Origin of the sequence: Pseudomonas sp. OF001 (assembly GCF_904426495.1) — a bacterium.
In the GTDB taxonomy this organism is placed as follows: Bacteria; Pseudomonadota; Gammaproteobacteria; order Pseudomonadales; family Pseudomonadaceae; genus Geopseudomonas.
The window spans coordinates 1-107843 of record NZ_CAJGBM010000009.1; the positions used below are offsets into that span (position 1 = coordinate 1).

Below are 107843 nucleotides of genomic sequence, written 5' to 3' on the forward strand. Positions count from 1 at the left end.
GTGATATCAGTCATTACCTGATGTATCGGTACAACTGGATCAGGCCGCATCAAGCCAACGACGGACTCCCGCCCGCCGTGGCCGAGAAAAAACTTAACCCACTGTCCGGGATGGCTTGACCACTACAGCCCCCCCCGGTTGCGGCGAACTCGCCGAACTTCTCCTGCACGTCCTTGAAGATGTCACCGAGCTTGTCGCCCTCGATGCCAACGGAACTTGCCGCGGCGGACCATTTCTGGAAGGTGGTTGCGCTGGTGTTAGAGAGCTGGGCCAGGCGACTCATTTCTCCAACTGCCTGCGCTGCCCCCCTGACCATCCCGGCGAAGGCATCCAACCCGATCGCCCCGGCGATAACCTTGCCGACCGAAAGCACGTCTTGCTTGAGGCCTTCAAGGTCTCTGCCGACCTTGTCGAAGATGTCCTTGGTCTTGTTTACCGCATCAATGACCAGCTGCGTGGTGATCTTCCCGGCCATCAGCCGATCTCCTTGAGTAGCTTCTTGAAGGCGTCCTGCTTGACCTGCGCCGCGCGGCAGGCGATCAGCAGCACGCGGTTGCGGCGCCTTTCTTCTGCGTCAAGGCCGGCCAGGAAGGCCTCGATCTGCGGGAGGGTGTAGCTCTGCACATCGGCCCAGGCGTGACCGGCTCCGATCAGGCGCTGGGCGACTTCGCCCCAGCCAGCGCTGTTGCCGCCGCCGCCAGGGCTTCGTCGAAAAAAGCCGAGTTGACCTTGATCACCTCGGCCATCAGCTTGATGGCGACAGGCATCGGCAGGCGGGCGATCTGCCAGCGATTCAAGTCGGTGCACGCGCCGATGATCACGCGTAACGCGCCGCTCTGCCTGGCATGGGCATACAGGCCAACCCGGGACTCGGTGGAGATCATGCCGAGCAGCACCGAAGCCGCCTCCGAAAAGCGCTCGAAGTGGCGCAGATCTACGGGGCGAACAGCGACGGCACGATTTCCAACGTGAACGACAGCAGGCTCAGGGAAAAGAATCTTCAGGTCTGACATACTTTCTCCAGGCAATAAAAAACCCGCCGAAGCGGGTCTATTGTTGAGCGCTCAATTCACATCAGCATCCCAGGGATTGCCAGGACTGACGCCAGCGCCCAAATGATCAATTTCAGGATTATGACGGCCGGTATAGCAGCAATTGCCATCTTTACCAGCAGTGCCACCATCGATATGAATGGCATGTCGAAATCGACCACAACGACGGGCGCCGCGCCGCGCGGCAGCGGCATTTCAGGCCTGTTCCGCCTTTGCTCTGCTTCATGAGCGCGCAGCTGCTCAACAGAAACCTTGGCACCAAGCCAGGCGTCCTGCGCGACGAATGCAGCTCCGCAACGCGCACACCTTTCTGGGCTTGACTGCATCTCCGCCAGCGTTGGCTCGTAGTGGCACTTCGGGCACTGCATGGGCTTCCCTCCCAGTCAAATGAGATGGGAGCCTAGCACAGCCGATCAGTTGTCCTTGCTCTCGACTTCCCACTGCCACATGGCGGCCTCGCCGATGTCGAAAATGTTCGGGTCGGGCAGGATCTTGATCTGCACCGGGACGGTACCGAACTCTGCGCCCTGGTTGAGCGGGATACCGCCGTTGAGGGCGATCTTGCAGTAGTAGCACTGGATGCGGCGCTTCTCGTTGCTGCCGCCCTCGTTCTGCTGGCCGAACATCACGCGCCAGTACTTCTGGCCGGTGGTGAAGGGCTTGATGACGTCGACGGTCGGGTAGCTGTAGCTGACCTTGATCGGCAGCTTGAGGCTGGTCTCGGCGGCAATCTCGCCGGCCAGCACGCCGCCGCGCAGGATGCGGATGCCGGCCGGGGTGACGGCATAGTCGACGTTGCGGGTGTAGGCGGTCAGGCCGTCCGAGCTGGTGACGCTGGTCACTTCCAGAGGGATGTGGGCCAGCATGATGGTGCGGTCGATGTAGGCGTCGTGCGCCTCGTCGGACACGCTGCCGGACGGAACGCGCTCGACCGAGCCGTACATGGCCAGCGCGGCGGCAGCCGGCGAGAAGGCCACTGCATCACCGGTGATGGTGACCTCGCTGGTGGAGGTGACGCTATCCAGCGGCGGCAGGCCGATGCGGGTCGGGTCGGCGACGGTGATCTCGTTGGTGGTCGGCTCGGCGCTGACGTTCTCGAGCTTGAAGACTTCCTCGAAATTCCAGGTCGGCCAGGCGGCGACGTTGATCGGTCCGCGGAACAGTTGGGTATGCAGCATGCTCATGGGGTTCTCCAGGCCGGCGGCCGTCAGTTGTAGCTCTCGACGTAGTGCACGCCGATGGTGATGGTGATGCTGTGGGTGCTTTCGCCCTCGCTGGCGAAGCGCAGCTCGGCGCTGTCCTCGTCCTCGATCAGGCCTGGGAACTTGCGCTCGTAGAGGTCCTGGCCGAAGCCAAGGACACGCAGGATGTCGACGTGCACGTCATCGATGTCTTCCTCGGCCGCGCTGCGCGGGAAGATGACCTCGATCTCGTAGGTGCGCTGGCGAGTCGCCTGGAAGGACGCGGCGCCGGTGCGCACGTCGCTGACCGGGCGCACCAGGGCGAGCGGCATTGGCGCCTTGTCGCGCACGCGCTCGGTCGGGCCATAGACCTGCTTGATGTCGGTGGTGAAGCCGTTGGCCGGCTTGATCTCGGACAGGCACGCGATCAGGGCGGTGCCGATTGTGCTGACTCTGCTCATCTCGCCCCCTTGGCGATCTCCTTGCGCAGGCGCTTCTCGAACTCCTGCTGCAGGAAGGTGTTGGTCCACATGATGTTTTGGCTGTTGCTCAGGAGCTTGAACCAGTAGGCAACGGAAGGCCCAAGGGCCGGCCTGAGCCCGCCAGCCTGGTAGCTGTACGTTCTCTGCCCTTTCTTCTTGGTTTCTCGGGTGGTGGCACTGCGCGTTCGCCACGGCTGCTGCGCCGCGCTTGCCGGGTTGACGAAGCCTGCTGCCAGCTTGCGGCCTCCAGGCCCCCACACCCATATCCGCGCACGGGTCGGGGCTATCCACTCGAATATCCAGCGCTTGTACTGGGTGACCGGCACGCCGGAACTGGACGGGATGACCCTGGCGTTCTTGAGCTTTCCCCTGGCTCGTTTGATTCGTAGTCCGTTCCGCACCTGACCCCGGCCAAGGAACTTGTCCATCGGGCGGACGTAGTGCCTGGTTCGCGTCCGGGCTGCCGTGGTGTTGAGCGCGCCGCGGATGACGGGGTCGATCTTGCGACCCACCTCGGCAAGCCTGGCCTTGGCCATCTCGACGCCCTGCACCTTGAGGTTGATTCGCATCAGGATGCCTCCAGCCAGAGCCCGCGCACCACGCCGTCGTCGGTTTCGTCGGCGTAGCCGGTGATGGTGTAGAGGGTGCCGGCGACCAGCAGTTGGTCATCCACCTGCGGGCGCCCGATCTCGAGCAGCGCCACCTCGGCGCGGGTTCGGTAGTCGGTGACCTGGCCCATGTCGTCGAGGTACGGCGCGTTGTGGGTCAGGTGGGCGCGGCAGGCCGCCGGCGCGCCGTCGAGCGGACGGTGCTCGCCGGGCAGGCCGATCAGCTCGTGACAGCTGAGCACCAGCTCGGCACCGGTGCCCAGCGGGTCGCGGGCGCCGGTGATGTGCAGCAGCCGCGGCCCGCTGCGCAGGTAGCGGCCCTGAATCAGCTCGGCGCTGTAGCGGGCGCGCACCTCGATCATGGCTGGCGAGCGCAGGCCGGTGGCGGCCGGGGCGTCCGCAGCCTCCTTGGCGCGGATGCTGGCCCAGCGGGAGCCGTGCGAGACCGGCGCCAGGTCGGCTGAGAGGCTCAGCACCTCAACGCGGTGACGCAATTTCCCCGACCTCATCGCTCCCTCTCCGGCGGCCTATGTCCGCCCTGGCTGTACTTCGCGCACGGCTGATACCCGCCAAGCCCAAGCCGCTGCCTGACGCATCCTGCGCACTCGCATTTTTTGTTCATACGCCAAGCCCCGTGCGGTAGAGGTTGAGCAGCCGAGTGACGGCCGGGTTGTCTGCCCTGGAGACGCCGACGATCTGCGCCTCGCGGTTCTCGTAGAGGTCGGCGGCAATCATCAGCACGGCCAGGCGCACGGATGCAGGAACCGGAACTTCGCTGGGCGGCGATGCCGTCTCGTCCAGCCAGGGCAGGCTGCGCTGCAGGTACTGCTCTGCGTGGTCGATGCCAGCGGCAAGGAAGCCATCCAGCTCGGCGTCCGCCTCGGTGTCGGGCCACGGGTCGAGGCGCAGGTGACGCTTCAGATCAGCGATGGTCGGCAGGCTCACGGAACCTCCGGAACGCGTAGCTGGTGATGCCCTCGCGGCCGAGCTGCGACTCGATGTCGTTGTACTCGACGCAGGCGAAACCCTGCTGCTCGAACCACTGCAGCAGGCCGCGGTGGGTGAAGTAGTGCAGGTGCTCGCCGGGCTTGTAGTGCTTGCTGGCCAGGCAGTGCGCCTGGTCGCGGTAGATCGGCATGGACACGAAGACCCACTCGCCGGCCTGATCGAGCAGACGCTCCGGCTCGGGGATGTGCTCGAGGCTGTCCCAGCAGGTGATCGCCTCGGCGTGGTGGGCGTAGATGTCGAAGAACCGGCCCTGCCTGCAGAGCCAGTCAACCGCCTCGGCGTTGACGTCGTAGCCCCATCCTTCCACCTCGGTGACGAACCGCCCGCCGCCGATGCCGATGTCCACCGGCGGCAGCCCGGTGTGCCGGCGCACGAACTCGACGCGCGCGCGGGTCAGCGCAGCGCCCATCTCGGTAGCGTCGAGCTGCTGGTATTTCTCGAAGTACGGTCCGCTGTAGTCCATCGGCGGCCGCGGATGGAAGCCGCGACCCAGCTCGTCAGACCAGAGCAGGCAGTCGGTCAGCCCAGTCGGCAAGGCACTGGTCATAGTCGGCGATCCTCTTGTCGCAGGTGTGCTGTTTCTGGGTGCAGCGGCAGAAGTTGTCCGGCACCAGGAAGGTGGTGCGGCTCAGGTCCATGCTGCGGTCGGTGATCAGTTCTGGAGCGTTGTAGCCGCCCTGCCCGCCGCAGACGATCAGCGCCGGAACGCGGGCGGCGATGCTGGCCGGCACTATCCAGCCGATGCCGCCGATAGCCGCTGCGGCGCCCTGCAGCAGGGCGAGCAACTGCTCCACCGGCAGCTCGCCGGTGTGGTACTGCAGGTCGGCCGGCGGCAGCGGGTCGAGCGCCCACTCCTTGCCGTCCTCGAGGTCGGCTACGGAGACGACGGTGTAGCCGCGGCGGCGCATCTCGGCGGCGGCCTGGGCGATGTACTCGGGCAGTGGGTTGCGGGTGTCGGCCCGCCACTCGGCACGCACGGTGACCGGGCGCACCACAACGTAGCGCCCGCTGACCGGAGGCGGCCCGAAGTCCGGCAGGTCGAGCGGGCCTGGCTGTACGCCGAACCCATCGCGCATACCGGCGTAGATGCCGGCCCCGCCGTAGCGGATGTGGCGCACGCCCTGCGCGCCGGGCGCGGCAGACCAACGATGCTGCCTGGCGACATTCTTGAGCTGGGTGCGCAGCTGGGTGGCCGGGCGCAGGCAGTGCACGCGCGGCAGGTCTCGGTACAGTTGCGGCCATGGGGTGTGCAGGTAGACCGGGACGTTGAACTGGCGCAGGAAGGCGCGCTGGTAGATGCAGTCGCCGAGGCCTTGCATGCCGTGGATGATCACAGGATTCCCTCCAGGGGGAGCCGCCGGAAGCACTCCAGCGCCGTGTGCCGGCTGGCGTTGATGACCTCCACGCCATCAGCTTGGAGATCGCCGGCCATGGCATCCATGTGCCTCGCCCACTCGCGGAAGTTGCCGCCATTGGCAAAGCCCGCCGGGTGGTCGCCGTGCCAGTGGCTACGCCCTCCGGTGCGCTGGAAGTCGTAGCCGAGCAGAACGATGCGCCGAGCGCCGAAGTGCCAGGCGAGGTTGATCGCTTGGAAGCCGCTGTTCAGGCCGCTGTTGATTACGCCCGGCTGGCGGTTGAGGCCGCGGCCATGCTGGTAGGCGACCCAGTTGACGCCGAAGCGCTGGGCGGCGCGGTCGTTGCAGGTCCAGCGCTCGCCGGCGAAGTCGATGCCGTGGTAGCGCTCCCACCACTGCCAGTCGCAGGCGTAGAGAACATCGGCCCATGGCGCGGCCTGCCAGCTGGAGTTGACGGCGATTACGCCCGCTTCGCCCTGGCCTTGCCGCCACCGGCGGACGCGCTCGCAGTCCTCGGCGCTGAGGCTTGGCCCGCTGGCGAGGATGACGACGGTTCGCCAGCGGTTGCGGTAGGGTTTTTCTGCAGCGGCTCCTGCGCCATCTTGTTCAGCGGCGGTGCGGGCTCGCGGAAGCTGACCAGGCCGTTGGCCTTGAGCTCGGCGGCGTGGCGGCGGTTGGTAGCGTAGGTGTCGCCGACGCGACGGAAGTTGGGCTGAATGCCGTGCGGCTTCAGCACGGTGACGATGACTTCGTCCATTGCGCTCTCCGGGGAGGCGGGCGCCCGCAGGCGCCCTCTCCTATCAGCCGTTGATCGAGCCGGTGATGAAGGCTTCCGGGCGGTACACGGCCAGCGCCAGGCGCTCCTCGGCGCGGATGGTCACCATGTTGCGCACGAAGTCGTCCTCGTTCTCGGTCGACAGCAGCACCTCGATCTCCATGCGGTCGAAGATCTGCGCGCCCATGCCGAAGGAGCCGGTGAGGAACTGGCCCTGGGCGATGGCCTGGGTCTCGGAGACCGGCAGGCCCCAGAGGCGCGGCTCGGTGCCGCCGACCGGGCTGGCGATGATGTAGCGACCCTCGTTGTCCTTGGTCAGCTCGATGGCCGCCCAGTCGATGGGGTTGAGGACGAAGCCGGTGGCCGGCAGCTCGGCCAGGACGGCCTGCAGCACAGCGAGGCGCAGGCGGTCGATGGCGTTGTAGCCGGTCAGGCTGACCGATGGGTTGTAGGTCGAGGCCTGCGGAATGATGCCCAGCAGGTTTGCGCCAGTGCCGTCGCCGTTCAGCAGCTGCTGCTCTTCGGCGTAGCGCAGGCCGTAGCGCGCCCGGCCGTCGATGTAGCTGGCCAGACCTTCTGCATCGTCGAGCAGTTGGCGAGAGGCCTTGAAGTGGTGGGCGATGGTGCGCACCGGGGCGGTCTTCAGGTCGAAGCTCAGATCGGACTTCGGCTTCAGGGCGCCTTCGGTGACCGGGGCTGCGTTGTTGGTGTAGCCGGTTTCCTGCACGAACTCGATGGAGTTCGAGCCGGTGCGACCGGGGATCAGCAGGTCACGCACGGCGAGAGTGCGTTCCGGCGGGGCGATGATGCCGGGCACGCGCTGGCCGACGGTCAGCGAGGTGGTGCCGCTGACGCCGCTGCCGACGGTGGCGGGGACGGTCATCAGGTCCTTGCGGTCCATCTTGACGCGCATGGACTTGCGCTCGGAGCTGTTCATACCCTTGAAGGCATCGCTCTCGATGACGCGCTGGCCGATGCTCTTGTGCTCGGCCTGCTCGTCGCCGCCGCCGCGGCGCACAGCCTTCTGCTCGAGCTCGGTCATGCGCTCTTTCAGCTCGGCCATCTGCTGCAGGCTTTCGTCGGCCTTCTGCTTGAGCTCCTCGGTGACGGTGGCGCCGGCCTTCATCTTCTGGGCGATGTCCTCGCCGAAGTTCTTGACCTGATCCATCACGGCGGTCATCTGCTTGGTGACGGCGCTCAGGTCGTCGCCGCCATGCTCTTTGCGGCCGAATTCGCGCTGCTTGTGCTGCATGTTCATGGGTGTTCCTCAGATTTGCGGGAGTTTGAAGCCGGACAGCAGGTCGCTCATCTGCTGGATTGCTGCCGCCTTGGTGTCGCCTTGGGATGCCTCGGACTCCCGTCCTGGCCAGTTCTTGAAGCCGCCGGCGGCGATGGCCTCGGCTTCCGAGCGAGAAAACCCCTTCTCCCGAAGGAACTCCTCGAACTCGCGAAGGGTTGGGTACTGCCCCTGCGCCAGGCGCGCCTTGACCGCGTCGATGCGGGCCTCGTCGTTGGCAGGGGTGGTGACGATGGAGATTTCCACCAGGTCGAGCTTGGTCAGCGTGCGGATGCGGGTCTTCTCGTCGAAGGTCGACTCGCGGACCCAGTAGCCGATCGACAGGCCGGTGATCGCGCCGGACTTCATGCCGCGGTAGGCGGTCTTGGCGTAGCTGGATTCCTCCAGCCAGAGCTCACCCTCGCCGATCAGGCCGTGGCTGTCTTCCTTGAGGGTGTCGATCTTCCAGTTGCCGATGGGTTCGCCGGTGCGGTGCTGCCAGAGGATCGGGAAGGTGCGCCCCTTGGCCTTGGTCTCGGCCAGGCTTTCGAGGAAGGCGCCTGGGGCGACCACCTCGTTGTAGCTGTCGACCACGCCGAACACGGAGCCGTAGCCAGTAAAAAGGCCATCATCGCTGATGGCCTTGGTGTCGAACTCGAACGCCTTGGTCTTCAAGGCTGCGCTTTTCCGGAGCATTCCGGTTCCTCCTGGTCGGGGATGCCCAGCCACTGGCGCAGGGCGGACTTGGCCGCGCCGTCGCCGCCGGCGTTGCCGAGCTGGTCGATGGGCAGCAGGTTGGACTGGACAGTGAGCTGGTCGCCGCCGGACTGCGGCGGCAGGTTTTCCTTGCGCCGGATCTCGTTGCGGGTCATGACGCCGTTCTGCGCCAGGGTCGAGTAGAACGAGGCGCGGGCAGCGCTGTCGGCGCGCAACAGGCCTTCGATGGCAAACTCGGCGAAGTACCGGCTGCGCTCGCCAGGGGCCAGCAGGGATCGGCGCACGGCCTGCTCGATGCGGGTCAGCCATGGGCGCAGGCTGAAGGTCAGGAAGCCGATCATCATCTGCTCGACGCCGGAACCCCACATGGTCTGCCCCGCGGCGTTGTGGCCGATCAGGCCTGGCCAGACGCGGAACCAGCGGCAGATTTCCTCGATGTTGAAGGCGCGCGTCTGCAGCATCTGCGCGTCTTCGGGGTTCATGGTGACCTGCTGGAACTTCATGCCGGCCTCGAGGACCATCATCTTCCCGGTGTTCATGGAGCCGGCGAACTGCTCGGCCAGACTGGTGCGCACCTCTTCGCGCTGGTTCTTGTTGAGGATCTGCTCCATCGACAGCACGCCGGATGGGCGCATGCCGTTGGCGAAAATCTTGCCCGATGCCTCCTCGGCCGCCATGGTCGCGCCCAGCGTCTCGCGGGCGTAGCTGACCGGCGACAGGCCGACGATGCCGTTGGTACCGAAGGCGCGGATGTGCATCATGCCGCCCTCGGCAATCGCCCGGGTGGCGTCGGTCAGCGGGTCGAGGTAGCGGTACTGCAGCGCGCCATCCTCGCCGACCTTGACCTTCATCCGGTCGGGCAGCAGCGGCACCAGAGCGACGATGCGCGCTCCGATCCGTTCGATCTCGACGTAGGCGTTGCCCTGCAGAAGCAGGCTGGCCATGACCACCTCCCAGAACTCGACAGCGGTCATGTCGGCGTTCGGCTGGGCATGCAGCAGGCTATACAGCGGGTGGCTCGATGCGCTGCGCCGACCGTCGTCTGTGCGCTCGTAGAAGCCGAGCGGCAGGGTGGCGACGGTCTCGGCCAGCAGGCGCACGCACGACCAGACGGCGGACAGCTGCAGGGCCTTGTCGACGGTGACGCACTTGCCGGAAGAGGACTCGCCGCCAGACCAGGCGGCCCAGAATGAGCCGTCGGTCAGGCGGATGGTCTTTCCGATCCATGCGGACAGCGCCGACTTGGCCAGGCCGGGCTGCGCCGACTTGTTGAGCGCCCGATTCAGGACGCTGGCGAGTTTGTCAGCCACCGGTCATCCCCTTGCGAATGAAGCCGCACGCGGCGAATGAGGCGATGCCTCCGGCGATCAGCGCCCAGCCCGGACCGTACAGGATGTGCACGCCAGCGCAGGACAGGCCGACGCCGGCCAGCCAGAGCAGCAGGAACAGGATCAGTCCGGGGTTCATGGGATTATCCGATGACTATAGGGTTGGAGAGGTAGTCGTCTAGGCTGTCGCCGGACTCTTCGCTGGCGACAGCCATGGCGCGGCCGATGGCCATGATCAGCGCCACGGCGCCGTCGATCTTGTTGTCCACGTGCTGCTTGATGGGGCGAACCACATCGTCGTTGCCGGGCAGATGCTTGCCGACCACGTTGCTGATGCACCAGGTCATGATCGGGTTGCCGTCATGATGGAAACGGCCCGACTCGATGGCGGCCTCCAGCTCCTTCATGGGCGTGCTCATGTTGGTGTAGTTCTGAGTGATGACGACCGGAGTCAGTCCTTCGTCTTCCAGCTGGTGCGACAGCGCGGTAGCGCCGGCCGGGTCGATCGGCGTCTCGCGGACCGGGCTGCTGTGACTGGCCTCGATGGCCTCGGCGAGGATCTCGCGATAGTCGACCTCGGCGCCGGGCGTCTCGATCAGGTGACCGCTGTTGACCCAGGCCTGGAAGCGTTCGGCCATCCGCTGGTTGTCGCTGTTGCGCACCGTGTCCTCGGGGACCCAGAAGCGCGGCTCGATGCAGTAGTAGTGCAGCCTGCCGTCGATCTCCCGCCAGAACAGGCGGGCCATGCTGTTCATGTCCAGCTTGCGCGCCATGTCACAGCTCAGGATGACCTCCTGCCCCTCGAACTGCTCAAGCATCAGGCTGCTGTCCTCGCAGGCCTTCCAGCTCTCCAGGTTGAAGAAGCCGGCCTTGGCGCTGGTCCAGACGTTCAGGTGCTTGGTCTTGAAGGTGTTAGTGAAACGCGCCGAGCGGATGGCACGCTGCTGCTGGCTCTCCAGGTACTCCTGATAGACCGAGATGCCGATGTTGGGGTTGGCCTTGGCCAGCACCTTGGGGTCGGTCCAGTCGTCGCCCTCGTCGATGGTCCAGACCCAGCCGAACAGCTCGTCATCTGGCACCAGACCTTCGAGCATCTCGATGACCTGGCGGCGCTTGTCGTAGCAGGGGCCCTCGATGTTCGCCCCGGCCGTGGTGATGATGAACATCAGCGGCTGCCGGCGGGCGCCCATGCCGGTGAGCATGGTTTCGTAGAGGGCGGCGCTGTCGTGCTCGTGGTACTCGTCGACGATGGCACAGCTGGGCGACGCGCCGTCGCCTGGGTTGCCGATCATCGGCTCGAAGCGGCTGGCGTCGGCCGGGCGGTTCATGTTCGAGGCGTTGACCTCGATGCCGGCGGCCTGCATCAGCAGCGGGCTGCGCTTGATCATCAGGCGGGCTGGACGGAATACCTCCCAGGCCTGCTTCTCGGTAGTGGCACCGCTGTAGACCTCGGCGCCGAACTCGTCGTCGGTGCAGAACATGGCGATGCCGACGCCGGCGGCGATCACGCTTTTGCCATTCTTGCGAGGCACCTCCCAGTAGCTCTCGCGGAAGCGCCGGTAGTGCGGCTTGGCCTTGCGCACCCAGCCGAAGGTGCAAGCCATGCCGAACAGCTGCCACGGCTCGAGGGTGACCAGCTGCCGCTTGAAGGCCCACTCGCCCTTGGTGTGCGGCAGCAGCTGGATCAGCTTCAGCTTCTTCTCGGCCTTGGCTGGGTCGAACTTGTAGGGGTAATCCTTGGCCTTGCTGGCGGCCAGGTCGTCGAAGTGCCGCTGGATAGCCTGGTGGATGTAGCGGCAGGCCGGAACCTTGCCGCGCAGCACGTCCTTCGCCCACCGCATCGCCTTCTCGACGTTGGGGTGAGCGGTGGCGGCCATGGCGAACTATCCAGACAGCAGAGCGGCGAATGGGTTTTCGGTCGATGCGTTCTTGTTGCCGCCGATGATTCTGGAGCGGCTGGACGGGTCGAGGCCCAGGAGGGAGCCGAAGGTCACGATCTGGCGCATCGCCTCGTTGGCGGCGGTGAGCGCAGGGTTCTTCATCGGGCTTCCCTGGGCGCTCTGCACGACGATGCCGAACTGCTGGACAGACTCCTCGGCCAGCCGCCACTTGTCATAGGCGGCGCAGAACGCCTCGACGTTGTGCAGGTCGGTGATGCACAGAACCTTCTCGCGCAGCAGCTCGGGCACCAGCATTCGCCACATGGTCGCGGCGCGCGGGCTGAGCCACTCGGGCGGATCGATGTCGGTAATGGCCGAAAACTCGGGCTCCGCCGTGTTCAGGGCGCGCTTTCCCGGGTTGCCGGCCAGCTCTTTCTTGGCGGTCGGCTTCGGCTTTCTGCCTCGGCCAGGCGCTCGTGCGGTTCCGGCCATGGCGCGACTTCCGATTTTTTAATTTCGCGGGCGTGAAAAAATGGCTCCCCCCGTCGTTCGGGAGGCGAAAACTTCCTGACTTTTGACCCGCCCTCCCCCTGTCGACGTGAGCCGATTTTTCAGCCCGCAGAGTTTCCCGTCGATTTCTGAAAATGAGAATTCATCTCATGCGCCACCGACAAGGCCGACCTTGGCACCCACCCTGTTGTGGCACGGGCGGCACAGGGCTCGCAGGTTGTCCCAGTCGAGCGATAGCTCGGGATGCGTCTTGCGTGGCTTGATGTGGTCCGTGATCTCCGAGGCCGCAGCCTGGCACTCCTCGCAGACCGGGTGACGCTTCCGGTAGTAGACGCTCAGCTTCCTCCATCGCTCGGTCCGGTAGAAGCAGTCCGAATCGTCACGCCGAGCGTTGTACTGCCGGTGCGCCTGCTTAAGCTGGACGGCGCGGCGCTCTTCAGCGGCAGCCTTGTGCCTCGAGCAGTAGCTGTCGCCGCGCACCAGCGCCGAGCAGCCCGGGTGGTTGCAGGGGCGCAGGGGGCGCAGAGCCATTACTGCCCATCCACCTTGCCCAGATCATCCCGCAGCTCCTTCAGCTCGCGCACCAGATCCGGCAACGCCACGCCCTTGCGCGCCTCACTCCAGGCGAACCATGCGCGCACCAGCACCCACGCCGGCAGGCCGGCCACGAAGATCACGCCGCCGATGGCAATCACCCCGATGTCGTCCTGTGCCCAGTGCGCCAGATCGAACCAGCGCACGACGAACGCCCCGCCGCAGATGCTGCAGACGGCCGTGCTGATCGTGGCCACCACGAACTCGCGGGCGGTCTTGGGCAGCGTCATGGCCATCACCACGACAGCGGCAAGCACAGCCGCGAAGCCGAAGGCGCCAAGCTTGTACAGGGCCAGGCCGCCAGCGGCGGTGGATGCGGGTTCGGTCATTGTCTGCATGCTCGATAGCCCTGCGGGCAGTGATAGGCGGCCCGCTACACGCGCCCGCCGGGGAGCAAGGGTGCGGAGGGGCCAGAAAGGATTAAACGACAAGCCAGTCTTCGGCGAGCATGTCGGTCTGCGACGCCAGCCAGCCGATCACCATGGAGCCGTCGGCGGCGCGCATGTCGATATGGGGAAGCAGCCGGACATTGTCGCCAGGCGCCTCCTTGGCGCGGTGGGCGGCAGCATGTCCGGGCTTGGCGAGTTCCGGTGCGAACTCGGATCCCGGCGTGTACGCCAGCCACATACCCTTGCCGTTCCAGCCAGCGCGCGCCACGCGGAGGCCGGCCTTCAGCGCCTCGATGGCCTGGCCGAAGGTCATGCCGTCGATGGGTCGGTAGGCACGCGCGAACACGTCCTCCGGGCTCCAGCTGATATAGCCGGCGTGGCGCGGGTCGTTGGCCTTGCCGCCGTCGTGGTACTCGACCAGATAGCCGGCGTCGGCGCCGTCCTCGTTGGCCGGCAGCTCCCAGCCGCGGTAGGCGTTGTACTCGGCGCGCGTCATGGGCTGCGCGCTGACGATCTTTGTGCCGATGTACTGTTGCGATGCTTGGCCTGACATGCTGACTCCAGAAACGAAAAGGCCCCGCACAATGGCGAGGCCTGGAATGGATGCGAGGGACGGATTCGAACCGCCGACCTTCAGGTTATGAGCCTGACGAGCTGACCGCTGCTCTACCACGCAGAAACGGAAAAGCCCCGGACTGATCGCTCAGCACCGGGGCCTCGGGGTTGTCTCGCGCTGTAACTACGCTCCATGAACGCGCAATTGCCACAGCATGGGTAAATACTCGCTCACTCGCTCAGTCGCGTCAAGCGGCGCGCTCGACCAGCACGCCCTCCGCCTCCAGGATCTTCTCCGCCTCGACCAGCGCCTCGCAGACCATCTCCTCGAGCACCTTGTGGATGCCCAGCCTCCAGCGGCGGCGGGTCTGCTCCGGCCGGCCATCGGTATCCCAGGTGTTCATGTCGTAGAACTCCCGCGGCAGCACGATCAGATCGCGCGTACTGCGCTTACCATCCACCCCCTTGAGCGGCGGAATCGCCCAGGCCGTGATCGCCTTGTGCAGGAACAGCGCCGGCGCCGGAGTGGCCACCACCGGACACAGCTTCCCGATTGCCTCCACCTTCCGCCCCTTGTGCGTGCTGTACTTCGCCACCAGCGCGTGCCAATGCCGAGGCTTGAGCCCATGGTGCAGCCGGGCGAACACCCAGCAGTCGGCCGTCATGCGGTCCTCTGCCGAGATCGCCGGACCGGCCGGGCGAGCCTCGCCGGCCTGGTACAGCTTCTGCCAGGCCTGCTTGGCCGTGCTGTCGATGCACTCGGCCGCCAGAGCCGATACCACTGCGCTGAGCGTGCTGCTGTAGATCATCCCCACCCCCTTCAATCGCCAGTCCAGTGACCGCGCAGCCCGTGCCGCCCGTTGTCACCCTGATAGTCCTGCTCGGCGCCGGCCTGTGCCGGCCGGTTCGCCGCCTGCTGCCTCTCCAGCCTGAGCGCCCGGCCCAGCTGCAGCACCAGCTCCTCCAACTCCAACCTCTCGCCCGTCGCTGCATCCACGAACCCAGATCCGTGGCACCCATCGCAGGGCATCTCGTAGAACAGGCCCTTCACTACCCCGCGCCCCTGGCATGCCGGACAGGCTGCCAGCAGGCGCGTGTGCTTCTCGAAGTCAGGCCCGTGCCGCTTCACCGGCTGCCCTCCTGGCCAGCTCGTCCTCGATGTAGCGCAGGTGCCGCCTGGCTGTAGCGATCGCCGCGTCAGCCTCGGCCAGCGCCCTCGCGTCCCTGCGCCCAGGCAGCAGCCGCGCCCGCACCTGACCACTGCGCCGCCCTGCCCCCTTGCTCACCACCACGCCAGAGGCCGCCGCGCGCTGCTTCCACAGCTTGTCCTGCTCCGCGCGCAGCTCCGCCTGCAGCTGCTCAAGCTCGGCCAGGCTCTTCCGCTCCAACCCGAACATCATCAACTCACGCACGCACCACCTCCGTAACGGCTCGAATGTCCACCCGTACCGACCCGCCGCCGATCACCTCGCCCCTCACAATCCGCAGATCATCGATCTGGCTGTCGTCCTCGATCACCCTGCTGTGCACCAGAGCGTCCAGCAGCCCCTTCAGCAGATTGTCCAGATCGCGCCGGCGGCGATCCGGCGGGAATGCCGAGACCACAACGCCAACCCGCCCGGGAACTAGCCGCGCGCGCTGGATCATGCACTCGGTCTCCACCTCCCGCCGGTACTCGCGCCCGCGCCGGCTAAGCAGCGTCTGGCTGCCAACGTGCCGGTAGTAGGTGTTGTTGCTCGGCGGCCACGGGAGCACCAGGGTCAGGCCCTGGCCCGCAGCCGCTCCACTACCAACTCCAGCAGCGCCGCTGGCACGCTGGCCAGCAGCTCCCTCCCCTTCTGCTGCTTCTCCCGCTCGCCCAGCGCCTGGCACTCCCACCGGATCCGGCAGGCCAGCAGATCGGCCGCCTGCGCGGCACGCTCCGAAGCATCCTGCGCACCCCTGCTGCATGCATTGCTCACTCACGAGCACCTCCCGCGCAGCCAGACTCGTGCTGCTGATCGGGGAATGCGCCGCACCAGCCGCAGGGCGGAACGATGGCGTCAAGCGCCGGATAGACAGCCTCGGCCAGCTCTCCGCTCTGCTCGATGCGCTGCTGACGCGGGCTATCATCGGGCGGCCAGATGGTCACATCCTCGGCCTCGCCCTGGTGGCGCAGCTCGTTCGGCCAGCCAGCTGGCGGCGGGTTGCGAAACGGCGGTACCTGGGCGCGCTTGAATGTCACAGCTGCGATGCTCTCCGGGTTCCACCCGTCGCGCTCCTGCGGATCAATCAGTCGCTCCTGGTGCGCCGCCTCGCCCATCAGCGCGAAGTACGCAGCGCCATCCTCATAGCTGTCCGCCCGGAACGCACCCTGCTGGCTGCGAACCGCCTTGAGGATGGCCATGAACAGCCAGCCCTGTTCCTCGGTCAGCGCCTGGCCGGTGATCGCGTAGAAGGCGTTCACCGTCGCGCCCATCGAGCGCTCGCCATCCGGCTTGTCGTATGTGCTCGCACGGTCTTTCATGTGGCCGATGCCGGCCTCGAGGATCTGCTGTGCCTTCACTCGGTCTTCTCCTTCCGGTCGATTCGATTGCTCCCCAGCAGCGGCAGCTGCCCGGGCGCCAGATTCCAGTCCACCACCAGGGCGCACTTTCCGTTCGTGCACTGGCGGGCGCTGAGGCTGCGCAGGTCGCTCATGGGCTCGCCGCAGTCCGGGCAGGCGCGGCCCCGGCCGTTGTCGTGGCTCATGCAGCCCCCTTGATGGTCATGATTCCGGCGCGGATCAGGGCCTGGTGCGTTTCGGCAACAGCGCGCAGCATGTCGCGCCAGTCGATTTCCCCCGCCCCACGCCCGTCGATGGCGTCGTGGCAGGCGCTGCAGGCGTAGACCGCCACGGTATCCAGCCCCTTCATGCCGACGCCCTTGGTGCCGCACGGCAGATGCGCCAGGACGGTGGTTTCCGGGTTCCAGTTGCAGACGCCCGGCAGGCGGACCGCGCAGTCCTGGCCGCGAGCGGAGTCGCGCAACTTCTTGCTGGCGATGCGGCTCATACCGCCACCCCGCGCACCTGCCGGCGCAGCGCCGCCAGCGCCGCCCGGCCAACCTCAGGCGTCGACACGCTCACGCTCTCCGGCAGCGCCTTCGGAATCTCCCGCAGCGGCTCGCCGGCCAGCAGCATGCGCACCGTCACCGCATAGGCCCGCTCGAACAGCTTGCGGCTCTTCTCCTCCGACAGGCTGCGCAGCTCGTGGAAGCCGGTTTCGCAGGCCGCGTGGTGCACAGCCGGATGGCTCCAACGCTGGTCGGCAGCCGGGTGAGCGTTGCGGCAGGCCTCCCGATAGGCCTTCTCCACGGCCGGCAGGCCCAGCGCCTCAGGCGACGCGCCAGTGCACAGGTTGCGGAAGTCCGGGGCGCTCGGCGGCCACTCGTCACCGCGAGCCACCAGCGCCGCCAGCCCCTCGGCGATCTGCTGGCCAGTCAGTCCGCCCAGCGTTGCCGCCCAGGCGTGGCTCTGGTCAGCCGACACGCCGAAACTCGCCGTCCAGCGGTGCCCGTACATCTCGGTCATCTTCAGCCACAGGTTGTCCAGCAGCCCCTGTCGCAGCTTCTGCGGCTGCTCGGGCTTCGATGGCGGCACGGACTTGGTCAACGGCCGACGCACGGCCTGCTGCGCGAGATTGCTGGCTGCTTGCATGGACTTTCTCCGGGAACAGGCCGGTCCACCCGTTGGCGATGGACAGGTGCAGAACGTGATCAGGGTTCGGATGGGCTTCGAGCTGCTTCGCCTGGTGGCGGCAACTAGCGGCGGTCAGGGGCTTGCGGATCTCGCGGCGGTGCTGGCACCAGTCGGCCCAGGCATCCGGGGAGACGCTGGCAGGGCGAGCAGTCATCGGGTCGAACTTCGCCGCCTTCGAAGCACGCGGCGCGCACGCGCCCTGCTCTTCCTGACTGGTCTCCTGATTGGTTACCTGACTGGTATCCTGATTTGTCGGAGATTTTTCCGACCCCTCTCGGATATTTTTCCGACCTACCTCGGATTTTTTTCCGACCCCTCTCGGATTTTTTTCCGAGGCACAGACCCCAGAGGTCGGATATTTTTCCGACCCATCGACCTTGCGATTCCACTCGCGGCCCTTGTCAGTCAGACGCACCAGAGTGATGCCGGCGGTGTGCGACAGCTCAATCACGCCAGCGACCTCCAGCTGCTTCAGCAGGCGATAGGCCGTGTCCGGCTTGTCGGTCAGCAGCGGCAGCTCCTCGAGGATCTTGGCCTTGCTCAGGGCGTAGAAGATCCCGCCCTCAGTCCGCACCGGCTTGGCCCAGCTCGGGCACTCGTAGACGAATGCGAACAACAGCGCCTGCTGAGCGTTCAGACCCCATTCCAGCGCCTTGACCTGATTCATCGTGATGGTGAATTGCATGTCAGGCAGCCGCCTCCATCTGGTAGGCAGCCCACAGCCCAGCCACCCACTGCAGCCCCTTCGGCGTGAAGCGGGCCTGCGTGTACGCGTGCTGGTTGTGCTCGTTGGTGCCGGTCTTCACCTGGAAGCGCCCGGCGTCGATATGCTGCTGGTACGGCGTCAGCGTGCCGCCCAGGTAGTACATGACGCCCTTGTCCAGCAGCAGCTGGCGGAAGCGGCGCTCGTTGGCCTTCAGCAGCTTCGCCGCCTGGCGGAAGCTCATCGATCCGGTGTTCTCGACGTACTGGTCGACGAAGGCGGCCTTCGGTGCGGCGATGGCCAGGGCGGCCTGCTGCTGCTCGATCTGCTCAGCCTGGTCGGCGGCGAGGCGCAGGGCCTCGGCGAGGGTCTGCGGGACGCGCGGCGCCTGCTGGGCCTCCAGCTCGTTCAGCCGGCGGATCACCTTCAGGCGCAGCGGGACGCTGTAGCCGGTCAGCAGCAGCTCAGTCATCTCGCGGGTCATGTGAATGACCGCAACGTAGCCGCGGCCGTCGACCTCCTCGCGAATGTCATGGCTCAGATCTGAGCCATCTTTCTCCAGCTCACCACGCATTGCGCGGATGTCGCGGATGACGTTCTTGTGCTCCTTCCCGGTCAGCTCCGCAATCTCGCGGCTGCTCATCGTCACGTTGCGCGCCACGTTTTCGGCAATCGCATTTCGTGGCGCGGGGTTGTTGATTTCGAGGGGACTCATTACACTCTCCCTTGCATGTTGTGGCGCATTGCGCGCCGTTGAAGAACCCGCCCCGCCAGGCGGGTTTTTTATTGCCTGGCGTCAGGCCTTCCGGACCGACTCCTTGAACACCTCGAGGCTCTGCACCACCTCCTCCGCCTCGCGCAGCAGCTGAGCCTTCTCCACGCTGGTAACCCGGCCGTCGGCCTGGGCATCCACCGCCAGGCGCGCCACGTCGCCCAGATCGGCATGCAGGCGCAGCAGCGCGTCATTGATCGTTGCCCCCTTCGGCTCTTCGCGATCCACCAGCTGGAAGCCGAACTCCTCCACCAGTGCCGACAGGACGCGACGACGCCCCTCCACCTGCAGGTGTGTCAGCACTTGGCAGAGCATCTCGATGTTCATCTTGTGCGCCTCCCGGTTCGGGTTGGCGCAGTCCAGAAGACGGGTGCGGTTCACACCCATGCGGCGGGCCAGCTCGGTGCCGCCCTCGGCGATCACTTCGTCGTGGATCGCGCGCTCGAATCGTTCCATCTCGCGAACTCCCCTTTCCTTTCGCGTGGCGCCCTGGTCGTCCCTGGGCGAATCTGTCATCACTGGATCAGCCGACAGGGATGAACCCCATGCACCAGCCGACCTTTCTGGATTCCCGGGCGAGCACGTCGCCCCTCGGCGGATCGTTGCGCCATGGCAGCGGCGGCACTCGGCCGCGTGGGCTGCCTGATGGGCTAGTGGGTGGTTTTCTTCGGGGAGGACTCGGACAGCAGCCAGGCTGCCTCGAACGGCTCGCCACGCTCGGCGGCAGCAGCCGCAAGGCGCTCCGCGTAGTGGGTTTCACCGGTGTACTCGGTGCGCGGTAAAGAGCCGGCCGCAATCCACTTGTAAATGGCGCGCTGGCTAACGCCGCAGACGAACGAGGCTCGCGCGACTCCTCCTGCCCGGACGATTGATTCCTTTAGCGCGCTCATCAAATGGTGTCTCCGACCAACATATTGAACTTTCGGTACATCTTATGGCGGAACTGAAAGTACATGCAAGGCCGTGCGAAATTGAACGCATGGTTCAGACCGAAGAAGTGCGCAAAGAATTTGTCCGGAGGCTCAAGCAGGCACTGGCGGAAGCTGGCATTGCCGAATGGGGCGCTGGCGTTCGCCTTGCAAATGTCACGGGGGCCACCGCTAAAGCCGCGAGCAAGTGGCTGAACGCCGAGTCCATGCCCGGTCGGGCCAACATGCTGGCCATCGCCGAGTGGCTTGGCGTGCGCGTCGAGTGGCTGCAGTACGGCGAAGGCGATGCTCACCAAGCCGCCGCCGAGCCGGCCCGCCCCGAGCAGGGCGATGCGCAGCCGCCAGCCAGGCGCGCCACTATGCTCGCCGCGCTGGCCACCCCGCGCTCACAGGAAGCGCTGGAGCGCATAGCCAGGGCCGCCAACGAAGGCCGCCTGACCGAGGTGGACCTGATCCTGCTGGAGCAGATTGCCTCCCGATTCGAAAGCAGCGCGGGCACAGAGGGCGAGCAGACCTCTACCGCCAATGGAAACCAGCGCCTCAAGGAGCGACTGCGCAACAATGATCCAGGTACTCAGCGGTAGCGCCTACGCTGGCGAACTGCGCGCGCCGCACTCCCGCGGCATCAGCCCGATTTTCCGCGGCAAGATCAACATCGGCGAAGGCTCGCATCGCTGCTACATCAAGCCTATGCCCGACGCAGTCAAGGCGGGCGGCAAGATCGTCGAGAACCGCGAAGTGCTCAGCGAGGCGCTCGGCTACACCCTGGCCAGGGCCGCCAAATACTCGGTACCGGCCGCCGCCGGCATCATTGTGCTAAACCGCGAGCAGATCCCCGCCGCCGTGCTCGAGCACCTGCGCGAAATTACCCCCGGTGGCCTGCAGCGGGACTACCTCGCCTGGTTCAGCCAGGACATGCAGCACCCCAGCCTGCTCAAGCGCCACATCCAGGATGCCCCTGGGCATCTGCAGGAGCGCCAGGTCAGGCGGCTTGCCCAGAGCCTGGCCGGCCATGCCGACACGGCAGCCATCGTCACCTTCGATGAGTGGACGGAAAACAGCGACCGCAACCTCGGCAACCTGCTCGAAGCGGCCGACGGCAAGCTTGCCCTGATCGACCACGGGCGCCTGTTCCGCCTGCCGGCTTGGCAACCGGCCTCGCTCTCTACCAGCGGACTGCCGCTGCGCAACGTGATCCGCGAACTGGTCGACAAATACGTGCAGCACTGGAGTGAGAAGACGCCCACCAAAGCGGCACGCGCCATGGCCTACAATGTTCTGGCTGGAGCCTGGCGCACGGAAGGCGCTGCGGCAGCTCGCCAAGTTCTGGCAGAATTCCTGGACACCGTGGACATCGACCATGTGCTCGACTTCCTCGAGGCGCGGTTGGAGCCGGCCCATTACAACAAGGCAGTAGGTCTCCTCGTATGAGCATCGCCGCTCGAATACGCTCGAAGCTGAGCGATCAGCCCTCACCACCACAGGTCACCGGACAGTGGCGAAGCATCAGCCTGTGCCTGGACGAGGACGCTGGCGAGTTCTTCAATGTCGGCGTTCTGTTCGTTTACGGCCAGAAGGTCGAAGTGCGCATGCTCGACAGCTTCGAGCGCGTCAAGTGCCTGTTCGATGCCCGGGTGAACCCCAACGACCTGGCGCGCCTGCTGGACGATATCGAGTCGACCATCTACCACATGGGCTCCGACCTGCCGAACGAGCTGGGCAACACCATCCGTCTCGGGCCGCCGCTGTACGCCGCCGGCATCAGTGCAGAATCCGTTGTCGACGAGTTCTTCGCCGATGTGGTGACCCTGGGTCGGCCGAAGCCGGGCGCCCATCAATACCCCTTCCGCTACCAGTCGACCCCGCGGATCCGCAGCAACGTGTTCGACCTGATGAAGGAGCGCATGCACATGCAGGCCTCTCGCATTATCCAGGAGGAGCGCTACGTGCTCCCGATGCGCAGTGGCCACCGGGTTGAAATGGACGTCCCGCTGCTCAGCGCCAGCGCCGCCGGCACCGTGGTGTCCGGCTGGTACAAGAGCCCTCTGGTGGTGGAAAACAACCTGCTCCAGGCATCGGCCGACCTCAACCTGATCCGCAGCAACAGTGACCGCGTCGCAGCCATTTCCGTCCTTGTCCCCGGCAAGGACAGCGGCCTGAACGCCAAGGAATTCAACAAGCTGGACAGCGCCACCCAACGGCAGCTTGACCGGATCCGCCTGACCGGCATCGAGGTGCTTGACGCCGCCACCACCGCCGAGCTCGCCGACAAGACCATCGGCTGGTGGCGCGAGCGCTGCGCCTGACCGCCACCCATGACGCTATCCCCCGAAGAGCAGCGGATCATCGATGCGGCGATGGGTTTTGCGCGCGCTAACAAGAAGGCCATCGCCCGCCGCTTCACCGACCGCACCATCTACCTGCCCGAAGATGATCCGGTTTCGGTATTCATGGCCGGATCACCGGGCGCAGGGAAAACTGAGGCGTCCATAGCGCTGCTAAAGCAATTCGGCGTGCCAGTGCTGAGGATCGACCCTGACGAGCTTCGCAGCGAGTTCGCCGAGTACTCGGGCGGCAATGCATGGCTCTTCCAGGGTGCCGTTTCCATCCTGGTGGAAAAAATCATCGATTTCGCCATCAAGCAGCACCAGTCCTTCCTGCTGGATGGGACGCTGACCAACATCCGAATCGCCCGCAGCAACATCGAGCGCTCCCTGGGTCGAGGAAGGGTCGTGCAGATCCTCTATGTCTATCAGGAACCATTGCTAGCCTGGCGGTTCGTCCAGGCCCGCGAGGCCAGCGAAGGCCGCAGAATCCGGCCAGAGCATTTCGTCGAACAGTACTTCGCAGCGCGTGACGTGGTGAACCAACTCAAGCTAGAGTTCGGCAAGCAGATCCATGTCGACCTTCTCGTCAAGAATAACGACAACTCGGCCCGCAGCTACAAGGCCGGCATTGACCAGATCGACTACCATGTACCAGAGAAACACACCCGGGCTGCCCTCGAGAGAAAGCTCGGAATCCTTCAGGGTTGAAGCCATGAAAGTGACCACCAAGCGTAGCGCCGCCGGCCATATCGACCGTCTGTCCTTTGCGGACTTTATCCGTAACGCCAAGTCTGACGAGAAGAAGCGCGTCTATCGCATCGCCCTTGATGAGGCGACCAAGACCCAGAACGATCTGCTCGCCGAGTTCCACGCCAAGCAGCGCGCCTAGCCTGTCGAACCCGTTGAATATAAGCCCCGCCACCCCGCGGGGCTTTTCGTTTCCGCCGCTCTACGCGACCGCCTCAGCCTCCCCCACCTCGGCCTCGATCTCCTCCTGCTGATGCCGCGTCCACTCCTCGGCCACACTGGGGTTCTCGAGGATCTGCTGCTCGATGCGCAGCGTCTCCCGGTACTCGTGGGCCTCTGCGGTCATCGTCCAGTGCGCCTCGATGCCCAGGGCCTCCAGCTCCTGGCGAATATCCTCCAGGCCGAGGCGGAAGAACTCCTTGCGCGGGTTAACCTTGTTCACCTGCTGCCGCAGGAAGTGGCGGTGCAGAGTCTTCTCCAGCCCCGGGGCGTCATCGCTGAAGATCATGGCATGCACGTCGAAAGCAAACGGCACGCTGGCGTCGCCCAGCTCGCGGATTCGGTCGGCTGGCTCCAGGCGCCGGGTCATGCCGATCTTGAATACCTCCTCGCCGAAGGAGCCGATGTTGGAGATCACGTAGACGTGGCCGGAGCGGGTCTGCTGGGCCATCGATAGGGCGCGCTGGTTCTTCTCCTCGGCCGCCTGCAGCTTGCCCTGCAGCTCCAGCAGCCTGGCTTCGAAGTCGGCGCGCTGAGCCTCGTTGGCCGCCTCTACCTGCTGCTGGACCTTCTCCATGGCCTTGCGCAGCATCTCCTCCTCCTTCGCCGCCTCCTTGGTCGCCCGCTCGTACTCGCGCCGCGCCTTCTCCTCCTCGCGGATCTGCTCGCGCAGGCGCCGCTGCTCGTCGCGCTCCTGGTCCTTCAGCGCCTGGGCGGTGGCCGCCCACTTCAATTCGTCCAGCCGGGCGGCCAGATAGCCGTCGGTGATCCGCGCATCCCTGAACGCGGCGCCGTTGTGGTTCACCAGGTAGAAGGCGTCGCGGATCGCCTGCTCCAGCTTGCCGTGGTTGTCGGCCTTGCTGCGCGACAGGATCGAGTCCACCTTGCCGTTGAAGGCGTCGACCACGAAGCGAATGGCGGTCTCGCGACGCTCCGGCTCCACGTACTCGCAGGTCGCCGCCAGCCCGTTCTTGACCATGCTGCGGCTTGTGTCCCGCGCCGCCTTCAGCTTCTGGCCGGCCTCGGCGAAGCCGAACTCCTCGGCCAGGTCGTCCAGCAGGTTGTAGGTCGGCACGATGTAGTCGTCGCCGTAGCCGTTGATGATGTTCTTCATCGCCAGCGCGGTGCGGGTGAACTCCTGGGCCCGGTTCATCGCCTTGTAGGCGTCGCCGGCAATCTCCTCGGCGCGCTGCCGGGCGAGCTGGACGATCTTGTCGGCCTCGCCCCCGGCAACCTCCAGGCGCTGGTTGGCTTTCTCGATCCTGACCTTTGCGGCCTGGGCTGCCTCGCGCCGAGTTTCGGCCGCTTCCTCCTCGGCCCGCGCGCGCATCATGTTGGCCTCGTCGATCAGGCTCTTGGCCATGGCTTCCGTGTCCACGATCCCCTGGTACTTGGCTAGCGCCTCCAGTCGCCGCCGCAGATCGGAGCGCTCGGCCTCGAAGCTGGCCACCTCGGAGCTGCGGAGCTTCAGCAGGTGCGCGATCTTCTGGAGCAGTCCGGCCTTGGCTTTCTCCAGCTGTTCGATCTGCGCACCCATGCGAACCTCTTCCGTGATGAGGTCTTCGATATCGCTCAGAAGCTCCGAGATTTCGGCATTCTTGCTCGCGATGTCGCCAGCTAGCGCCGACACCTGGCTGCGCAATCCGGCCAACTCGACCTCTTGGCGATAGACCTCTTCATTCCTTTCGTCCAGCGACGCCGCCAGTGCCTTGATTCGTTTCGTCGATGCGTTATGGGACTTCGCCCAGAACAAGACGACTCCGATCAGGGCAACGATCAACAGGAACTCCATCAGCATCCTCCTTGATTGAGCCCGCCTGCATCGCGCGGCAGCCCTAGATATTCGGCTCTGGATCATATCAGCCAGCCCTGCCAGCCATCACCCCGCCAGCCAGCTTTCGTCCCGGCCTAAGTCGCCCTAACGAAATATGTACTTTTGGTTCTTGACCTGATTTGTACTTTTGGTTCAGTATTGCCTCAACGCCGCTGAACACCAACGGCAGCCCCTGAAAAGGGGGGAGCGCAGAACACCGCGCAGGCCAGAACACCGGCCAGAGGCAGCACAACCGCCTCACCCGCTCTTTCAAAATTCGACGTTACCCACGCGGCCTACCGGACAACCCGGTGGTGAGAAAGCTAAACGGCCGCCCATGCAGGCTCTGGATACCTGCCGGACTCCCAACATCGGGAGGACGCCAAGCCATGCAAGCCAGTCGGGGAGACGCCAGTAGCTGACCCGGCCAGAGAGAGGACTCCGGCACAACGCATGGCCTGGAACAAACACCACAGGAGGAACCACCCCATGAAGGACTGAGCCCAGCCGGCAGACGGGCCTGCAACTCGCGCAGACCTGCCCCACGCAGCCGGCCACCAGGCGCTGCAGGAGATGCGCGTTTCACAACATGAGCCAGAGACCTGCGGCGCCGCTGATAGCGCCGGCAGCGAGGAAGCGCCACGGCCACACCGAATGAAGCCAGCCGCTGGGATCAGCCCCGGTATCTGGCGCAGCCGATTCCCGGCAGCCGCTTCACCGAGGCGGCTGCCGCGGGAATCCACTGGAAGGAGCACGAAATGGCCCAGTTCAACATCGAGGCATACCTCAAGCAGGGCAAGCGCGTCAGCTGGCTGGCCATCGCCGACGACGGCGAGACCCTGAGCGACGTATGCGCCCAGGTGAAGCAGGCAGCCACCAAGCAATTCGGCCTGGCGGCGCCGCTCCGCCGCTGGAGCGTCATGCAGGCCAGCAACGGCTGCATCACCGTGACCATGCAGCTGTGATCGTCGCCCGGTTCGCCGGGCATCCCAACAGCGCATTCCCACGAGTGCGCTGTCGGGATCACCAACCACACAGGAAGCACCACATGAGCGAGTTCAAGAAAAACCAGCCGGTGAAGTTCACCAACCCGCGCGGCCAGATGAAGACCGGCAAGTACCTCGGCGAGGTCAACACCGGCGCCGGCCGCGGCCAGGGCGTCTACGCCCAGGTCGAGGTCGACGGCAAAACCCTGAAGGTGCGCCCGAGCAAGTTGCGGGCCGCCTGATCTGCACCAGGTGCCCGGCTCGCCGGGCGCTTCGCGGGATGGCCTTCGACAAGGGCCATGCCGGAAGCACACCCCAACCCCACGAGGACACCCCATGTTCGGGAAACTGTTCGGCAAGAAAGGCCGCGAGGCCCGCCAGGCCATGGCCAACATCGAAAACCGCGACCTGATGCAGGCCTGCGTCTACGGCTGCTTCTACATCGCCAGCGCCGACGGCGACATCGAGCCTGCCGAGATCGACAAGATCGACCGCCTGCTGCGCAACGCTCGCCAGCTGCAGGGCTTCGGCGCCGAGCTGGGCCAGACCATCGACCGCGCCAAGGCCGATTTCAACGAGGGCGGCGCCCGCATCATCCGCATGAACGCCGAGCGCGAGCTGGCCGACCTGGCCCACGACCCGGCCAATGCCGAGGTGGTCCTGAACTTCATGATCACCGTGGCCGAGGCCGACGGCGAAATCGAGGAGCCCGCCGAGACCACCGTCCTCGAGCGTGCCGCGGCCAAGATGAACCTGCGCCTCAAGGACTTCCTGTGATGGCATGGATCGGCCGACTGCCCAAGCGCATCGGCCTGTTCCGGTTCTTCCTGCTGTTCGCAGGCCTGGTCATGCTGGCCGGCCTGCTGGGCGGATACGCGATCGGCCGGATCGACTGTGCCATCTACGGCTACCAGACCGAGCGCGAGACACGCCTTGCGGCCTTCGCCGGCTGCCTGGTGCGCGTCGATGACGGCTGGGTGCCGCGCGGCGAGCTCCGCATCCTGCAGTAACCGCCCGCCCCGGGCGAACCGGGGCATCCGGGAGCGCCTTCCAGCGAGGGCGCTGCCGAATCACACAACGACCATGGAGGTCACGCAATGCTCATCATCACTCGCCGCGTAGGCGAAACCATCTTCGTCGGCGACGACATCAAGGTCACCGTCCTGGGCGTCAAGGGAAACCAGGTGCGTATCGGCGTGGAAGCGCCGAAGGGCATCGCCGTGCACCGCGAGGAGATCTACCAGCGCATCCAGAAGGAGAAGGACGAACACGAGGTGGCCGCATGATCAACCAGACCCACATCGTCATCGACCTGGAAACCATGGGCGTCGGCACCAACGCCGCCATCGTGTCCATCGGCGCCGTGCGCATCGAGCGCGGCCAACACGCCGCCGGGTTCTATCGCCGCGTCGACCTTGCCAGCAGCCTCGCCCACGGCGGCACCACCGACGCCAGCACCATCAGTTGGTGGCTCAAGCAGAGCCCCGAAGCACGCGGCGAAGTCGACGGCAGCGAGCACCCGGCCAACCTGTACGACGTCCTCTGGAGCCTGCGCGACTTCATCCAGGCGCGCGACGAGCCGCGCCTCTGGGGCAACGGCGCCACCTTCGACCTGCGCATCCTTGGCGAGGCCTACGACGCCTTCCACGAAGGGCGGCCCTGGGATTTCCGCCTCGAGCGCGACCTGCGCACCATCCTCGAGCTGTACCCTGAGGCCAGGGACGTCGGCGAGTTCGAGGGCATTCGCCACCACGCCCTGGCCGACGCCTGTCACGAGGCGAAGCAGCTGATCAAGGCCATTAAGCTCCACCAGAACCGCCAGCCGCAGGCCGCTGCCGAGGCGGTGAGCGCATGACCCGCATCACCGTAGTCATCGAGGACCATGCTGAGGGCATCCACCTCGGCCAGCAGTTGGCCGGCGGGCGCGTCGTGAGCGTGCAGCAGGGCGACCACAGCGGAGCGGTTGAAACGCTGGTGAGCCTGGCCGACCCGAAGCTCACGCCATCGGATGGCGATCCTGCCGTGCTGCGTGAGATCGCGCGGGCAGCGCTCGGCACGGCCAGAACCTGACCATCCGTTCCCACCCTGCGGGCCAGCCGAGCAGTCGGCTACACAGGGCGTCGCGCTCAACCCGATGCGCGGCAATCGAGAGCATCAGCATCTTCTGGCAACCCTCGAAGGTGCTGATGACAGAAAAATCGGGCAGCCGGGCCACCACGGGGCCTCACGCGCGACTCATCCGGCGCGGGCGGTAGCGGATGCCGAGTCACCTGCGGGTGGTATCGGGAAGGACTGGATGAGCTAACAGCCGCTGCTGCTGGGCAGCGTAAGCGATGACTGCTGCGACCGGAGATCAGCGCCGGCCAGTCCTTCCCGATGCCTCCCGGCATCACCACCGGCAGAACTGCCCTGCCACGACCCCGACTGGACGGCCGGGGCCGCTTGAATAACCGACGCCGGCACGGGGGGCAGCAGCCGGCACCCTCCCTTCCCCACCACTGCCTGCATGGGCAGGCGCCCGGCAGATGGGCAATCCCGCCTCAGGTGGCGCCCGGCTCGGCGGCCGGGTGCCGGGCGTCTCCCCATGCAGGCCGCACCAAGGACGACGACGATGAAACTTCCCAAGCAGATCACCATGAAGCAGTACCTGCACGTTCAGGAGCGGAGCGACGGCCAGCCCTCGTTCATGCTGCTCTTCAGCGACTACACCGGCCGCCCGGGCTTCGAAGAAATGGCGTGCCTCGGCCTCGTCGAATTCACCGTCGACGTGCCGCATGTCGACCCCATCGCGAAGCTGATCGAGGGCCTGGAGCGCCAGATCGAGGCGGAGCGCGTTGGCAGCCAGCAGCGCATCAACATCCTGCTCGACCGCCTCAGCAAGCTGCAGTGCCTCGAGCACAAGCCGGAGGGGGAGGCATGAAGACCATCACCTACACCGCCAGCTCCGAGCTTGGCGCCCGCTCCCTGGCCGTGCAGGACGGTCACCTCGGGGAGCCGCTCAAGGTCTCCATCACCGGTGACGGCTATGCGCTGACCTACCAGCGCAAGAGCCGCGCAGCCGTGCTGTTCGAGCTGCGCTGCCGCAAGGTGCGCAAGTTCCTCGAGGGCTTCGCCCATCGCCGCGTCTGCGACCAGCAGAGCGCCATCCTGCGGGCCATGCGATGAGCCGCCGCCAGCTGCGCCTGCAGCGCGCCGCCCGGCGCCGGATGCTCGGCATCATCGCAACCACCACCGCCGGCGCCGCCTGGCTCTGCTACAGCGGCCTGGCCGGCGCCATCACCACCTGACGGAGCCCAGCATGACCAGCGAGGAACTCGAAGCCCTGCGCCTCCAGTACCTGGCCCAGGGCGGGCAGATCGCCGAGCCCTCGGCGAAGCCCTCCAAGGGCCGCCCGCTCGTTGCGGACGAGGAAGCAGCAGCGGCAGAGATCAGGCGCCGCGCCGCGGCAGGCGAAGGCATCACCGCAATCGCCAAGGCAATGCGCCACTCCACCCGCACCATCAACGCCCTGGCCAACAGCCACGGCATCGTGATCGCCAGCAACAACGCGGCCAGCACCATCGAGCGCAAGCGCCGCCAGCGCGCCGCCCTGGCCCCCAAGGTCCAGCGCATGGCCAACCGCGGAATGATCCAGGTGGACATCGCCGCCACCCTCGGCATCACCCGCTTCGACGTGCGCCGCATCGCCCGCGAGTACGAGATCAACATCAACAGCCGGGCGCGCTGACGCCCCGAAAGGACTCCCCCATGTACCTCACCGCCGACATCCAGGCGCGCGACCCAGAGCGCGCCAGGCTGGCTGCTGCCTTCGAGGAATTCGTCGCAGCCGGCAAGACAGTCCACCGCCTGCCGGGCCCAGGCGAGCAGCGCGCCGCCGGCGTCAACCACCACGGCGCCCCTGTGTTCCTGCCGCTGCGCGAGCAGAACCAGCACATCCACCGCCAGCCGCGCGGCCGGCAGAAGGCGATAGACATGGTCAGCTGGGAAAACCGCCAGGAGCTGATCGAGCGGTACCGCGAGCGGATCCTCGAAGCGCACGCACAGGGCATGAGCGAGGCCACCATCTCCACCGCCCAGCGCCTCACCCGCGCACAAGTCCGCATGATCGCCAGCGCAATCGGCGTCACCCTGCGGCAGCGCGCCAAGCGCAAGAAGGCCGAGCCGACCATCGCACAGCTGGCCGACCAGGTCGAAGCCAGGCCGCCGCGCGACCAGCAGGACACCGCCCGCGAGCTGGCCCGGATCCGCAAGGAGACCGCAGCCGCCATGCAAGCACTGGAGCGCCTGGAGAACCGCAGCCGGAGGAAGGCATGAGCAAGCGCAAGCCGAACAACCCGCGGGCCCGCATCGAGCGCTACAGCCGCGCCGTACTCCGCCAGCACCGCGTCGCCGTGGTCAACATCGACCCGGCCGGCTGGCAGGGCCTGGTCGACTACGGAACCTGCAAGAACGTGAAGCACGGGCGCCTGGTAGCCGACGCCGTCTGCGACATCGCCCACCCGTGGGTGATCTACATCGCCGCGTTCTGCCGAGACCTGCAGGGCAAGCGCTACATCAAGGCCCGCGAGATCGCCCCGCAGGGAATCTACCGCTCGGACAGCCTGACCGAGGTGATCGAGGAGCATTACCGCGCCCTGCGCGACACCTGCAATCCAGCGCACCTGGTCGGCTCCGGCTGGATCGCCAACCCATCTGGCGCATCCCTCGACGAGGCCCAGGCCGACCGCATCTTCGACGCCTGCGGCGCCTGGAAGCAGGAGAGCGCCGCATGACCGCCCTCTCCCAGAAAGAACGCAGCGCCCGTGCGGCAGCCAAGCGCGAAGCCGCCGGCGAGGTCGAGCTGCGCCACCGCGTCCGCCCCGGTATCCGCGCGAAGCTCGACGAGCTCATGCGCTGGCACGGCATCGAGGAACAGGCCGAGGCGATCCAGCTGCTCGCCCTGAACGCCGGCAGCGTGCAGCTGCTGTCGGTGGCGACTGAGACAGAACCGCTACCGCTCAGACACCGCGCGCGGCCAGGCCTGATCGCCAAGCTGACCACGCTGGCCGGTGGAGACGCCGCCGCCATCGGCCTGGCAGTCGAGTCACTGATCGCCGCCGCGCATGCCGCCGGTCCGGAAGGTTCGGCGCCGATGCTCGCCATCCCGCGCCACGATTTCACGCCATCCGAAAACGTGGCGCGGCAGTTGTACCGGGCCGGCGCCGCCGAGGCCGCGCGGCTCGACCGGTCCGAAGCCTGACCGAAACCACCAGCCACATCACCCGCCTGCCGCCGGCCACTGCCGGCGGCACAGCCCTGTATTGCCCGGAGGGAACCATGAGCACATTCGCCGTCTTCGGAATGACCGAGCACTTCGCTCGCGAGGAGGCGAAGAAGAAAACGCCAGCCAAGAAAACCATGCAGGAGTGGCTGGATGCGGTAGAGGCGCGGGTAGATCAGGTGCTGGAAGGCCCGCGCTGCGTCCAGCTGAGCAACCTGTTCGACGCCCCCCAGTTTGCACAGCAGTACATCGAGCTTCTGCGGAAGTCTGGCCGCTGCCGCGACCTGAGGATCCGCGCAAAGGTGAAAGTCGAGCGTCCCGCAGAGGCGCGCGGCAAGAAGAAGGCGCCCAGCACCACCTGGAAGGATGTGGCGTGAGATGAGCGCCGCTCCGAACAGCCAAGAAGGAACTGCCACTATGAATTCCATCCTCCGGCGCGGCCTGATCGGCGCCGCGTGCGCCCTCTCCGCCGTAACGGCCGTCACGGTCGGCGCCACGATCCACGGTCTGATCATCACTCCATGGAAAGCGATCCTGTTCGCCGGCGCATTCGTGGTCGTGGACCTGGTCAAGTACGCGCTCTGGCCGGCATCCCGCGAACTCCATGCCGCTGGCAGGCGCTGGGAATGCTCGCTGCTGATCGTGCTAGCCATCGCCTTGGCTGGAATCAGCGCCTGGGCTACCTCGGACATGCTGACCAACGCCCTCGCGGCCCGCGGCACGCAGCACCAGGCTCACCAGCTGCGGATCGCCGGCACCGATGAGTCACGCGAAGCCGCCCGACAGGAGCTCGCCCGTCTGGACGCCGAGGCCGCAGCAGTGGCCGGCGAAGTCGCCGCGCTGAACGCCAAGGGATACGCCACCCCGGCACTCAACCTGGCCAAGGCCAGCAACGAGCGGATCGACGCCCTCCGCATCGAGGCCCGCGAGCGCCTCGACAGCTCCACCCGTGAGCTGGCCGAGCTGCGCGCCACTCCAGTCGCCGGTGGCATGCCGTCATGGCTGGCCACCCTGCTGGGCATCGGCCTGGCCCTCGCGCTCGAAATCATTCCCGCCGCGCTGCTGACGATCGCTCGTGGCAGCCATGGACTGCAGGCGCCCGCATTGGGAAAGCCACAGCCGGCCCAGCGCCGGGACCGCACCGCCTTTCGCATCATCAGCCGGGCCAGCTCGCCCCGCACCGTCGCCGCAGGAGCGTGAGCCATGGCCACAGTCTACGTTCCCACCGAATGGCTGGACGGCCAGTACCGCTTCAGCCTCGAGCCCGTGCCAGGCTGGGTAGACGTCGAGAGCATCCCGATCGACGAGCTGAGCGAACGCCTCACCCGGCTGATCATCGCGCCCGGTCTGCCGCCGATCACCGAGCCGCCCATGCCGGGCGACATCATCCGCGACAACTACAGCCTCTGCGCCGAGCGCGTCACCCAGGTGACCGAGACGCCGGACGGGCTGCACATCGCCTGCCGAACCGTCCATGGCGGCGCGCGCTGCTACTACAACGCTGTGCGCCTGGAGCACGGCCGACTACTGGTCGGCACGCGCTGTGCGCCGGGCACCACCGGCGGCGGCATGTACCCGGACGGCCAGCAGGAGCTGTTCATCCTCGAGCGGGCCCCACGCCGGCCAGAACCCATGAAACCAATAACGCCAGTCGGTAAGCGCGCCGTGCTGGCCGCACAACTGAGTCTTTTCGCATGAACGCCCCCACCTACTGCCGAACGACCATGCGCAGAATCGGCACCTGCGACTGCCATCGCTGTGCACCGGCGGGCAAGGAGAGCACCGCATGACTGCAATCCCCGAAGGAGCCACGCACACCCTCGAAGGCGCCTACTACCGAAAGGCCCGCGGCGGCGCCTACTACTGGTGCCGCGATGGCAGGAACTGGCGGTACATGGAAGACAAGCAGGCCCGCTTCGTGCTGAAGCGTGCCCAGGCACTGGAGAACAAGGCATGAGCCAGCTCGCCCTGATCTTCGACCAGCCGACCCATCGCCAGCAGAAGCCCTGGCCATACCTGGCATTCGACCCCGCCAGCGCCCGCCTGGCCATCCTCAAGAAGCTGGCAGGCGGTCAGTGGGTCCGCCGCATGACCCTGCGCCGCGCAACCGGAATGCGCCCCCAGGATGTCGGCCGCGTGCTGGCCGAGCTGGTGAGCACGGGCGCCATTGAGGAGAACGAGCAGCACCCCATCATCCACCCCATGCACGGGCACATGGGCACCACCCGCGGATACCGCATAGCCCAGGAGGGCAAGAGCCATGAGCGACAAGACCCTGAGCTTCACCCAGCGCTCGCTCGCCGAGGCGCTGGACAACGTGCGCTGCCTGTCCGATCTCGGGCCTGAGCTGATCGCCGCGCAGGTGTTCGCCGCCAGCGCCCAGCAGCCCGCCCAGGCAGTGCCGGATGGGTGGAAGCTGGTTCCGGTGGAGCCGACCGAGGAAATGCTGGGTGCCGGGCGTAATCGGCACCTTCCGCAAATGATGAGCGGCGAGCGCCTCGCGTTGTTATACCGCGCCATGATTGCCGCCGCCCCTGCTGCGCCTGCAGACGTTGATGACGAGTGCGTCCACGAGTTCGTGCCGTTCCAGGCGGGTTGCACGAAGTGCGGAGAGCCATACGCCGCCGCCCCTGCTGCGCCGGTAGCGGTTGGGCGGGAGCCGGTGGCGCGTGCATTCGGCAAGGTCTGCGGTGGCGATGCAGAGCACAACACGGTCAACGTGCGTGTATCCGGACCCGTTCCGCCTGAGCTGTGGACCATTGGTACTGCGGTCGCTCTCTATGCCGCTCCTCCCGCCGCCGAGCAGCCGGGCACCGTGGCCGTGCCGCGCAAGGTACTGCGCGAATTGACCGAAACGGCCATAGCCGAATGGCATGACCCCAGTGAAAGCGAGGCCAATCAAGACAAAAAAGAGTGCCAGTGCTGCGGCGTTCAGGATGGCCACAACGCAGATTGTGCGGTTTCCATTGCGTTGCACCTGCTGGGCAAGGAGGGCGAGTGATGGACGCGAGCCTCAAAGCCTGGAGGGACGAGCAAAAGCATCTCCCCGAGTTCATGCGCGACTTCCACAACTGCAAGCGCCTGTTCCGAGGAATCTCCGAGTACATCGCTTTGGACGAAGACCACCCTGCCAAGGATGTCAACTGGCGGCAGGCGCACTGCTACACCATCGACGTGTTCTTGTGGTTCATGGCAAGGCACGGGTTCACATTGCAGCGCAGCCGCGCGAAGCAGAACTTCGATTCGCTGGACGATGTACTTGATGAGCTGGACGCAGAGCGGCGCAAGGCGATGGCAGCCCTGCTGGCCGGAGGTGAGGCATGAACATCACCGATCAGCAGCTCCACCTCCTGCATCACACGCTTGGCCTGCGGCCCGATCAGCGCGAGCCGTACCGCAATCACTTCGTGGCCGGGCCTGGCCACGACGACATGCCGGACCTCGAGGAGCTGGAGCGCTTCGAACTGATGAAGCGCGGCCGCACCCCGGCGTTCTGCAATCAGGCTGACGTGGTTTTCCACGTCACCGATGCCGGACGCCGCCTGGCACTGCGCCTGCTACCGCCGGCGCCGAAGCGGACGCGCTACGAGGAGTACCTGGACGCCGACACCGGCCTGGACTTCCACGAGTTCCTCGGGATCAACAAGCCGGAGTACGAGACGCGCAGCAACTTGGGGCGCTACGAGTACCGCATGCGGCGCTGGCGTGGCTGGTACGACGGTATCGACGTACAGGGAGAGTGGGCGCGCACCAAGAAAGAGGCCAAGGCCAGCTACAAGCAGGCGCTGCAGAGGAGCAAGGCATGAGAGCGCTCGGCGAAATCATCGAGGCCTCCAAGTCCGGCGAGCGCCCCGACTACGACGAACTGCGCCTGGCCGTCTGCGCCATGGATGCACTGATGAGCTTCGACCGCATGGCCATCTGGAAGCTGGCCGAGGGAGAGGCGGAAGGCAAGAAGCCGTTCATGGTCTGGAGTGCCGTATTCCAGCGCCAGGAGAACTTCGACCGCGTGAAGCGCGCGATGGCGAAGACGCCGCGCGAGTACCTGGGCGAAAACTACGATCCCGACAGTCCCGCAGTGCAGGAGCGGCGGCGGGCATCCATCGCGATGATGGAGAAGTTCATCGACAAGGCGAAGGAGGTGGTGTGATGGCCGGAAACATGGAGCGAACCCGAAAATGGTATGGCGTGCCGGCTAAGCGCGGCGGGCGCGTGGTTTACACCGGCAACGGCAAGCGCGAACTTGGCACCATCCGCAGCGCCCGCGATTGCCGACTGAATATCCAGCTCGACGGCCTCACGCACACGATGCCGTTTCACCCAACCTGGGAGCTGGAGTATTTGCCGTGGACGGCGAATGAGGCCGAGGCATGATCCGCCGCAAATTCGAGGCCGCACTGATCCGCATGGCCGCCTGGGTACTGATTGGCCGCAACGTCCAGCGCTGCAAGGTCGTCTCGCGCCGCGACAACAACGACATGTGGTACATGGGCGAGCGCCTGGAGAGCATCGCCGGCCGCATGTCCTCTGGCTACAAGGGAGGTGGAGAGGCATGAGCGACGTGAAGATGACCAGAACGCCAGAGGCGTGGGCCAAGGTGGACCCGCTGTACCTCATGCAGCGGGTCGCCAAGGGCGAGACGAGCGGGACTGCTGCGCACAACCTGATGCGCGACGCGCTGGCCGACATCGCCGCCTTAACTCAGCGGTGCCGGGAGTTGGAGGAGCAGCGTGCCGCCGCAGTACAGGCCAACACCAGCTTCGCTGCCGATCACTGCGCCATGGTCGGCGAGCGCGACGCCCTGCGCGCCGAGGTTGATCGTTACCGTGCAGCCTGGGACTTGTGGCACGAGAAAACCGAGTGGGTGCAACAGGCGATCACCGAAGGCGCGCTCCCGGCTCGTTACCTTGGGATGCACAGGGCCGACATCTTGCGGGCAGAGGTCGAGCGTCTGCGCGCACTGCTGGCCGAGTGCGCCAACTACCTGAACACCAACGAGCTGACCAGCATCAGCCACGGCAGCATCCTGCACCGGAAAATGATCGACGCCGCCATGGAGGCCCGCCAATGACCCATCGCCCCAAAGGCAGCATGTGCATGAGCTGCGAGCGGCGCCTGGCTCGCTGCGATCACCTGCCATTCCGCGAGATGCCGGTGCTGCGCACGGACGGCACCGATTTCATGGTGCGTTGCACCTACTACGTCAGGGAGAAACAGGAGGATAGGACGAGATGAGCGAGGCAATCGGAATCGAGACCACCACCAAGGTGTTTCTCTCAGTCGACAAGGTCGTGAAGGAGATGGACGCCGAGGACATCGGGAGCTTCTGCTCGGCCATCGCCGAGAGGCTGGACGGCCAGTTCGCTGAGCGCGCCGGGGCCGCCGCGGCGTTCTCCGATGGGCTCAGCGAGAAAGGTTGCAGGTTCCTGGCAGAGATCGTCGCCCGCTTCTACCTGCGGCAGCCCTGAGTCAAACAGCCGTCAAATACGCAGGCCACGCCACTCCTGGCTCGCCGGCCTGCCGATCACCTACCAGTCAAATACCGCTGCCCGAGGGCGGCTAGGGGGAAGTCATGTCGGAGGGATGGCACACGCCGGAGCCAAGGGGGAAGCTGAGTGAGGGGCACGAACTGCCCGACAAGCTCACCGAGAAGCAGATGGCGGAGTGGCTCGGATCGACCGTGCCAGCGCTCAGCGCGCGAAGAAGGAAGGGCAAGATCCCTGAGGGGGTCTGGAATCGTGAAGGGACAAAGCTGATCTGGTACAGCCGCAAGAGGTATGAGGAATGGCGCGAAGCACAATGGGTCTGCCCGCCGGGGTGGAGGTCAGGGGCGGCACTGTCCGCATCCGATTTGTCTGGAACGGTAAACGCCGATACGAAACGCTCACCCTCCCCGCGACGAAAGCGGGCATCGCCGCTGCATCCCGTCTTCGCGATCAAGTAAAGGACTATATCCGGCATGGCTTGCTCGACGAGAAACGCTATGCCGAGCTGTTCCCTGGCTCGGCAACCGCGCCGGACCAGGGGCAGACCTTCGGAGCTTACGCGCAGCTTTGGCTCGACTCTCGGTCCATCGCCGCCGGCACCCGCAAGAACTACGTGTCGATCCTGAACACCTACTGGATGCGCCACCTGGCCATCACCCCGGTAGCGGCCATCACTCCAACCCTGCTGCGGAGGGTCGTGGCAGACATCCAATGGACCAGCGACGGCGTCAAGCGCAACGCACTGACCAAGCTGAACACCATCCTCGACTCTGCGGTCGGCGATGGTCTGCTACCAAAGAACCCGGCCGAGAAAATCGAGCTACCCAAGCGCACGAAGAAGGAGATTAACCCGTTCCGCCAGGACGAGGCCGACAGGATCATCGCGGCGCTGTATGAGCAGGAACACTGGCCTTCCAGGATCTACGCGGCGTTCTTCGAGTTCTGCTTCTACACCGGGGTGCGCCTATCCGAGGGGCTGGCCCTGCGCTGGGATGCGGTTGACCTGGGAAAGCGAACCGCGCACATCTGCCGCACCGTCGCCCTTGGCGTGGTCGAGGAGCGCACCAAGACCGGCGCCGACCGTGTGGTACTGCTCAACGATCGGGCCTTGCATGCTCTTGAGTACGCCCTCAAGTACGCCGAGCGTCGAGCTGCCGGCTCCGGGCGACTGAAGGAGTTCCCCTACTGCTTCCCGCCAAGCAAGAATTCCGAGCACGTCCAGCAGACCAGCGATGTTCATCACCAGTGGCGTCCCACGCTGAAGGCTCTGGGCATCCGATACCGGCCTCCGTACAACTGCAGGCACACCTATGCGACAATGTGCCTAATGGCTGGCATGACGCCTGCATTCATCGCCAAGCAGCTGGGCCACTCCGTGCAGATGCTGCTGTCCACCTATGCCCACTGGATCTCGGGAGAGAGCGACTGGGCAGAACTTGCGAAGCTGCAGAATGGCCCAAAAGTGGCCCAAGACTGAAAGCAGCACCGCTACACACCGCACAGGTACTAGCTTTGATTTCTACCGCAAATATCACCATGCAGTTCGGCGCCAAGCCGCTGTTCGAGAACGTTTCCGTCAAGTTCGGCAACGGCAACCGCTACGGCCTGATCGGCGCCAACGGCTGCGGCAAGTCGACCTTCATGAAGATCCTCGGTGGCGACCTCGAGCCGTCCGCCGGACAGGTCATGCTCGAGCCCAACGTGCGCCTCGGCAAGCTGCGCCAGGACCAGTTCGCCTACGAGGACTGCACGGTGATCGACACCGTGATCATGGGCCACGAGGAACTGTGGCAGGTCAAGGCCGAGCGCGACCGCATCTACTCGCTGCCAGAGATGACCGAAGAAGACGGCATGAAGGTCGCCGACCTCGAGGTGCAGTTCGCCGAGATGGACGGCTACACCGCCGAGTCGCGTGCCGGCGAGCTGCTGCTCGGCGTGGGCATTCCGCTGGACCAGCACTTCGGCCCGATGAGCGCCGTGGCGCCCGGCTGGAAGCTGCGCGTGCTGCTGGCCCAGGCGCTGTTCGCCAATCCGGACGTGCTGCTGCTCGACGAGCCGACCAACCACCTGGACATCAACACCATCCGCTGGCTGGAAGGCGTGCTGACCGCGCGCAACTCCACCATGATCATCATTTCCCACGACCGCCACTTCCTGAACAGCGTGTGCACCCACATGGCTGACCTGGACTACGGCGAGCTGCGCCTGTTCCCGGGCAACTACGACGAGTACATGATCGCCGCCACCCAGGCGCGCGAGCGCCTGCTGTCCGACAACGCCAAGAAGAAGGCGCAGATCGCCGAGCTGCAGACCTTCGTCAGCCGCTTCTCGGCCAACGCCTCCAAGGCCAAGCAGGCCACCAGCCGCGCCAAGCAGATCGACAAGATCCAGCTGGAAGAGGTCAAGCCGTCCAGCCGCGTCAGCCCGTTCATCCGCTTCGAGCAGACCAAGAAGCTGCACCGCCAGGCGGTGACCCTGGAGCACGTCAGCCAGGGCTTCGACGGCGTGCCGCTGTTCAAGAACCTGAACATGCAGATCGAGGCCGGCGAGCGCGTGGCCATCATCGGCCCCAACGGCATCGGCAAGACCACCCTGCTGCGCACCCTGGTCGGCGAGATGGCGCCGATGGACGGCGAGGTGAAGTGGACCGAGAGCGCCGAGGTGGGCTACTTCGCCCAGGACCACGCCGACGACTTCGCCGACGACGTCACCCTGTTCGACTGGATGGCCCAGTGGACCCAGGGCGGCGAGCAGCTGGTGCGCGGCACCCTCGGCCGCATGCTGTTCAGCAACGACGAGATCAAGAAGTCGGTGAAGGTGATTTCCGGTGGCGAACAGGGCCGCATGCTGTTCGGCAAGCTGATCCTCAAGAAGCCCAACGTGCTGGTGATGGACGAACCGACCAACCACCTGGACATGGAATCGATCGAGGCGCTCAACCTGGCGCTGGAGAACTACCCGGGCACGCTGATCTTCGTCAGCCACGACCGCGAGTTCGTCAGCTCCCTGGCCACCCGCATCATCGAGCTGTCGGAGAACGGCGTGACCGACTTCAGCGGCACCTACGACGACTACCTGCGCAGCCAGGGCGTCGCGGCCTGATCTGCCCCCGATGAAAAACGCCCCGCACTTGCGGGGCGTTTTTCATTCTGAACGCTCGCTCAGCCCTGCGCCGTGCTCCAGTCGATCACGCCCAGCTGCCAGGTGGCGAGGATCAGCAGGCCGAAACCGATGCGGTACCAGGCGAATACCGCATAGCTGTGGTTGGCGATGAACTTGAGCAGCGCCCGCACCGCCAGCATGGCGAAGATGAACGAGGTGACGAAGCCGAGGGCGAACACCGGCAGGTCGCCGCCGTTCTCGAACAGGGCGCGATGCTTGTAGCCGGAATAGACCGCGGCACCGACCATGGTCGGCATGGCGAGGAAGAAGGAGAACTCGGTGGCCGCCTTGCGCGACAGGCCGAAGATCAGCCCGCCGATGATGGTCGAGGCCGAGCGTGAGGTGCCGGGGATCATCGCCAGGCACTGGGCGCAGCCGATCTTCAGGGCATGCTTCCAGCTCATGTCGTCCACCGCATGCACCTCGATGGCATGCTGACGCTTCTCGGCCCACAGCATGACCAGCCCGCCGATGACCAGCGCGCTGGCCACGGTGATCGGGTTGAACAGCCAGTGTTCGATCAGGTCGGCGAAGGCCACTCCGAGGATCACCGCCGGGAAGAAGGCGATCAGCAGGTTGCAGGTGAACCGCTGCGCCTGGCGCTCGCGCGGCAGGCCGAGCACCACGTCGAAGATGCGCTGGCGGAACTCCCAGACCACGGCGAGGATCGCGCCGAGCTGGATGATGATGTTGAACGCCTTGGCGCGGTCGCCGCCGAAGCCGATCAGGTCCGCGACTATGATCTGGTGACCGGTGCTGGAGATCGGCAGGAACTCGGTCAGTCCCTCGACGATTCCCAGGATCAGCGCCTGGATGGCGGTCCACAATTCCATGCAAGAACTCCCGTCACGCGCCCCTGGCGCGTCCATTTCCGTGATTGATAGCTGCCTGGCCGCAGCCCTGCGCTGCATGGCTGACGGCCGGGCGGCATCCTACCAGAGCGCGATCCGGGGTGCAGGTTCCGGCATCGCGCATTGACCGGAATCAAGGCGAAGTAGCACTTTGCCACTCCGCACTCGCAGATGACCGACGTCCGTCGCAAATCCGCGCAGCGCATCTGGTCTGCCGATATCCTGCCTGCGCATACTGCGCCCCCGAACCCACGCCCGCCCCGGGCAGCATCCCCTCGTCATGGTGTCATCGCAGTGACTACATTCATGAGCCCCAAGGGAATCGACCTGAGCAGGAAGCCGAACCCCGACCTGATCTGGGATCTTGACGGACTGCATGACCGCGCCCAGGCGGAGCGCCTGATCCGGCTGTTCGAGAATCGCCTGTGCATCCATGCCGGCTCGGTGAACCAGCTGTACACCGACTACAGCCTGTACTTCCCCGCCGGCGGCAGCAACAAGATGGTGGTCCAGCCCAGCACCCACACCATCCTCGACACGATCCACCACATTTCACCGCTGGCGGTGGTCAAGACCGGCCTGTGCGTGCTGCCGGGGCACTTCCAGAGCCAGCGGGGCCTGCTGCTGGCCCTCATGGGCAGCAACGGCGAAACGCTGCAGGCGCGCCCGCTCAAGAGCGCCCTGGCCCTGATCATCAGCAGGCTCAAGGCCCGCGGCGAGGCTTTCCTGCCGGTGCTGGTCAAGGGCGACCTGCGCGAACTCGACCAGCGCATCCCCTGCCTGCACCTGCACCGCCTGCAGCTGTGCGACCTGCCGCACCTGTCGGCCTTCGAGCGCAACGAACTGCAACGGACCGTGACCGACAAGCTGCTGAAGCTCTGCCGCGAGGCCGACCAGTTGAGCTGCTGAGCGGCTCAGGCCAGCAGCACACCGCCCCAGGCCACCAGCAGGCTGATGCTGACCGCCACGGTCAGCGGCTTGCGCAACGGCTTGTACCAGATCGGCGCCAGCCCCAGGCGTACGGCACGCAGGTCGGCCAGGTACAGGCCGATGAAGGCCAGGATGAACACGGGAATCGCCAGCGCCACCGGCATGCCGAAGGAAACCGCCGCCCAGCCGATCAGCGGCGGTATCACCGACAGGCCCAGCTGCATCTGGGCATTCAGGCTGTCCTCCTCGGCGCGCATCGCCAGGCCCCAGTGGATGGCTCCCATGAAGGCCAGGATCACTGCCGAGTAGTCGAGCAGCGCGGTCAGTACCAGCGGGCGCCAGCCGACCGGGGTGAGCCAGATGCCCAGGGCGCCGCTGATGAACGGGATCAGCCCGGCCAGGCCGAGCAGCCAGGCCAGATGCGGGGGACGGGTGGCAGTGAAGGGATGCATGTTTTCTCCTTGCGCTCGGCGAATGGCTGGCATGCCGCTGCAACAGCGGACTGTGTTGCACGCATGATACAGATCGGGGCCGGCAAATAGCGCGTTCCTGCGGCCTGGCCGCCCTTGCGGGGGGACTGTATCAATCCTGCAACACCCGCAACTTCCCTGCAGGCCGCGGATTTGCTGGCCCCGAGGCCTGAGCGGCTCGTTCGGGTGTTTCAGCGGGTTAACACCTTTTCCCGCCGGCTTCTCGCAGTACCCACCAAGCCACTGATTTGATTGGGTTTTCAATAACTGGCACGACACCTGCGATACAGACAGCACGCAACAGGGTCTGAACCGTGCAGGAAACGCTGCCATGGATCGAAAAGCTTCAAGGATATCTCGCTCGGCAATGCTGCTGACGATCGCACTGACAGGTGCAGGAGCAGTCACTCCTGCGCTCTGCGCCGACGGCGTCATCGTCCTCACCCGCGACGTACAGCCGCGGGTCGCCACCCGAACCCCGCTGGCTCCCGATCCGAATCCGAACACGGTCAGTGCCAAGGCAGCCATGGGCAATCGCACCATGGCCGCGACCGAGCTGAGCGATGGCGACTTCGCCAGCATCTCCAGCGGTGCGGGCCTGCAGCGCCAGGTGATGCCGGGCGACCAGCTCCCCGGCCTCGGCGCATCGAGCGGCGAAGCCGGCCGGGGCCTGCCCAACATGCGGGCGGGGCACTCGGGGGGCGCCGGCGCCAGCATCTCCAACCAGGTCAACCGCAGTCTGCAGCAGGGCCTGGCCCCACTGAAAGCCATCACCGGAGATCGCTGACATGCGCCGCATCAGTCTGTTCATCGGCCTCGCCTTGCCGGCTCTGGCTCTGGCCGAGCAGGTTCCTCCGCACAGCCAGGCCCTGATCGAAGACAGCGGACGCAACTACCAGGGCGTGCTGTCGATCAACCAGGCGGCAGGCGATCAGCATCAGCAGATCAACGCACGCGCCCTGGCTATCGGCAGCGGCGCGTCCGCGACGACCAACTTGCGGCAGCAGCAGGTTCTGGAGAACCCCGATCTTTCCCGGAACATGCAGTCGAGCATCGAGGGCAATGCCTTCAGCAACGGCAACGGCGTACTCGGCGTCAACCAGTCGAGCGGCGCCGGCAGCCAGCAGATCAACTCTTTCCGCACGAGCGTGGGCGCTCCCGTGGAAAGTTTGGACGACAGCATCCTCGCTCAGCAGAGCGTGGTGCTTTCGCAGGACTCAGGAGCAGCTGAGTCGGGGCCGGGAGCCAGGATCGTCGGTACCGACGACCGGGCCTTCGCCGGCAGCAGTGGTGTAGTTCAGCTGAGCCAGAGCGCTGGGGTGGGCAACCGGACGGTAAACAGCCTCAGCATAAGGGTCATGGATTGACCTGAAACCAACGCAAGTCCAACACGTGTTGCATAAAAAAACTGCAAGGAGAACCACCATGAAAGCATCGATGACCCTGAAACCGCTGGTGTTCGCCATTGCCGCCGCAATGGCCATCTCGGCACAGGCCGGACAACGCCACCACCATCAGCAGCAGTCCTACCTGCTCGACCGCAATGCCGGTGACGCCACCGCCGAGGTGAAGCGCGATCAGTACATCGGCCGTGGCACCCACGTGACCGACGAGGGCACCCAGAACAGCGTCGACATGACCGACACCCTGAGCGACAACGAAGGTAACGTCGGCGCCAACATCGCCGCGGGCAGCATGAACCAGCAGGTCAACGACGTGGCCATCGCTACCGCCGACGAAGCCTTCGTGTTCGGCTCGGCACGCGCCGAGATCGACGTCGACCAGGAAAACCGCGACGGCATCGTCAAGTTCAGTGGCTCGAACGCCGTCACCACCAGCGGTTTCGGCAACAACGCCTCCGGCGCCGTCGGCATCAACGTGGCCTCCGGCAACCTCAACCAGCAGGCCAACGCTCTGGCCATCGCCACCGCCCGGGGCTGGTCTGCCACCGCCGAAGTCGAAGGCGATCAGAGCCTGAGCGGCGCCGCCGTGTACAACGAAGCCGCCGGCGTGACCTACACCACCTCGCTCTCGGTCACCAAGGACTCCAGCAAGTCCCACAGCGCGAGCGGCTCCGCGAGCTCGAGCTACGAGTGGGCCAAGGCCAACGACGAAAGCAGCTCGTACTCCAAGAACGCCTCGGGCTCCTTCAGCGCCCATCATGACTCGTCCTCTACCGCCGATCATGACTACAGCTCCAGCCTGAATGCTTCCATCGAGAAGGACCACTCGGGCAGCGCCTCGGCCTCCTGGACCAAGACCCTCGACATCGATGCCGACGCTCATGTGCTGCTGGATGTCGACCGCAACCGCGGACGCGGCCCGGACTTCCACGCCGATGCAGAGGTGGATGTAAGCGTCGACGCCAGCGGCTCCTGGGGCAAGGACTGGCAATCCGAGTCGTCCGGCAGCGTAGTGGCCAGCCTCGACAAGACCTCGTCGTACTCCTCCTCCGAGACCCACGACGTCAACAAGAACTTCGAGGCCGACTTCAGCGCCTCCGAGGAGTCCAGCCACTCGGCCAGCGGCAGCGGCAGCGCCAGCGGTCAGTTCGAGAAGGCCTACGAGGAGGCCAGCAACAGCAGCCTGGCAGCCACGGCGACCTTCACCAAGACTCGCGTGTTCATCGACCCGGTTACCAACACCATCAGCCTGGATAACTCGCTGAACGGTGCCAGCGGCAACCTGGGCGTGAACGTGGCAGCCGGTTCCAACAACCAGCAGCTGAACACCATGACCATCGCCGCCGGCTGCAACGCCTGCAGCAACGGCAACGACGACCTCTAATCACCATGCACGAAGGGAGCCCTGCGCCCGCAGGGCTCCCCTTCTTTCATAGGGAGGTGTGCAATGCGTCTGGTCATCCTGCCTGTTCTGTGCTGTCTGAGTGGCGCCCTCCAGGCCGCTCAAGTTCCGATGGCCGTCCTTCCGGGCGGCGCACTGGCTTTCAAGCAGGTCGAGAGCATGCGCGAACAGCGCTTCAGCAACCTGGTGGAACAGAAAACCGATTTCAGCTGCGGCGCTGCCGCCCTGGCCACCATCCTGCGCCAGGCCTACCGCTTCGATGTGGACGAGACCTTCGTGATCAACGGCATGCTCCTCGGCGCCGACCACGAGCTGGTGCGCAACCAGGGCTTCTCCATGCTGGACATGAAGCGCTACATCGAAAATCTCGGCATGCGCGCCCGCGGCTATCGAATCGAAGCCGATGGACTGGAGCGACTCAAGATACCCGTCGTCGTCCTGCAGGAGATCCGCGGCTACAAGCATTTCGTGGTCCTGCAGCGCACCCAGGATGGATTCGTCTACATCGGCGATCCGGTGCTCGGCCACAAGCGCTACAGCCTCGAAGACTTCACCAAAGGCTGGAACGGCATCGTCTTCGCCGTGATCGGCCCCGAATATGACAGGGCCAACGCCCTGCTGAGTCCCCCGGAGCCCCTCACCGCCCGGAAGCACCTCGATGGCTTCCAGCCGGTCCAGGACGCCGAACTGATGGAGCACGGCTTCATCCAGAGCGATTTTTTCTGATAGCGACGTACTGCAACCCCCTGCCAGTGGCAAGGACATTGGCAGAACGCCTGCGGAGGTCACCATGAAGCTTCATGTCCTACTGGCTGCCAGTTGCATTGCCGCCAGCATCTCGGCTCACGCCAGCAATCCGTTCGAAGCGGTCGAACTGAGCGACCAGGAACTCTCCCAACTGCGCGGCCGTTTCGTGATGCCAGGACGCATCGTTCACTTCGGCGTGACCATGTCCAGCCAGTGGCAAAACGCCAGTGGCCAGGTACTGGGCGGCAGCGTCAGCATGCAGGTCAACGAGAACATGTTTGAGCCGCAGTTCACCGTCTCGCTCCTGACCAACGACAACGGACAGGGCGCACCGACCGCCGGCAACGGCCAGGTCACCGGCGGCGCCGGACTCTCCGAAGTGCAGGGTGTCAGCCAGAGCGTACGGGCTGCCGGCGACTTCAACACCGCCCTCAACGGTGTCTCCATCAACATCAGCCGGGGCAGTTCGGCGCCGACGGCGAGCGGCGGGAGCCAGGGCTTCAGCGGCGTCATCGAAGGCAGTTCCAGCGCCGGCAGCGTGCGCATCAGCCCCAATGCCGGCGGCCTGCAGATCGCGATCCAGGCGCTGGGCCAGGGCAACAGCCTGCAGCAGATGGGCAGCGGCGGCCTGCAGCAGCACACCGTTATCGGTGGATCCAGCAACACGGTCACCAACCTGGCGACCCTGGATGTGGTACTGCGCGATCGCGGCCTGAACAGCGATCAGTTGCAACTCAACTGGAACCAGCTGCGCGACCTACGGCCGGTGGGCTACTGATCTACGCTTGAAGCACCATCCAACCGATAGGGACTTCGCTCATGTCTCGTTCATATCCGCTTCAGATTGCAATAGGTGTCGCTGCCCTTCTTCCATCCACCTTCCTGCATGCAGCTACAGAGGCAGATGTAGCGGCCCTGCAACAGCAACTGCTCGAACTGCGCCAGCGATACGACGCGCAACAGAAAGCCCTGATGGTACTGGAACAGCGCGTGCGCGAAGTGGAAGCGCAGCCTGGGGTCCCCCAACCCCAGCGCCTGGCACGCTCTCCTTCCTCCGGCACGCAAGCGACAGGTTATGGAGAAAGCCTGCGTGAAGACAACACGCCCGCCCGCAGCGTCGGGGACATCTACGACAAGGCCAGCGGCTTCTTCGGCGAAGGCAGGTTCAGCCTGGAAACCGGTCTGACCTACAGCCACTACGATGCCCGGCAGATGTTCCTCAATGGCTTCCTCGCACTGGACGCCATCTTCCTCGGCAACATCGGCGTCGACCAGATCGAGTCGGACAACTTCACCTTCGACCTGACTGGCCGCTACAACCTGGGCAACCGCTGGCAGTTCGACCTCAACGTGCCGGTTACCTACCGCGAGACGACCTACGAATCGGCCGGTGCAACCGGTGCCGGCGGAGGGGCCGGGGGTGGCACCAACACCTTCTCCTCGGAAACCGTCACCCGCGACCCGGCCATCGGCGATGTCAGCATGGGCGTGTCCTACAAGTTCCTCGACGAGGCGCCAGGACGGCCGGATGCGGTCTTCAGCCTGCGGGTCAAGGCACCGACCGGCGATGAGCCCTATGGCATCAAGCTGGTCCAGTCGCCCACCAACACCAACCTCACCGTGCCCGAGGAGCTGCCCACCGGCAACGGCGTGTGGTCGGTCACCCCGGGCATCGCCCTGGTGAAGACCGTCGACCCCGCCGTGCTGTTCGCCAACCTCTCCTATACCCACAACTTCGAGGAGTCCTTCGACGACATCAGTTCCACGCCCGGCCAGAAGCTCGGCGGCAAGGTCAAGCTGGGCGACTGGTTCCAGTACGGCCTGGGCACTGCCTTCGCCCTCAACGACCGCATGAGCCTGTCCTTCTCCTACTCGCAGCTGATCGGCCGGAAAAGCGAGATCAAGCCCGACGGCGGCGACTGGCAGACCGTCGACAGCAGCGACGCCAATGCGGCCTACTTCAACGTCGGCATGACCTTCGCCCTGACCGACAAGCTGACCATGGTGCCCAACCTGTCGATCGGCCTGACCCCGGATGCGCCGGATTTTTCCTTCAGCCTCAAGTTCCCCTACTACTTCTGACCCTGCGCAAAAGCCCCGGCCGGATGTGCGTCCGGCCGGGGCTTTACATGGTGGCGGTCAGCGGATGCCGTGCTTGCTCAGCAGGCGATAGAAGGTGGGACGGGACACGCCGAGCGCCTTGGCGGCGCGGCTGAGGTTCTGCGAGTACTGCAGCAGCACATCGCTGAGCGCCTGCTTCTCGGCCTGCAGCTTGTAGTCTTCCAGGCTGATGTCGGCCTTGTGCGCCGCGACCGCGCGCTGGAAGCCCAGATCCTCCGCCTCGATCAGATTGCCCTCGGCGAGGACCAGGCCACGCCGCACCCGGTTGGCCAGTTCGCGCACGTTGCCCGGCCAGTCGTAGTCACACAGCGCCTTCAATGCCGCATCGCTGAAGGGCCGCGGACGCCGGCCGACCTCCTCGGCATACAACCTGGCGAAATGCCGGGCCAGCGCCGGAACGTCCTCCAGACGCTCGCGCAGCGGGCTGGTGCGCACCTGCAGGACGTTCAGGCGATAGTAGAGGTCCTCGCGGAAACGTCCACGCTCCACGGCCTGCTCCAGGTCGACGTGGGTGGCCGCCAGCACGCGGACATTCACCTTGATCGGCTGGCTGCCGCCGACCCTCTCGATCTGCCCTTCCTGCAGGAAGCGCAGCAGGTTGGCCTGCAGGTCCATCGGCAGGTCGCCGATCTCGTCGAGGAACAGCGTGCCGCCATCCGCCGACTCGATCCGGCCGATCTTGCGCTGATGGGCACCGGTGAAGGCCCCCTTCTCGTGGCCGAACAGTTCGGACTGGATCAACTGTTCGGGAATGGCCCCGCAGTTGATCGCCACGAAGGGCTCCCTGGCCCGTCGCGAAAGCCGGTGCAGGGCATGAGCCACCAGCTCCTTGCCGGTGCCGCTTTCGCCGCGGATCAGCACGGGCGAGTCGGTGGGGCCCAGCTTGGTCAGCAGCGTGCGCAGTTCGCGCATGGTCGCCGTGTTGCCCAGCAGCCGGTCGTCATCGGCCCTGAGCTTCTCGGGCCTGCGCAGCATGGCCATGCCCAGGGCGTGCCCCAGCGTGGCCTGGAACAGGTCCAGATCGAGCGGCAGGGTGTAGTAGTCGAAGAACCATTCGCCGATGAGGGAGCCAAGGCTCCCATCCAGCGGCACCCCCGGCGCCAGCACGGCAACCCACAGGGCGGGGTTGTGGCTGACCAGGTCACGCACCTCCTCCAGATCATCGAGCGCAATGTCGAGACGGATGATCCCGACCTCCGCCCGCTGCTCGAAGGCTTCATCGAATGAACAGACCGTTACCTCCCAGCCGGCATGCTGCAGTTTGGAAACAAGGGGCTTGAATTCGTTCGAAGTGTCGACAACGAGGAGTCGACGAAGCATTTGATTGTGCATGTTCCATCCTGGTTATTCGCTAATAATCTCTGAAGAGACATCGGCGCTGCTGGAATGAAACTAGCAAAGGGGAAGACGGGAGCTTAGATGGTTTCGTGATAATCGAAATTACAAAGGGCGGATATCCGCCCTTTGTAATATTTCACTGCAATATCCGGAAAATGAGCTACTCAGTAGTAGGCATTTTCCTTGTTGGTGTGGTCGGTGACATCGCGCACGCCCTTCAGTTCGGGGATGCGTTCCATCAGGGTCTTCTCGACGCCATCCTTGAGGGTCATGTCGACCATGCCGCAGCCCTGGCAGCCGCCGCCGAAGCGCAGGATGGCAACGCCTTCGTCGTCGATGTCGACCAGCGAAACCATGCCGCCGTGGCTGGCCAGCCCCGGATTGACCTCGGTCTGCAGGTAGTAGTTGATGCGCTCGGGCAGCGGGCTGTCCTCGTTGACCATCGGCACCTTGGCGTTCGGCGCCTTGATGGTCAGCTGGCCCCCCATGCGGTCGGTGGCGTAGTCGACCACGGCGTCCTCGAGGAAGGGCACGCTGACCGCATCCAGCCAGGCGGTGAAGTCCTTCAGCGCCAGGGCGGTATCCTCGGGCTTCTGCTCGTGCGGCTTGCAGTAGGCGATGCAGGTCTCAGCGTACTGGGTGCCCGGCTGGGTGATGAACACGCGGATGCCGATGCCCGGGGTGTTCTGCTTCTCCAGCAGCTCGGCCAGGTAAGCCTGGGCGGATTCGGTGAAGGTGATGGCGCTCATGGGAACTCCTTGCAGGTATGCGCGCAGTGTACGCCATGCCGGGGCGCGGATAAAGTCCCAGCATTTTGGTAGGAATAGGGCCGGCAGCGACTCTCTCCCGAAGCCCTCACAGGTTCTGATAGCGATTCATGTCCAGCACTCCCGCCTCCACCGGCTGGGTTTCGCGGATGTGCGCGGCCAGGTCGTGGAACAGGCTCCAGAAGCGCGGATCGCTGCGGCGCACGCCCCAGCGCTGCACGATGCGCTCGAAATCCTCCGCCGCCTCGGCCTGTTGCAACGAGGCGACGAAGGCGCCCACCTCCCCTTCACGCAGGCTGAACAGGAAGTTCGGGTAGCTGCTCAGCACTTCCGGGTACAGGGTCAGGGTGTCCTTCTCCGGCTGGTAGCGCAGCGACTCGCCGAGCATGAAGGCCACGTTGCTGTGCGCACGGTTGCGCAAGAGGCTGTAGACCTCGCGCCCGCCGCCATCCAGCTCGACGCGCAGCAGGGTCGCCTCGGGCAGGAACCCGATGGCCTTCAACTGCGCCAGCGGCCGGGCCGCCAGCGCGCTGAGGCGCTGGTCGATCTGCTGCACGGCGGAATTGGCAGTGGGCCGGTAGCAGCGCCCGTCGCGGCAGCGGTTGAGCGGGTCGGGCCGCGCGTTCAGCGTGCCGTACCGTTCCAGCAGGCGCGCAGCGAAGGCTTCCTTGGGATCGCCCGGTGGCAGGACCAGGCCGCTGGGCGTGTCGCTGTCTATGCGTTCGTAGTTCAGCCACACCTTGAGCAGGCCGCCATCCTGGTACCAGTCGTGCAGGATCGCCCGGCGCTCGCCCGGCGGCATCAGGCGCAGGAAGTTCTGCTCGGCGCCGTTGCGGATCAGGTCGAAGTACAGACGCGTCTGCGCCTGGTGGGAGACGTTGCCGAACACGTCGAAGTTGACCACCAGCGCGTAGTAGGTGCGCTCCAGCAGCGGGAAGTCCAGCCACCACAGGGTCTGCGGCACGGCACCGATCAGGCCTTTGCGCACCGAGGCGCTGTCATGCTGGCGGAAGATGCTCAGCAGCGCGTTGTCGTTGCCGGCCCAGATGTGCGACCAGCTCGGATACGGCGTGTGCGAGTAGGCCTCGCGGCGCGCCGCCTCGTAGTCGCCCAGCTTGCTGCGGTAGCGGTGCCAGACCAGCGGCAGGCGGGCCAGGTCGTCCTCCTGCCCCGGCAGCGCCAGCAGCGGCGTCACCTTCTCGCGGTAGTCGGCATCCAGCAGATAGAGATCGTGGGCGGGGGCCTGGAACAGCGTCCAGAAGTGGTCGCGGATCACGTCGGTGGCGATCTGCCCGCGGCACACCGGGCCGCGGATGAAGGTGCGCACGAAGTATTCGGCATCGTCCAGCATGAACTGGTAGCGCGCTCGGGCCGGGATGGCGGCGAAGGTCTCGAACGGGTTGGCACGGCGCTGCGGGCCGTAGCCGGGCAGCGCCTTCGCCATCCAGTCGCCGCTGAAGAACAGCTCCTCGATCCGCCTGAGCTTGTGGGGACCCAGCGCGTAGGTGATGTGGGTCTTGTGCACGATCACGCCCTGGATCGGCCGCAGGCGGTAGTGGAAGCTGGTGCCGGGGTCATCGTTGGGACGGCGGGTGGCAATCACGTCCACCGCCTCGCCGCTGGGGCTGCGCGAGCGCACCAGCTCGAAGAAGCGCCCGCTTTTCCCTTGGTCGAAGTACAGGTGGGCGAGAAACAGGTGCTCGTATAGCCAGCGCGCCACCAGCTGCTCGCGGGCGCCGGGGCGGTTGAGCAGCGCCTCCCAGGCGGCGACCTGCGCCGCCTCGGAAGCGCTGGCGACCACCGGTTCGCCATCCAGGGGCGCGCCCTCGGCCAGCCAGCGGCGCAGGGTGGCGTACTCGCCGTCGCTCAGGCCGCTGACCGCGAAGGGCATGCCGGCACCGGGGTTCCTGCGCGCGAACTCGTCGAACTGCTCGGGCTTCGGACACTGGTTTTCGCGGTAGATGCCGATCTCCAGATCCTCCGGCAGCTTCGCGCCGGGCAAGGGCGCATGGGCGCGGCCCAGCTCGAGCATCCGGGCCACCAGCGCGGCATCGCCGCCGCCCAGCACCGAATGGAAGCCCTGCGCCCGCCAGCCGGCTTCCGTCTGCGCATCGACGAACAGTCGCGTGGTGGCGTCGGCCTCGATGCGCTTGCCGTTGTACACCGGCACCTTCGAGGCGCCGCGCTGGATACCGGTGGCGCTGCCCAGGTTGAGCTGGCAGGGCGCGTCGTAGCAGGCATGGCAGGCCACGCACTTCTGCGTGAGGATCGGCTGCACGTCGCGAGTGAAGGACACCGGCGCGGCGGACAGCGGCAGGCTGAGCAGCAGGCTGACCAGCAGCAGGAGGAAGATGGGCATGAGGCTGTCCGTGGCGGGCGATGGAGGATTCTAGCCGTTTGCCCAGCGCACTGGTGTGCACGAGCCGTAGGGTTGGCAACTCGTGCAGCGATTGCCTACCGGGCAGGCCGCGCCGGCGGCACCACGATCGTGCCCACGCTCCGCGTTGACACGCAGCCCCGGCCGTTCCTGCGGCCGATGGACGCGGAGCGTCCAGAGATCCGGCTCCCACGTGGAACGTGGGAACCATCAGCCCCCGACAACATGAACAAAATTCATGGCTTCCCCCTCCCCGCTCCAGAACCATGCAGCTTTGCTATCATGCCCGCCTTCACGATCCACCCTGTCCAGGTAGTCCCCATGTCCGACCGCGCCGCCCGCCTCCAGGCCCTCCAGCAAGCCCTCAAGGAACGCATCCTGATCCTCGATGGCGGCATGGGCACCATGATCCAGAGCTACAAGCTGGAAGAAGAGGACTACCGCGGCGAGCGCTTCGCCGACTGGCCGCAGGACGTCAAGGGCAACAACGACCTGCTGCTGCTGACCCGTCCGGACGTGATCGGCGCCATCGAGAAGGCCTACCTGGACGCCGGTGCCGACATCCTCGAGACCAACACCTTCAACGCCACCCGCGTCTCCCAGGCCGACTACGGCATGGAGGAGCTGGTCTACGAACTGAACGTCGCCGGCGCCCGCCTGGCCCGCCAGGTCGCCGACGCCAAGACCGCCGAGACCCCGGACAGGCCGCGCTTCGTCGCCGGCGTGCTCGGCCCGACCAGCCGCACCTGCTCGATCTCCCCGGACGTCAACAACCCCGGCTACCGCAACGTCACCTTCGACGAGCTGGTGGAGAACTACACCGAGGCCACCCGCGGCCTGATCGAGGGCGGCGCCGACCTGATCCTGATCGAGACGATCTTCGACACCCTCAACGCCAAGGCGGCGATCTTCGCGGTGCAGCAGGTGTTCGAGGAAGACGGCGTCACGCTGCCGATCATGATCTCCGGCACCATCACCGACGCCTCCGGGCGCACCCTGTCCGGGCAGACCACCGAGGCGTTCTGGAACTCGGTGCGCCACGCCCAGCCGATCTCCGTGGGCCTGAACTGCGCCCTTGGCGCCAAGGACCTGCGCCCGTACCTGGAAGAGCTGGCCACCAAGGCCGAGACCCACGTCTCCGCCCACCCCAACGCCGGCCTGCCCAACGCCTTCGGCGAGTACGACGAGACACCGGCCGAGATGGCCGTGGTGGTCGAGGAATTCGCCGCCAGCGGCTTCCTGAACATCGTCGGCGGCTGCTGCGGCACCACCCCGGCGCACATCCAGGCCATCGCCGAGGCGGTCGCCAAGTACCCGCCGCGCGCCATCCCGGTCATCCCCAAGGCCTGCCGCCTGTCCGGCCTCGAGCCGTTCACCATCGACCGCAGCTCGCTGTTCGTCAACGTCGGCGAGCGCACCAACATCACCGGTTCGGCCAAGTTCGCCCGCCTGATCCGCGAGGAAAACTACGCCGAAGCCCTCGACGTCGCCCGCCAGCAGGTGGAAGCCGGCGCCCAGGTGATCGATATCAACATGGACGAGGGCATGCTGGACTCGAAGGCGGCGATGGTCACCTTCCTCAACCTGATCGCCTCCGAGCCGGACATCTCCCGCGTGCCGATCATGATCGACTCCTCCAAGTGGGAGGTGATCGAGGCGGGCCTGAAGTGCATCCAGGGCAAGGGCATCGTCAACTCGATCTCCATGAAGGAAGGCGTCGAGCAGTTCAAGCACCACGCCCACCTGTGCAAGCGCTACGGCGCCGCCGTGGTGGTGATGGCCTTCGACGAGGTCGGCCAGGCCGACACCGCCGCGCGCAAGCGCGAGATCTGCCAGCGCAGCTACGACATCCTGGTCAACGAAGTCGGCTTCCCGCCGGAAGACATCATCTTCGACCCGAACATCTTCGCCGTGGCCACCGGCATCGAGGAGCACAACAACTACGCGGTCGACTTCATCGAGGCCTGCGCCTACATCCGCGACCACCTGCCCTATGCCCTGTCGAGCGGCGGCGTGTCCAACGTGTCGTTCTCGTTCCGCGGCAACAACCCGGTGCGCGAGGCGATCCACTCGGTATTCCTCTACCACGCGATCCGGAACGGCCTGACCATGGGCATCGTCAACGCCGGCCAGCTGGAGATCTACGACGAGATCCCCGCCGAGCTGCGCGACAAGGTCGAGGACGTGGTGCTCAACCGCCACGAAGGCAGCACCGAGGCGCTGCTGGCCATCGCCGACCAGTACAAGGGCGACGGCAGCGTCAAGGAGGCCGAGACCGAGGAGTGGCGCAGCTACGACGTCAACAAGCGTCTGGAGCACGCGCTGGTCAAGGGCATCACCACCTTCATCGTCGAGGACACCGAGGAAGCGCGCCAGCAGTGCGCGCGGCCCATCGAAGTGATCGAAGGCCCGCTGATGAGCGGCATGAACGTGGTCGGCGACCTGTTCGGTGCCGGCAAGATGTTCCTGCCGCAGGTGGTCAAGTCCGCACGGGTGATGAAGCAGGCGGTGGCCCACCTGATCCCCTTCATCGAGGCCGAGAAGGGCGACAAGCCGGAGGCCAAGGGCAAGATCCTCATGGCCACGGTCAAGGGCGACGTGCACGACATCGGCAAGAACATCGTCGGCGTGGTGCTCGGCTGCAACGGCTACGACATCGTCGACCTCGGCGTGATGGTGCCGGCGGAGAAGATCTTGCAGACCGCCATCGCCGAGAAGTGCGACATCATCGGCCTGTCCGGGCTGATCACCCCGTCGCTGGACGAGATGGTCCACGTCGCCAAGGAAATGCAGCGCCAGGGCTTCAGTCTGCCGCTGATGATCGGCGGCGCCACCACCTCCAAGGCGCACACCGCGGTGAAGATCGAGCCGCAGTACAACAACGACGCCGTTGTCTACGTCACCGACGCCTCGCGCGCGGTCGGCGTGGCCACCACCCTGCTGTCGAAGGAACTGAAGACCGACTACGTCGCCAAACTGCGCACCGAATATGCGGAAGTGCGCGAGCGCACCGCCAACCGCAGCGCGCGCATCGAGCGCCTGAGCTACGAGGCCGCGCTGGCCAACCGCCCGCAGTTCGACTGGGCAGGCTACCAGCCGCCGGTGCCCTCCTTCACCGGCGTCAAGGTGCTGGAAGACATCGACCTCGAGCTGCTCAGCCAGTACATCGACTGGACGCCGTTCTTCATCTCCTGGGACCTGGCCGGCAAGTTCCCGCGCATCCTCACCGACGAGGTGGTCGGCGAAGCGGCGACCAGCCTGTACAACGACGCCCAGGCGATGCTCAGGAAGCTGATCGACGAGAGGCTGATCAAGGCCCGCGCCGTGCTGGGCTTCTGGCCGGCCAACCAGGTCGCCGGCGACGACCTGGAGGTCTACGGCGACCACGGCGAGAAGCTGGCCACTCTGCACCACCTGCGCCAGCAGACCATCAAGCCGGACGGCAAGCCCAACCTGTCGCTGGCCGACTTCGTCGCGCCGAAGGACTCCGGAGTCACCGACTACGTCGGCGGCTTCATCGTCACCGCCGGCATCGGTGCCGAAGAGCTGGCCAAGGCCTACGAGGCCAAGGGTGACGACTACAACAGCATCATGGTCAAGGCGCTGGCCGACCGCCTCGCCGAAGCCTGCGCCGAGTGGCTGCATGAGCAGGTGCGCAAGGACTACTGGGGCTACGCCCGGGACGAGGCCCTCGACAACGAGGAACTGATCAAGGAGAAGTACCAGGGCATCCGTCCGGCCCCCGGCTACCCGGCCTGCCCGGACCACACCGAGAAGGGCACCCTGTTCGCCCTGCTCGACCCGCAGGCTGACACCGGCAAGCCGGGCCAGAGCGGCGTGTTCCTCACCGAGCACTACGCCATGTTCCCCGCCGCCGCCGTCTCCGGCTGGTACTTCGCCCACCCGCAGGCGCAGTACTTCGCCGTCGGCAAGGTCGACAGGGACCAGGTGGAGAGCTACAGCAAGCGCAAGGGCCAGGAGCTGGCCGTGACCGAGCGCTGGCTGGCGCCGAATCTGGGTTACGACGCCTGATCAACAACGGATGATTCAACGGTGGGCAAGAGCGATCTTGCCCACTTCGCTTCTGGAGACATAGATGTCCCTCCCCACCTACGATCAGTTCATCGAGCCCATCCTGCGTTTTCTGGCCGCCAATCCGGCCGGCGCTGCAACTCGCGAAGTGCATGAAGCGGCTGCCAAAGCCCTCCACCTGAGCGAGGAGCAGCGCCAGGAGGTGGTTCCCAGTGGCCAACCTACCTACAAGAACCGCACCGGCTGGGCTCACGACCGTCTCAAGCGTGCCGGACTGTCCAACAGCCCGAAACGCGGCTACTGGAAGCTGACCGAACAGGGTTTTGCCTACGCGGCCAAAAATTCAAGCCCGCTACCGCCTGACGAGGTTGAGCGCCTGGCGATGGCATTCGTCAACATGAAATTGAAGGCTGCCAGCGACGCAACTCCACTGGAGGAAGAAACCGAAGAAACGCCAGCGGCAACCTCGGCTACCGCCAGCCCCGACGACCGTCTGGAGCAGGCTCTCAAGGAGCTGCGTGATGCCGTCGCTGCCGACCTGCTGGACAACCTGCTGCAGGTTTCGCCCGGGCGTTTCGAGATCATCGTCCTCGACGTACTGCATCGTCTCGGCTATGGCGCCAGCCGCAACGACCTGCAACGTGTCGGTGGCTCCGGTGACGGCGGCATCGACGGCATTATCTCGCTGGACAAGCTGGGGCTGGAAAAGGTCTACGTACAGGCCAAACGCTGGCAGAACACCGTCGGACGTCCAGAGCTACAGGCATTCTATGGCGCACTGGCTGGTCAGAAGGCCAAGCGCGGCGTGTTTATCACCACTTCGGGGTTCACCGCTCAGGCCATCGATTTTGCCCGCTCGGTCGAAGGCATCGTGCTGGTCGACGGCAGCAAACTGGTCAACCTCATGATGGACCATGAGGTTGGCGTAACTTCACGCCTCATCAAGCTGCCCAAGCTGGATAGTGACTATTTCGACGAGGAAGCGGGCTGAATCCCGATGAGCACACCATCAATCCGCCCTTTTCTCCCCGGCGAAGAGCTGCAACTGCACGCCCTGTTCCACGACTCGGTTCACCGGCTGGCAGTCGCTCATTACTCAGCGGAGCAGTTGGAGGCTTGGGCGCCGGCGGACTTCGACGAGCACGCCTGGAGCGAGGGCATCCGCCGCAACCGCCCGTTCGTGGTCGAGGATGTAACAGGTACGCTGCTCGGCTACGCCGACCTGCAGCCAGACGGCCATATCGACCAGTTCTTCGTCGCGGCCGATGCCTCACGACGCGGCGTCGGTACGATGTTGCTGGTTTTCCTCGAACGGCGTGCCCGTCAGCTCGGCATCCTGGAGTTGAGTGCCGACGTCAGTCTGTGCGCGGAGGCTTTCTTTCTCCGCAATGACTTTCGGGTGATCGCGCGGCAGTTGCCGGTCGTGCGCGGCATCGCGCTGGCCAATGCGCGAATGTTCAAAGCGCTGGGCTGAGCCGCCGCACCGTCCGTGTGGCGCGCCCGCCTCTCGGCAGGCCCCTCCAGCTACGCCCCCTCAGTGGCTCTTGCCCCCGCCCGAACGCCGCTTGATCCTGATCGAATACTCCAGCTTCGGCTTGCGCGTCACGCTGATCGGGCGGCGGGTGACGGTGTCGAGGGTGATGTTCCAGAAGCCGTCGCCCGGTACGCGGATCTTCGCCGGGAAACGGTCGAAGTGGCCGCCGATGTAGTTGTGCCGGGCGCCGTTCTTGAAGGCGCGGAAGTTGGCGTCGTTCATCAGGCGGATGTTGCAGGGCTGCGAGCTTTCGATGATGACCAGGTCGTCCTCGTTGAGCTGTTCGCGTTGATGGATGAATTTCATGGTGATTCCAGAGCACGTTGCAAGGCGCGGAACATAGCACGAAGCCGCAGCTTTCGCTCCGTCGCAGCGGTTAAACTCGCCTCCCCCTCCACGCCCACCGCGAGCCATGAACCTGCAGCGACTCTTCAAACTGACCGTATGGCTGGCCGGCCTGTGGCTGGCGTGGATCGTGCTGACTCCGGCTTCCAAGGCGCCTCCGGTGAGCGGCGACCTGGCTGGCGGCCAGCTGCGGATCGGCGATCATCGCGTTGAAGCGCTGCAGCCCTTCCAGCTCGAGGAGGCGCTGGTGCTGGGGCGCGAGGACTACCGCTTCGACCGCGGCGCCCAGGTCTCGCCCACCGACCTGGCGCTGGGCTGGGGCCCCATGGCCGATCCGGGCCTGTCCGGGCAGATCGAGATCCGCCAGAGCAACCGCTGGTATTACTGGCGAGCCGACGAGCTGCCCATCCCCCGCCGGGAGATCGAGAGGCACAGCGCCAACATGCACATGATCCCGGCCAGTGCCGCGGTAGCCGCCACGCTGGACAGGCTGCAGGCGGGCGCGCGTATCCGCCTGTCCGGCCAGCTGGTGCGTGTCGAGGGCGATGACGGTTTCCAGTGGGTCAGCTCCCTGAGCCGGGAGGACACCGGCGCTGGCGCCTGCGAGCTGGTCTGGGTCGAGCAGCTGACCGTGCTGCCCTGACCCGGACGCCCGGAAACAAAAAGCCCCGCTCGGTGGCGGGGCAAACAGGGGAAACTCTCAGTTCGTTCAGCGTACGCAGGCGAGCGTGAAGATTTCGTGAGGCGGATGTCGGCAAGATGAGAAAACGCGCAGCCGGAAGGCTTCCGGACGATCTTCGCCGGCTGCCAGGGCCGCGGTAAGCTGCACGGCGCAAACGCCCGTCCTGTCCCTACCCACAAGGAGAGTCCCATGCTCGAAGGCAGCTGCCTGTGCAACGCGGTCCGCTACGAAATCCACGGCGAACTCGGTCCCATCGTCATGTGCCACTGCTCGCGCTGCCGCAAGGCCAACGGCTCGGCATTCGCCACCAACGCCTCGGTGAGCACCAGCGCGTTCCATCTCGTCCAGGGACAGGAAGCGCTGGCCGAATACCAGTCCTCGCCGGGCGTGTTCCGCGTGTTCTGCGGCAAGTGCGGCTCGCCGCTGTACAGCCGTCGCCCGGGGCAGCCGGAGCTGCTGCGCCTGCGCATCGGCACGCTGGACACACCCATCGCCGGCAAGCCGACCGCGCACATCTTCGTCGGCTCCAGGGCCGAGTGGTGCGAGATCCACGACGACCTGCCGCAGTACGCCGAGCGCCCCGCCTCCTGAACGCAGCCCCGCAGGCCTTGGTCGAGCCTGCGGGGTGGACAGGCCGGGGAAACCCGCCACACTTTCACTGACCTGTCCTGCTGGCCTGCACCGCCGCGCGTTGTCCCGGCGCGGCAACCTGTCAGCGGTGCGCCCGGTCTGCAGCAGCGGAGATGCTTCACGATCAGGGCGGAGGCCCCATGCGCAAGACTCCGATCCGCATTGCCACCTTTGTCGGCCTGCTCCTGCTAGGCCTGCTGGTCCTTGCCGCCGGCGTCTGGGGCGCGCTGGCCCTGCTCTACGCGGGGCCGCGCGACGAGCCCCTGCGCAATGCCCTGGCTGCCGGCGTCGCCCTTGCCACGCTGCTCGCCCTCGGCGCCCTGCCGCTGCACCGCTGGCGGCGGACGATGCTGGGCTGCTACCTCACCCTGTTCGTCGTCCTGCTGGTCTGGTGGCACGGCATCGAGCCCTCCAACCAGCGCGACTGGCTGGCGGACGTCGCCGTGCTCCCCCATGCCAGCATCGAAGGCGACATGGTCACCGTGCACGACATCCGCAACTTCGACTATCGCAGCGAAACCGACTTCACCCCCGCCTGGTACGACCGGCGCTTCGACCTGCGCCAGCTGCAGGGGGTCGATCTGGTCGCCGTGTACTGGATGGGCCCGGCCATCGCCCACATCTTCCTCAGCTTCGACTTCGGCAAGGGCGACCACCTGGCAGTGTCCATCGAGACGCGCAAGGAAAAGGGCGAAGGCTACTCGACCCTCAAGGGTTTCTTCCGCCAGTACGAGCTCTACTACGTGGTGGCCGACGAGCGCGACGTCATCCGCCTGCGCACCAACTACCGGCACGACCCGCCGGAGGATGTCTACGTCTACCGCCTCAAGGGCGATCTCGACAACGGCCGGCGCCTGTTCCTCGAATACATGCAGCGCATCAACGAGCTGCACGAGCGCCCCGAGTTCTACAACACCCTGACCACCAACTGCACCACCACCATCTGGATGAACACCCGGGTCAACCCCAGCCACCTGCCGTTCGACTGGAGGATCCTGGCCAGCGGCTACCTGCCGGAGTTCCTCTACGAACAGGGCCGCCTGGACACCCGCGGCCTGCCGTTCGCCGAACTGCAGCAGCAAGTCCACGTCAACGCCCGGGCACAGGCCGCAGACAGCGCCGCAGACTTCTCCAGACGCATCCGCGAGCTGAGCCAGCCCTCATCCGCCGGCGTTGCGAGCGACGACTTCGACACCGGACAGTGAGCGAAACCACCACTCAGGACCAGCGCAACAGGGGTAAATGGGCATGCAACTTCGTGATCGGATCGTCCTTGTCGCCTTGGCCCTGACGATGGCCGCCATGCCGCCCGCCCTGGCCGTGCCGGCGGACAGCGGCGCCACCGCCCGGCCGGAAGGCAGCACGAAACGCCCACGGATCTGCCTGGTCCTCTCCGGCGGCGGCGCGCGGGGCGCGGCGCACGTCGGCGTGATCAAGGTGCTCGAGGAGTACCGGGTGCCGGTCGACTGCATCGCCGGCACCAGTATGGGCGCCCTGGTCGGCGCCGCCTACGCGACCGGCACCTCCACGGCGGAGATGGACACCATCCTCAACACCATCTCCACCGAGCTGCTGTTCAAGGAGGACCCGCCGCGCCAGGAACGCTCCATGCGCCGCAAGGAGGACGACTACGGCATCCTGTTCACCCCCGAGGTCGGCCTGGACAAAGGCCAGGTCAAGTTCGGCAAGGGCGTGGTCACTGGCGTACAGCTGGAAACCGTGCTGCGTCGGCTGTCCAAGGCCAAGGGGCACTACCGCTTCGACATGCTGCCGATTCCCTACCGGGCCGTGGCCACCGACCTGGTGACCGGCAAGGCGGTGGTGTTCAACCAGGGCGAGCTGGCCAACGTGATGCGCGCCAGCATGTCGGTACCCGGCGCGGTGGCGCCGGCGGAGTTCGACGGCATGATTCTGGTCGACGGCATGCTCACCAGCAACCTGCCGATCCAGACCGCGCGCGAGGAGATGGGTGCCGATATCGTCATCGCGGTGAACGTCGGCACCCCCCTGCTCACCCGTGAGCAGCTCAGCGGCATCTTCGGCGTCACCGGGCAGATGCTCAGCATCCTCACCGAGCAGAACGTGCAGGCCTCGCTCGCCACCCTGCAGCCGCAGGACATCCTCATCTCCCCCGACCTCGGCGACTTCTCGACCGGCGACTTCGACCACCTGGAGCAGATCGCCCCGATCGGCGAGGCGGCGGCGCGCCAGGTTGCCGACCGCCTCGCCCGGCTGTCCCTGCCGGCCGCCGAGTATGCGGCGCTGCGCCAGGGCCAGACCATCGCCGTGGCGCCGGACCTGCGCCCGGTCGACGAGATCCGCTTCGAGAACCTCAAGCGCGTCAATCCGAAGACCGCCCAGGCGGCCATGGACACCAGGCCCGGCGAGCAGATCGAGCAGGACACCCTCGACAGCGACATGCGCCGCATCTACGGCACCGGCGACTTCGAGCACGTCAACTACCGCTTCATCGAGGAGCCCGGCAAGCGCATCCTCGCCGTGGACGCCGTGGAGAAATCCTGGGGCCCCAACTACCTGCGCTTCGGCCTGGGACTGTCCAGCGACTTCAGCGGCGATGCGTTCTTCAACATCCTCGGCAGCTACCGCAAGACCTGGATCAACGACCGCGGCGCCGAGTGGCGTACCGACGTGCAGCTCGGCCATACCAGCGGCCTGTACACCGAGTTCTACCAGCCCTTCAGCGCCACCAGCCGCTTCTTCATCGCGCCGCATGCTGCCATCGAGCGGCGCACCGCCGATCTCTACCGCGACGACGACCGCGTGGCCAGCTACGAGATGACCTCCATGCTCGGCGGGGTGGATGTGGGCAGCCAGTTCAGTCGCTACGGAGAATTCCGTATCGGTGCAGTCGGCGGACGCCTCAAGCCGCAACTGGACACCGGCCCCGAGAGCCTGTCGCCCGGCGAGTCGCGGATCATCCAGGGGGCCTGGCGCGCCCGGCTGAAGCTCGACCAACTCGACAGCGTGCACTTCCCGCGCTCGGGCTGGCGCGCCGGAGCCGGCATCTTCGACTCGACCGGCGCGCTCGGCGCCGACGACGAGTACACCAAGTGGGACGCCGACGGCAACGGCGCGTTCTCGTTCGGCAACCACACCCTCAACCTTGCCTTCAAGGCCGGCGACAAGATCGGCAGCAATCCCCTGCCGCGCTACGACCAGTTCCAGTGGGGCGGCTTCCTGACCGGCTCCGGCTACGCCACCGGCCAGTTGCTGGGCGAGCAGCTGCAGTTCGGCAGGCTGATGTATTACCACCGGATCCTCGAAGGCAGCATCTTCGAGGGCGCCTACACCGGCTTTTCCCTGGAGGCCAGCCGGATCGGCAATCCGCTGGTTCCGGGCAACAGCGAAGACTGGCTCAGGTCCGCCGCCATCTTCATCGCCGCCGACAGTCCGCTCGGCCCGGTCTATCTTGGCTATGGGCGTGCGGAGGACGGCAACGACAGCTTCTATTTCTATCTGGGCAGGCCGTTCTAGGGACATGACCGCCAGCCGACCGCCGTCGACATTTGCAGGGGCAACCATGAGCAGCGAGAAGAAATCGCACAAGAAGAGCAGGACCGCGAGCCACCAGCCAGCCGAACCAGCCCCGGTATTCCGCTCCCGGGAAGAGCGCATCAACACCGGGCGAGCGCTGCGCGAGAAGATCCCGCGCAGCAGCCATGCCGCCTGGACACCGCCGGCCAGGCACCGCAACCCCATCGCCATCCTCGAGAAGTCGAACGAGGATCGTCTGGCCGAGCTGGTGCCGATCCGCTACGGGCGCATGCTGCGCAGCCCCTTCGCCTTCCTGCGCGGTTCGGCGGCGCTGATGGCCCACGATCTCGCCACCACCCCCAGCACCGGCATCCGCGTGCAGGCCTGTGGCGACTGCCACCTGATGAACTTCGGCCTGTTCGCCACGCCGGAACGCAACCTGGTGCTGGATCTCAACGACTTCGACGAAAGCCTCCCCGCCCCCTGGGAGTGGGATATCAAGCGGCTGGCCGCCAGTTTCGCGGTCGCCGGACGCGACAACCGGCTGTCCGATGATGAGTCGCGGGATGCGGCCGTGGCCTGCGTGCGCGCCTACCGGGAGAACCTGCGCGAATACTCCCGGATGAGCCCCCTGGAGGTCTGGTACTCGCGCCTGGACGAGGCCACCCTGATCGAGATGGCGCCCGACGAAAAGGTGCGGAAACTGCGCCAGCAGCTCGCCGACAAGGCCCACGAACGGGTGGTCGAGAACGTCTTCCCCAAGCTGGCCGAGCAGGTGGCCGGGCACCCCCGCATCGTCGATCAGCCGCCGATCATCTACCACGTCGCCGATCCCGAATTCCTGGACAAGGTCCATGAGGGGCTGGCGGACTACCGGGCGACGCTGTCCGACGAGCGCCGTGTGCTGCTGGATCGCTATCGCCTGGTGGATGCCGCGCTGAAAGTGGTGGGTATCGGCAGCGTCGGCACCCGCTGCTTCATCACGCTGATGTTCTCCGAAGAAAACCACCCGCTGATCCTCCAGTTCAAGGAAGCCTGTCACTCGGTCCTCGAACCCTACGCGGGGAAAAGCCGCTATGAAAACCAGGGCCAGCGCATCGTCATGGGGCAGCGGCTGATGCAGTCCTCCAGCGACATCTTCCTCGGCTGGGCCCGCGGCCGGAGCGGGCGCGACTTCTTCGTGCGCCAGCTGCGCGACATGAAGATGTCCATCCCCATGGAGGGCATCTCGGCCACACAACTCGAGCGCTACGCCGGGCTCTGCGGCCTGGTGCTGGCCCGGGCCCATGCCAAGTCGGGGGATGCGGCGACCATCAGCGGCTATCTGGGCAAGGGCGACGCCTTCGACGAGGCGCTGGGCGATTTTTCCCTCGCCTATGCCGATCAGACCGCGCGGGACCATGCGGTCCTGGTGGAAGCGGTGAATTCCGGACGGCTGCAGGCGCTCATCGAGGAGGAGTAGTACCCGCACGCCGGTTCCACGACTGGGGGCCCATCGGCCCTCAGCGTTCGGCTTCCCGCGTCTTCAAGGCCTCGGTGATGACCGATACGTCGAGGATGTTGCGCACGTCCACCTCCTCGCTGATGACCTCCTCCTCGAGCAGGAAGGTCACCAGGTAGCCGAGGCGGCGATGGAACTCCGCGTCCTTGACCAGCGAATACCGGTAACGGGCATCCACCCAGAGGGACAGGTCGGGTGGCGGGGAGTTCTCGTGGATCGCCTCGGCCCACTCCTCCCGGATGCTCATCTCCCGCGCCAGCGCCTTGATGCCGACTTCGGGGCTCTTCTGCATGACCTTGCTGGCCATCAGTAGCGCACGCAGAAAGCGCACCGCCGCTTCACGGTTTTCCCGCAGCCATGCGCTGCGGGCCGCGTAGACCGATACCGAGGTGTAGATGCCCATGGCTCCTTCGGTGACGATGAGGCGGCCGTTCGCCTCATGCACCATCTTCTGCATCCAGGGCTCCCAGACCATGGCGGCGTCGATCCTGTTGCCGGCCAGCGCGCTCAACTGCTCCGCAGGAGGCATGTCGAGCAGTTCGACCTGGTCGCGGCGGATGCCCAGCTGACGCAGAGTCATCATCAGCCCGAAATGCGCCGTCGAGCCGCGGAAGAAGCCGATGCGCTTGCCGGCCAGGTCGGCGACCGTTTCGATGCCGCTGCCCCGCCGGGCGACCAGGCCTTCGCCGTAGGCATTCTCCGGATTGATGCCGACCACCACCCAGTCGACGCCCTGGGTCAGTCCGCTGATGAAAGGCACGCTGCCGATGGAAGCCACATCGATGCTCTGCTCCCGGGCAGCGGCAATCATCGGCGGCCCGGCGACGAATTTCACGAAGCTCGGCCTCAGCCCGGCCCGTTCGAATAGATGCAGGTCCCTGGCCACCAGCAGCAGCCAGTCGGTGTTCGACTGGTAACCGATGGTGATCGGCAGCGCGCCCCGCTCCACCTGCGGAGGACTGGCATCGGCCTCCCCCAGGCCGCTCAGGAGCAGCGCGAAGGACAACAGCAGTACGGCACCTTTGCGCATCATTCGCTTGCTCATGTCTGGCCGTCTCAGCGCGAGGTCGGAATCGTCAGGATGGGCGCGGCTTCGCTGCTCCTGGTCTCCACGAAGGTGAAGAGGAACATGATCGACGAGAATATCTGCTTGGAGGGGATATCCCGGTTGTCGATGTAGAACCAGTAGCCCTGGTACGGAACCGCCACGAAGGCGTCGGCCGGCTGCTGCGCAGAGCTGGCGATCCGGATCAGCGGCGGAATGGCGCCGTTGGGTCCGATGTCGCCCTCCGCGGTCGGCCGCACCCGCCGCTCCGCCACATGCGCCTCGGGCACCGAGATGAACGAGGCGATGTCGACGAGGATCTCGTAGATCGAGCGGGTCAGCAGGGCGATTTCCCGGTCGCTGCCGGCCACGGTCCCATAGCTGACCTGATACTCCCGCGCCTCGGGGTCCAGGCCGAGGATGGTCGCCACATTGCGCCGGGCGCTTTCCTCGGCGGCGGCGGTCCGCGGGCGGAAGATCATCTGCAGCTGCGCCTCGCCGTCCTGCTGCCGGACGCGCATGCCGATGTCGCCCGACGACTGCAGGCGCTCGAGGTTCGGCAGCAGGGCGTAGAATTCCGGGTTGGCCCGCCGCACGAACAGACGGCCGACGCGACGGTTGTCGACGCCGTTCACCGACTGGACCGAGGTGCGGAACACCTCCTCCACGGGGTTGCCGGCCTGGATGATGTTGAGGATCACCGAAGGCGGTATCGGCGTCATCAGCGAACGGGCGAAGCGTTCGCCGGTCATCGGCGCATAGGTGACGGTGGGGCTGTCGTTGAAGGTGGCCCCGGCCGACAGGCCCACGGAGCTGTTGATGACCGGAGCGCCGTCGGTCTGGTTGACGGCTGCGACGGCGCCGAGGCTGCGCGGGAACGAGTAGCCGGCGACGATCTGCCCGACGTCGAGGAACACCGGCGCATCGCCGTAGCGCAGCTTCACCAGGTTCAGCAGCATCTGGCTCTTCCACGAGTCGCCCACTGCGGCCGAGTAGTCCAGGCGGTCGCGCTCCACGGTGCCGGGGCCGATGCTCGTGCAGCCCGCCTGGGCCACGCAGAGCGCCGCCAGCCCCAGCGCCGCGACCGAGAGCCCTTTCATCGCCCCTCCTCGGCTAGCGCGCCAGCCAGAATAGCCCGACCACGTACAGCGCCGACACGCCGAGCTGCACCAGGGTGATCGGCACCCCGAAGCGCGAGAAGCGCACGAAGCTGATCTTCTCGCCCTGCGCCGCGCAGATGCCAACGGTGACGATGTTCGACGAGGCGCCGATCAGCGTGGCGTTGCCGCCGAGGGTGGCGCCGAACATCAGGGCGATGAACACCGGCAGGCTGGCCGCCGGCCAGTCGGTGAAGCCCACGCCCAGGGCGATCTCCGGCACCACCTCGGCGGCCACCAGGTAGCCCTTGGTCATCACCAGCGCTGCGGCCACCACCGGGATGTTGGCGAGCAGGCTGGACAGCAGGCCGATGCCCGCCAGCAGGGCCAGCGCCACCAGCGCGAACTCGGTGCCGAACCACGCGTGCAGCTTGAGCGCCAGGCCCTGCAGCAGCCCGGTCTGGGTGAACGCCTGGACCAGGCAGAAGATGGCGCCGAGGAACACCAGGGTCTTCCAGTCGATGTCGCGCAGCACCGTCTCGACCGGTTCGACATGCACCGCATAGACGATGAGCAGCGCCAGGCCGGCGGCGATGATCGCCACCGAGGGCGGCACGATGCGCACCGGCAGCTGCTCGCCGAACAGGAACAGCAGCACCATCAGGGCCAGCACGGCCAGGGCCAGCAGGGCGAACCACGGCCGCTGCAGCGGAACCACCGGCCCCGGCGGCGGCAGCTCGATCTGTGCCCGCCATACCTGCGGCATCAGCCACGGCAGCAGCGGGATGATCACCAGCACGGCCAGCAGGCCGGCAAGGCTGACCGTGCGCAGGTACTGGCCGAAGCTCATGCCGATCGAACTGCCGACCAGGAAGGTGGCCGGATCGCCCACCAGGGTAAGCATGCCGGCGGCGTTGCTGACGATGGCCGTCACCACCATGGGCCCGACGAAATCCACCTTGAGCGCGCGGGCCACGCCGATGATCACCGGGGCGAGCAGGATCACCGTGGTGGCGTTGGGCAGGAAGGCACAGACCGGGGCGACCAGCAGCACCAGCAGGATCAGGAAGCGCCTGCCGCTGCCGCCGGTGGCGCGCAGATAGAGGCCGCCGACCCGCTCGAAGATGCCGGTGCTGGCCAGCACGCGCGCCACCACCATGCCGCCGAACAGCAGGGAGATCGGCCCGCCCGCCATGCGCAATGCGGCATCCAGATCATCGTCGGTGAGGATGCCGCTGGCCAGCAGCACGCCCACGCCCAGCAGCGCGGCGACCGCCATGTCGATCACATCGAAGGCGATCGCCAGGATCACCGCCGAGAACACGCCAAGGGTCAGGTAGATCTGCAGGTCGGTCATGCGATCCTCGCTCAGTCGATCGGCGGGGCGTACAGCAGCCCGCCGTCGCGCCACAGGCGGTTGAGCCCCCGCTCGATGTGCAGCCCGCTGGCGGCGCCGAGATTGCGCTCGTACAGCTCGCCATAGTTGCCGACCGCCTTCAGCGCACGCAGCGCCCAGTCGTCGCGGGCGCCCAGCGCCTGCGCCAGCCGGCGGTCCTCGCCGCTCAGCAGGCGCCCGGTGGCCCCGCCCAGCTCGGCCACGCGCGCATCGACATTGGCCTGGGTCACGCCGTACTCCTCGGCCAGCACCAGCACGTGCAGCACCCAGCGCACCAGGCTGACCCACTGCAGATCCTCCCCCGCCACCACCGGCGCGAGCGGCTCCTTGGAGATGCGCTCCGGCAGGATCAAGAAGGCCTGCGGGCCACCCGGCGCGCCCAGGCGCATGGCGGCCAGTTGCGCCGAATCCGCGGTCAGCGCCTGGCAGCGGCCGGCCAGGAAGGCCTGCATCGCGGCGGGCAGCGAGTCGATCACCAGCGGCTGCCAGTTGAGGCCGTGGAGCCGGGCGTAGTCGGCCAGGTTGCCCTGGTGGGTGGTGCCCTTGACCACGCAGACGCTCGCCTGGGCGAGATCGGCCAGTCGATCGATGCCGCTGGAAGCGGGCACCATGAACGCCTGGCCGTCGTAGAACAGCACCGCCGGGAACTGCACCTGCAGGAAGGCCTCGCGGGTCAGCGTCCAGGTGGTGTTGCGCACCAGCAGGTCGATCTTGCGCGCCTGCAGGGCGGGGAAGCGGGTCGAGGCCCGCAGCGGTACGAAGGCCACCTTCTCGGCATCGCCCAGCAGCGCCGCGGCCACCGCGCGGCAGAAGTCGGCGTCGAGGCCGCGCCAGCGCCCGCCGGCGTCCGCCTCGGAAAAGCCGGGAATGCCTTCGCTCACCCCGCAGCGCAGCTCGCCGCGCGCCTTGATGCTGTCCATGACCTGCCCGGCGTGCGCCGGCGCGCCCAGCACGGCGGCCAACAGAAGGGGAAGGAAAGGCCAGCGCATGGCTTCACTCCTCGCTCACGGCCGACCCTCGGACGGCGACCAGCCGCCGCCCAGCGCCCGGTACAGGCTGACCGCCGCGCTCAGTTGCTGCTGGCGGGTCTGCGACTCCAGCAGCTCGGCCTGGAACAGGCTGCGCTCGGAGTCCAGCACCTCCAGGTAGCTGACCAGACCGCCGTCGTAGCGCGCCCGCGACAGGCGCGCCGCGGTGCGCGCCGCGGCGAGCTGCCGCTGGCGGGCGACGTGCTCGTCGCGCGCGGTGCGCAGGCCGGCAAGCGAGTCGTCGACGTCACGCAGGCCGTTGAGCACCGCCTGCTCGTAGCCCAGCCGCGCCTGCTCGGCGCGCTGACGCTGGGCTTGCTCGACGGCCTTGAGCTGCCCGGCGTTGAAGATCGGCGCGAACAGGCTGCCGAGCACGTTCCAGCTTTCGCTGTCGCCCTCGACCAGGTCGCTGAGGTCGCGGCTGGCATAGCCGAAGCTGGCGGTCAGCGACAGCGACGGCAGCCGCTGGGCACGAGCCACGCCGATGCGCGCGGTCTCGGCGGCCAGTATCTGCTCGGCGGCGAGGATGTCCGGCCGGCGCTCCAGCAGGTTCAGCGGCAGGCCAGCCGGCACCTCGACCGGCAGGCTCTGCTGCGCCAGTTGCGTACCGCGCTCGATGGCCCGCGGCCGCGAGCCGACCAGCACGCTCAGGGCGTTCTCGGTCTGGCGCACGGCGCGGTCGAAGGCGGCCACCGAGGCCTGGGCGTCGGCGGCCTCGATCTCGGCCTGGTTGACGTCCAGCTCCGGCACCGTGCCCTTCTCGAAACGCGCACGGATGATCGCCAGGGCGTCCTCGCGCGACTTCAGGGTGCGAGTGGAGATGCGCAGGCGGTCGTCGAGGTCGAGCAGCTGGAAGTAGGTGGTGGCCACCGCGGCGACCAGCGAGATGGTCACGCTGCGCGCGTTCTCCTCGCTGCTCAGCAGGTCGGCCCGCGCCGCCTCGGTGGCGCGGCGCAGCTTGCCCCACAGGTCGATCTCGAAGAAGGCGGCGCCGTTGAGGAAGTAGCTGCTCTCGGTCTCGGCCCCCGGCAGGATGTTGCGGCTCTGCGAGGAGCGCCCGGCGCCGGCCTCGGCATCGAGGACCGGGAACTGGTTAGCCCGCTCGATGCGCAGCAGCGCCGCCGCCTCCTCGATGCGCGCGACCGCCACGCCGAGGTCGCGGTTGTTGTCCAGAGCCTCGCGGATCAGCGCGTCGAGCCTGTCGTCGGCGAACACATCCCACCAGTCGAGGTTGGCGAACGAGGCATCGGTGGCGGCCGGCTCCTTCCAGGCGACCGGCATGTCGAGCGGCGGACGCTGGTAGTCGGGGCCGACCATGCAGCCGCCGACCAGCAGCAGCCCGGACAGCAGCACGGTCGCCGGCAGCGGCCGGCGGACGAATCCCTTCATGGCCTGGCCTCCTCGTTCACGTGCTCGGCCTGGGGCGGCTTCTTCTTCCTGCCGGTCAGGTACTTCTCGACCACCACGAACAGCCCCGGCACCAGCACCACGCCGACCACGGTGGCGGTGAGCATGCCGGCGAACGAGGTCATGCCCATGATCTTGCGCGCCTCGGCGCCGGCGCCGCTGGCGAGGATCAGCGGGATCACGCCGAGGATGAAGGCGAACGAGGTCATCAGGATCGGCCGGAAGCGCAGCCGCGCCGCCGCCAGCGCCGCCTCCACCGGCCCCTTGCCCTTCTCGATCTCGGTGCGGGCGAATTCGACGATCAGGATGGCGTTCTTCGCGGCGAGGCCGATCAGCATCACCAGGCCGATCTGGGCGAACACGTTGTTCTCGTAGCTGGCGCTGAAGTGGCGCGCCAGCCACAGGCCGAACATCGCGCCGCAGATGGCGATGGGCGTGCCGAACAGCACGCCGAACGGCAGCGACCAGCTCTCGTACTGGGCGGCGAGGATCAGGAACACGAACACCAGCGCCATGACGAACACCATGCTGCCGGAGCCCTCCGCCGCCTTCTCCTGGTACGACATGGCGTTCCAGGCGTAGGACATGTCGCTGGGCAGCACCTGCGCCGCCACTTCCTCCAGCGCCTTCAGCGCCTGCGCCGAGCTGTAGCCCGGCGCCGGGCGGCCGGTGACCTCGGCGGCGCGGAACATGTTGAAGCGGTAGGTGAACTCGGGGCCGTTGGTGGACTCGTCGGTAAGCAGGGTGTTCATCGGCACCATCGCGCCGGCGGCGTTGCGCACGTAGAACAGCGAGGCGTCGGCGAGATCCTTGCGGTAGTCGCTCTCCGCCTGCACATAGACCTTGTACAGCCGGCCGAAGCGGTTGAAGTCGTTGACGTAGGCGCCGCCGAGGAACGAGCCCAGGGTCTGGTTGACGTCCGCCGGGGTGACGCCGAGCTTCATGGTCTTCTGGATGTCCACGTCCATGTAGATCTGCGGCACCGTGGCCCGGTAGGTGGTGTACAGCCCGGCGATCTCCGGGCGCTTGCCGGCCGCCTCCATGAACGCCCGGGTCTGCTCGGCCAGGTAGTCCGGACTGTTGCCGACGCGATCCTGCAGCATGATCGAGAAGCCGGAACCGGTGCCGAGGCCGGGAATGGCCGGCGGGCCGAAGGCGATGGCGATGCCCTCGTTGACCGCCGCCAGCTTGCCGTTCAGACGGTGCGCCACGTTGGTGGCCTTGTCCTGGGCTGCCGGTCGTTCGTCCCAGTCCTTGAGCTGGACGAAGAAGAAGGCGTTGTTGGTCGACGAGGCGCCGGACAGGAAGCTGTAGCCGGTCACCGTGGTGTAGGACTCGATGGCCGGCTCGGCGGCGAGGATCGCCTCGACCTTGGCCGCGGCGGCGTGGGTGCGCTCCAGCGAGGCGGCGTCGGGCAGCTGCAGGTTGGCCATCAGGTAGGCCTGGTCCTCCTCGGGCACGAAGCCGCCGGGCACGCTGCGGAACAACGCCACCAGCAGCACCACCAGCACGCCGAGCACCGCCAGCGCACGCAGCGGGCGATGAGTGAAGCGGCTGGTCAGGCCGATGTACCTGTCGGTCGCCGCGTCGAGGACGCGGTTGAAGCCGGCGAAGAAGCGCCCCAGCCAGCCCTTGCTGCCATGGCCGTGCGGCTGCAGCAGAGTGCTGGACAGCGCCGGACTGAGCGACAGGGCGACGATCGCCGAGATGATGACCGAGATGGCGATGGTGATGGCGAACTGCTGGTAGAGCCGGCCGGTGATGCCCGACATGGCGGCCACCGGCACGAACACCGCGGTGAGCGACAGCGCCGTGGCGATCACCGGGCCGCTGACCTCCTTCATGGTCTGGATGGTCGCCTCGCGGCGCGGCATGCCGCGCTCCATCTTCTCCGACACGCCCTCCACCACCACGATGGCGTCGTCCACCACGATGCCGATGGCCAGCACCAGGCCGAGCAGCGAGAAGGTGTTGATCGAGAAGCCGAGCAGCGGGAACACCGCGAAGGTACCCACCAGCGCCACCGGCACCGCCAGGGTCGGGATCAGCGTGGCGCGGAAGTTCTGCAGGAAGATGAACACCACCAGGGTGACGATGACCGTGGCCTCGAACAGGGTGCGGACGATCTCCTCGATGCCCGCCGACACCGGCTTGGTGGTGTCCAGGGAGACCACGTACTCGACGTCCTGGGGGAAGCGCTCCTTCATCTGCTCCATCGCTGCGCGGATCTTCTCCGCCACCTCCAGACCGTTGGCGTCGGGAAGCTGGTAGACCGCCAGCACCGCCGCCGGCTTGGAGCCGAAGGCGCCGATCTGGTTGTAGGTCTCGGCGCCCAGCTCGATGCGCGCCACGTCGCGCAGCAACACCTGCGAGCCGTCCGGATTGGAGCGCACCACCACCTGACCGAACTGCTCGGGCGTCTCCAGGCGGCCACGGGTCTGTACCGCGTAGGCGAACTCGGTACCGGGCGCGGCCGGCGGGCCGCCGAGCTTGCCGGCCGGGGTCAGCACGTTCTGCTGCTGCACGGCGGTGACGATGTCCGGCACGGTGAGCCCCAGCCGGCTGAGCTGGTCCGGCTTGATCCAGATGCGCATGGCGTAGTCCGCGCCGCCGAAGATGGTGACCTGGCCGACGCCCTGGATGCGGGCGATCTCGTCGAGCACGTTGATCGACATGTAGTTGGTGAGGAAGTCGGCGTTGTAGCTGCCGCCCGGCGAGCGCAGGGTCACCAGCATCAGCGGGAAGGCCAGCGCCTTCTTGACCTTCACCCCGCGGCGCTTGACGTCCTCGGGCAACTGCGCCGAGCCCTCGGACACGCGGTTCTGCACCAGAACGTTGGAGATGTCGAGATCGGCACCTACCTCGAAGGCCACCGACAGGGTCATCTGTCCGTTGCTGGCGTTGGTCGACTTCATGTACAGCATGTTCTCGACGCCGTTGACCTTCTGCTCCAGCGGCGTGGCCACCGACTGCTCGACGTTCACCGCGTTGGCGCCGTCGTAGGTGGTCTCGACCTTGATCTCCGGCGGGGTGATGTCGGGGTACTGGGCGATGGGCAGGCTGCCCATCGCCACCAGGCCGACGATGACGATGATGATCGAGATCACCATCGCGAAGATGGGCCGGCGAACGAAGAACTCACCCATTCTTGCCACCCTCCGCCACCGGCGGCAGTTCGCTGGCATCGGCCGGGCGCGGCTTGACGGTCATGCCCGGACGCAGGCGCAGCAGCGACGCCACCGCGACCCGCTCGCCCGGCTGCAGGCCGGACTCGATCACCCAGTCGCTGCCCAGGCGCTGGCCCACCTGCACCTGGCGCACCTCCACCGTGTCGTCCGCCTTGATGACGAACACCCGGTGCACCGACTGCAGCTCGCTGACCGCGCGCTGCGGCAGCAGGATGGCGCCCTTGATCTCGTCGGCATCGAAGCGGATGCGCGCGAACATGCCGGGGCGCAGCAGTCCCTGGGGATTGGGGAACTCAGCTTCGATGGTCAGCGCGCCGGTGGTGGGGTCGATGTTGCGGTCGACCTTGGTCGGCACGCCGCGCTGCTCGTACAGGCTGCCGTCGGCGAGGATCAGCGACAGCGGCCGCTGGCCTGCGGTCGCGATGCTGCCATCGGCGGCCTTGCCCTGCTGCTGGTCGGCCAGCCGCCGCGCGGCGTTGAGGTAGCCGCGCTCGGTGATCGACACCCGCACGGCGATGGGGTCGGTGCGCGAGATGACGTTGAGCAGGCCGCCGTTGTTGCGCTGGCTGACGAAGTCGCCCACCTCGGCCTCGGACAGGCCGATCAGACCGCGCTCGGGCGCATGGATCTTCGTGTAGCCCAGCTCTAGCTGGGCCAGCTCGACCTGCGCCCTGGCCGCTTCCACGTAGCTCTTGGCCGCCTCGTAGTTGGCCACCGCGCCATCCAGATCCAGCTGGCTGACCGCGTTGATCTCGGCCAGCGGCCGGATGCGGTCGAGGTCCGCCTTGGTCTTCACCAGGCTGGTGCGCGCCTGCGCCAGCATCGCGTTGGCCTGGGCGACCTTGGCCTGGAATGGCTGCGGGTCGATGCTGTAGAGCAGCGCGCCCTTGTCGACGAAGGTGCCTTCCTTGAAGTGGATGCCGTCGAGGAAGCCGTCGACCCGTGCGCGGATGGTCACATCGGTGGAACCGACGGTTTCGCCGATCACGTCAAGGGGGATGTTCACGTCCCTGGCGGCGACGGTGACGACCGGAACCTCCATCACCGCCGCCGGCGGCGGCGCCTTGCTGTCGCAGCCGATCAGGAGCACCGGCAGAAGCGCGATGATCATCCTCGACAGCTGGCGTTGACTGATTTTTTCTGACATGGCGTCGTCCATCAACGGTCGTCACGGGGCGGCTCGATCACGCACGGCCACAGGGCGCTACTCGAACTTCTCGATATCGCGCACGATGCCGTCGATCACGCCCTTGAGCGTGCTCAGGGTCACCTGCTCCTCCTTGTTTTCCAGCTCCTTGCCGTAGCCCTTGCGCACCACCTGCAGCACCGGCTGGCCGGTGCCGGCGTCGATCAGCTCGGCTTCGACGAACAGCTCGGTGGTGCGGTCGCGCGCACCGGCCGCCGTCGTCGCGGCGGCGGTGACCAGGGCGATCGGGATCACCTCGTAGGGCTTGAGTCCTTCGGCCTTGGTATCCACGCCGGTGATGGCGGCGCGCAGCACCAGGGTCTGCCCGCGCGGCAGCGAGCCCTGCGGCGTGCTGGCCGGGTCGTGCACCTGGAAGCGCCTGCCGAAGGCAGTCTTGACCTGCTGGGCGGCATACGCCTGCAGGTCAGCCAGCGCCTTGGCGCCGATCTGTTCGGACGGGGTCGGCGCAGGATAGAAACCGATCGACTGCACGATCACGTGCCGGTAGTTGTCCAGCCTGACGCCCGGCGCCATCCAGCGCATGACCGGCTGCCCCGTGGCCGACGTGGCCGGCTGCAGCCGCGAGTAGTCCGACAGGAACCCGGAATACTGCTCCGGCTTGGTGACTTGCGACGCGCAGCCGCCGAGCAGCAGTGCCGAAAGCACCAGCCCGGTGAGAACGATAGTGGAGCGCTTCATGTGTTTCTCCTGTGCCTTGACGGGTCGGTCGACGAGCGCCCTTCATTCGCATCGGGGCGCCATCGGGATCACTGGAAACCACGGCTGCTAGGGCAATGCATAGACGCGCGAGAGGATCTTGAGCATCTCGCCGGGCGCGCCGAAGTAGCGGGTGTGCAACTGCTCGAGCTCGCCCGTGCGGTACATCTCGCTGAGCACGGTATCCACCAGCAGGCGGAAATCCTCGTCGCTGCGCGCCATGGCCATGGATACCGGGGCGATCTCGAAGATGCGGTCCAGCACCGTCATCCCCGCCGCGCCCTCGGCCTTGCTCAGGCCATGCTGCAGCAGCATGCGCTCGGCGAAGAACGCATCGACCTTGCCCGCGGCCACCATCTGCATGCCCTGCTCGTGGCTGCCGACCGTGACCAGGGTGGCGATCACCCCGAGCTTGCGCATCTTGTCGCGCACCCAGTCCTCGGTGACCCCGCCCTCGATGGTCGCGAAGGTGTGGTTGGCCAGCCCCTGGTTGATGGTGGCCCGCCAGGTCGGCCCGCTGTGCACCGCCTCGCCATTGAGCGCGTTGACCAGCGACGGCGGCGCGTCCTTGCGGACCAGGGCGGAGAGACCGGCGGTGTACACCGGCCGCGAGTAGCTCACCGACTTGCGCCGCTCCAGGGTTTCCGGCGTCGGGCTGCAGAGGATGTCGATCGTTCCCGAAGTGATGGCGGCGATGGCATGCTCGCCACTGACCGCCCGGTAGCGCACCTGCATGTCGCTCAGCCCCAGCCCGGTTTTCACGGCGTCGGCGACCTTCAGGCACAGGTCGATGGCATAGCCGCCGGGCTTGCCGCTCTCCTCGCTGCTGAACGGCGCGAGGTCGGGCAGATAGCCCAGGGTGAGCGCATTGCTGGCACGCACGCGCTCGAGCGTCTGGGCGCCCGCCAGCATCGGCAGCAGCGCGAGCAGGCCGGCGAGCAGCAGACTGACTGATTTGTGTGGCTTCATGTTCATGTCCTGGTCCCTACATTCGGAGGTCATGGCAATCCCGGAGATGGCGCTCAGGCCCTGGAGGCCATGGCAGCCGGACGCTCTTCGACGAAGTTCTTGGCGATGAAGCCGTAGAGCAGGTAACCGATCGCCAGCACGATGGTGGCGCCGAACACCGCATCCTTGCCGGAGGCGTAGATCGCGTAGTACGAGTACGCCATGGCGATCAGCAGCGCCGCCACGTTGCGGCTGTACACCGCGCCACTGACGTTGGACTTGTGCATGATCACCAAAAGGCCGGTGAGCGCGGTGACGTAGGGAATCAGGTTGGTCACCGCGGCCAGGCTGACCAGCTTGCCGAACTGCTCGCTGGCATTGGGCGAGATGGTCGACAGCGCCATCAGGGTCTGGATCACGCCGCAGACCAGCATGCCGATGATCGGCGCGTTGGCGGCGGTGACCCTGGAGAACAGCTTAGGGAACATGCCCTGGTCGGCGGTCATCTTGGCGGTCTGCGCCAGGGTGAACTGCCAGCCGAGCAGTGAGCCGATACAGGCCATCACCGCCAGCGCCATGATGATGTTGCCGACCATGGGGTTGAACATCTGCGCGTAGACGTAGGCGAACGGCGCCGAGGAGTTGGCCAGCTCGGCGTTGGGCACGATGCCCTGGATCACCGTGGTCGACAGCACGTAGACCACCGCGGCGCCGAGGGTGCCGAACAGGCAGGCCAGCGGCACGTTGCGCTTGGGGTCCTCCACCGCGTCGGAACTCTGCGCCGCCGACTCCATGCCGAGGAAGGCCCACAGGGTCAGCGGGATGCTCTGGGTGATGGCGTCGCTGACCGCGATGCCGTTGGGGTTCCAGGCGGCGGCGAACACCTCCGGCTTGAACCAGAACCAGCCGATCACGCTGAGGCCGGCCACCGGGATGATCACCCCCCACACCGTCACCGTGCCGATCTTGCCGGTGATGCTCGGCCCGCCGAAGTTGGCGAAGGTGGTGATCCACAGCAGGGCGATGGTGCCGATGCACAGCGGGATGGCGCCGCTGCCCAGCCAGGGGATGAACGAGGTCAGGTAGCCCACCGCGGAAATGCCGATCGCCACGTTGCCGATCGCCAGCGACAGGAAGTAGAGGAACGAGCAGAGGAAGAATTCCGACTTGCCGTGCGCCTCCTCGCTGTAGGCCGACATGCCGCCGGAGCGGTTGCAGTAGATGCCGCACTGGGCGAAGCAGTAGGCGATGGCCATGGAGCCGACCGCGGTGATGATCCACGATAGCAGCGACACGGCGCCCAGCTGCGCCATGTTCGCCGGCAGCATGATGATGCCCGAGCCCATCATGTTGACCGCTACCAGGGTGGTGAGGCCGAACAGGCCCATCTTCTTGCTTGAATCAGCCATACGAGACTCCTCGCGCGATGTGCGACGCCGGCCCTGCCCCCGGCGGCCTGCAGCACGCCGCCGGCCCGGGCCTATCGGTTACCGTTTGACGACGTAGATCATGTAGACCGGCTGCCCCTGGGCGTCGCGGTGGATCTCGACGCCGTGGTTGTCGTGCTCGAAACCGGGGAAATGCCCGTCGAACACCTCCATCGCCAGCAGGTAGTCGATGACGGCGCGCTTGTCGGCGCCGGCCTTCTCGCCCGGCATCATCAGCGGGATGCCCGGCGGATAGGGCACCAGCTGCACGGCGACGGTGCGGTCCTGCATGTCGCGCACCGGGATCTGCTCGACCTCGCCGCGCACCAGCCGGGCGTAGGTGTCGCGCGGCGAGGACACCGGGTCGGGCAGCAGGGTGAAGGCGGCATCCATGTTGTGCAGCATCCGGGTGGCCAGCATGTCCTGGTGCATTGCCTCGGCCAGGTCGCGCAGGCCCATGCCGGCGTAGCGTTCCGGGTAGCTGCCCGGCAGCTCGGGCAGCACCTGCTCCAGCGGCGAGTTGGCGTCGTAGTGGCGCTTGAACTCCATCAGCCCGGCGACCAGGGAACCCCACTTGCCGCGGGTCACGCCGACGCTGAACAGCAGCAGGAACGAGTATGGCTCGGTCTTCTCCACCACGATGCCGCGGCTGGACAGGAAGCGCGACACCAGCGGCGCCGGAATGCCGCTGCCCTGCATCTGCCCTTCCAGGCTCATGCCCGGGGTCAGCACGGTGACCTTGATCGGGTCGAGCATGCAGTAGTCGGCGCCGAGGTCGCCGAAGCCGTGCCAGCTGGCGCCGGGCCTGAGCACCCAGGCATCGCCCTGGTGCAGGCGCTGCGGGTCGATGTCGCCGAAAGGCACGCCATCCACCACATCGGGCTGCCAGACGCCGAACCACCAGTCCTGCGCATCGCGCATGCGCATGTCGTTGCCCAGGCGCACCATGGCCTGACGGAAGGCGATAGCCTCGCCGATCGACTCCTCGGTGAGATACTCGCCGGCATCGTCCATCATCTTCGCGGAAACGTCGGTGGAAGCGATGATGCTGTACTGCGGCGAGGTCGAGGTGTGCATCATGAACGCCTCGTTGAACAGCGCCGGCTTGACCGGCACCTTGCCCGAGCGGATGTGGATCATCGACGCCTGCGACAGCGCGGCGAGCAGCTTGTGGGTGGAGTGGGTCACGGTCACCGTGGCGTCGTCGGCGTGGCGCTCGCCGCGGTGCATGCCGTAACGTCCCTCGTACAGCGCGTTGAAGCGCGCGTAGGCGTACCAGGCCTCGTCGTAGTGGATGCGGTCGACGCTCCTGCTCAGCTCGCCGGTGGTGGTCCGCACGTTGTAGCAGAGGCCGTCGTAGGTGGAGTTGGTCAGCACCGCCAGCACCGGGCGGGCCTGCTTGTCGCGCGCCAGCGGGCTCTCGGAGATCTTCTTCGCCACCGCCTCGGGGGTCAGTTCGCCCTGCGGCACCGGGCCGATCAGGCCGCGCGCGTTGCGCCGCGGGCGCAGGTACAGCGGCACCGCGCCGGACTGGTTGAGCGCGTAGTTCAGCGACTTGTGGCAGTTGCGGTCGACCAGCACCAGGTCGCCGTCGGTGACCGCCGAGTGCAGGATGATCTGGTTGCTGGCCGAGCTGCCGCCGACCGAGAAGAAGGTGTAGTCGGCGCCGAACACCCGCGCGGCGTAGCGTTCGGCCGCGGCCACCGGCCCGGAGTGGTCGTTGAGCGAGCCCAGCTCGCCGACCGACACGCTGAGGTCGGAGCGCAGCATCTGCTCGCCGTAGAAGTCGAGGAAACTGCGCCCCACCGCGGTCTTCATGAAGGCGGTGCCGCCGGTATGGCCCGGGGTGTGCCAGGAGTATTCGTGGGTGTCGGCGAAGTTGACCAGCGCGCCGAAGAACGGCGGCAGGATGGTGTCCAGGTAGCGGTGCGCGGCGGCAGCGATGCGCCCGGCGAGGAACTCGGGACTGTCCTCCGGCTGCCAGATGAAACCGTCGATGTTCTCGACGAACTCCAGCGGCACCCGGCCGCGGTGCGCGTGAGCCATGCCGAGCATGATCGGCAGCTGCGCGGTGCGCTTGCGGATCAGGCGGATGATGCTCATCGCCCCGGCCAGATCCTGCTCGCACAGCCCCCAGCCGAGGATCACGCAGGAAAACCCGGGATCGGCGCGGAATGCCGTCTCCACGTCGTCGAGGGCGCCGACCAGCTGCACGCGCAGGCCGTAGCCCTCCAGCGCCAGGGCGACCGCCCGGGCGCTCTGGGCGACGTAGCTGTCCTCGTGCCCCTGGATCTGCGCGGCGACCAGCACGGGATAGCGCTGCGCCAGGGCCGGCGGCAACGGGGTGGGGGAAAGACTCATCGGGCGGCTCCTCTGGGACGCTTGGCCGCGGGGCGGATCGCGGCAGGAATGTCGTTTTCCGGAAGCGCGGCGCGAGCGCCGGAACAGCGGCAATCGGCAGACTGCAGCACCGGCAAGCGAGGCCTTGACGCTCCAGGTCGCCGGCTACCGCAGAGCGGCTCCCGGCGACCCGCTGCAGGTCGTCGGAAATCCACTCAAGCCAAGCATGGACAAGCATAGAAGAGACTCGGCCGCCAACAACCCGCCGCACGCATTGGCAGCAGCGCTGCCGCCGTCCTCGCCAGCTGCGGGCGGGCGCCGCCGTTCCGGCACGCCCCTTCCCTCCGGTCGCAGTGTCTATGCTGGGCTTACCGATACCGTGCCCCGCGAGGAATCCAGCGATGCTGCCCAGCTTCCCTTCCGACAAGGCCCTGTCGCGCGGCCTGCTCGATGTCCTGATCCGTGCCGGGCTGATCGCCGTGCTGGTGATGTTCTGCTTCCAGATCTTTCACCCCTTCCTCAACCTGATGCTCTGGTCGCTGATCATGGCGATCACCCTCTATCCGCTGCATCGCCGGCTCAAGGGCAGGCTGGGCAACAGCGACGGCCGCACCGCGACGCTGATCGTGGTGGTCGCCATCGCCATCCTCATGGTGCCGATCTACCTGCTGGGCTCCTCGCTGGCCGACTCGGTGGAGAATGCCCTGACCATGGTCAGGAGCGGCAACGTGCATATCCGCCCCCCCGCCGAGTCGGTCGCCGGCTGGCCGCTGGTGGGCAAGCCGCTGTATGCCTTCTGGCTGCAGGCTTCCACCGATCTGTCCGGCGTGGCGCAGAAGTTCACCCCGCAGATCAAGGAGCTGGTGCTCGCCCTGCTCGGCAAGCTCGCCGGCCTCGGCATGGGCCTGCTGGTGTTCATCGTCGCCCTGGTCATCGCGGGCATCTTCATGGCCTACAGCGAGAGCGGCAGCCGCAGCGCGGTGGAGATCGCCACACGGCTTTCCGGTCCGGAAAAGGGGCCGAAGATCACCGAACTGTGCACCGCCACCATCCGCGCGGTGGCCCAGGGCGTGGTCGGCATCGCCTTCATCCAGATGCTGCTGGTCGGCGTCGCCTTCGTGGTCAAGGGCATTCCCGGCGCCGGCCTGCTGGCCCTGGCGGTGCTGCTGCTCGGCATCATGCAGCTGCCGGCGACGCTGATCACCATCCCGGTGATCGCCTTCGTCTTCACCACCGAGGGCGCCAGCACCACGACCATCGTCTTCGCCATCTACGTGTTCATCGCCGGCCTGGCCGACAACGTGCTCAAGCCGCTGATGCTCGGCCGGGGCGTCGATGTGCCGATGCCGGTGGTGCTGATCGGCGCCCTGGGCGGCATGGTCACCAATGGCGTCATCGGCCTGTTCATCGGTCCGGTGGTCCTGGCGGTCGGCTACCAGCTGTTCTGGCAGTGGGTCAGGGACCAGCCCGGCACCGACAAGCAGTCCTGAGCCCATGGCCCGCGCTCGCTGGCTGCTGCTCGGCGCACTGGGGCTGGGCGGCTGCATGCGCGTGGGGCCGGACTTCCAGCCGCCCGGCGAGGCCTGGCTCGGGCAGTGGCGCAGCCCGGCCATCGAGCAGGCCAGCCAGCAGCGGCCGGAGGCCGACATCCGCGAGTGGTGGCGGGTGTTCGACGATCCGCTGCTCGACCGCCTGATCGCCGAGGCCGATGTCCACAACGCCGGCCTGCGGATCGCCGGCCTGCGGGTGATGGAGGCGCGCGCCCAGCTGGGCATCGCCCGGAGCGGCCGCTACCCGCAGCTGCAGCAGGCCAGCGCCGACAGCATCTACCTGGACCGCAACCAGTCCGGCGGCCGCAATCCGCAGGACAGCCGCTTCTGGCAGCACAGCCTGGGCCTGGACATCGGCTGGGAGCTGGACTTCTGGGGCCGCTTCAGCCGCGCCATCGAGTCGGCGGACGCCGCCTACTTCGCCGCCGAGGCCAACTACGAGGACGTGCTGGTGCTGCTGCGCGCCCAGGTCGCGGATACCTACTTCGCCCTGCGCACCACCGAGGCGCGCCTGCGCGTCGCCCGCCGCAACGCCGAGCAGCAGAAGCGCAGCTTCGAGATCACCGAGCGCCTGTTCGCCAGCGGCGAGAGCGACGAGCTGGACCTACAACAGGCCAAGACCCAGTACCTGGGCACCCTGAGCAGCATCCCCGAGTTCGAGGACCAGGTGGCGCGCACCCGCAACGCCCTGGCCGTGCTGCTCGGCCGCCCGCCCGGGCCGCTGCCGGAGCTGGCCGAACGGGAAGGCCTGATCCCGCTGCTCGACCGCGCCGTGCTGCAGGACGTGCCGGCCGAGCTGCTGCGCCGCCGCCCGGACATCCGCGCCGCCGAGCTCAACGTCGCCGCCCAGTCGGCGCTGATCGGCGTGGCCAGGAGCGATCTGTACCCCTCGCTGAGCCTGCTGGGCAGCATCGTCTGGTCGACCAGCTCGCTGGATGGCGCACCCGACACCCTCGATATGGTCGGCGGCCCCAGCCTACGCTGGAACATCCTCGACTACGGGCGCATCAGCAACAACGTGCGCGTGCAGGACGCCCGCCTGCAGCAGCTGATCGAGGTCTACCGCGACAGCGTGCGCCAGGCCGCACGCGAAGCCGACGATGCCGCCCGCGGCCTGAGCAAGGCGCTGGAGCGCGAACGCATCCTGCGCGAGGCGGCGGTCTCCGCCGAGCGCTCGCTGACCCTGGCCAGCGCCCAGTACCGCGAAGGCTACGCCGACTTCCAGCGCGTGCTGGATGCCCAGCGGGCCCTGCTGGTCCAGCAGGACGGCTACCTGGTCACCCGCAACAGCGCGGTGAGCAGCCTGATCGCCCTGTACAAGGCCCTCGGCGGCGGCTGGCACAGCGCCCGCCCGCGGATCGACGAGGCCAGCCGCATGCAGATGCAGCGCCGCACCGACTGGGGCGATCTGCTGGACGAACCGCCGCCACCCGACGAGGAGCGCGAAGATGAGTGACGAGACGCCGCCCGCCCCTGCGGCCCCGCCTGCCCCGCCGCCCGCCGACCCGGTCTCCCGCGGCGTCAAGGGCGTGCTCGGGGTGATCCTGCTCAGCCTGCTCTGGTACCTGCTGGCCGACCGCTTCACCCCCTACACGCAGCAGGCGCGGGTGCAGGCCTTCGTGGTGCCGGTGGCCGCCGAGGTGGCCGGCCGGGTGACCCGGGTGCGGGTGCGCGACAACCAGATGGTCGAGGCCGGCGAGGTGCTGTTCGAGGTGGACCCCGGGCAGTACCAGATCGCCGTCGAGCGGGCGCGCGCCGACCTCGAGTCGACCCGCCGGCAGATCGCCGCCAGCACCGCCGGCATCGACTCGGCGCTGGCCTCGCTGCGCGCCGCCGAGGCCAACCAGCTCAAGTCGCAGCAGGACCGGGACCGCCTCGAACGGCTGTACCGCGAGGATCCCGGCACCATCTCCCTGCGCCGCCTCGAGGTGTCGCGGGCCACCCACGTGCAGGCCATCAGCCAGGTCGCCGCCGCCCGCGCCGAGGTGCAGCGGGCGCGCGAGCAGCAGGGCGGCAGCGACGAGCAGAACGCCCTGCTGCGCAGCGCCGCCGCCGCCGTGGAGAAGGCCGAGCTGGATCTCGCCAATACCCGGGTACGCGCGCTCTCGGCCGGCATGATCACCGACCTGCGCACCGATGTCGGCCAGTTCGCCGTGGCGGGCAACCCGGTGATGACCCTGATCACCATCCAGGACGTGTGGATCAATGCGGAAATGACCGAGAACAACCTCGGCCGGATCGTGCCGGACACCCCCGTGGCCATAGTGCTGGACGTGCTGCCCGGCGAGGTGTTCGCCGGCAGGGTGCGCAGCGTTGGTTTCGGCGTCAGCGTCGGCCAGAGCACCGCGCCCGGCACCCTGCCCAAGGTGGAGAACAGCCGCGACTGGCTGCGTCCGGCGCAGCGCTTCCCGGTGATCGTCGAGTTCGCCCCCGGCGAGGCGGCCAGGCTGGCCGGCCTGCGCGGCATCCGCGTCGGCGGCCAGGCCGACGTGATGGCGTTCCCGACGGAAGGCAACCCGCTCAACCCGCTCGGCCGCCTGTTCCTCTACCTGATGAGCTGGCTGTCCTATGGCTACTGAGCGCGGGCCCCGCGCCCAGCGCGCGATGCGCCTGGCCAGCGGCAGCGCGCTGTGCCTGGCGGCGAGCTACGCCCTGGGGCTGCCGCTGCCGTTCGTTGCCCCGCTGTTCGCCCTGTTCCTGTTCGCCCGGCTCGACCGCCCGCTGTCGCCCAAGGCCGGGCTGGGCCTGACGCTGGTGGTGATCCTGACCACCGGCAGCGGCCTGCTGCTGATCCCCCTGCTGCGCCATGCCCCGTTCAGCGGCGTGCTGCTGGTCGGCCTGTGCCTGTTCCTGGCCTTCCGCCATGGCCTGGGCGGCGGCAACGCCCTGCTCACCACCTTCCTCACCGTCGGCCTGACCATGATCTCGGCCGCCGGCACCACCGACTTCGGCCTGGCGCTGCTGGTCATCGCCGCCCTGGCGCAGGGCCTGCTGCTCGCCGTGCTGGTGCTGCCCGTCGGCCACTGGCTGTTTCCCGAACCGGCCGGCGCCCGGCCGCCGCCGGCCGAGCCGCGCCTGCCCGCCGCGGAGGCCAACTGGGTGGCGCTGCGCGCCGCCCTGGTGGTGCTGCCGGCCTGGCTGCTGGCGCTGATCGACCCGGCCGGCTACATGGCGATCATCCTCAAGGCGGTCGGTCTCGGCCAGCAGAGCTGCAGCGCCACGGCGCGCGACGCCGCACGCGAGCTGATCGGCTCGACCCTGCTCGGCGGCCTCATGGCCGTGCTGTTCTGGTGGGCGCTCGGCCTGTTCGTGCACCTGTGGATGTTCTTCCTGTGGATGCTGCTGTTCGGCCTGCTGGTGGCGCGCCGGCTCTACGGCCTCGCGCCGACCCGGCTGAGCCCCGGCTTCTGGCTGAACGGCCTGGTGACCATGCTCATCCTGCTCGGCCTGTCGGTCGAGGACAGCGCCAACGGCAAGGACGTCTACGGCGCCTTCGCCCTGCGCATGGGCCTGTTCGTCGCCATCAGCCTGTATGCCTGGCTGATGGTCTACCTGCTCGACCGCTACCGCCAGGGCCGCCTGCGCCAGCCCGGCTGCTGAGGAGATCGCCATGCTGCTCAACCTGCTGGTCGGCATTCCCGCCATGCTGCTGTGCCTGCTCATGGAGGCCTACGTCGTGGTCATGTGCCTGCGCTACTACGTGAACTACTACAGCCGCACCGGCAAGACTGGCGCAGGCGACCAGACCCTGCTGTGGGACTGCCTGGTGCTGGGCCTGGTGATGCTGCTGATGATGCTCGGCTATTTCGTGCAGATCATCCTGTGGGCCGGCCTGTTCATGCTGCTTGGCGAGTTCGACGCGTTCGCCACGTCGATCTACTACTCGGGAGTGACCTTCGCCACCCTCGGCTATGGCGACATCGTCCTCTCCGAGCGCTGGCGCCTGCTCGGCGCCCTGGAAGCCGGCAACGGCGTGCTGATGCTGGGAATCTCCACCGGGGTGATGACCGCCGCGGTGCGGGAGGTGATCAAGCACAACATGGAGAGGCTCGGGCGCGGGTCGAACGGTTAAACTCTGCAGCCTGCCCAGACCGAGGAGGCTGCATGAAGCTCTATCTGTACGACCACTGTCCCTTCTGCGTGCGCGCCGAGATGGTCGCCCACTACAAGCAGGTGCCGGTCGAGCAGGTCTACCTGCTCAACGACGACGAGGCGAGCTGCTTCGCGCTGATCGGCGCCAAGCAGGTGCCGATCCTGCAGTTCGACGACGGCCGCGCCATGGGCGAGAGCCTGGACATCGCCCGCAGGCTGGACGAACTGGGCGATCCGGCGCGGCCGATCCGCCCGCACGGCGACTACCTGCCGATCCAGGAGCACATCAACGAGGTGCGCCTGGCCATCTGGTGCCTGCTGTTCCCCCGCGACATCGCCCTGGGCCTGCCGGAGTTCGCCACGGCGGCGGCGCGCGACTACTTCCAGGCCAAGAAGGAGCAGATCATCCAGCGCCCGTTCAGCCAGGCCCTGGCGGAAACCGCCGAGCACAAGGCCGCCGTCGAGGCGATGCTGGCCAGCCTGCCGGCGTTGCCGCTGCCCAGCGAGAACGGCGGCAGCCTGGGCTGGGACGACGTGCTGCTCTACCCCGGCCTGCGCAACCTGAGCATGGTCAGGGATCTCGCCTTCCCGCCGGCGGTGCGCGCCTACGTCGACGAGGTCGCCCGCCTCACCGAGACCGCCACCTACTTCGAGCGGGCGATCTGAGCGTGCACATCTTCCTCGCCCGCGCCAGACTGGCCGCCGCCATCCTGCTGCCGGCCTGGCTGCTGATCACCCTGCTGCTCAAGCTGTGGCGGCCGGTGATCGCCGGCCGCCCCGAGTGGCAGGTGGCGGCGATCATCGTGCCGCAGATGATCGCCGGCATGGTGTTCGTCATCATCCCCATCACCCAGGGCATCCTCGTCCGCCTCGCCGCCCGCCGGCAGGGCCTGAAGAACGACTGAGCTTCCCATGCACACTCTCGAACAACTGCGCCGCGGCGAACTGGCCGGCGCCCGCCGCCTCGACCTGTCCGCCGGGCTGACCGAGCTTCCCGACGAAATCCTCTCCCTCGCCGACAGCCTCGAGGTACTCAACCTCTCCGGCAACCGCCTGCGCCATCTGCCGGACTGGCTGCCGCGGCTGGGCAAGCTGCGCATCCTGTTCTGCTCGGACAACCCCTTCGAGCAGGTGCCGGAAGTGCTCGGCGACTGCGAAAAGCTGGAGATGGTCGGCTTCAAGGCCTGCCGGATCCGCGAGCTGCCGGTGGCGGCGCTGCCCGCCCGGCTGCGCTGGCTGATCCTCACCGACAACGCCCTGGAGCGCCTGCCGGCCGAGCTGGGCAACTGCCAGCGCCTGCAGAAGATGGCGCTGGCCGGCAACCGCCTGACCGCGCTGCCGGACAGCCTGGCCGACCTGCAGCGCCTCGAGCTGCTGCGCATCTCCGCCAACCGCCTCGACGCCCTGCCCGGCTGGCTGATGGAGCTGCCGCGCCTGGCCTGGCTGGCCTTCGCCGGCAATCCGTGCAGCGATACCCGCGAAGCGCAGGTGCTGGCCGAGCATCCGCTGCCGCCGATCGCCCGCACGAGCATCGCGCTGGGCGAGGTGCTCGGTCAGGGTGCATCGGGGATCATCCAGCGCGCCGAGTGGCGCCTCGACGGCGAGACGGCGCAGCCGATGGCCGCCAAGCTGTTCAAGGGCCACGTCACCAGCGACGGCCTGGCGCACAGCGAGATGGCCGCCTGCCTGGCCGCCGGCGCGCATCCCAACCTGATCGGCGTCGCCGGCCCGCTGGCCGAGCAGGCCGGCGCCGCGCCCGGGCTGCTGCTGGAGCTGATCGACCCGGCCTTCCGGCCGCTGGCCGGGCCGCCGTCGCTGGCCAGCTGCACCCGCGACTGCTACCCCAGCGAGCGCCGTTTCGACCTCGACGAGGCGCTGCGCATCGCCCGCGGCGCGGCCGCGGCGGTCGCCCACCTGCACGGGCGCGGCATCCTGCACGGCGACCTGTACGCCCACAACCTGCTGGTCGACCCGGCCGGCGCCTGCCTGCTCGGCGACTTCGGCGCCGCCTCGTTCTTCGATCCCGCCAGCGCTCAGGGCCGGGCCCTGCAGCGCATCGAGGCGCGCGCCTTCGGCCATCTGCTGGAGGAGCTGCTGCAGCGCTGCCCCGAGGAGCGGCAGCCCGAGCGCCGGCACGCGCTGGCCGGGCTGAGCGAGCGCTGCCTGAGCCCGTGGGTCGGCGAGCGGCCGGACTTCGCCGAGATCCTCGCCGCCCTGCAGGGGGAGCCGCCGGCTACCAGTGTCTGACCAGCAGCTGGATGCCGGCCAGCAGCATGCCGGCGCGGGCGATGCGGTAGAACCACAGGTGGTTGACCTTGTCCTGCAGCCACAGTCCGGCCCACACGCCCAGCGGCACGAAGGGCGCCAGGCTCAGGCTGATCAGCAGGTTGTCCCGGCTGAACTGGCCCAGCCAGGCGTAGGGCACCAGCTTGACCGCGTTGGTGAGCAGGAAGAAGACGTTGATGGTGGCCACGTAGCGCACCTTGTCCAGCTGCTGCGGCAGCAGGTGCATCATGATCGGCGGGCCGCCGGCGTGGGCGACGAAGCTGGTGAAGCCGGCCAGGGTGGACAGCAGGGTACCCTTGCCCTTCGGCGGCGGCAGGCCGGGGCGCGGCTGCGCCGGCCTGAGCAGGTTGGCCAGCACGAAGGCCACGGCGATGCCGCCGATCAGCAGGCCGATCACCCGCTCGTTGAGCAGCTCGAAGGTCAGCGAGCCGATCAGCACGCCGACCAGCGCCCCCGGCAGCATGATCCTCAGGTTGGCCATGTCCCACTTGCCATAGTAGGCGCGCAGGCCGACCAGGTCGGCGACGCAGAGGATCGGCAGCATCACCGCCGCCGCCTGGGTCGGCGCCAGGCCCAGCGCCAGCAGCGGCACGGCGATACCGCCGAGGGCGCCGCCGAAGCCGCCCTTGGACAGGCCGGTGAGTAGCACGGCGGGCAGGCCGAAGAGCAGGAAATCGGTCAGGGACATAGAGGCATCCATGGGCAGCGCAACGCGGGCCGCGCAGTTTAGCGCCCGGGCCGCGGGATGACAGAGGCGGCCGGACTATACTGGCCGAATACCGGACGCCGTCCCAGGGCAATCGCATGACTGGCATCCGGGCTGGCCAATCCGCTACAGGGGCGAATTCATTCGCCCAAATGCCCCGCCAAGGCGAATGAATTCGCCCCGGACCGGGAGCCCCACCCTCCGAGAGCAGAGGAGCCCGCCATGAACACGCTGTCCCAAGCCCACTGCGAAGCCTGCCGCGCCGATGCCCCGCAGGTTTCCGAGCGCGAACTGGCCGAACTGATCCACGAGATCCCCGACTGGAACATCGAGGTGCGCGACGGCGTCATGCAGCTGGAGAAGGTGTTCGCCTTCCCCGACTTCCAGCGCGCGCTGAACTTCACCAACGCGGTCGGCGCCCTCGCCGAGATGGAGGGCCACCACCCGGCGCTGCTCACCGAGTGGGGCAAGGTCACCGTGACCTGGTGGACCCACAAGATCGGCGGCCTGCACCGCAACGACTTCATCATGGCGGCGCGCACCGACCACGCTGCGCAGCACGCCGAAGGCCACCGCCAGTCGTAGCCGCCCGGCAGCCCGCCATGGACCAGGCAACCGAGCGGAACGGCAAGGCGCAGGCTCACTCGCCTGGCGGGGGGAGTTTCCGGGTTAGAATGCCCGCCCCGCCTTCCGAGACCCGCTCCTCCATGCCCGAGCCCCAGCGCCTGCGCCAGATCCTCGTCCTCGGCCTGCCGATCATCGGCGGCATGCTCAGCCAGAGCCTGATCAACCTGGTGGATGCGGCGATGGTCGGCCACCTGGGCGAAACGGCGCTGGCCGGGGTCGGCATCGGCAGCTACGCCAACTTCATGGTCATCGCCCTGGTCATGGGCCTCGGCTCCGGCGTGCAGGCGCTGGTGGCGCGCCGCCGCGGCGAAGGACGCCTGGCCGAAGTGGCCAGCCCGCTCAACGCCGGCCTGCTGCTCGCCCTGCTGGTCGGCCTGCCGCTGGGGCTGCTGTGCTGGTGGGCCGCGCCCTGGATCATCGACCTGCTGGCCGACGACCCGGCGGTGGCCGCCATCGGCCAGGACTACTTCCAGTGGCGGGTGCTGGCGGTCGCCGCGGTCGGCCTGAACTTCGCCTTCCGCGGCTTCTGGAACGGCAGCCACCGCTCGGGCATGTACATGCGCATCCTGCTCGGCATGCACCTGTTCAACGCCGCGCTCAGCTACTGCCTGATCCACGGCCGGCTCGGCCTGCCGGCCCTCGGCGCCGAGGGCTCCGGGCTGGGCACCTGCATCGCCCTGTGGCTCGGCTCGCTGGTCTACGCGGTGCAGACCTGGCGGGTGGCGCGCGGCGGCGGCTTCCTGCGCCAGCGCCCGCCGGCCGTGGAGCTGCGCGTGCTGCTGCGCCTGGCGCTTCCCAACTCGCTGCACCAGTTCCTGTTCGCCACCGGCATCACCATCCTGTTCTGGATCATCGCGCAGATCGGCACCGCCGAGCTGGCGGTGGCCCACGTGCTGATCAACCTGACCCTGCTGCTGATCCTGCCGGCCATCGGCCTGGGCATGGCGGCCACCACCCTGGTCAGCCACAGCCTCGGCGAGGGCGACGTGGAGGCGGCGCACCGCTGGGGCTGGGAGGTGGTGCGCATCGCCGCCTTCGGCCTGGCCCTGCTGGGCGTGCCGTTCTGGCTGTGCCCCGAGGCGATCCTCGGCCTGTTCGTCACCGATCCGGCGCTGATCGAGCTGGGCACCCTGCCGCTGCGCCTGACCGGGCTGGGCATGGTGCTGGACGCCGGCACCCTGGTGCTGACCCAGGCGCTGCTCGGCGCCGGCGCCAGCCGCACGGTGATGGCGATCAGCCTGGGCAACCAGTGGCTGGTGCTGCTGCCGCTGACCTACCTGCTCGGCCCCGTGCTCGGCTACGGCCTGCTGGCGATCTGGAGCCTGTACATCCTGCAGCGCGGCCTGGTGTCGGCGGTGTTCGGCCTGATGTGGCAGCGCCGCGCCTGGGCGCGCATCCAGCTGTAGGGCGACTTGCGCAGCCCGGGAATGCGCACGAAGCTTGCTGCAGACCCCGCGAGAGAGGTGGCCATGAACCAGCCCGAAAAGCCCACCGACAAGCAGCACGAGCGCCCGCTCGGCCTGCGCCAGATGCTGCAGAGCGTGCTGGCCGCCGCCTTCGGCGTGCAGAGCAATCGCAACCGTCAGCGCGACTTCAGCCGTGGCAAGCCCAGTCACTTCATCCTGCTCGGCCTGCTGTTCACCCTGCTGTTCGTGCTGCTGCTGTTCGGCGTGGTGCGCCTGGTGCTGAACCTCGCCGGGGCCGGCTAGCTAGCCGGCCCCGGTATCCCGGGTCACTGCTGGCTGACCCACATCAGCGCGGTGCTCACCGCGATCAGGATCAGGGCCAGTGCGGCCCGGGCGTCGGCCTTGCTGTCGGCGCGGTCGTGGCTGTCGTGCTCGTTCATCGTCGATTCCCCCCGTGGGTCTGCTCCTCCTGAGTCAAGACCACTGCCGGCCGGCGCTCAAGGCCGCTGCCGGCATTCTGCCAGCAGCCATTTCCCGCCGCCTCGCCGCGGCCATGCTAGGCTTTGCGACAGACATCAGCTCACGAACCTGGCGGCGTCACGACATGCACCTCTCCACCGAGTTCAGGATCGATCTGCGTCGCCTGATTCTGCTCCTGGCCGTGACGACCGCCCTGCTGACGCTGGCCAATACCTTCTATGCCAGCTATCAGGCGCAGCGCGTCCTGCTGATCCGCCAGACCCTGGAGGCCAACCGGGTCTACGCCAGCAAGCTCGCCGAGAGCACCGAAAGCCTGCTCGCGGCGGCACGCCAGCAGCTGGCCTACAGCGCCACCCACCTGGCGCCGCAGCTCGACCAGCCGCAGCAACTGGCCATGGAGGCCGAGCGCCTGCGGCTGCAGACCGACAGCTTCAACTCCACCTTCATCGTCCGCGACGACCGCACCCTGCTCGCCGTCTCCCCCCCGACCCTGCACGGCGTGGGCGCCAGCATCGACAGCGACGGCGCCCGCGAGGCCCTGGAAAAGCGCGAGCCGCTGGTGAGCCGGCCCTTCATGTCGGCCAGCGGCCGGCTGGTCATCGCCATCAGCCATCCGATCCACAGCAGCGACGGCCACTACCGCGGCTATGTCGGCGGCGCCATCTACCTGCGCGAGGAGAGCGTGCTCGGCGCCCTGCTCGGCGAGCACTTCTACCGAGACGGCTCCTACCTGTACGTGGTCGACCGCCACGGGCAGGTCCTCTATCACCGAGACTCGGAGCGGGTGGGCGAAACCATGCGCTCCGACCCGGCGCTGGAGGCGGTGATCCGCGGCGAGAGCGGCAGCCGTCGGGTGATCAGCCGCCACGGCGTCGACATGCTGGCCGGCTATGCGCCGGTGCCCAGCACCGGCTGGGGCATAGTCGCCCAGCGGCCGACCCAGGCCGCCCTGGCCGAGCTGAACGAGATGATGCTCGGCATCCTGGGCAACGCGATCCCCGTCTCGCTGCTCACCCTGCTGGGGCTGTGGTGGCTGTCGCGGCTGATCGCCCGGCCGCTCTGGCAACTGGCCAGCAACGCCCGTCACCTCGACTCGCAGGCGGCGGGCGAGCAGATCCGCCAGGTGCGCGCCTGGTACTACGAGGCAGGCCAGCTCAAACAGGCCCTGCTGGCGGGGCTGGCACAGTTCAGCCTGAAGATCGGCCAGCTCAACCTCGACTCGATCACCGACCCGCTGACCGGGCTGCTCAACCGCCGCGGCATGCAGCTCGCCCTCGAACAGTGGCAGCTCAGCGGCCATGCCTATGCGGTGATCGCCATCGACATCGACCACTTCAAGGAGGTCAACGACCGCTTCGGTCACGATGTCGGCGACCAGCTGCTGCGCCACCTCGCCCAGCTGATGCAGCAGATCGCCCGCCAGGCCGACGTGCTGTGCCGCTTCGGCGGCGAGGAATTCGTCATGCTGCTGCCCCGCACCACCCTGGTCGACGCCTGCGGCGTGGCCGAGCGGCTGCGCCAGTGCGTGGCCGACAGCCCGAGCCCGGACGGCACCACGGTGACCATTTCCCTCGGCGTCGCCCATTGCCCCGACAGCCGCAACGGCACCGAGACGGTGCTGAAGAAGGCCGACCAGGCGCTCTACGCGGCCAAGCACCAGGGGCGCAACCGGGTGGTCATCGCCGGCGCGGCCTGATCGGCTGCGGGTGCTACTGGGGGAAGGGGCGCCGATGTGATAAGGTCGCACGCTTTCCATGGATTGACTTCGCCGGCGCCGCAATGCCTTCCCTCCGATCCCTGCTGCGTCTCGATCTGCGCCGCCTGATCCTGCTGCTCACCCTTGCCACGGCACTGCTCACCCTCGCCAATACCTTCTATGCCAGCTACCTGGTGCAGCAGGACCTGCTGATCCAGGAAAGCCTGGAGTCCAACCGCGTCTATGCCGTCAAGCTGGCCGCAAGCACCGAGCACTTCCTCGCCGGCACCCGCCAGCAACTGGCCTACAGCGCCAGCCTGCTGCCCGGGCAGATGCAGGACGAGGAGCGCCTGAACCGGGAGGTCGACCGCCTGCGCCTGCAGACGGTCAGCTTCAACTCGGTATTCGTGGTGGATGCAAGCGGCAAGGTACTGGCTTCCTCGCCGCAGACCCTGCAGCAGGTGGGCAAGACCGTGCAGAGCCACGGCGCCCTGCAGGCACTGAGCGAGCGCCGGCCGCTGATCAGCGCCCCCTACATTTCCGCCCTGGGCAACCTGGTGGTGTTCATTTCCCAGCCGATCCACGACCGCCAGGGCAACTACCTCGGCTACGTCGGCGGCAGCATCTACCTGCAGCAGCACAACATCCTCAACACCCTGCTCGGCGAGCACCACTACAAGGACGGCTCCTACCTGTACGTGATCGACCGCGACCGCCGCCTGCTCTACCACCCGGAAGCCGCGCGGATCGGCGAGGTGGTGCACGGCAACCCGGTGATCGAGGACGTGATCCGCGGGCAGGACGGCAGCCGCCGGCTGATCAACTCGCGCGGCGTGGACATGCTGGCCGGCTACGCGCCCGTGCCCAGCACCGGCTGGGGCATAGTCTCCCAGCGCCCCACCGCCAGCGTCATGGCCAAGCTGCGGAGCCTGATGCTGGGGGTGCTGAGCAATGCCGTGCCCTTCTCGCTGCTCAGCCTGCTGGCCATCTGGGGGCTGGCGCGGATGGTCTCCCAGCCCCTGCGCCAGTTGGCCAACACCGCCCAGCATCTGGACTCGCCGACCGCCAGCGAGCAGATCCACCGGGTACGCTCCTGGTACTACGAGGCGGCCCAGCTCAAGCGTGCCCTGCTCGCCGGCCTGGCCCTGCTGCAGCAGAAGATCGGCCAGCTCAACCTCGACACCCTCACCGACCCGCTCAGCGGCCTGCTCAACCGCCGCGGCCTGCAGGTTGCCCTGGAGCAGTGGGTGCGCGGCGGGCAGCCCTTCGCCGTGCTGGCCCTCGACATCGACCACTTCAAGCTGATCAACGACAACCACGGCCATGAAGCCGGCGACCGGGCGATCCGCCATTTCGCCGGGCTGATGCGCGACTGCTCGCGCCGCGACGACGTCCTCTGCCGCTCGGGCGGCGAGGAGTTCGTCATGCTGCTGCCGGGCACCAGCCTGCACTCCGCCTGCCAGGTCGCCGAACGCCTGCGCCAGCGGACCGAATCCGCCACGGCGCCGAACGGCATCCGCTTCACCCTCTCCGTCGGCGTCGCCCATTGGCCGGACAGCGCACACGAGGTCGACGGCGTGCTGCAGCTGGCCGACCAGGCCCTGTACCGGGCCAAGCGCGAGGGACGCAACCGGGTGAACAGTGCCGCGGCAAGCTGCCAGCCGTGAGGCGATCGCGCGCAAGCCGCGGCTCGGGCTCGGCCTTATCTATTAAGGTTATGTACATATAGTTATTCTTCACTTTGTTGCATAAGCACGAGCTGCTATCGTGCCGCCACTCCATCGGAGTGCGCAGCCGTGTGCGCAGCAGAAACGCCTTGTCCAGCCCGCACGGCGCCGCCGACAGCCTGAGAGCAGAGAATTACATGTACGTATACGACGAATACGATCAGAGGATCATCGAGGAGCGCGTCGCGCAGTTCCGCGGCCAGACCGAGCGCTACCTGGCCGGCGAACTGGGCGAGGAGGAATTCCGCCCGCTGCGCCTGCAGAACGGCCTGTATGTGCAGCGCCACGCACCCATGCTGCGCGTCTGCGTGCCCTACGGCCTGCTCTCCGCGCCGCAGCTGCGCATGCTGGCCAAGCTGGCCCGCGACTACGACAAGGGCTACGCGCACATCAGCACCCGCCAGAACGTGCAGTACAACTGGCCGAAGCTGGAAGACGTGCCGGACATGCTCGCCGAACTGGCCAGCGTGCAGATGCACGCCATCCAGACCAGCGGCAACTGCATCCGCAACGTCACCACCGACCAGTTCGCCGGCGTCGCCGCCGACGAGGTGATCGACCCGCGTCCGTGGTGCGAGATCATCCGCCAGTGGGCCACCTTCCACCCGGAATTCGCCCACCTGCCGCGCAAGTTCAAGATCGCGGTGAACGGCTCGGCCGCCGACCGCGCCGCCATCGAGGTGCACGACATCGGCCTGGAGCCGGTGCACAACGAGGCCGGCGAGCTGGGCTTCCGCGTGCTGGTCGGCGGCGGCCTCGGCCGCACCCCGATCGTCGGCAGCTTCATCAACGAGTTCCTGCCCTGGCAGCACCTGCTGACCTACCTGGAAGCCATCCTGCGCGTGTACAACCGTTACGGTCGCCGTGACAACAAGTACAAGGCGCGCATCAAGATCCTGGTCAAGGCGCTGACCCCGGAAGTGTTCGCCGAGCGCGTCGCTGCCGAGTGGGCGCACCTCAAGGACGGCCCGGCCACCCTCACCCGGGAAGAGCTGGACCGCGTCGCCGCGCACTTCGTCGACCCGGCCTACCAGGCCCAGGCAGACCAGAGCGCCGCCCTCGCCGCGCTGGACGCAGAGCACCCGGGCTTCGCCCGCTGGCGCTCGCGCAACGTGGTCGCCCACAAGAAGCCGGGCTACTGCGCCGTCACCCTGTCGCTGAAGGTCACCGGCATCGCCCCCGGCGACGTCACCGACAAGCAGCTGGACGCCGTCGCCGACCTGGCCGAGCGCTACAGCTTCGGCGAGGCGCGCACCAGCCACGAGCAGAACATCATCCTCGCCGACGTCGAGCAGTCCAAGCTGTTCGCCCTGTGGAACGAGCTGCGCGAGCTGGGCCTGGCCACGCCGAACATCGGCCTCTTGACCGACATCATCTGCTGCCCCGGCGGCGACTTCTGCTCGCTGGCCAACGCCAAGTCGATCCCGATCGCCGAGGCCATCCAGCGCCGCTTCGACGACCTCGACTACCTGTTCGACCTCGGCGAGATCGACCTGAACATCTCCGGCTGCATGAACGCCTGCGGCCACCACCACATCGGCAACATCGGCATCCTCGGCGTCGACAAGAAGGGCGAGGAGTTCTACCAGGTGTCGATGGGCGGCGAAGCCGGGCGCAACGCCAGCCTCGGCCAGATCCTCGGCCCGTCCTTCGCCCAGGACGACATGGCAGACGTGATCGAGAAGATCATCAATGTCTACGTCGAGCAGCGCCATGAAGACGAGCGCTTCATCGAGACCTTCCGCCGTATCGGCATCGATCCCTTCAAGGAACGCGTCTATGCAAAGAATCATTAAGAACGGCGAGGTCATCGACGAGCGCTGGCACCTGCTGCCGGTCGACGCCACCCTCGACGGCATCTCCAACAGCGACGACCTGATCGTGCCGCTGGGCCTGTGGCTGGAATCCAGCCACGCCCTCAAGGTGCGCGACGGCGGCCTGGGCGTGTGGCTGCAGAGCCACGAGCAGATCGAGGACATCGTCGACGACCTGAAGCACTTCCAGGTCATCGCCCTCGACTTCCCGGCGTTCACCGACGGCCGCCACTTCTCCAGCGCCCGCCTGCTGCGCGAGCGCTACGGCTACAAGGGCGAGATCCGCGCCATCGGCGACGTGCTGCGCGACCAGCTGTTCTTCATGCACCGCTGCGGCTTCGACGCCTTCGCCGTGCGCCCGGACCGCGACCCGTACGACGCGCTCAAGGGCCTGTCGGACTTCTCGGTGACCTACCAGACCGGGGTCGACCAGCCGCTGCCGCTGTTCCGCCGCCGCTGAACCATCCGCCTCCCGGCCCCGGGCCGGAGAGACGCATGCCAACGAGGCCCGCATCCCAGGATGCGGGCCTCGTCGTTTGCGCCTGTGCCCCTCACCCGCGCCAGCCTCCGCATCCCGCACAGGCGGCAGCCCGCACCTGCCCAAAGGTTGCACCCTCATGCAACTGTGAAGCGCCGCTGCTATAATTGTGAAACGGATCACAATTTTTCGCGTGGGATTGGCGCACCTCGATGGGACTGGTTTCCGCAATGGCCAGGCAGGCCAGGTTCTGGCTGAACAAAGACCTGGGGTTTTTCGCACGGAAGAAGACGCTGCGCGAGATGATGGCCGAGCGCGGCCTGGACGAATTCGGGCGCAGGAAGACACAGGCCGCACCCGCGGAGCGGCCCGCGCCACCGGCAGCAGAGCCCGCTCCACAGACGGGAGCCACAGCGAGGTTCGTCGCCAGCTTCAGCTACGCCACCCTCGGTCAGCAGACCGTCGAGATCGAGGAACTCAACGCGCTGGAGTTCCGTGGCCGCAACCGGCAGGACGGCCGCCTGCATTCCTACGCCTGGGCGAAGATCAGGGGACTGGTGAAGATCGTCGACAGCGGCGAGATGCTCACGCCCCTCGAGGTGCTCGACCGCTTCCACTGAGCCGGCGAGCACCGCCGGCTCGAACCGGGACGTTCCCGCTTCAGTCGATGCGCACCAGGGTGCGCCCCACCATGCGCCCGGCGAGGATGCGGTAGACCGCGTCGGGCAGTTCCTCCAGGCCGATCTCGTGGCAGACCAGCTCGAGATTGTCGAGTCTCCAGGGGCCGGCCAGCTTTTCCCACATGGCCGCCTTGGTGGCCAGCGGCAGCTCCACCGAGTCGACGCCGAGCAGGTTGACCCCGCGCAGGATGAACGGCAGCACCGAGGCGCGGCTCATCGCCGCACTGGCGGTCAGCCCGCAGCAGGTCACGCTGGCGCCGTACTGCAGCGACTTGACCACGTTGAACAGGATGTCGCCGCCCACGGTGTCCACCGCACCGGCCCAGCGCATCTTCAGCAGCGGCTTGTCGGTGCCGTCGCGCAGCAGGGTGCGGTCGATGATCTGCTGGGCGCCCAGCCGGTGCAGGAACTCGGCCTGCTCCAGCTTGCCGGTGGACGCCGCCACGGTATAGCCCAGCCGGGTCAGCAGCAGCACCGCGACGCTGCCCACTCCGCCGCAGGCGCCGGTGACCAGCACCGGGCCGGCCGCGGCATCCAGGCCCATGCGCTGCAGCTTGTCGATGCACAGCCCGGCGGTCAGCCCGGCGGTGCCGAGCAGCATGGCCTCGCGCAGGGGCAGCCCTTCGGGACGGCGCAGCACCCAGGCGGCCGGCACGCGCACGTACTGGGCGAGCCCCCCGGCGTGGTTGGCGCCCAGGTCGTAACCGGTGACCAACACCTCTTCGCCCGGCTGGAATTCGCCGGTGGAGCATTCGACCACCTCGCCGGCGGCGTCGATGCCGGGGGTGTGCGGATACTCGCGGGTCACCGCGCGGTTGCCGCTGGCCGACAGCGCGTCCTTGTAGTTGAGCGAGGACCAGCGCACGCGGATCAGCACCTCGCCCGGCGGCAGGTCCTCGATGCGCCGCTCGACCACCGCCTGGTCGAACACCCCCGGGCTGCTTTCGGTCACCCAAAGGGCCTTGAAACTCGTCATCCTGTCCTCCTCATGTCGCCGGTCGATGCACCGGCGACCGGCTCACTGCCAGAAACGGGGTTGCGACAACCGGCTCCACCAGCGCAGCAGCACGCTGTCGAGCACGGCACCGGTGGCCAGGCCGACACGTTCCTGCAGGCTCTTCTTCTCGTGGTAGCGCAGCTGGTACAGGTCGGCGTGCCGGGCACGCTCGGCCAGGTATTCGTCGCTGGTCATCAGTTCGTCGACCAGTTGCTTGCCCAGCGCCGCCTGGCCGAGCCAGATCTCGCCGGTGGCGACCTCGTCGATGGCCAGTTGCGGGCGATAGCGGGCGACGAAGTTCTTGAACAGCTCGTGGGTGATGTCCAGGTCTTCCTGGAACTTCTCCCGGCCCTTGTCGGTGTTCTCGCCGAACACGGTCAGGGTGCGCTTGTACTCGCCGGCGGTGAGCACCTCGAAATCGATGGCATGCTTCTTCAGCAGGCGGTGGAAGTTGGGCAACTGGGCGACCACACCGATCGAGCCGAGGATGGCGAAGGGCGCGGCGAGGATCTTCTCGCCGATGCAGGCCATCATGTAGCCGCCGCTGGCGGCCACCTTGTCCACGCACACGGTCAGCGGCACGCCGGCCTGACGGATGCGCGCCAGCTGCGAGGAGGCCAGGCCGTAGCTGTGCACCATGCCGCCGCCGCTCTCCAGGCGCACCACCACCTCGTCCTGCGGGGTGGCCAGGCTGAGCAGCGCGGTGACCTCGTGACGCAGGTGCTCGCCGGCCGAGGCCTTGATGTCGCCATCGAAGTCCAGCACGTAGACCCGCGGCCGGTGGCTGGCGGCCTTCTTCTCGGCCTTTTCCGTCCTGGCTTCCTCCTTGCGCAGCGCCTTGAGCTGCTCCTTGTCCAGCACGCTGTCCTGCAGGCGCTCGCGCAGGGCCCTGTAGAAGTCGTTGAGCTTGTGCACGTCCAGATGTCCACCGGAGCGGCGGTCGCGGCTGCGCAGCACGGCGATGGCGACCAGGACGACGAGGATGGCCACCAGCACGGTCACTGTCCTGGCCAGGAAACCGGCATACTCGACAAGAAACTCCACGGGCTCTCCTTGATGGCTTGTGGCGGTCTGCAAAGCATACCGGCGCCGACCGGCGGCGGCCACCGCCAGCGTGACGGCACGACCGCGGCGACGTTTCAAACGTGCGTATGGTCGCGTTGACAGCCCGCCGGCGGCCCCCTACCCTCGCCTGCAAACGCTTCCTGCCGCCGGCACGACTCCCCGCCAAACACAAGGACCCCTTCATGAGCAGCGTCGCCAAAGTCATCGAAACCATGCAGGCCCGCTTCAATGCCAACGCCGCCGCCGGCCTCGACCTGGTGTTCCAGTTCAACATCGAGGATGCGGAGAACTACTACCTGAGCATCAAGGACGGCACCTGCAGCCTCACCGAGGGCAACGCAGAGTCGCCCAACGTCGCCCTGATCATGGACAGCGCCACCCTCAAGGGCGTGCTCAAGGGCGAGATCAGCGGCATGGAGGCGTTCATGACCGGCAAGCTGCGCACCGAGGGCGACATGATGCTGGCCCTCAAGCTGGGCGACCTGTTCCCGTCCTGATCGGGCAGGCAGACAGAAAAAAGCCGGAGCATGCTCCGGCTTTTGCGTTTCTGGCGCCGCGTTACAGCACCATCGCCGCCACCCAGCCGAAGGCCAGCAGCGGCAGGTTGTAGTGCAGGAAGGTCGGCACCACGCTGTCCCAGATGTGGTTGTGCTGGCCGTCGACGTTGAGGCCGGCGGTCGGGCCGAGGGTCGAGTCGGAGGCCGGCGAGCCGGCATCGCCGAGGGCACCGGCGGTGCCCACCAGACTGACGATGGCCAGCGGGCTGAAGCCCAGCTCGACGCCCAGCGGCACGAAGATCGCCGCGATGATCGGCACGGTGGAGAACGACGAGCCGATGCCCATGGTCACCAGCAGGCCGACCAGCAGCATCAGCAGCGCACCGAGCGCCTTGCTGTTGCCGATCGCCCCGGCGGAGGCGTCGACCAGCGACTTGACGTGGCCGGTCTCGCGCATCACCTCGGCGAAGCCGGCGGCGGCGATCATGATGAAGCCGATCATCGCCATCATCTTCATGCCCTCGGTGAACAGGCCGTCGGCCTCCTTCCAGCGCACCACGCCGGAGGCGGAGAACACCACGAAGCCGGCCAGCGCGCCGATGATCATCGAGTCCAGCCACAGCTGGATGGCGAAGGCCACCGCTACCGCCACCCCGGCCACGCCGAGGGTCAGCGGGCTGTAGCGGCGCTCGACCTGCTCGGCCTGCTCGATCAGCGCCAGGTCGTACCGGCGCGGCTTGCGGTAGCTGACGAACACCGCCACCAGCAGGCCGAAGAGCATGCCCAGCGCCGGGATCGCCATGGCCTCGGTGACGCTCACCCCGGCCACCTCGACGCCGCTCCTGGCCACGTTGGCCAGCAGGATGTCGTTGAGGAAGATGCTGCCGAAGCCCACCGGCAGGAACATGTACGGGGTGATCAGGCCGAAGGTCAGCACGCAGGCGATCAGCCGGCGATCCAGCTGCAGGCGGCTCAGCACGTAGAGCAGCGGCGGCACCAGCAGCGGGATGAAGGCGATGTGGATCGGCAGGATGTTCTGCGAGGACACCGCCACCGCCAGCAGCAGGCCGAGCACCAGCCACTTCACCGTGCCGCCGCCGTTGGCCTCCTGACGCCCGACCAGATGCAGCGCCCTGTCGGCCAGCGCGTGGGCCATGCCGGAACGGGCGATGGCCACCGCGAAGGCGCCGAGCAGCGCATAGGACAGCGCCACGGTGGCGCCGCCACCGAGGCCCTTGTTGAAGGCCGCCAGGGTGCCCTCGATGCCCAGACCGCCGACCAGGCCACCCGCCAGGGCGCCGAGGATCAGGGCGACCACCACATGCACCCGGCACAGGCTGAGCACCAGCATCAGGCCGACGGCGATGAGTACCGCATTCATGTCTTCACTCCAGATTTCGGGATCGCCCGCGGGCGAAAGGCGCGCACTCTGCCCAAACCCCGGCGACCTGTCAAAAGCGCACGCCCGACGGCCCGTTGTGGCGACGCGTTGTGGCGACGCGTTGCGCCAGCGCGGACGGCCGGCGGGCAAGTACCGATCGGCGTCCATGGTCCACACTGGAAAGCCGGATCATGGCCTCTCCTGCTTATGATTATTTATTCTATACATAGAACCAAAAATCGCAGTAGGCTGTATTCACGACATACCCCCATGGGTATACAAGGACTGACGGAGGATTGCCCCATGAATGCCCGCATCGAAGCCTTCTTCGACCCCGCCACCTTCACCTACAGCTACGTGGTGAGCGATCCCGAGAGCCGCCAGTGCGCACTGATCGACCCCGTGCTGGACTACGATCCCGCCGCCGGACGAACCTCGCACAAGAGCGCCGACCGCCTGATCGCCTACGTCCGCGAGCACGGCCTCAGCGTGCAGTGGATCCTCGAGACCCACGTGCACGCCGACCACCTGAGTGCCGGCCACTACCTCAAGGAACAGCTCGGCGGCAAGCTCGGCATCGGCGATCGCATCACGGTGATCCAGCAGACCTTCGGCAAGCTGTTCAACGCCGAGCCGGAGTTCGCCACCGACGGTCGCCAGTTCGACCACCAGTTCCGCGATGGCGAGCAATTCCAGGTCGGCAACGTCCAGGCCCGCGCCATCCACACCCCCGGCCACACCCCGGCCTGCATGACCTACCTGATCGGCGACGCCGCCTTCGTCGGCGACACCCTGTTCATGCCCGACTACGGCACCGCCCGCTGCGACTTCCCCGGCGGCGATGCCCGCGCCCTGTACCACTCGATCCACGCCAAGCTGTTCGCCCTGCCGGATGCGACCCGCGTGTTCATGTGCCACGACTACAAGGCGCCGGGCCGCGAGGAGTACCTGTACGAGACGACCATCGGCGCCGAACGTGCGCACAACGTGCATATCCACCAGGGCATCGGCGAGGAGCAGTTCGTCGCCATGCGCCAGGCCCGCGACGCCACCCTCGGCATGCCGACGCTGATCCTGCCCTCGGTGCAGATCAACATGCGCGCCGGCGAGCTGCCGCCCGCCGAGGCCAACGGCAGCCGCTACCTGAAGATTCCGCTCAACGTGCTGTGACGCCGCCCCCGCACTCCAACGCAGACTGGAGAACGACAAGATGCAACCGATCAAGCGCCTGACCCCGTTCATCGCCGTGGCTGGCCAGCTCGAACCTGCCGACATGGGCACCCTGGCCGCCAGCGGCTACCGCTGCGTGATCAACAACCGCCCGGACCACGAAGGCGAGGACCAGCCGGGCAGCGACGCCCTGCGCGTCGCCGCCGAAGCCTCGGGGCTCGAATATCACCATCTGCCGGTGATCTCCGGGAAGATCGGCGACGAGGACGTCGCCGCCTTCCGCGAGCTGCTCGACCGGGTCAGGGGCCCGGTCGTGGCCTTCTGCCGCACCGGCACCCGCTCCACCACCCTGTGGGCACTGGCCGAAGCCCACCATCTCGCCCCGGACGCCCTGCTGCAGACGGCCAGGGAGGCCGGCTACGACCTCGCCGCCCTGCAGCCGCGCCTCGAGCTGCGCTGGCAGACCCTGCCCAACCAGCCGGTTTCCCCCAGCCAGTTCGCCCACACACCGCGTTACGACGTGCTGGTGATCGGCGGCGGCGCTGCCGGCTGCGCGGTGACCGCCAGCCTGCTCAAGCGTGATGCGGGCCTGCGCATCGCCATCGTCGAGCCGCGCGAACAGCACTACTACCAGCCCGGCTGGACCCTGGTCGGCGCCGGGGTGTTCGACCGCGCCCGCACCGAGCGCGACATGGCCCGCTGCATCCCGCCCAGGGCGCAGTGGATACGCGCCGCCGCGGCGGCGTTCGAGCCGGAGCAGCAGCAGGTGGTGCTCGAGGATGGCAGCCGCCTGGGCTACCGCGCGCTGGTGGTCTGCCCGGGACTGACCCTCGACTGGAGCGCCATCGAGGGGGCGAAGGAGGCCCTGGGCAGGAACGGCGTGACCAGCAACTACGTGTTCGAGCTGGCGCCCTACACCTGGCAGCAGGTGCAGGCCCTGCGCGGCGGCCGCGCGCTGTTCACCCAGCCGCCGATGCCGATCAAGTGCGCCGGCGCGCCGCAGAAGGCCATGTACCTGTCCTGCGACCACTGGCTGAAACAGGGCGTACTGAAGGACATCCAGGTCGACTTCTGCTCGGCCGGCGCCGTGCTGTTCGGCGTCGCCGACTTCGTACCGCCACTGATGAAGTACGTCGAGCGCTACGGCGCCCACCTCAACTTCGGCGAGACGCTGGTCAAGGTCGACGGCGAAGCGCGCAAGGCCTGGTTCCGCAAGGCGGCCGCCGACGGCGGCAGCGAACTGGTCGAACGCGAGTTCGACTTCCTGCACATGGTGCCGCCGCAGCGCGCCCCCGAGTTCGTCCGCCAGAGTCCGCTGGCCAATGCCGAGGGCTGGGTCGAGGTCGACCACGAGAGCCTGCGCCACCCGCGCTACGGCAACATCTTCAGCCTCGGCGACGTGTGCGCCGCGCCCAACGCCAAGACCGCCGCCGCGGTGCGCAAGCAGGCGCCGGTGGTCGCCGAGAACGTCATCGCCGTGCTGGCCGGCCGCGGGCCGCGGGCCATCTACGACGGCTACGGCTCCTGCCCGCTGACGGTCGAGCGCGGCAAGGTGATCCTCGCCGAGTTCGGCTACGGCGGAAAGCTGCTGCCGACCTTCCCCCTCGACCCGCGGGTGCCGCGCCGCCTGGCCTGGGACCTGAAGACCAAGTGGATGCCGGGCATCTACTTCGACCTGATGCTCAAGGGCCACGAATGGCTGGCCGAACCCAGGCACCTGGACTTCGAGCCGCGCCCGGTGGAATCGCCGGCGGCCTGTGATTTCACCCAGGAGAAGAAGTGATGAAAGAGCGGCTCGCCCGCTTCCTGCCGTGCCTGCAGTGGGCACGGCAGTACGACCGCGACGCTGCCGGCAAGGATTTCCTGGCCGCGGCGATCGTCACCCTGATGCTGATCCCGCAGAGCCTGGCCTACGCCATGCTCGCCGGCCTGCCGCCGATCAACGGCCTGTACGCCAGCATCCTGCCGCTGATCGCCTACGCCCTGTTCGGCACCAGCCGTACCCTGGCGGTCGGCCCGGTGGCGGTGGTCTCGCTGATGACCGCCGCCGCCCTCGGCCCGCTGTTCGCCAGCGGCAGCGCCGAATACGCCGGTGCCGCCCTGCTGCTGGCCCTGCTCTCCGGCGCCCTGCTGCTGGCCATGGCGGTGCTGCGCCTGGGCTTTCTCGCCAACTTCCTCAGCCACCCGGTGATCTCCGGTTTCATCAGCGCCTCGGGCCTGCTCATCGCCCTCGGCCAGCTCAAGCACATCCTCGGCATCAGGGTCGCGGGGGAAACCGCGCCGGAGCTGCTGCACGGCCTGCTCACCGCCCTGCCCGCCACCCACCTGCCGACCCTGGCGATCGGCGGGGTCAGCGTGGTGTTCCTGTTCCTGGTGCGCAGCAGGCTCAGCGGCTGGCTGCAGGCGGCCGGCTTCACACCGCAGCTGGCCGGTCACTTGGCCAAGACCGGCCCGGTGGTCGCCCTGTTCGCCTCGGTGCTGGTGGTGAGCCTGTTCGACCTGGCCGATGCCGGCGTGCGGGTGGTCGGCGCCGTGCCCACCGGCCTGCCGAGCTTCAGCCTGCCGCCGCTGGACCTGGCGCTGGCCCGCCAGCTGCTGCCGGCGGCGCTGCTGATCAGCCTGGTCGGCTTCGTCGAGTCGGTGTCGGTGGCGCAGACCCTGGCCGCCAAGCGCCGCCAGCGCATCGAGCCCAACCAGGAACTGGTCGCCCTCGGCGCCTCCAACGTGGCCGCGGCGCTCAGCGGCGGCTTCCCGGTCACCGGGGGCTTCGCCCGCTCGGTGGTCAACTTCGATGCCGGGGCGCAGACCCCGCTGGCCGGCGCCCTGACCGCCGTCGGCATCGCCGTCACCGTGCTGTTCTTCACCCCGCTGTTCCACAACCTGCCGCAGGCGGTGCTGGCCGCCACCATCATCGTCGCCGTGCTCAGCCTGGTTGACCTCGGCGCCCTCAAGCGCACCTGGCGCTACTCGCGCCAGGATGCCGCCGCCATGGCCGCGACCATGCTCGGCGTGCTGCTGGTCGGCGTCGAGGCCGGCATCCTGATCGGCGTCGGCCTGTCGCTGCTGCTGTTCCTCTGGCGCACCAGCCAGCCGCACATCGCCGTGGTCGGCCAGCTGCCGGGCAGCGAGCACTTCCGCAACATCGAGCGCTTCGCCGTGGTGGAAAGCCCGAAGGTGCTGTCGGTGCGCGTCGACGAGAGCCTGTACTTCCCCAACGCCCGCTACCTCGAGGACCGCATCGCCGAACTGGTCACCCGCCGCCCGGAGGCCGAGCACCTGGTGCTGATGTGCCCCGGCGTCAACCTGATCGACGCCAGCGCCCTGGAAAGCCTCGAGGCGATCAGCGCGCGCCTGCATGCCGCCGGCATCCAGCTGCACCTCTCCGAGGTCAAGGGCCCGGTGATGGACCGCCTCAGCCAGACCGATTTCCTCGCGCACTTCGGCGGCCGGGTATTCATCAGCCAGTTCGAGGCCCTCGCCGAACTCGACCCGCAGACCACCCGACGCGCCATCGGCCAGCGCCGCAACGGACTGCCATTCGTTCACCCCCAACTGCAGGAAAGCGACAGTGAAAAACGCCCATGACCTGGTAGCCGAGGCCAAGGCCCGCATCGACGAAATCGACCTCGACACCGCCGAAGCGGCGATCCGCAACGCCGACGCGCTGCTCGACGTGCGCGAGGCCGACGAGTTCCACGCCGGGCACATTCCCGGCGCGGTGAACATCCCGCGCGGCCTGCTGGAGTTCCGGCTCAGCGCCAGCCCGGAACTGTCCGCCCGCGACCTGAATATCGTGCTGTACTGCAAGACGAGCGGCCGCGCCGCACTGGCCGCCTGCGCCCTGCAGGACATGGGCTACCTGAACGTGCAGTCGATCGCCGGCGGCTTCGACGCCTGGAGCGCGGCCGGCAAGGCGGTGGTGACGCCGAGCCTGCCGGTGTTCGACTGAACCGAGCGCACGGCATCCCATCCCGCAACCCGAGAGGCAATACATCATGCAAAAGAACGTTGGCGGTATCGACAAGATCGCCCGCATCGTGGTCGGCATCGCGCTGATCGTCTGGGCCATCGCCGGCGGCCCGGTCTGGGCGTGGATCGGCATCCTGCCGCTGGCCACCGGCCTGCTCAACTGGTGCCCGGCCTACAGCCTGCTCGGCATCAAGACCTGCCCGCTGAAGAAGTGAAGGCCCGCCCCCCGGCCGCGTGGCTGAAGGGCTCGCCGGCCGGCCCGGGACAGGCTCGGGGCTCGCTGCAGGGGGTGCACCGCGCGCGGATGAACTATGGTTGCTCTGCAACCCGCGGCTGGGCCGTCCCGACCTGGAGCGAGCCGCGGGCGGCGGGAACGCTGCCGCCCAGGCCTGCAACACCCGCCGACGAAGCCGACGACGATCCCTCGGGGGGGGCACGACATGAAGGAACTACTGGTGGAGCTGATCACCCTGATCAGCTCGGGCAGCATGGGAAACGACGACATCCAGCGGATCGCCGACGAGGCAGCCCAGGCCTATGCCGATCCGCCGGCCTTCCTCGCCGCCCATCCGGAGAGCGGTTACGAGGACGGCTGCCCGATCCCGCAGGGGGAATGGGTACTGCTCGGCAGTCTGCCGGATAGCGTGCTGTTCCAGGCCAAGCAGGCCGACGAGTTGCTCCAGCAGGTGATCGACTCGTTCGGCACGTCGTCGCCCTTCCCGTTCGAGGCTGGCGATCTGGCCGGGGAGGATCTGCTGACCGCCCTGCAGCGCATCCAGGTGGCGCTGAGCGACCTGTATCCGGAAACGGAAGGCTACGAACTGGTCGACTTCGGCGAACCGCTGGATGGCGGACTGCAGATGGTGCTGATCTACACCCGCGACCTGCCGCGGCTGCTGGAGCTGTCGATGGAAATCGGCATCTATGCGGCGCCGGCCTACGAGAGCCGGCTGACCGCGCTGGGCGACGGCGAGGACGGCTGAGCT

General features: G+C 67.2%; 129 protein-coding genes and 1 tRNA gene. 73 read left to right on the forward strand and 57 right to left on the reverse strand.

All coding sequences use genetic code 11. From position 1 onward, the window contains the following. Positions 1-49: 49 nt before the first annotated feature. The 35 genes from RA210_RS06525 to RA210_RS06690 form a co-directional block, all read right to left on the reverse strand. Positions 50-475: a hypothetical protein gene (locus tag RA210_RS06525; protein WP_201485802.1), complete on the reverse strand. Its 426-nt coding sequence runs from the start codon at positions 473-475 to the stop codon at positions 50-52. After that, the gene (locus RA210_RS06530) at positions 475-624 is read right to left on the reverse strand and encodes a hypothetical protein (RefSeq protein ID WP_201485803.1); all 150 of its coding nucleotides are present in this window, start codon (positions 622-624) and stop codon (positions 475-477) included. Before RA210_RS06530 ends, RA210_RS06525 begins: the two co-directional genes overlap by 1 nt. 26 nt (positions 625-650) lie before the next feature. After that, positions 651-1013, reverse strand: a complete 363-nt coding sequence (locus tag RA210_RS06535; protein ID WP_201485804.1) for a hypothetical protein — start codon at positions 1011-1013, stop codon at positions 651-653. A 56-nt stretch (positions 1014-1069) separates the two neighbouring features. After that, entirely contained in the window at positions 1070-1420 is a 351-nt protein-coding gene (locus RA210_RS06540; RefSeq protein ID WP_201485805.1) for a hypothetical protein, read from the reverse strand. A 45-nt stretch (positions 1421-1465) separates the two neighbouring features. Continuing rightward, entirely contained in the window at positions 1466-2236 is a 771-nt protein-coding gene (locus tag RA210_RS06545; protein ID WP_236574645.1) for a hypothetical protein, read from the reverse strand. A gap of 23 nt (positions 2237-2259) precedes the next feature. Further along, positions 2260-2694, reverse strand: coding sequence for a hypothetical protein (locus RA210_RS06550; RefSeq protein ID WP_201485806.1), 435 nt, complete (start codon positions 2692-2694; stop codon positions 2260-2262). Further along, on the reverse strand, positions 2691-3284 hold the full coding sequence (locus RA210_RS06555) for a hypothetical protein (protein ID WP_201485807.1): 594 nt from the start codon (positions 3282-3284) through the stop codon (positions 2691-2693). Before RA210_RS06555 ends, RA210_RS06550 begins: the two co-directional genes overlap by 4 nt. Further along, positions 3284-3817 carry a hypothetical protein gene (locus tag RA210_RS06560; RefSeq protein WP_236574647.1) on the reverse strand — a complete coding sequence of 178 codons (534 nt, stop codon included), beginning with the start codon at positions 3815-3817 and terminating at the stop codon, positions 3284-3286. Before RA210_RS06560 ends, RA210_RS06555 begins: the two co-directional genes overlap by 1 nt. A 124-nt stretch (positions 3818-3941) precedes the next feature. After that, a complete protein-coding gene (locus RA210_RS06565; RefSeq protein ID WP_201485809.1) occupies positions 3942-4268 on the reverse strand; it encodes a head-tail connector protein in 327 nt (108 codons plus the stop codon). Beyond that, positions 4246-4878: a methyltransferase domain-containing protein gene (locus tag RA210_RS06570; RefSeq protein ID WP_201485810.1), complete on the reverse strand. Its 633-nt coding sequence runs from the start codon at positions 4876-4878 to the stop codon at positions 4246-4248. The genes RA210_RS06565 and RA210_RS06570 overlap by 23 nt, the downstream gene beginning before the upstream one ends. Beyond that, complete coding sequence (locus RA210_RS06575) at positions 4829-5665, reverse strand: hypothetical protein (RefSeq protein ID WP_236574648.1); 837 nt, start codon at positions 5663-5665, stop codon at positions 4829-4831. Before RA210_RS06575 ends, RA210_RS06570 begins: the two co-directional genes overlap by 50 nt. A gap of 481 nt (positions 5666-6146) precedes the next feature. Continuing rightward, complete coding sequence (locus tag RA210_RS06580) at positions 6147-6443, reverse strand: hypothetical protein (RefSeq protein ID WP_201485811.1); 297 nt, start codon at positions 6441-6443, stop codon at positions 6147-6149. A 43-nt stretch (positions 6444-6486) separates the two neighbouring features. After that, a complete protein-coding gene (locus RA210_RS06585; protein ID WP_236574649.1) occupies positions 6487-7719 on the reverse strand; it encodes a phage major capsid protein in 1233 nt (410 codons plus the stop codon). A 9-nt stretch (positions 7720-7728) separates the two neighbouring features. Further along, complete coding sequence (locus RA210_RS06590; protein WP_201485812.1) at positions 7729-8433, reverse strand: HK97 family phage prohead protease; 705 nt, start codon at positions 8431-8433, stop codon at positions 7729-7731. Next, positions 8409-9764 carry a phage portal protein gene (locus RA210_RS06595; RefSeq protein ID WP_236574651.1) on the reverse strand — a complete coding sequence of 452 codons (1356 nt, stop codon included), beginning with the start codon at positions 9762-9764 and terminating at the stop codon, positions 8409-8411. The genes RA210_RS06590 and RA210_RS06595 overlap by 25 nt, the downstream gene beginning before the upstream one ends. Continuing rightward, positions 9757-9921, reverse strand: coding sequence for a hypothetical protein (locus RA210_RS06600; protein WP_201485813.1), 165 nt, complete (start codon positions 9919-9921; stop codon positions 9757-9759). The genes RA210_RS06595 and RA210_RS06600 overlap by 8 nt, the downstream gene beginning before the upstream one ends. Positions 9922-9925: 4 nt before the next feature. Continuing rightward, complete coding sequence (locus RA210_RS06605; protein WP_201485814.1) at positions 9926-11659, reverse strand: terminase large subunit; 1734 nt, start codon at positions 11657-11659, stop codon at positions 9926-9928. Between the two features lie 6 nt (positions 11660-11665). Further along, positions 11666-12154 (reverse strand): phage terminase small subunit P27 family, encoded by a 489-nt coding sequence (locus RA210_RS06610; RefSeq protein WP_201485815.1) that lies wholly within the window; start codon positions 12152-12154, stop codon positions 11666-11668. Positions 12155-12319: 165 nt separating this feature from the next. Continuing rightward, on the reverse strand, positions 12320-12703 hold the full coding sequence (locus RA210_RS06615; RefSeq protein WP_201485816.1) for an HNH endonuclease: 384 nt from the start codon (positions 12701-12703) through the stop codon (positions 12320-12322). After that, the gene (locus RA210_RS06620; RefSeq protein ID WP_201485817.1) at positions 12703-13095 is read right to left on the reverse strand and encodes a hypothetical protein; all 393 of its coding nucleotides are present in this window, start codon (positions 13093-13095) and stop codon (positions 12703-12705) included. The genes RA210_RS06615 and RA210_RS06620 overlap by 1 nt, the downstream gene beginning before the upstream one ends. Before the next feature lie 91 nt (positions 13096-13186). Continuing rightward, positions 13187-13708, reverse strand: a complete 522-nt coding sequence (locus tag RA210_RS06625; RefSeq protein WP_201485818.1) for a DUF2829 domain-containing protein — start codon at positions 13706-13708, stop codon at positions 13187-13189. Positions 13709-13755: 47 nt separating this feature from the next. After that, positions 13756-13831, reverse strand: a tRNA-Met gene (locus RA210_RS06630). Positions 13832-13958: 127 nt separating this feature from the next. Next, positions 13959-14519 carry a hypothetical protein gene (locus tag RA210_RS06635; protein ID WP_201485819.1) on the reverse strand — a complete coding sequence of 187 codons (561 nt, stop codon included), beginning with the start codon at positions 14517-14519 and terminating at the stop codon, positions 13959-13961. A gap of 11 nt (positions 14520-14530) precedes the next feature. Beyond that, positions 14531-14761, reverse strand: coding sequence for a hypothetical protein (locus tag RA210_RS06640; protein WP_201485820.1), 231 nt, complete (start codon positions 14759-14761; stop codon positions 14531-14533). 58 nt (positions 14762-14819) lie between these two features. After that, complete coding sequence (locus RA210_RS06645) at positions 14820-15122, reverse strand: hypothetical protein (RefSeq protein WP_201485821.1); 303 nt, start codon at positions 15120-15122, stop codon at positions 14820-14822. After that, positions 15115-15465 carry a RusA family crossover junction endodeoxyribonuclease gene (locus RA210_RS21735; RefSeq protein WP_236574653.1) on the reverse strand — a complete coding sequence of 117 codons (351 nt, stop codon included), beginning with the start codon at positions 15463-15465 and terminating at the stop codon, positions 15115-15117. Before RA210_RS21735 ends, RA210_RS06645 begins: the two co-directional genes overlap by 8 nt. A 5-nt stretch (positions 15466-15470) precedes the next feature. After that, entirely contained in the window at positions 15471-15671 is a 201-nt protein-coding gene (locus RA210_RS21740) for a hypothetical protein (protein ID WP_236574655.1), read from the reverse strand. Continuing rightward, positions 15668-16255, reverse strand: coding sequence for a DUF6378 domain-containing protein (locus RA210_RS21745; RefSeq protein ID WP_236574657.1), 588 nt, complete (start codon positions 16253-16255; stop codon positions 15668-15670). Before RA210_RS21745 ends, RA210_RS21740 begins: the two co-directional genes overlap by 4 nt. Then, positions 16252-16440 carry a hypothetical protein gene (locus RA210_RS06660; protein WP_201485822.1) on the reverse strand — a complete coding sequence of 63 codons (189 nt, stop codon included), beginning with the start codon at positions 16438-16440 and terminating at the stop codon, positions 16252-16254. The genes RA210_RS21745 and RA210_RS06660 overlap by 4 nt, the downstream gene beginning before the upstream one ends. Next, positions 16437-16742 (reverse strand): nuclease domain-containing protein, encoded by a 306-nt coding sequence (locus RA210_RS06665; RefSeq protein WP_201485823.1) that lies wholly within the window; start codon positions 16740-16742, stop codon positions 16437-16439. The genes RA210_RS06660 and RA210_RS06665 overlap by 4 nt, the downstream gene beginning before the upstream one ends. Further along, complete coding sequence (locus RA210_RS06670; RefSeq protein ID WP_236574658.1) at positions 16739-17218, reverse strand: replication protein P; 480 nt, start codon at positions 17216-17218, stop codon at positions 16739-16741. Before RA210_RS06670 ends, RA210_RS06665 begins: the two co-directional genes overlap by 4 nt. After that, positions 17208-18113, reverse strand: a complete 906-nt coding sequence (locus tag RA210_RS21750) for a phage replication protein (RefSeq protein ID WP_236574660.1) — start codon at positions 18111-18113, stop codon at positions 17208-17210. Before RA210_RS21750 ends, RA210_RS06670 begins: the two co-directional genes overlap by 11 nt. A 1-nt stretch (position 18114) precedes the next feature. Then, the gene (locus RA210_RS06680; protein ID WP_201485825.1) at positions 18115-18846 is read right to left on the reverse strand and encodes a phage antirepressor KilAC domain-containing protein; all 732 of its coding nucleotides are present in this window, start codon (positions 18844-18846) and stop codon (positions 18115-18117) included. An 81-nt stretch (positions 18847-18927) separates the two neighbouring features. Next, entirely contained in the window at positions 18928-19359 is a 432-nt protein-coding gene (locus RA210_RS06685) for a phage regulatory CII family protein (protein ID WP_201485826.1), read from the reverse strand. A 194-nt stretch (positions 19360-19553) separates the two neighbouring features. Beyond that, positions 19554-19793, reverse strand: a complete 240-nt coding sequence (locus RA210_RS06690; RefSeq protein ID WP_201485827.1) for a hypothetical protein — start codon at positions 19791-19793, stop codon at positions 19554-19556. Between the two features lie 89 nt (positions 19794-19882). Between RA210_RS06690 and RA210_RS06695 the strand changes: the two genes are divergently transcribed. Genes RA210_RS06695 through RA210_RS06715 form a run of 5 tightly spaced genes read left to right on the forward strand, consistent with a single transcriptional unit; the run spans position 19883 to position 23048 of the window. After that, positions 19883-20416, forward strand: a complete 534-nt coding sequence (locus RA210_RS06695) for a hypothetical protein (RefSeq protein ID WP_201485828.1) — start codon at positions 19883-19885, stop codon at positions 20414-20416. After that, on the forward strand, positions 20394-21263 hold the full coding sequence (locus tag RA210_RS06700; protein ID WP_201485829.1) for a hypothetical protein: 870 nt from the start codon (positions 20394-20396) through the stop codon (positions 21261-21263). Before RA210_RS06695 ends, RA210_RS06700 begins: the two co-directional genes overlap by 23 nt. After that, on the forward strand, positions 21260-22138 hold the full coding sequence (locus tag RA210_RS06705) for a hypothetical protein (RefSeq protein ID WP_201485830.1): 879 nt from the start codon (positions 21260-21262) through the stop codon (positions 22136-22138). Before RA210_RS06700 ends, RA210_RS06705 begins: the two co-directional genes overlap by 4 nt. A 9-nt stretch (positions 22139-22147) precedes the next feature. Next, positions 22148-22867: a zeta toxin family protein gene (locus RA210_RS06710; RefSeq protein ID WP_201485831.1), complete on the forward strand. Its 720-nt coding sequence runs from the start codon at positions 22148-22150 to the stop codon at positions 22865-22867. A 4-nt stretch (positions 22868-22871) separates the two neighbouring features. Next, the gene (locus RA210_RS06715; RefSeq protein WP_201485832.1) at positions 22872-23048 is read left to right on the forward strand and encodes a hypothetical protein; all 177 of its coding nucleotides are present in this window, start codon (positions 22872-22874) and stop codon (positions 23046-23048) included. Positions 23049-23108: 60 nt separating this feature from the next. Here the strand turns inward: RA210_RS06715 and RA210_RS06720 are convergent, their stop codons facing one another. Continuing rightward, entirely contained in the window at positions 23109-24662 is a 1554-nt protein-coding gene (locus RA210_RS06720) for a DUF4041 domain-containing protein (RefSeq protein WP_201485833.1), read from the reverse strand. A 1034-nt stretch (positions 24663-25696) separates the two neighbouring features. On the opposite strand from RA210_RS06720, the gene RA210_RS06725 reads away from it, so the two are divergent. The 30 genes from RA210_RS06725 to RA210_RS06865 all read left to right on the forward strand — a co-directional run bounded on the left by RA210_RS06725 (position 25697) and on the right by RA210_RS06865 (position 39772). Then, positions 25697-25903: a hypothetical protein gene (locus RA210_RS06725; RefSeq protein WP_201485834.1), complete on the forward strand. Its 207-nt coding sequence runs from the start codon at positions 25697-25699 to the stop codon at positions 25901-25903. Positions 25904-25986: 83 nt separating this feature from the next. Then, complete coding sequence (locus RA210_RS06730) at positions 25987-26166, forward strand: hypothetical protein (protein WP_201485835.1); 180 nt, start codon at positions 25987-25989, stop codon at positions 26164-26166. 94 nt (positions 26167-26260) lie between these two features. Continuing rightward, on the forward strand, positions 26261-26701 hold the full coding sequence (locus RA210_RS06735; protein ID WP_201485836.1) for a tellurite resistance TerB family protein: 441 nt from the start codon (positions 26261-26263) through the stop codon (positions 26699-26701). Continuing rightward, complete coding sequence (locus RA210_RS06740; RefSeq protein ID WP_201485837.1) at positions 26701-26934, forward strand: hypothetical protein; 234 nt, start codon at positions 26701-26703, stop codon at positions 26932-26934. Before RA210_RS06735 ends, RA210_RS06740 begins: the two co-directional genes overlap by 1 nt. A gap of 87 nt (positions 26935-27021) precedes the next feature. Next, on the forward strand, positions 27022-27210 hold the full coding sequence (gene csrA, locus RA210_RS06745) for a carbon storage regulator CsrA (RefSeq protein WP_201485838.1): 189 nt from the start codon (positions 27022-27024) through the stop codon (positions 27208-27210). Then, the gene (locus RA210_RS06750) at positions 27207-27779 is read left to right on the forward strand and encodes a 3'-5' exonuclease (RefSeq protein ID WP_201485839.1); all 573 of its coding nucleotides are present in this window, start codon (positions 27207-27209) and stop codon (positions 27777-27779) included. Before csrA ends, RA210_RS06750 begins: the two co-directional genes overlap by 4 nt. After that, the gene (locus RA210_RS06755; protein WP_201485840.1) at positions 27776-27994 is read left to right on the forward strand and encodes a hypothetical protein; all 219 of its coding nucleotides are present in this window, start codon (positions 27776-27778) and stop codon (positions 27992-27994) included. Before RA210_RS06750 ends, RA210_RS06755 begins: the two co-directional genes overlap by 4 nt. Positions 27995-28535: 541 nt before the next feature. After that, complete coding sequence (locus RA210_RS06760) at positions 28536-28844, forward strand: hypothetical protein (protein ID WP_201485841.1); 309 nt, start codon at positions 28536-28538, stop codon at positions 28842-28844. Further along, a complete protein-coding gene (locus RA210_RS06765; RefSeq protein WP_201485842.1) occupies positions 28841-29089 on the forward strand; it encodes a hypothetical protein in 249 nt (82 codons plus the stop codon). Before RA210_RS06760 ends, RA210_RS06765 begins: the two co-directional genes overlap by 4 nt. Beyond that, positions 29086-29211 carry a hypothetical protein gene (locus RA210_RS21975; protein WP_268932776.1) on the forward strand — a complete coding sequence of 42 codons (126 nt, stop codon included), beginning with the start codon at positions 29086-29088 and terminating at the stop codon, positions 29209-29211. Before RA210_RS06765 ends, RA210_RS21975 begins: the two co-directional genes overlap by 4 nt. A gap of 11 nt (positions 29212-29222) precedes the next feature. Beyond that, positions 29223-29651: a hypothetical protein gene (locus tag RA210_RS06770; protein WP_201485843.1), complete on the forward strand. Its 429-nt coding sequence runs from the start codon at positions 29223-29225 to the stop codon at positions 29649-29651. A gap of 20 nt (positions 29652-29671) precedes the next feature. Next, positions 29672-30238 carry a hypothetical protein gene (locus RA210_RS06775; RefSeq protein ID WP_201485844.1) on the forward strand — a complete coding sequence of 189 codons (567 nt, stop codon included), beginning with the start codon at positions 29672-29674 and terminating at the stop codon, positions 30236-30238. After that, positions 30235-30696, forward strand: a complete 462-nt coding sequence (locus RA210_RS06780; protein WP_201485845.1) for a hypothetical protein — start codon at positions 30235-30237, stop codon at positions 30694-30696. Before RA210_RS06775 ends, RA210_RS06780 begins: the two co-directional genes overlap by 4 nt. Continuing rightward, on the forward strand, positions 30693-31163 hold the full coding sequence (locus RA210_RS06785; RefSeq protein ID WP_201485846.1) for a hypothetical protein: 471 nt from the start codon (positions 30693-30695) through the stop codon (positions 31161-31163). Before RA210_RS06780 ends, RA210_RS06785 begins: the two co-directional genes overlap by 4 nt. 77 nt (positions 31164-31240) lie before the next feature. Beyond that, positions 31241-31561, forward strand: a complete 321-nt coding sequence (locus tag RA210_RS06790; RefSeq protein ID WP_201485847.1) for a hypothetical protein — start codon at positions 31241-31243, stop codon at positions 31559-31561. Positions 31562-31601: 40 nt separating this feature from the next. Then, on the forward strand, positions 31602-32384 hold the full coding sequence (locus RA210_RS06795) for a hypothetical protein (protein WP_201485848.1): 783 nt from the start codon (positions 31602-31604) through the stop codon (positions 32382-32384). A 3-nt stretch (positions 32385-32387) separates the two neighbouring features. Beyond that, on the forward strand, positions 32388-32882 hold the full coding sequence (locus tag RA210_RS06800; RefSeq protein ID WP_201485849.1) for a hypothetical protein: 495 nt from the start codon (positions 32388-32390) through the stop codon (positions 32880-32882). A gap of 88 nt (positions 32883-32970) precedes the next feature. Next, entirely contained in the window at positions 32971-33141 is a 171-nt protein-coding gene (locus RA210_RS06805) for a hypothetical protein (RefSeq protein WP_201485850.1), read from the forward strand. After that, complete coding sequence (locus RA210_RS06810) at positions 33138-33530, forward strand: hypothetical protein (RefSeq protein WP_201485851.1); 393 nt, start codon at positions 33138-33140, stop codon at positions 33528-33530. Before RA210_RS06805 ends, RA210_RS06810 begins: the two co-directional genes overlap by 4 nt. Next, positions 33445-34185 (forward strand): hypothetical protein, encoded by a 741-nt coding sequence (locus RA210_RS06815; RefSeq protein WP_201485852.1) that lies wholly within the window; start codon positions 33445-33447, stop codon positions 34183-34185. Before RA210_RS06810 ends, RA210_RS06815 begins: the two co-directional genes overlap by 86 nt. Continuing rightward, entirely contained in the window at positions 34185-34508 is a 324-nt protein-coding gene (locus tag RA210_RS06820; protein ID WP_201485853.1) for a hypothetical protein, read from the forward strand. The genes RA210_RS06815 and RA210_RS06820 overlap by 1 nt, the downstream gene beginning before the upstream one ends. Continuing rightward, entirely contained in the window at positions 34505-34990 is a 486-nt protein-coding gene (locus RA210_RS06825) for a hypothetical protein (protein WP_201485854.1), read from the forward strand. The genes RA210_RS06820 and RA210_RS06825 overlap by 4 nt, the downstream gene beginning before the upstream one ends. Continuing rightward, positions 34987-35334, forward strand: a complete 348-nt coding sequence (locus RA210_RS06830) for a hypothetical protein (RefSeq protein WP_201485855.1) — start codon at positions 34987-34989, stop codon at positions 35332-35334. The genes RA210_RS06825 and RA210_RS06830 overlap by 4 nt, the downstream gene beginning before the upstream one ends. Beyond that, positions 35334-35558, forward strand: coding sequence for a hypothetical protein (locus RA210_RS06835; protein ID WP_201485856.1), 225 nt, complete (start codon positions 35334-35336; stop codon positions 35556-35558). The genes RA210_RS06830 and RA210_RS06835 overlap by 1 nt, the downstream gene beginning before the upstream one ends. Beyond that, positions 35555-35740, forward strand: a complete 186-nt coding sequence (locus tag RA210_RS06840; RefSeq protein WP_201485857.1) for a hypothetical protein — start codon at positions 35555-35557, stop codon at positions 35738-35740. The genes RA210_RS06835 and RA210_RS06840 overlap by 4 nt, the downstream gene beginning before the upstream one ends. After that, complete coding sequence (locus RA210_RS06845) at positions 35737-36255, forward strand: hypothetical protein (RefSeq protein WP_201485858.1); 519 nt, start codon at positions 35737-35739, stop codon at positions 36253-36255. Before RA210_RS06840 ends, RA210_RS06845 begins: the two co-directional genes overlap by 4 nt. Next, positions 36252-36419 (forward strand): hypothetical protein, encoded by a 168-nt coding sequence (locus tag RA210_RS06850; RefSeq protein ID WP_201485859.1) that lies wholly within the window; start codon positions 36252-36254, stop codon positions 36417-36419. Before RA210_RS06845 ends, RA210_RS06850 begins: the two co-directional genes overlap by 4 nt. Next, positions 36416-36652, forward strand: a complete 237-nt coding sequence (locus tag RA210_RS06855) for a hypothetical protein (RefSeq protein ID WP_201485860.1) — start codon at positions 36416-36418, stop codon at positions 36650-36652. Before RA210_RS06850 ends, RA210_RS06855 begins: the two co-directional genes overlap by 4 nt. A gap of 316 nt (positions 36653-36968) precedes the next feature. Then, positions 36969-38147, forward strand: coding sequence for a site-specific integrase (locus RA210_RS06860; RefSeq protein ID WP_201485861.1), 1179 nt, complete (start codon positions 36969-36971; stop codon positions 38145-38147). 35 nt (positions 38148-38182) lie between these two features. Then, the gene (locus RA210_RS06865; RefSeq protein ID WP_201485862.1) at positions 38183-39772 is read left to right on the forward strand and encodes an ABC-F family ATPase; all 1590 of its coding nucleotides are present in this window, start codon (positions 38183-38185) and stop codon (positions 39770-39772) included. 59 nt (positions 39773-39831) lie between these two features. Here the strand turns inward: RA210_RS06865 and RA210_RS06870 are convergent, their stop codons facing one another. Continuing rightward, on the reverse strand, positions 39832-40665 hold the full coding sequence (locus tag RA210_RS06870) for an undecaprenyl-diphosphate phosphatase (protein ID WP_201485863.1): 834 nt from the start codon (positions 40663-40665) through the stop codon (positions 39832-39834). Positions 40666-40989: 324 nt separating this feature from the next. Here RA210_RS06870 and RA210_RS06875 point away from each other — a divergent pair, with 324 nt between their 5' ends. Further along, positions 40990-41592, forward strand: coding sequence for a hypothetical protein (locus RA210_RS06875; protein ID WP_201485864.1), 603 nt, complete (start codon positions 40990-40992; stop codon positions 41590-41592). A gap of 5 nt (positions 41593-41597) precedes the next feature. Here RA210_RS06875 and RA210_RS06880 read toward each other — a convergent pair whose 3' ends face one another. Further along, complete coding sequence (locus RA210_RS06880; protein ID WP_136488593.1) at positions 41598-42065, reverse strand: DUF3429 domain-containing protein; 468 nt, start codon at positions 42063-42065, stop codon at positions 41598-41600. Between the two features lie 385 nt (positions 42066-42450). Here RA210_RS06880 and RA210_RS06885 point away from each other — a divergent pair, with 385 nt between their 5' ends. The 6 genes from RA210_RS06885 to RA210_RS06910 all read left to right on the forward strand — a co-directional run bounded on the left by RA210_RS06885 (position 42451) and on the right by RA210_RS06910 (position 47717). Next, on the forward strand, positions 42451-42870 hold the full coding sequence (locus RA210_RS06885) for a hypothetical protein (protein ID WP_201485865.1): 420 nt from the start codon (positions 42451-42453) through the stop codon (positions 42868-42870). Position 42871: 1 nt separating this feature from the next. Next, a complete protein-coding gene (locus RA210_RS06890; protein ID WP_201485866.1) occupies positions 42872-43450 on the forward strand; it encodes an adhesin in 579 nt (192 codons plus the stop codon). 58 nt (positions 43451-43508) lie between these two features. Further along, on the forward strand, positions 43509-44870 hold the full coding sequence (locus tag RA210_RS06895; protein ID WP_201485867.1) for a hypothetical protein: 1362 nt from the start codon (positions 43509-43511) through the stop codon (positions 44868-44870). A 63-nt stretch (positions 44871-44933) separates the two neighbouring features. Continuing rightward, the gene (locus RA210_RS06900) at positions 44934-45614 is read left to right on the forward strand and encodes a C39 family peptidase (RefSeq protein WP_136488597.1); all 681 of its coding nucleotides are present in this window, start codon (positions 44934-44936) and stop codon (positions 45612-45614) included. Positions 45615-45678: 64 nt separating this feature from the next. Further along, positions 45679-46413, forward strand: a complete 735-nt coding sequence (locus RA210_RS06905; RefSeq protein ID WP_136488598.1) for a hypothetical protein — start codon at positions 45679-45681, stop codon at positions 46411-46413. Between the two features lie 41 nt (positions 46414-46454). Further along, a complete protein-coding gene (locus RA210_RS06910) occupies positions 46455-47717 on the forward strand; it encodes a hypothetical protein (protein ID WP_201485868.1) in 1263 nt (420 codons plus the stop codon). A 57-nt stretch (positions 47718-47774) separates the two neighbouring features. On the opposite strand, the gene RA210_RS06915 is transcribed toward RA210_RS06910, so the two are convergent. The 3 genes from RA210_RS06915 to RA210_RS06925 form a co-directional block, all read right to left on the reverse strand. Further along, positions 47775-49076, reverse strand: coding sequence for a sigma-54 dependent transcriptional regulator (locus tag RA210_RS06915; RefSeq protein WP_236574662.1), 1302 nt, complete (start codon positions 49074-49076; stop codon positions 47775-47777). 182 nt (positions 49077-49258) lie between these two features. Continuing rightward, positions 49259-49843, reverse strand: coding sequence for a Fe-S biogenesis protein NfuA (gene nfuA, locus RA210_RS06920; RefSeq protein WP_136488601.1), 585 nt, complete (start codon positions 49841-49843; stop codon positions 49259-49261). A gap of 106 nt (positions 49844-49949) precedes the next feature. Then, a complete protein-coding gene (locus RA210_RS06925; protein ID WP_201485870.1) occupies positions 49950-52220 on the reverse strand; it encodes a fatty acid cis/trans isomerase in 2271 nt (756 codons plus the stop codon). Positions 52221-52559: 339 nt separating this feature from the next. Between RA210_RS06925 and metH the strand changes: the two genes are divergently transcribed. From metH to RA210_RS06940, 3 genes are all read left to right on the forward strand, one after another. Continuing rightward, the gene (metH, locus tag RA210_RS06930; RefSeq protein ID WP_201485871.1) at positions 52560-56270 is read left to right on the forward strand and encodes a methionine synthase; all 3711 of its coding nucleotides are present in this window, start codon (positions 52560-52562) and stop codon (positions 56268-56270) included. 64 nt (positions 56271-56334) lie between these two features. Next, on the forward strand, positions 56335-57261 hold the full coding sequence (locus tag RA210_RS06935) for a restriction endonuclease (protein WP_201485872.1): 927 nt from the start codon (positions 56335-56337) through the stop codon (positions 57259-57261). A gap of 6 nt (positions 57262-57267) precedes the next feature. Further along, positions 57268-57744 carry a GNAT family N-acetyltransferase gene (locus RA210_RS06940; RefSeq protein WP_201485873.1) on the forward strand — a complete coding sequence of 159 codons (477 nt, stop codon included), beginning with the start codon at positions 57268-57270 and terminating at the stop codon, positions 57742-57744. Positions 57745-57804: 60 nt separating this feature from the next. On the opposite strand, the gene RA210_RS06945 is transcribed toward RA210_RS06940, so the two are convergent. Continuing rightward, the gene (locus tag RA210_RS06945) at positions 57805-58110 is read right to left on the reverse strand and encodes a DUF1883 domain-containing protein (protein ID WP_201485874.1); all 306 of its coding nucleotides are present in this window, start codon (positions 58108-58110) and stop codon (positions 57805-57807) included. Positions 58111-58216: 106 nt separating this feature from the next. Between RA210_RS06945 and RA210_RS06950 the strand changes: the two genes are divergently transcribed. The 5 genes from RA210_RS06950 to RA210_RS06970 all read left to right on the forward strand — a co-directional run bounded on the left by RA210_RS06950 (position 58217) and on the right by RA210_RS06970 (position 64418). Then, positions 58217-58792: a hypothetical protein gene (locus RA210_RS06950; RefSeq protein WP_201485875.1), complete on the forward strand. Its 576-nt coding sequence runs from the start codon at positions 58217-58219 to the stop codon at positions 58790-58792. Positions 58793-59020: 228 nt separating this feature from the next. Then, on the forward strand, positions 59021-59422 hold the full coding sequence (locus RA210_RS06955; RefSeq protein ID WP_136488606.1) for a GFA family protein: 402 nt from the start codon (positions 59021-59023) through the stop codon (positions 59420-59422). Positions 59423-59601: 179 nt separating this feature from the next. Further along, positions 59602-60666, forward strand: coding sequence for an Lnb N-terminal periplasmic domain-containing protein (locus RA210_RS06960; RefSeq protein ID WP_201485876.1), 1065 nt, complete (start codon positions 59602-59604; stop codon positions 60664-60666). 43 nt (positions 60667-60709) lie between these two features. After that, on the forward strand, positions 60710-62956 hold the full coding sequence (locus tag RA210_RS06965; protein ID WP_201485877.1) for a patatin-like phospholipase family protein: 2247 nt from the start codon (positions 60710-60712) through the stop codon (positions 62954-62956). Between the two features lie 46 nt (positions 62957-63002). Beyond that, on the forward strand, positions 63003-64418 hold the full coding sequence (locus RA210_RS06970; RefSeq protein ID WP_201485878.1) for a DUF2252 domain-containing protein: 1416 nt from the start codon (positions 63003-63005) through the stop codon (positions 64416-64418). Between the two features lie 40 nt (positions 64419-64458). Here RA210_RS06970 and RA210_RS06975 read toward each other — a convergent pair whose 3' ends face one another. The 11 genes from RA210_RS06975 to RA210_RS07025 form a co-directional block, all read right to left on the reverse strand. Next, positions 64459-65490: an ABC transporter substrate-binding protein gene (locus RA210_RS06975; protein ID WP_201485879.1), complete on the reverse strand. Its 1032-nt coding sequence runs from the start codon at positions 65488-65490 to the stop codon at positions 64459-64461. Positions 65491-65513: 23 nt separating this feature from the next. After that, positions 65514-66602, reverse strand: a complete 1089-nt coding sequence (locus RA210_RS06980) for a hypothetical protein (protein WP_201485880.1) — start codon at positions 66600-66602, stop codon at positions 65514-65516. A gap of 13 nt (positions 66603-66615) precedes the next feature. Further along, positions 66616-67956, reverse strand: a complete 1341-nt coding sequence (locus RA210_RS06985) for an SLC13 family permease (protein ID WP_201485881.1) — start codon at positions 67954-67956, stop codon at positions 66616-66618. An 11-nt stretch (positions 67957-67967) separates the two neighbouring features. Next, entirely contained in the window at positions 67968-68984 is a 1017-nt protein-coding gene (locus tag RA210_RS06990; protein WP_201485882.1) for an amino acid ABC transporter substrate-binding protein, read from the reverse strand. Positions 68985-68999: 15 nt separating this feature from the next. Then, the gene (locus RA210_RS06995; protein ID WP_201485883.1) at positions 69000-70412 is read right to left on the reverse strand and encodes an efflux transporter outer membrane subunit; all 1413 of its coding nucleotides are present in this window, start codon (positions 70410-70412) and stop codon (positions 69000-69002) included. Beyond that, on the reverse strand, positions 70409-73576 hold the full coding sequence (locus RA210_RS07000; RefSeq protein ID WP_201485884.1) for an efflux RND transporter permease subunit: 3168 nt from the start codon (positions 73574-73576) through the stop codon (positions 70409-70411). The genes RA210_RS06995 and RA210_RS07000 overlap by 4 nt, the downstream gene beginning before the upstream one ends. Continuing rightward, positions 73569-74729 (reverse strand): efflux RND transporter periplasmic adaptor subunit, encoded by a 1161-nt coding sequence (locus tag RA210_RS07005; protein WP_201485885.1) that lies wholly within the window; start codon positions 74727-74729, stop codon positions 73569-73571. Before RA210_RS07005 ends, RA210_RS07000 begins: the two co-directional genes overlap by 8 nt. A gap of 93 nt (positions 74730-74822) precedes the next feature. Continuing rightward, on the reverse strand, positions 74823-75503 hold the full coding sequence (locus RA210_RS07010) for a DUF3313 domain-containing protein (RefSeq protein ID WP_201485886.1): 681 nt from the start codon (positions 75501-75503) through the stop codon (positions 74823-74825). Positions 75504-75590: 87 nt separating this feature from the next. Next, entirely contained in the window at positions 75591-76496 is a 906-nt protein-coding gene (locus tag RA210_RS07015) for an amino acid ABC transporter substrate-binding protein (RefSeq protein WP_136488618.1), read from the reverse strand. Between the two features lie 47 nt (positions 76497-76543). After that, positions 76544-77878 carry a putrescine-ornithine antiporter gene (gene potE / locus RA210_RS07020; RefSeq protein WP_201485887.1) on the reverse strand — a complete coding sequence of 445 codons (1335 nt, stop codon included), beginning with the start codon at positions 77876-77878 and terminating at the stop codon, positions 76544-76546. 78 nt (positions 77879-77956) lie between these two features. Continuing rightward, entirely contained in the window at positions 77957-80257 is a 2301-nt protein-coding gene (locus RA210_RS07025) for an Orn/Lys/Arg decarboxylase N-terminal domain-containing protein (protein WP_201485888.1), read from the reverse strand. A gap of 380 nt (positions 80258-80637) precedes the next feature. On the opposite strand from RA210_RS07025, the gene RA210_RS07030 reads away from it, so the two are divergent. Genes RA210_RS07030 through RA210_RS07065 form a run of 8 tightly spaced genes read left to right on the forward strand, consistent with a single transcriptional unit; the run spans position 80638 to position 88125 of the window. After that, positions 80638-81726, forward strand: a complete 1089-nt coding sequence (locus RA210_RS07030) for an AI-2E family transporter (protein ID WP_136488621.1) — start codon at positions 80638-80640, stop codon at positions 81724-81726. A 4-nt stretch (positions 81727-81730) separates the two neighbouring features. Then, the gene (locus tag RA210_RS07035) at positions 81731-83242 is read left to right on the forward strand and encodes an efflux transporter outer membrane subunit (RefSeq protein ID WP_201485889.1); all 1512 of its coding nucleotides are present in this window, start codon (positions 81731-81733) and stop codon (positions 83240-83242) included. Next, entirely contained in the window at positions 83235-84365 is a 1131-nt protein-coding gene (locus RA210_RS07040) for an HlyD family secretion protein (protein ID WP_201485890.1), read from the forward strand. The genes RA210_RS07035 and RA210_RS07040 overlap by 8 nt, the downstream gene beginning before the upstream one ends. Further along, positions 84355-85386 (forward strand): DUF2955 domain-containing protein, encoded by a 1032-nt coding sequence (locus RA210_RS07045; protein ID WP_201485891.1) that lies wholly within the window; start codon positions 84355-84357, stop codon positions 85384-85386. Before RA210_RS07040 ends, RA210_RS07045 begins: the two co-directional genes overlap by 11 nt. 10 nt (positions 85387-85396) lie before the next feature. After that, complete coding sequence (locus RA210_RS07050; RefSeq protein WP_136488625.1) at positions 85397-85858, forward strand: potassium channel family protein; 462 nt, start codon at positions 85397-85399, stop codon at positions 85856-85858. Positions 85859-85890: 32 nt separating this feature from the next. Beyond that, on the forward strand, positions 85891-86544 hold the full coding sequence (gene grxB, locus RA210_RS07055; RefSeq protein ID WP_201485892.1) for a glutaredoxin 2: 654 nt from the start codon (positions 85891-85893) through the stop codon (positions 86542-86544). A gap of 2 nt (positions 86545-86546) precedes the next feature. Continuing rightward, entirely contained in the window at positions 86547-86783 is a 237-nt protein-coding gene (locus tag RA210_RS07060) for a hypothetical protein (protein WP_136488627.1), read from the forward strand. Between the two features lie 7 nt (positions 86784-86790). Beyond that, complete coding sequence (locus tag RA210_RS07065; protein WP_136488628.1) at positions 86791-88125, forward strand: leucine-rich repeat-containing protein kinase family protein; 1335 nt, start codon at positions 86791-86793, stop codon at positions 88123-88125. Here the strand turns inward: RA210_RS07065 and RA210_RS07070 are convergent. Next, positions 88112-88852, reverse strand: a complete 741-nt coding sequence (locus RA210_RS07070; protein ID WP_136488629.1) for a sulfite exporter TauE/SafE family protein — start codon at positions 88850-88852, stop codon at positions 88112-88114. The two genes, RA210_RS07065 and RA210_RS07070, sit on opposite strands and share 14 nt — an antisense overlap. A gap of 240 nt (positions 88853-89092) precedes the next feature. On the opposite strand from RA210_RS07070, the gene RA210_RS07075 reads away from it, so the two are divergent. The 8 genes from RA210_RS07075 to RA210_RS07110 all read left to right on the forward strand — a co-directional run bounded on the left by RA210_RS07075 (position 89093) and on the right by RA210_RS07110 (position 97718). Further along, on the forward strand, positions 89093-89455 hold the full coding sequence (locus RA210_RS07075; RefSeq protein ID WP_136488630.1) for a 4a-hydroxytetrahydrobiopterin dehydratase: 363 nt from the start codon (positions 89093-89095) through the stop codon (positions 89453-89455). Positions 89456-89577: 122 nt separating this feature from the next. Then, positions 89578-90903, forward strand: a complete 1326-nt coding sequence (locus RA210_RS07080; protein ID WP_201485893.1) for an MATE family efflux transporter — start codon at positions 89578-89580, stop codon at positions 90901-90903. 63 nt (positions 90904-90966) lie between these two features. Continuing rightward, positions 90967-91206, forward strand: coding sequence for a DUF2970 domain-containing protein (locus tag RA210_RS07085; protein WP_201485894.1), 240 nt, complete (start codon positions 90967-90969; stop codon positions 91204-91206). A 301-nt stretch (positions 91207-91507) separates the two neighbouring features. Continuing rightward, positions 91508-93079, forward strand: coding sequence for a GGDEF domain-containing protein (locus RA210_RS07090; RefSeq protein ID WP_136488633.1), 1572 nt, complete (start codon positions 91508-91510; stop codon positions 93077-93079). An 83-nt stretch (positions 93080-93162) separates the two neighbouring features. Then, positions 93163-94746: a GGDEF domain-containing protein gene (locus RA210_RS07095; RefSeq protein ID WP_178084040.1), complete on the forward strand. Its 1584-nt coding sequence runs from the start codon at positions 93163-93165 to the stop codon at positions 94744-94746. 197 nt (positions 94747-94943) lie between these two features. Beyond that, a complete protein-coding gene (locus tag RA210_RS07100) occupies positions 94944-96602 on the forward strand; it encodes a nitrite/sulfite reductase (RefSeq protein WP_201485895.1) in 1659 nt (552 codons plus the stop codon). After that, the gene (locus tag RA210_RS07105) at positions 96586-97080 is read left to right on the forward strand and encodes a DUF934 domain-containing protein (RefSeq protein WP_136488635.1); all 495 of its coding nucleotides are present in this window, start codon (positions 96586-96588) and stop codon (positions 97078-97080) included. The genes RA210_RS07100 and RA210_RS07105 overlap by 17 nt, the downstream gene beginning before the upstream one ends. A gap of 230 nt (positions 97081-97310) precedes the next feature. Continuing rightward, on the forward strand, positions 97311-97718 hold the full coding sequence (locus tag RA210_RS07110) for a hypothetical protein (RefSeq protein ID WP_136488636.1): 408 nt from the start codon (positions 97311-97313) through the stop codon (positions 97716-97718). 40 nt (positions 97719-97758) lie between these two features. Here RA210_RS07110 and RA210_RS07115 read toward each other — a convergent pair whose 3' ends face one another. Both RA210_RS07115 and sohB read right to left on the reverse strand, forming a co-directional pair. Continuing rightward, the gene (locus RA210_RS07115) at positions 97759-98754 is read right to left on the reverse strand and encodes a YhdH/YhfP family quinone oxidoreductase (protein ID WP_201485896.1); all 996 of its coding nucleotides are present in this window, start codon (positions 98752-98754) and stop codon (positions 97759-97761) included. Between the two features lie 42 nt (positions 98755-98796). Then, positions 98797-99819: a protease SohB gene (sohB, locus tag RA210_RS07120; protein ID WP_201485897.1), complete on the reverse strand. Its 1023-nt coding sequence runs from the start codon at positions 99817-99819 to the stop codon at positions 98797-98799. Between the two features lie 203 nt (positions 99820-100022). On the opposite strand from sohB, the gene RA210_RS07125 reads away from it, so the two are divergent. Beyond that, entirely contained in the window at positions 100023-100337 is a 315-nt protein-coding gene (locus RA210_RS07125) for an SCP2 sterol-binding domain-containing protein (RefSeq protein ID WP_136488639.1), read from the forward strand. Between the two features lie 61 nt (positions 100338-100398). On the opposite strand, the gene RA210_RS07130 is transcribed toward RA210_RS07125, so the two are convergent. Further along, complete coding sequence (locus RA210_RS07130) at positions 100399-101718, reverse strand: Na+/H+ antiporter family protein (RefSeq protein WP_201485898.1); 1320 nt, start codon at positions 101716-101718, stop codon at positions 100399-100401. Positions 101719-102021: 303 nt separating this feature from the next. Here RA210_RS07130 and RA210_RS07135 point away from each other — a divergent pair, with 303 nt between their 5' ends. The 6 genes from RA210_RS07135 (at position 102022) to RA210_RS07160 (ending at position 107840) form a co-directional block, all read left to right on the forward strand. Then, entirely contained in the window at positions 102022-102888 is an 867-nt protein-coding gene (locus tag RA210_RS07135; RefSeq protein ID WP_201485899.1) for an MBL fold metallo-hydrolase, read from the forward strand. Between the two features lie 40 nt (positions 102889-102928). Beyond that, positions 102929-104671 carry a bifunctional protein tyrosine phosphatase family protein/NAD(P)/FAD-dependent oxidoreductase gene (locus tag RA210_RS07140; RefSeq protein ID WP_201485900.1) on the forward strand — a complete coding sequence of 581 codons (1743 nt, stop codon included), beginning with the start codon at positions 102929-102931 and terminating at the stop codon, positions 104669-104671. Continuing rightward, complete coding sequence (locus RA210_RS07145) at positions 104671-106473, forward strand: SulP family inorganic anion transporter (RefSeq protein ID WP_201485901.1); 1803 nt, start codon at positions 104671-104673, stop codon at positions 106471-106473. Before RA210_RS07140 ends, RA210_RS07145 begins: the two co-directional genes overlap by 1 nt. After that, positions 106457-106837 carry a rhodanese-like domain-containing protein gene (locus tag RA210_RS07150; protein ID WP_201485902.1) on the forward strand — a complete coding sequence of 127 codons (381 nt, stop codon included), beginning with the start codon at positions 106457-106459 and terminating at the stop codon, positions 106835-106837. The genes RA210_RS07145 and RA210_RS07150 overlap by 17 nt, the downstream gene beginning before the upstream one ends. A 46-nt stretch (positions 106838-106883) precedes the next feature. Next, positions 106884-107072, forward strand: a complete 189-nt coding sequence (locus RA210_RS07155; protein WP_201485903.1) for a YgaP family membrane protein — start codon at positions 106884-106886, stop codon at positions 107070-107072. A 225-nt stretch (positions 107073-107297) separates the two neighbouring features. Then, a complete protein-coding gene (locus RA210_RS07160) occupies positions 107298-107840 on the forward strand; it encodes a hypothetical protein (protein WP_201485904.1) in 543 nt (180 codons plus the stop codon). Positions 107841-107843: the final 3 nt, after the last annotated feature.

Excerpts from the sequence above, each read along its gene's own strand:
- RA210_RS06525 (WP_201485802.1), bottom strand. The coding sequence starts at position 475 with ATGGCCGGGAAGATCACCACGCAGCTGGTCATTGATGCGGTAAACAAG.
- RA210_RS06535 (WP_201485804.1), bottom strand. The coding sequence starts at position 1,013 with ATGTCAGACCTGAAGATTCTTTTCCCTGAGCCTGCTGTCGTTCACGTT.
- RA210_RS06540 (WP_201485805.1), bottom strand. The coding sequence starts at position 1,420 with ATGCAGTGCCCGAAGTGCCACTACGAGCCAACGCTGGCGGAGATGCAG.
- RA210_RS06545 (WP_236574645.1), bottom strand. The coding sequence starts at position 2,236 with ATGAGCATGCTGCATACCCAACTGTTCCGCGGACCGATCAACGTCGCC.
- RA210_RS06550 (WP_201485806.1), bottom strand. The coding sequence starts at position 2,694 with ATGAGCAGAGTCAGCACAATCGGCACCGCCCTGATCGCGTGCCTGTCC.
- RA210_RS06555 (WP_201485807.1), bottom strand. The coding sequence starts at position 3,284 with ATGCGAATCAACCTCAAGGTGCAGGGCGTCGAGATGGCCAAGGCCAGG.
- RA210_RS06570 (WP_201485810.1), bottom strand. The coding sequence starts at position 4,878 with ATGACCAGTGCCTTGCCGACTGGGCTGACCGACTGCCTGCTCTGGTCT.
- RA210_RS06580 (WP_201485811.1), bottom strand. The coding sequence starts at position 6,443 with ATGGACGAAGTCATCGTCACCGTGCTGAAGCCGCACGGCATTCAGCCC.
- RA210_RS06585 (WP_236574649.1), bottom strand. The coding sequence starts at position 7,719 with ATGAACATGCAGCACAAGCAGCGCGAATTCGGCCGCAAAGAGCATGGC.
- RA210_RS06590 (WP_201485812.1), bottom strand. The coding sequence starts at position 8,433 with ATGCTCCGGAAAAGCGCAGCCTTGAAGACCAAGGCGTTCGAGTTCGAC.
- RA210_RS06600 (WP_201485813.1), bottom strand. The coding sequence starts at position 9,921 with ATGAACCCCGGACTGATCCTGTTCCTGCTGCTCTGGCTGGCCGGCGTC.
- RA210_RS06605 (WP_201485814.1), bottom strand. The coding sequence starts at position 11,659 with ATGGCCGCCACCGCTCACCCCAACGTCGAGAAGGCGATGCGGTGGGCG.
- RA210_RS06610 (WP_201485815.1), bottom strand. The coding sequence starts at position 12,154 with ATGGCCGGAACCGCACGAGCGCCTGGCCGAGGCAGAAAGCCGAAGCCG.
- RA210_RS06615 (WP_201485816.1), bottom strand. The coding sequence starts at position 12,703 with ATGGCTCTGCGCCCCCTGCGCCCCTGCAACCACCCGGGCTGCTCGGCG.
- RA210_RS06620 (WP_201485817.1), bottom strand. The coding sequence starts at position 13,095 with ATGACCGAACCCGCATCCACCGCCGCTGGCGGCCTGGCCCTGTACAAG.
- RA210_RS06625 (WP_201485818.1), bottom strand. The coding sequence starts at position 13,708 with ATGTCAGGCCAAGCATCGCAACAGTACATCGGCACAAAGATCGTCAGC.
- RA210_RS06635 (WP_201485819.1), bottom strand. The coding sequence starts at position 14,519 with ATGATCTACAGCAGCACGCTCAGCGCAGTGGTATCGGCTCTGGCGGCC.
- RA210_RS06660 (WP_201485822.1), bottom strand. The coding sequence starts at position 16,440 with ATGAGCCACGACAACGGCCGGGGCCGCGCCTGCCCGGACTGCGGCGAG.
- RA210_RS06665 (WP_201485823.1), bottom strand. The coding sequence starts at position 16,742 with ATGAGCCGCATCGCCAGCAAGAAGTTGCGCGACTCCGCTCGCGGCCAG.
- RA210_RS21750 (WP_236574660.1), bottom strand. The coding sequence starts at position 18,113 with ATGCAATTCACCATCACGATGAATCAGGTCAAGGCGCTGGAATGGGGT.
- RA210_RS06680 (WP_201485825.1), bottom strand. The coding sequence starts at position 18,846 with ATGAGTCCCCTCGAAATCAACAACCCCGCGCCACGAAATGCGATTGCC.
- RA210_RS06685 (WP_201485826.1), bottom strand. The coding sequence starts at position 19,359 with ATGGAACGATTCGAGCGCGCGATCCACGACGAAGTGATCGCCGAGGGC.
- RA210_RS06690 (WP_201485827.1), bottom strand. The coding sequence starts at position 19,793 with ATGAGCGCGCTAAAGGAATCAATCGTCCGGGCAGGAGGAGTCGCGCGA.
- RA210_RS06695 (WP_201485828.1), top strand. The coding sequence starts at position 19,883 with ATGGTTCAGACCGAAGAAGTGCGCAAAGAATTTGTCCGGAGGCTCAAG.
- RA210_RS06700 (WP_201485829.1), top strand. The coding sequence starts at position 20,394 with ATGATCCAGGTACTCAGCGGTAGCGCCTACGCTGGCGAACTGCGCGCG.
- RA210_RS06705 (WP_201485830.1), top strand. The coding sequence starts at position 21,260 with ATGAGCATCGCCGCTCGAATACGCTCGAAGCTGAGCGATCAGCCCTCA.
- RA210_RS06710 (WP_201485831.1), top strand. The coding sequence starts at position 22,148 with ATGACGCTATCCCCCGAAGAGCAGCGGATCATCGATGCGGCGATGGGT.
- RA210_RS06715 (WP_201485832.1), top strand. The coding sequence starts at position 22,872 with ATGAAAGTGACCACCAAGCGTAGCGCCGCCGGCCATATCGACCGTCTG.
- RA210_RS06720 (WP_201485833.1), bottom strand. The coding sequence starts at position 24,662 with ATGGGTGCGCAGATCGAACAGCTGGAGAAAGCCAAGGCCGGACTGCTC.
- RA210_RS06725 (WP_201485834.1), top strand. The coding sequence starts at position 25,697 with ATGGCCCAGTTCAACATCGAGGCATACCTCAAGCAGGGCAAGCGCGTC.
- RA210_RS06730 (WP_201485835.1), top strand. The coding sequence starts at position 25,987 with ATGAGCGAGTTCAAGAAAAACCAGCCGGTGAAGTTCACCAACCCGCGC.
- RA210_RS06735 (WP_201485836.1), top strand. The coding sequence starts at position 26,261 with ATGTTCGGGAAACTGTTCGGCAAGAAAGGCCGCGAGGCCCGCCAGGCC.
- RA210_RS06740 (WP_201485837.1), top strand. The coding sequence starts at position 26,701 with ATGGCATGGATCGGCCGACTGCCCAAGCGCATCGGCCTGTTCCGGTTC.
- csrA (WP_201485838.1), top strand. The coding sequence starts at position 27,022 with ATGCTCATCATCACTCGCCGCGTAGGCGAAACCATCTTCGTCGGCGAC.
- RA210_RS06750 (WP_201485839.1), top strand. The coding sequence starts at position 27,207 with ATGATCAACCAGACCCACATCGTCATCGACCTGGAAACCATGGGCGTC.
- RA210_RS06755 (WP_201485840.1), top strand. The coding sequence starts at position 27,776 with ATGACCCGCATCACCGTAGTCATCGAGGACCATGCTGAGGGCATCCAC.
- RA210_RS06760 (WP_201485841.1), top strand. The coding sequence starts at position 28,536 with ATGAAACTTCCCAAGCAGATCACCATGAAGCAGTACCTGCACGTTCAG.
- RA210_RS06765 (WP_201485842.1), top strand. The coding sequence starts at position 28,841 with ATGAAGACCATCACCTACACCGCCAGCTCCGAGCTTGGCGCCCGCTCC.
- RA210_RS21975 (WP_268932776.1), top strand. The coding sequence starts at position 29,086 with ATGAGCCGCCGCCAGCTGCGCCTGCAGCGCGCCGCCCGGCGCCGGATG.
- RA210_RS06770 (WP_201485843.1), top strand. The coding sequence starts at position 29,223 with ATGACCAGCGAGGAACTCGAAGCCCTGCGCCTCCAGTACCTGGCCCAG.
- RA210_RS06775 (WP_201485844.1), top strand. The coding sequence starts at position 29,672 with ATGTACCTCACCGCCGACATCCAGGCGCGCGACCCAGAGCGCGCCAGG.
- RA210_RS06780 (WP_201485845.1), top strand. The coding sequence starts at position 30,235 with ATGAGCAAGCGCAAGCCGAACAACCCGCGGGCCCGCATCGAGCGCTAC.
- RA210_RS06785 (WP_201485846.1), top strand. The coding sequence starts at position 30,693 with ATGACCGCCCTCTCCCAGAAAGAACGCAGCGCCCGTGCGGCAGCCAAG.
- RA210_RS06790 (WP_201485847.1), top strand. The coding sequence starts at position 31,241 with ATGAGCACATTCGCCGTCTTCGGAATGACCGAGCACTTCGCTCGCGAG.
- RA210_RS06795 (WP_201485848.1), top strand. The coding sequence starts at position 31,602 with ATGAATTCCATCCTCCGGCGCGGCCTGATCGGCGCCGCGTGCGCCCTC.
- RA210_RS06800 (WP_201485849.1), top strand. The coding sequence starts at position 32,388 with ATGGCCACAGTCTACGTTCCCACCGAATGGCTGGACGGCCAGTACCGC.
- RA210_RS06805 (WP_201485850.1), top strand. The coding sequence starts at position 32,971 with ATGACTGCAATCCCCGAAGGAGCCACGCACACCCTCGAAGGCGCCTAC.
- RA210_RS06810 (WP_201485851.1), top strand. The coding sequence starts at position 33,138 with ATGAGCCAGCTCGCCCTGATCTTCGACCAGCCGACCCATCGCCAGCAG.
- RA210_RS06815 (WP_201485852.1), top strand. The coding sequence starts at position 33,445 with ATGAGCGACAAGACCCTGAGCTTCACCCAGCGCTCGCTCGCCGAGGCG.
- RA210_RS06820 (WP_201485853.1), top strand. The coding sequence starts at position 34,185 with ATGGACGCGAGCCTCAAAGCCTGGAGGGACGAGCAAAAGCATCTCCCC.
- RA210_RS06825 (WP_201485854.1), top strand. The coding sequence starts at position 34,505 with ATGAACATCACCGATCAGCAGCTCCACCTCCTGCATCACACGCTTGGC.
- RA210_RS06830 (WP_201485855.1), top strand. The coding sequence starts at position 34,987 with ATGAGAGCGCTCGGCGAAATCATCGAGGCCTCCAAGTCCGGCGAGCGC.
- RA210_RS06835 (WP_201485856.1), top strand. The coding sequence starts at position 35,334 with ATGGCCGGAAACATGGAGCGAACCCGAAAATGGTATGGCGTGCCGGCT.
- RA210_RS06840 (WP_201485857.1), top strand. The coding sequence starts at position 35,555 with ATGATCCGCCGCAAATTCGAGGCCGCACTGATCCGCATGGCCGCCTGG.
- RA210_RS06845 (WP_201485858.1), top strand. The coding sequence starts at position 35,737 with ATGAGCGACGTGAAGATGACCAGAACGCCAGAGGCGTGGGCCAAGGTG.
- RA210_RS06850 (WP_201485859.1), top strand. The coding sequence starts at position 36,252 with ATGACCCATCGCCCCAAAGGCAGCATGTGCATGAGCTGCGAGCGGCGC.
- RA210_RS06855 (WP_201485860.1), top strand. The coding sequence starts at position 36,416 with ATGAGCGAGGCAATCGGAATCGAGACCACCACCAAGGTGTTTCTCTCA.
- RA210_RS06860 (WP_201485861.1), top strand. The coding sequence starts at position 36,969 with ATGGCGCGAAGCACAATGGGTCTGCCCGCCGGGGTGGAGGTCAGGGGC.
- RA210_RS06870 (WP_201485863.1), bottom strand. The coding sequence starts at position 40,665 with ATGGAATTGTGGACCGCCATCCAGGCGCTGATCCTGGGAATCGTCGAG.
- RA210_RS06875 (WP_201485864.1), top strand. The coding sequence starts at position 40,990 with ATGAGCCCCAAGGGAATCGACCTGAGCAGGAAGCCGAACCCCGACCTG.
- RA210_RS06880 (WP_136488593.1), bottom strand. The coding sequence starts at position 42,065 with ATGCATCCCTTCACTGCCACCCGTCCCCCGCATCTGGCCTGGCTGCTC.
- RA210_RS06885 (WP_201485865.1), top strand. The coding sequence starts at position 42,451 with ATGCTGCTGACGATCGCACTGACAGGTGCAGGAGCAGTCACTCCTGCG.
- RA210_RS06890 (WP_201485866.1), top strand. The coding sequence starts at position 42,872 with ATGCGCCGCATCAGTCTGTTCATCGGCCTCGCCTTGCCGGCTCTGGCT.
- RA210_RS06895 (WP_201485867.1), top strand. The coding sequence starts at position 43,509 with ATGAAAGCATCGATGACCCTGAAACCGCTGGTGTTCGCCATTGCCGCC.
- RA210_RS06900 (WP_136488597.1), top strand. The coding sequence starts at position 44,934 with ATGCGTCTGGTCATCCTGCCTGTTCTGTGCTGTCTGAGTGGCGCCCTC.
- RA210_RS06905 (WP_136488598.1), top strand. The coding sequence starts at position 45,679 with ATGAAGCTTCATGTCCTACTGGCTGCCAGTTGCATTGCCGCCAGCATC.
- RA210_RS06910 (WP_201485868.1), top strand. The coding sequence starts at position 46,455 with ATGTCTCGTTCATATCCGCTTCAGATTGCAATAGGTGTCGCTGCCCTT.
- RA210_RS06915 (WP_236574662.1), bottom strand. The coding sequence starts at position 49,076 with ATGCTTCGTCGACTCCTCGTTGTCGACACTTCGAACGAATTCAAGCCC.
- nfuA (WP_136488601.1), bottom strand. The coding sequence starts at position 49,843 with ATGAGCGCCATCACCTTCACCGAATCCGCCCAGGCTTACCTGGCCGAG.
- RA210_RS06925 (WP_201485870.1), bottom strand. The coding sequence starts at position 52,220 with ATGCCCATCTTCCTCCTGCTGCTGGTCAGCCTGCTGCTCAGCCTGCCG.
- metH (WP_201485871.1), top strand. The coding sequence starts at position 52,560 with ATGTCCGACCGCGCCGCCCGCCTCCAGGCCCTCCAGCAAGCCCTCAAG.
- RA210_RS06935 (WP_201485872.1), top strand. The coding sequence starts at position 56,335 with ATGTCCCTCCCCACCTACGATCAGTTCATCGAGCCCATCCTGCGTTTT.
- RA210_RS06940 (WP_201485873.1), top strand. The coding sequence starts at position 57,268 with ATGAGCACACCATCAATCCGCCCTTTTCTCCCCGGCGAAGAGCTGCAA.
- RA210_RS06945 (WP_201485874.1), bottom strand. The coding sequence starts at position 58,110 with ATGAAATTCATCCATCAACGCGAACAGCTCAACGAGGACGACCTGGTC.
- RA210_RS06950 (WP_201485875.1), top strand. The coding sequence starts at position 58,217 with ATGAACCTGCAGCGACTCTTCAAACTGACCGTATGGCTGGCCGGCCTG.
- RA210_RS06955 (WP_136488606.1), top strand. The coding sequence starts at position 59,021 with ATGCTCGAAGGCAGCTGCCTGTGCAACGCGGTCCGCTACGAAATCCAC.
- RA210_RS06960 (WP_201485876.1), top strand. The coding sequence starts at position 59,602 with ATGCGCAAGACTCCGATCCGCATTGCCACCTTTGTCGGCCTGCTCCTG.
- RA210_RS06965 (WP_201485877.1), top strand. The coding sequence starts at position 60,710 with ATGCAACTTCGTGATCGGATCGTCCTTGTCGCCTTGGCCCTGACGATG.
- RA210_RS06970 (WP_201485878.1), top strand. The coding sequence starts at position 63,003 with ATGAGCAGCGAGAAGAAATCGCACAAGAAGAGCAGGACCGCGAGCCAC.
- RA210_RS06975 (WP_201485879.1), bottom strand. The coding sequence starts at position 65,490 with ATGATGCGCAAAGGTGCCGTACTGCTGTTGTCCTTCGCGCTGCTCCTG.
- RA210_RS06980 (WP_201485880.1), bottom strand. The coding sequence starts at position 66,602 with ATGAAAGGGCTCTCGGTCGCGGCGCTGGGGCTGGCGGCGCTCTGCGTG.
- RA210_RS06985 (WP_201485881.1), bottom strand. The coding sequence starts at position 67,956 with ATGACCGACCTGCAGATCTACCTGACCCTTGGCGTGTTCTCGGCGGTG.
- RA210_RS06990 (WP_201485882.1), bottom strand. The coding sequence starts at position 68,984 with ATGCGCTGGCCTTTCCTTCCCCTTCTGTTGGCCGCCGTGCTGGGCGCG.
- RA210_RS06995 (WP_201485883.1), bottom strand. The coding sequence starts at position 70,412 with ATGAAGGGATTCGTCCGCCGGCCGCTGCCGGCGACCGTGCTGCTGTCC.
- RA210_RS07000 (WP_201485884.1), bottom strand. The coding sequence starts at position 73,576 with ATGGGTGAGTTCTTCGTTCGCCGGCCCATCTTCGCGATGGTGATCTCG.
- RA210_RS07005 (WP_201485885.1), bottom strand. The coding sequence starts at position 74,729 with ATGATCATCGCGCTTCTGCCGGTGCTCCTGATCGGCTGCGACAGCAAG.
- RA210_RS07010 (WP_201485886.1), bottom strand. The coding sequence starts at position 75,503 with ATGAAGCGCTCCACTATCGTTCTCACCGGGCTGGTGCTTTCGGCACTG.
- RA210_RS07015 (WP_136488618.1), bottom strand. The coding sequence starts at position 76,496 with ATGAACATGAAGCCACACAAATCAGTCAGTCTGCTGCTCGCCGGCCTG.
- potE (WP_201485887.1), bottom strand. The coding sequence starts at position 77,878 with ATGGCTGATTCAAGCAAGAAGATGGGCCTGTTCGGCCTCACCACCCTG.
- RA210_RS07025 (WP_201485888.1), bottom strand. The coding sequence starts at position 80,257 with ATGAGTCTTTCCCCCACCCCGTTGCCGCCGGCCCTGGCGCAGCGCTAT.
- RA210_RS07030 (WP_136488621.1), top strand. The coding sequence starts at position 80,638 with ATGCTGCCCAGCTTCCCTTCCGACAAGGCCCTGTCGCGCGGCCTGCTC.
- RA210_RS07035 (WP_201485889.1), top strand. The coding sequence starts at position 81,731 with ATGGCCCGCGCTCGCTGGCTGCTGCTCGGCGCACTGGGGCTGGGCGGC.
- RA210_RS07040 (WP_201485890.1), top strand. The coding sequence starts at position 83,235 with ATGAGTGACGAGACGCCGCCCGCCCCTGCGGCCCCGCCTGCCCCGCCG.
- RA210_RS07045 (WP_201485891.1), top strand. The coding sequence starts at position 84,355 with ATGGCTACTGAGCGCGGGCCCCGCGCCCAGCGCGCGATGCGCCTGGCC.
- RA210_RS07050 (WP_136488625.1), top strand. The coding sequence starts at position 85,397 with ATGCTGCTCAACCTGCTGGTCGGCATTCCCGCCATGCTGCTGTGCCTG.
- grxB (WP_201485892.1), top strand. The coding sequence starts at position 85,891 with ATGAAGCTCTATCTGTACGACCACTGTCCCTTCTGCGTGCGCGCCGAG.
- RA210_RS07065 (WP_136488628.1), top strand. The coding sequence starts at position 86,791 with ATGCACACTCTCGAACAACTGCGCCGCGGCGAACTGGCCGGCGCCCGC.
- RA210_RS07070 (WP_136488629.1), bottom strand. The coding sequence starts at position 88,852 with ATGTCCCTGACCGATTTCCTGCTCTTCGGCCTGCCCGCCGTGCTACTC.
- RA210_RS07075 (WP_136488630.1), top strand. The coding sequence starts at position 89,093 with ATGAACACGCTGTCCCAAGCCCACTGCGAAGCCTGCCGCGCCGATGCC.
- RA210_RS07080 (WP_201485893.1), top strand. The coding sequence starts at position 89,578 with ATGCCCGAGCCCCAGCGCCTGCGCCAGATCCTCGTCCTCGGCCTGCCG.
- RA210_RS07085 (WP_201485894.1), top strand. The coding sequence starts at position 90,967 with ATGAACCAGCCCGAAAAGCCCACCGACAAGCAGCACGAGCGCCCGCTC.
- RA210_RS07090 (WP_136488633.1), top strand. The coding sequence starts at position 91,508 with ATGCACCTCTCCACCGAGTTCAGGATCGATCTGCGTCGCCTGATTCTG.
- RA210_RS07095 (WP_178084040.1), top strand. The coding sequence starts at position 93,163 with ATGCCTTCCCTCCGATCCCTGCTGCGTCTCGATCTGCGCCGCCTGATC.
- RA210_RS07100 (WP_201485895.1), top strand. The coding sequence starts at position 94,944 with ATGTACGTATACGACGAATACGATCAGAGGATCATCGAGGAGCGCGTC.
- RA210_RS07105 (WP_136488635.1), top strand. The coding sequence starts at position 96,586 with ATGCAAAGAATCATTAAGAACGGCGAGGTCATCGACGAGCGCTGGCAC.
- RA210_RS07110 (WP_136488636.1), top strand. The coding sequence starts at position 97,311 with ATGGGACTGGTTTCCGCAATGGCCAGGCAGGCCAGGTTCTGGCTGAAC.
- RA210_RS07115 (WP_201485896.1), bottom strand. The coding sequence starts at position 98,754 with ATGACGAGTTTCAAGGCCCTTTGGGTGACCGAAAGCAGCCCGGGGGTG.
- RA210_RS07125 (WP_136488639.1), top strand. The coding sequence starts at position 100,023 with ATGAGCAGCGTCGCCAAAGTCATCGAAACCATGCAGGCCCGCTTCAAT.
- RA210_RS07130 (WP_201485898.1), bottom strand. The coding sequence starts at position 101,718 with ATGAATGCGGTACTCATCGCCGTCGGCCTGATGCTGGTGCTCAGCCTG.
- RA210_RS07135 (WP_201485899.1), top strand. The coding sequence starts at position 102,022 with ATGAATGCCCGCATCGAAGCCTTCTTCGACCCCGCCACCTTCACCTAC.
- RA210_RS07140 (WP_201485900.1), top strand. The coding sequence starts at position 102,929 with ATGCAACCGATCAAGCGCCTGACCCCGTTCATCGCCGTGGCTGGCCAG.
- RA210_RS07145 (WP_201485901.1), top strand. The coding sequence starts at position 104,671 with ATGAAAGAGCGGCTCGCCCGCTTCCTGCCGTGCCTGCAGTGGGCACGG.
- RA210_RS07155 (WP_201485903.1), top strand. The coding sequence starts at position 106,884 with ATGCAAAAGAACGTTGGCGGTATCGACAAGATCGCCCGCATCGTGGTC.
- RA210_RS07160 (WP_201485904.1), top strand. The coding sequence starts at position 107,298 with ATGAAGGAACTACTGGTGGAGCTGATCACCCTGATCAGCTCGGGCAGC.